Annotated in this window: 69 protein-coding genes (1 of these 69 cut by a window edge); 24 read left to right on the top strand and 45 right to left on the bottom strand. The window is 73.8% G+C overall.

Going from position 1 to position 85,548, the window contains the following annotated elements; all coding sequences use genetic code 11:
- On the bottom strand, positions 1-921 hold a 921-nt coding region (locus AC0AIB_RS08165; protein ID WP_465096341.1), incomplete at its 3' end, for a beta-galactosidase.
- Between the two features lie 157 nt (positions 922-1,078).
- Here AC0AIB_RS08165 and AC0AIB_RS08160 point away from each other — a divergent pair.
- The 4 genes from AC0AIB_RS08160 to AC0AIB_RS08145 all read left to right on the top strand — a co-directional run bounded on the left by AC0AIB_RS08160 (position 1,079) and on the right by AC0AIB_RS08145 (position 6,414).
- Positions 1,079-1,234 (top strand): hypothetical protein, encoded by a 156-nt coding sequence (locus AC0AIB_RS08160; protein ID WP_328346995.1) that lies wholly within the window; start codon positions 1,079-1,081, stop codon positions 1,232-1,234.
- Positions 1,235-1,432: 198 nt separating this feature from the next.
- Complete coding sequence (locus AC0AIB_RS08155) at positions 1,433-2,653, top strand: ROK family transcriptional regulator (protein ID WP_465096340.1); 1,221 nt, start codon at positions 1,433-1,435, stop codon at positions 2,651-2,653.
- 228 nt (positions 2,654-2,881) lie between these two features.
- Entirely contained in the window at positions 2,882-5,359 is a 2,478-nt protein-coding gene (locus AC0AIB_RS08150) for a beta-glucosidase (protein WP_465096339.1), read from the top strand.
- Entirely contained in the window at positions 5,356-6,414 is a 1,059-nt protein-coding gene (locus tag AC0AIB_RS08145; RefSeq protein WP_328346989.1) for a LacI family DNA-binding transcriptional regulator, read from the top strand. Before AC0AIB_RS08150 ends, AC0AIB_RS08145 begins: the two co-directional genes overlap by 4 nt.
- A gap of 29 nt (positions 6,415-6,443) precedes the next feature.
- Here AC0AIB_RS08145 and AC0AIB_RS08140 read toward each other — a convergent pair whose 3' ends face one another.
- Positions 6,444-6,950 carry an NUDIX hydrolase gene (locus AC0AIB_RS08140; RefSeq protein WP_465096338.1) on the bottom strand — a complete coding sequence of 169 codons (507 nt, stop codon included), beginning with the start codon at positions 6,948-6,950 and terminating at the stop codon, positions 6,444-6,446.
- A 139-nt stretch (positions 6,951-7,089) separates the two neighbouring features.
- Here AC0AIB_RS08140 and AC0AIB_RS08135 point away from each other — a divergent pair, with 139 nt between their 5' ends.
- Complete coding sequence (locus tag AC0AIB_RS08135; RefSeq protein ID WP_465096337.1) at positions 7,090-8,250, top strand: hypothetical protein; 1,161 nt, start codon at positions 7,090-7,092, stop codon at positions 8,248-8,250.
- Here the strand turns inward: AC0AIB_RS08135 and AC0AIB_RS08130 are convergent.
- Positions 8,238-10,376, bottom strand: a complete 2,139-nt coding sequence (locus tag AC0AIB_RS08130; RefSeq protein WP_465096336.1) for a molybdopterin-containing oxidoreductase family protein — start codon at positions 10,374-10,376, stop codon at positions 8,238-8,240. The genes AC0AIB_RS08135 and AC0AIB_RS08130 overlap by 13 nt on opposite strands.
- 239 nt (positions 10,377-10,615) lie before the next feature.
- Between AC0AIB_RS08130 and AC0AIB_RS08125 the strand changes: the two genes are divergently transcribed.
- Complete coding sequence (locus AC0AIB_RS08125; RefSeq protein ID WP_007070998.1) at positions 10,616-10,957, top strand: RNA polymerase-binding protein RbpA; 342 nt, start codon at positions 10,616-10,618, stop codon at positions 10,955-10,957.
- Between the two features lie 116 nt (positions 10,958-11,073).
- On the opposite strand, the gene AC0AIB_RS08120 is transcribed toward AC0AIB_RS08125, so the two are convergent.
- The 9 genes from AC0AIB_RS08120 to kdd all read right to left on the bottom strand — a co-directional run bounded on the left by AC0AIB_RS08120 (position 11,074) and on the right by kdd (position 21,549).
- Entirely contained in the window at positions 11,074-11,601 is a 528-nt protein-coding gene (locus tag AC0AIB_RS08120) for an FxsA family protein (RefSeq protein WP_328346981.1), read from the bottom strand.
- A 94-nt stretch (positions 11,602-11,695) separates the two neighbouring features.
- Positions 11,696-12,469, bottom strand: a complete 774-nt coding sequence (locus AC0AIB_RS08115; RefSeq protein ID WP_328346979.1) for a polyprenol monophosphomannose synthase — start codon at positions 12,467-12,469, stop codon at positions 11,696-11,698.
- Positions 12,470-12,491: 22 nt separating this feature from the next.
- Positions 12,492-14,054, bottom strand: a complete 1,563-nt coding sequence (gene lnt / locus AC0AIB_RS08110; protein WP_465096345.1) for an apolipoprotein N-acyltransferase — start codon at positions 14,052-14,054, stop codon at positions 12,492-12,494.
- Between the two features lie 559 nt (positions 14,055-14,613).
- Positions 14,614-15,972, bottom strand: coding sequence for a glutamate mutase L (locus AC0AIB_RS08105; RefSeq protein ID WP_465096335.1), 1,359 nt, complete (start codon positions 15,970-15,972; stop codon positions 14,614-14,616).
- Positions 15,969-16,361 (bottom strand): 3-aminobutyryl-CoA ammonia lyase, encoded by a 393-nt coding sequence (gene kal / locus AC0AIB_RS08100; protein WP_328346975.1) that lies wholly within the window; start codon positions 16,359-16,361, stop codon positions 15,969-15,971. The genes AC0AIB_RS08105 and kal overlap by 4 nt, the downstream gene beginning before the upstream one ends.
- Positions 16,358-17,134 carry a lysine 5,6-aminomutase subunit beta gene (kamE, locus tag AC0AIB_RS08095; RefSeq protein WP_465096344.1) on the bottom strand — a complete coding sequence of 259 codons (777 nt, stop codon included), beginning with the start codon at positions 17,132-17,134 and terminating at the stop codon, positions 16,358-16,360. Before kamE ends, kal begins: the two co-directional genes overlap by 4 nt.
- Positions 17,135-17,292: 158 nt before the next feature.
- Complete coding sequence (gene kamD / locus AC0AIB_RS08090; RefSeq protein ID WP_465096343.1) at positions 17,293-18,852, bottom strand: lysine 5,6-aminomutase subunit alpha; 1,560 nt, start codon at positions 18,850-18,852, stop codon at positions 17,293-17,295.
- Between the two features lie 64 nt (positions 18,853-18,916).
- The gene (locus AC0AIB_RS08085; RefSeq protein ID WP_465096334.1) at positions 18,917-20,482 is read right to left on the bottom strand and encodes an amidohydrolase; all 1,566 of its coding nucleotides are present in this window, start codon (positions 20,480-20,482) and stop codon (positions 18,917-18,919) included.
- A gap of 5 nt (positions 20,483-20,487) precedes the next feature.
- Entirely contained in the window at positions 20,488-21,549 is a 1,062-nt protein-coding gene (gene kdd, locus AC0AIB_RS08080) for an L-erythro-3,5-diaminohexanoate dehydrogenase (protein ID WP_465096333.1), read from the bottom strand.
- A gap of 165 nt (positions 21,550-21,714) precedes the next feature.
- Between kdd and AC0AIB_RS08075 the strand changes: the two genes are divergently transcribed.
- The gene (locus AC0AIB_RS08075; RefSeq protein WP_328346969.1) at positions 21,715-23,121 is read left to right on the top strand and encodes a KamA family radical SAM protein; all 1,407 of its coding nucleotides are present in this window, start codon (positions 21,715-21,717) and stop codon (positions 23,119-23,121) included.
- 54 nt (positions 23,122-23,175) lie between these two features.
- Here the strand turns inward: AC0AIB_RS08075 and AC0AIB_RS08070 are convergent, their stop codons facing one another.
- Entirely contained in the window at positions 23,176-23,511 is a 336-nt protein-coding gene (locus AC0AIB_RS08070) for a YnfA family protein (RefSeq protein ID WP_328346967.1), read from the bottom strand.
- Between the two features lie 62 nt (positions 23,512-23,573).
- On the bottom strand, positions 23,574-23,765 hold the full coding sequence (locus AC0AIB_RS08065; RefSeq protein WP_465096332.1) for a CsbD family protein: 192 nt from the start codon (positions 23,763-23,765) through the stop codon (positions 23,574-23,576).
- A 257-nt stretch (positions 23,766-24,022) separates the two neighbouring features.
- Between AC0AIB_RS08065 and AC0AIB_RS08060 the strand changes: the two genes are divergently transcribed.
- Entirely contained in the window at positions 24,023-24,589 is a 567-nt protein-coding gene (locus AC0AIB_RS08060; RefSeq protein WP_328346963.1) for a histidine phosphatase family protein, read from the top strand.
- 66 nt (positions 24,590-24,655) lie between these two features.
- On the opposite strand, the gene AC0AIB_RS08055 is transcribed toward AC0AIB_RS08060, so the two are convergent.
- From AC0AIB_RS08055 to AC0AIB_RS08045, 3 genes are read right to left on the bottom strand one after another with little or no spacing between them, the layout of a single operon-like run.
- Positions 24,656-25,135 carry an Lrp/AsnC family transcriptional regulator gene (locus AC0AIB_RS08055; protein ID WP_328346961.1) on the bottom strand — a complete coding sequence of 160 codons (480 nt, stop codon included), beginning with the start codon at positions 25,133-25,135 and terminating at the stop codon, positions 24,656-24,658.
- A 59-nt stretch (positions 25,136-25,194) separates the two neighbouring features.
- Positions 25,195-25,410 carry a DUF433 domain-containing protein gene (locus tag AC0AIB_RS08050; RefSeq protein WP_328346959.1) on the bottom strand — a complete coding sequence of 72 codons (216 nt, stop codon included), beginning with the start codon at positions 25,408-25,410 and terminating at the stop codon, positions 25,195-25,197.
- A gap of 9 nt (positions 25,411-25,419) precedes the next feature.
- Positions 25,420-26,562, bottom strand: coding sequence for an acyl-CoA dehydrogenase family protein (locus AC0AIB_RS08045; protein ID WP_328346957.1), 1,143 nt, complete (start codon positions 26,560-26,562; stop codon positions 25,420-25,422).
- 217 nt (positions 26,563-26,779) lie between these two features.
- Here AC0AIB_RS08045 and AC0AIB_RS08040 point away from each other — a divergent pair, with 217 nt between their 5' ends.
- On the top strand, positions 26,780-27,913 hold the full coding sequence (locus AC0AIB_RS08040; RefSeq protein WP_328346955.1) for a glycoside hydrolase family 5 protein: 1,134 nt from the start codon (positions 26,780-26,782) through the stop codon (positions 27,911-27,913).
- 84 nt (positions 27,914-27,997) lie between these two features.
- Here AC0AIB_RS08040 and AC0AIB_RS08035 read toward each other — a convergent pair whose 3' ends face one another.
- Entirely contained in the window at positions 27,998-29,065 is a 1,068-nt protein-coding gene (locus AC0AIB_RS08035) for a DUF4037 domain-containing protein (protein WP_328346953.1), read from the bottom strand.
- A 167-nt stretch (positions 29,066-29,232) separates the two neighbouring features.
- Here AC0AIB_RS08035 and AC0AIB_RS08030 point away from each other — a divergent pair, with 167 nt between their 5' ends.
- Both AC0AIB_RS08030 and AC0AIB_RS08025 read left to right on the top strand, forming a co-directional pair.
- Positions 29,233-30,153 carry a 5'-3' exonuclease gene (locus tag AC0AIB_RS08030; protein ID WP_465096331.1) on the top strand — a complete coding sequence of 307 codons (921 nt, stop codon included), beginning with the start codon at positions 29,233-29,235 and terminating at the stop codon, positions 30,151-30,153.
- A gap of 178 nt (positions 30,154-30,331) precedes the next feature.
- Positions 30,332-31,603, top strand: coding sequence for a glycosyltransferase (locus tag AC0AIB_RS08025; protein WP_465096330.1), 1,272 nt, complete (start codon positions 30,332-30,334; stop codon positions 31,601-31,603).
- Positions 31,604-31,695: 92 nt separating this feature from the next.
- On the opposite strand, the gene AC0AIB_RS08020 is transcribed toward AC0AIB_RS08025, so the two are convergent.
- Positions 31,696-32,583 carry an MHYT domain-containing protein gene (locus AC0AIB_RS08020; protein ID WP_328346948.1) on the bottom strand — a complete coding sequence of 296 codons (888 nt, stop codon included), beginning with the start codon at positions 32,581-32,583 and terminating at the stop codon, positions 31,696-31,698.
- A 167-nt stretch (positions 32,584-32,750) separates the two neighbouring features.
- Complete coding sequence (locus AC0AIB_RS08015; protein WP_465096329.1) at positions 32,751-35,549, bottom strand: DEAD/DEAH box helicase; 2,799 nt, start codon at positions 35,547-35,549, stop codon at positions 32,751-32,753.
- 86 nt (positions 35,550-35,635) lie between these two features.
- Here AC0AIB_RS08015 and AC0AIB_RS08010 point away from each other — a divergent pair, with 86 nt between their 5' ends.
- Both AC0AIB_RS08010 and AC0AIB_RS08005 read left to right on the top strand, forming a co-directional pair.
- On the top strand, positions 35,636-36,403 hold the full coding sequence (locus tag AC0AIB_RS08010) for an HAD family hydrolase (protein ID WP_442930724.1): 768 nt from the start codon (positions 35,636-35,638) through the stop codon (positions 36,401-36,403).
- Positions 36,400-37,356 carry an EamA family transporter gene (locus AC0AIB_RS08005; protein ID WP_328346945.1) on the top strand — a complete coding sequence of 319 codons (957 nt, stop codon included), beginning with the start codon at positions 36,400-36,402 and terminating at the stop codon, positions 37,354-37,356. Before AC0AIB_RS08010 ends, AC0AIB_RS08005 begins: the two co-directional genes overlap by 4 nt.
- On the opposite strand, the gene AC0AIB_RS08000 is transcribed toward AC0AIB_RS08005, so the two are convergent.
- Positions 37,319-38,245: a diacylglycerol kinase family protein gene (locus AC0AIB_RS08000; protein ID WP_328346943.1), complete on the bottom strand. Its 927-nt coding sequence runs from the start codon at positions 38,243-38,245 to the stop codon at positions 37,319-37,321. The two genes, AC0AIB_RS08005 and AC0AIB_RS08000, sit on opposite strands and share 38 nt — an antisense overlap.
- A gap of 673 nt (positions 38,246-38,918) precedes the next feature.
- Positions 38,919-39,242: a TraR/DksA family transcriptional regulator gene (locus tag AC0AIB_RS07995; protein ID WP_328346941.1), complete on the bottom strand. Its 324-nt coding sequence runs from the start codon at positions 39,240-39,242 to the stop codon at positions 38,919-38,921.
- A gap of 523 nt (positions 39,243-39,765) precedes the next feature.
- On the opposite strand from AC0AIB_RS07995, the gene AC0AIB_RS07990 reads away from it, so the two are divergent.
- Together AC0AIB_RS07990 and AC0AIB_RS07985 are read left to right on the top strand one after the other, a co-directional pair.
- Positions 39,766-41,424, top strand: coding sequence for an NAD(P)/FAD-dependent oxidoreductase (locus tag AC0AIB_RS07990; protein WP_328346939.1), 1,659 nt, complete (start codon positions 39,766-39,768; stop codon positions 41,422-41,424).
- Entirely contained in the window at positions 41,421-42,857 is a 1,437-nt protein-coding gene (locus AC0AIB_RS07985; protein WP_328346937.1) for an ATP-binding protein, read from the top strand. The genes AC0AIB_RS07990 and AC0AIB_RS07985 overlap by 4 nt, the downstream gene beginning before the upstream one ends.
- A 43-nt stretch (positions 42,858-42,900) precedes the next feature.
- Here AC0AIB_RS07985 and AC0AIB_RS07980 read toward each other — a convergent pair whose 3' ends face one another.
- The 5 genes from AC0AIB_RS07980 to AC0AIB_RS07960 all read right to left on the bottom strand — a co-directional run bounded on the left by AC0AIB_RS07980 (position 42,901) and on the right by AC0AIB_RS07960 (position 48,534).
- Positions 42,901-45,036, bottom strand: coding sequence for a B12-binding domain-containing radical SAM protein (locus AC0AIB_RS07980; RefSeq protein WP_465096328.1), 2,136 nt, complete (start codon positions 45,034-45,036; stop codon positions 42,901-42,903).
- 10 nt (positions 45,037-45,046) lie between these two features.
- Positions 45,047-46,447, bottom strand: coding sequence for a TfuA-like protein (locus tag AC0AIB_RS07975; protein WP_465096327.1), 1,401 nt, complete (start codon positions 46,445-46,447; stop codon positions 45,047-45,049).
- The gene (locus tag AC0AIB_RS07970; RefSeq protein WP_465096326.1) at positions 46,444-47,604 is read right to left on the bottom strand and encodes a YcaO-like family protein; all 1,161 of its coding nucleotides are present in this window, start codon (positions 47,602-47,604) and stop codon (positions 46,444-46,446) included. The genes AC0AIB_RS07975 and AC0AIB_RS07970 overlap by 4 nt, the downstream gene beginning before the upstream one ends.
- A gap of 29 nt (positions 47,605-47,633) precedes the next feature.
- Complete coding sequence (locus AC0AIB_RS07965) at positions 47,634-48,008, bottom strand: hypothetical protein (RefSeq protein WP_282265158.1); 375 nt, start codon at positions 48,006-48,008, stop codon at positions 47,634-47,636.
- Positions 48,009-48,171: 163 nt separating this feature from the next.
- A complete protein-coding gene (locus tag AC0AIB_RS07960) occupies positions 48,172-48,534 on the bottom strand; it encodes a hypothetical protein (protein ID WP_328346924.1) in 363 nt (120 codons plus the stop codon).
- 385 nt (positions 48,535-48,919) lie between these two features.
- Between AC0AIB_RS07960 and AC0AIB_RS07955 the strand changes: the two genes are divergently transcribed.
- Complete coding sequence (locus AC0AIB_RS07955; RefSeq protein WP_465096325.1) at positions 48,920-49,660, top strand: MerR family transcriptional regulator; 741 nt, start codon at positions 48,920-48,922, stop codon at positions 49,658-49,660.
- Here AC0AIB_RS07955 and AC0AIB_RS07950 read toward each other — a convergent pair.
- The 9 genes from AC0AIB_RS07950 to AC0AIB_RS07910 all read right to left on the bottom strand — a co-directional run bounded on the left by AC0AIB_RS07950 (position 49,606) and on the right by AC0AIB_RS07910 (position 65,541).
- Positions 49,606-52,674 carry an ATP-binding cassette domain-containing protein gene (locus AC0AIB_RS07950; protein ID WP_328346920.1) on the bottom strand — a complete coding sequence of 1,023 codons (3,069 nt, stop codon included), beginning with the start codon at positions 52,672-52,674 and terminating at the stop codon, positions 49,606-49,608. The two genes, AC0AIB_RS07955 and AC0AIB_RS07950, sit on opposite strands and share 55 nt — an antisense overlap.
- Before the next feature lie 23 nt (positions 52,675-52,697).
- The gene (locus tag AC0AIB_RS07945) at positions 52,698-54,878 is read right to left on the bottom strand and encodes an NHLP family bacteriocin export ABC transporter peptidase/permease/ATPase subunit (protein ID WP_328346918.1); all 2,181 of its coding nucleotides are present in this window, start codon (positions 54,876-54,878) and stop codon (positions 52,698-52,700) included.
- Entirely contained in the window at positions 54,875-55,684 is an 810-nt protein-coding gene (locus AC0AIB_RS07940; protein ID WP_328346916.1) for a hypothetical protein, read from the bottom strand. Before AC0AIB_RS07940 ends, AC0AIB_RS07945 begins: the two co-directional genes overlap by 4 nt.
- Positions 55,681-57,138: a SagB family peptide dehydrogenase gene (locus AC0AIB_RS07935; RefSeq protein ID WP_328346914.1), complete on the bottom strand. Its 1,458-nt coding sequence runs from the start codon at positions 57,136-57,138 to the stop codon at positions 55,681-55,683. The genes AC0AIB_RS07940 and AC0AIB_RS07935 overlap by 4 nt, the downstream gene beginning before the upstream one ends.
- Positions 57,139-57,213: 75 nt before the next feature.
- On the bottom strand, positions 57,214-59,496 hold the full coding sequence (locus tag AC0AIB_RS07930) for a TOMM precursor leader peptide-binding protein (RefSeq protein ID WP_328346912.1): 2,283 nt from the start codon (positions 59,494-59,496) through the stop codon (positions 57,214-57,216).
- A gap of 220 nt (positions 59,497-59,716) precedes the next feature.
- On the bottom strand, positions 59,717-60,727 hold the full coding sequence (locus AC0AIB_RS07925; protein WP_328346910.1) for a hypothetical protein: 1,011 nt from the start codon (positions 60,725-60,727) through the stop codon (positions 59,717-59,719).
- Between the two features lie 150 nt (positions 60,728-60,877).
- Positions 60,878-63,724 carry an AAA family ATPase gene (locus AC0AIB_RS07920; RefSeq protein ID WP_328346908.1) on the bottom strand — a complete coding sequence of 949 codons (2,847 nt, stop codon included), beginning with the start codon at positions 63,722-63,724 and terminating at the stop codon, positions 60,878-60,880.
- 371 nt (positions 63,725-64,095) lie between these two features.
- Entirely contained in the window at positions 64,096-64,740 is a 645-nt protein-coding gene (locus tag AC0AIB_RS07915; RefSeq protein ID WP_465096324.1) for a DUF305 domain-containing protein, read from the bottom strand.
- A gap of 18 nt (positions 64,741-64,758) precedes the next feature.
- Positions 64,759-65,541 (bottom strand): lytic polysaccharide monooxygenase, encoded by a 783-nt coding sequence (locus AC0AIB_RS07910; RefSeq protein ID WP_328346904.1) that lies wholly within the window; start codon positions 65,539-65,541, stop codon positions 64,759-64,761.
- Between the two features lie 238 nt (positions 65,542-65,779).
- Here AC0AIB_RS07910 and AC0AIB_RS07905 point away from each other — a divergent pair, with 238 nt between their 5' ends.
- From AC0AIB_RS07905 to AC0AIB_RS07895, 3 genes are read left to right on the top strand one after another with little or no spacing between them, the layout of a single operon-like run.
- Complete coding sequence (locus AC0AIB_RS07905; RefSeq protein WP_442930723.1) at positions 65,780-66,964, top strand: MGDG synthase family glycosyltransferase; 1,185 nt, start codon at positions 65,780-65,782, stop codon at positions 66,962-66,964.
- Positions 66,961-67,686: a polysaccharide deacetylase family protein gene (locus AC0AIB_RS07900; RefSeq protein ID WP_328346900.1), complete on the top strand. Its 726-nt coding sequence runs from the start codon at positions 66,961-66,963 to the stop codon at positions 67,684-67,686. Before AC0AIB_RS07905 ends, AC0AIB_RS07900 begins: the two co-directional genes overlap by 4 nt.
- Positions 67,687-67,694: 8 nt before the next feature.
- A complete protein-coding gene (locus AC0AIB_RS07895; protein WP_328346898.1) occupies positions 67,695-68,522 on the top strand; it encodes a DMT family transporter in 828 nt (275 codons plus the stop codon).
- Positions 68,523-68,621: 99 nt separating this feature from the next.
- Here the strand turns inward: AC0AIB_RS07895 and AC0AIB_RS07890 are convergent, their stop codons facing one another.
- The 6 genes from AC0AIB_RS07890 to AC0AIB_RS07865 form a co-directional block, all read right to left on the bottom strand.
- Complete coding sequence (locus tag AC0AIB_RS07890) at positions 68,622-70,742, bottom strand: transporter substrate-binding domain-containing protein (protein WP_328346896.1); 2,121 nt, start codon at positions 70,740-70,742, stop codon at positions 68,622-68,624.
- A gap of 276 nt (positions 70,743-71,018) precedes the next feature.
- On the bottom strand, positions 71,019-74,105 hold the full coding sequence (locus tag AC0AIB_RS07885) for a M48 family metalloprotease (protein WP_328346894.1): 3,087 nt from the start codon (positions 74,103-74,105) through the stop codon (positions 71,019-71,021).
- Entirely contained in the window at positions 74,102-74,683 is a 582-nt protein-coding gene (locus AC0AIB_RS07880) for a hypothetical protein (protein WP_328346891.1), read from the bottom strand. Before AC0AIB_RS07880 ends, AC0AIB_RS07885 begins: the two co-directional genes overlap by 4 nt.
- 104 nt (positions 74,684-74,787) lie before the next feature.
- A complete protein-coding gene (locus AC0AIB_RS07875) occupies positions 74,788-75,795 on the bottom strand; it encodes a quinone oxidoreductase family protein (RefSeq protein WP_465096323.1) in 1,008 nt (335 codons plus the stop codon).
- The gene (locus tag AC0AIB_RS07870; protein WP_328346887.1) at positions 75,795-76,157 is read right to left on the bottom strand and encodes a hypothetical protein; all 363 of its coding nucleotides are present in this window, start codon (positions 76,155-76,157) and stop codon (positions 75,795-75,797) included. The genes AC0AIB_RS07875 and AC0AIB_RS07870 overlap by 1 nt, the downstream gene beginning before the upstream one ends.
- Positions 76,154-76,663: a DODA-type extradiol aromatic ring-opening family dioxygenase gene (locus tag AC0AIB_RS07865; RefSeq protein WP_328348785.1), complete on the bottom strand. Its 510-nt coding sequence runs from the start codon at positions 76,661-76,663 to the stop codon at positions 76,154-76,156. The genes AC0AIB_RS07870 and AC0AIB_RS07865 overlap by 4 nt, the downstream gene beginning before the upstream one ends.
- 26 nt (positions 76,664-76,689) lie before the next feature.
- On the opposite strand from AC0AIB_RS07865, the gene AC0AIB_RS07860 reads away from it, so the two are divergent.
- On the top strand, positions 76,690-76,860 hold the full coding sequence (locus AC0AIB_RS07860; protein WP_328346885.1) for a hypothetical protein: 171 nt from the start codon (positions 76,690-76,692) through the stop codon (positions 76,858-76,860).
- Between the two features lie 150 nt (positions 76,861-77,010).
- On the opposite strand, the gene AC0AIB_RS07855 is transcribed toward AC0AIB_RS07860, so the two are convergent.
- Positions 77,011-77,661: a TetR/AcrR family transcriptional regulator gene (locus tag AC0AIB_RS07855; RefSeq protein ID WP_328346883.1), complete on the bottom strand. Its 651-nt coding sequence runs from the start codon at positions 77,659-77,661 to the stop codon at positions 77,011-77,013.
- A gap of 162 nt (positions 77,662-77,823) precedes the next feature.
- Here AC0AIB_RS07855 and AC0AIB_RS07850 point away from each other — a divergent pair, with 162 nt between their 5' ends.
- From AC0AIB_RS07850 to AC0AIB_RS07835, 4 genes are all read left to right on the top strand, one after another.
- Positions 77,824-78,990, top strand: a complete 1,167-nt coding sequence (locus AC0AIB_RS07850; RefSeq protein WP_465096322.1) for an acyl-CoA dehydrogenase family protein — start codon at positions 77,824-77,826, stop codon at positions 78,988-78,990.
- Positions 78,980-80,119, top strand: a complete 1,140-nt coding sequence (locus tag AC0AIB_RS07845) for a CaiB/BaiF CoA transferase family protein (RefSeq protein ID WP_465096321.1) — start codon at positions 78,980-78,982, stop codon at positions 80,117-80,119. The genes AC0AIB_RS07850 and AC0AIB_RS07845 overlap by 11 nt, the downstream gene beginning before the upstream one ends.
- A 140-nt stretch (positions 80,120-80,259) precedes the next feature.
- Complete coding sequence (locus AC0AIB_RS07840; RefSeq protein ID WP_328346877.1) at positions 80,260-81,237, top strand: ATP-binding cassette domain-containing protein; 978 nt, start codon at positions 80,260-80,262, stop codon at positions 81,235-81,237.
- Complete coding sequence (locus AC0AIB_RS07835) at positions 81,234-82,061, top strand: ABC transporter permease (protein WP_465096320.1); 828 nt, start codon at positions 81,234-81,236, stop codon at positions 82,059-82,061. The genes AC0AIB_RS07840 and AC0AIB_RS07835 overlap by 4 nt, the downstream gene beginning before the upstream one ends.
- On the opposite strand, the gene AC0AIB_RS07830 is transcribed toward AC0AIB_RS07835, so the two are convergent.
- Positions 82,021-85,242 (bottom strand): BTAD domain-containing putative transcriptional regulator, encoded by a 3,222-nt coding sequence (locus tag AC0AIB_RS07830; RefSeq protein ID WP_465096319.1) that lies wholly within the window; start codon positions 85,240-85,242, stop codon positions 82,021-82,023. The two genes, AC0AIB_RS07835 and AC0AIB_RS07830, sit on opposite strands and share 41 nt — an antisense overlap.
- Positions 85,243-85,287: 45 nt before the next feature.
- Positions 85,288-85,548 carry the 3' portion of an NHL repeat-containing protein gene (locus AC0AIB_RS07825; RefSeq protein WP_465096318.1) on the bottom strand. 870 nt of this gene lie beyond the right edge of the window, so the window shows 261 of its 1,131 coding nt (coding positions 871-1,131); its start codon lies beyond the right edge, outside the window; it ends in the stop codon at positions 85,288-85,290.

The raw sequence follows: 85,548 nt of genomic DNA, 5'->3' as shown, positions 1-85,548 counted from the left end.
CCCCCCCCCCCCTCGCCGGTGGTGGCCGTGTCGGGCCCAGCCGCGGGCCAGGTCGGCGGCGAGGGCGGTCTGTTCCTCGGCGCCGCCGTCGACGGCCGAGGGGTAGTGGTCGATGGCGACGAGGTCGACTTCGGTCGCCCAGCGGGCGTGGTCGACGGGTACCCAGTCGCCGAGGACGTAGTTGGTGGTGACGGGGATCGTCGGGTTGGCTGCCTTGAGCAGGTCGCGTTGTTCGGTGTAGGCGGCGAGCAGGGTGTCGGACCAGAATCGTCGGAAGTCGAGCAGGTGGCCGGGGTTGGCATGGTATTGGGTGGCCCGGGGGGTGCTGACGTACGCCCAGTCGGCGTAGTGCTGGCTCCAGAAGCTGGTGGCCCAGGCGGTGTTGAGGGTGTCGAGGTCGCCGTGCCGGTCGATGAGCCAGCGGCGGAACGCGGTTTCGGTGTGGGGGCAGTGGCAGGTGGTGCCGTATTCGTTGTGGACGTGCCACAGGGCGACTGCCGGGTGGTGGGCGTAGCGGGCGGCGAGGGTGGCGGCGATGCTGCGGGCGGCGGCCCGGTAGGAGGGGGCGGCGGCGCAGTAGGTGTCGCGGCTGCCGTGGTGTAGTCGGACGCCGTCGGCGGTGACGGGGAGGGCGTCGGGGTGTGCCAGGGAGAACCAGGGTGGCGGGGAGGCGGTGGGGGTGGCCAGGGCGACGCGGATGCCGCTGTCGTGGAGCAGGTCGAGTGCCTCGTCGAGCCAGTCGAAGTCGTAGCGGCCGGGGGCGGGTTCCAGTCGGGACCAGGCGAAGACGCCGACGGTGACGAGGTTGATCCGGGCGCGGCGCATGAGGTCGACGTCCTCGCGCCAGGTGGCCGGGGGCCACTGTTCGGGGTTGTAGTCGCCGCCGTGGCAGAGCCGCCCGTCGTCCCACATACCCACCATCCCACCTACTTTGTTTGGTAGATGTCCAAACTATGTATCGGGTTTACCCATGTCAATTGGTTGGTTCGTGGGCGGATCGAACTGGATCGTTGACAGTTCGTTGGGAAAGCAAAGAAACTGACGGTACCGCCGGGACAACGCTCCAGAGGAGACGCCGATGCCGTACCGCCCGCCGAAGGTCTCGTACGAGACCTTCGAGGCCGACCCGCCCGACCTGCCGGTCCGGCAGCCGCACCACACCGGCGGCACCCCCGCCGCTCAACGGGGAACCGGTCCCCTGACGCCGTTCGCGCAGTGGTTCCCGGGTGACTGAGCCCTGCGGGTCGGCGGTCCTCCTCACGGTGCCCCGGTGCCGGGTGTGCCGCTAGGATTAGTTGAATTTCCATCCGAATAGGCTTTCCGTCGGTGCACCGGCCCACCGACGGTGTCGCCCACCGCCGCCACGGCGGCGGTGGGCGATGATGCACCGGCACGGCACCACCCACCGTCGGCCGCAGGGAGCGGGCAGATCGTGATCAGCATCCACAACGCACCGCAGCCGACCGACCTGGGCGACGTCCGGGTGGCCAACCGGGCCGTGGTCCTGCGGCACGTCCGCCTGCACGCCCCCTGTTCGCGGGCCGACATCGCCGCCACCACCGGACTCAACAAGGCCACCGTGTCCAGCCTGGTCGCCGAGCTGCTCGACCGGCGGCTGGTCCGCGAGACCGGGCTGACCGGCAACCGGGTCGGCCGGCCGGCCACCATGCTCGTCCTCGACGGCGCCCCCTACGCCGCGCTGGGTCTGCAGATCGGGGCGGACGACCTGGTGGTCGTCGCCGTGGACCCGGCCGGTAACCGGCTGCTCACCTGGCGGCGGGCGTTCCCCACCCCCACCGCCTCCCCCGCCGAGACCGTCCGGGCGCTGGTCACGCTGGCCCGACGTGCGGTCGGCCGGGTCACCGGGCAGGGGCGTACCGTGCTCGGCCTCACCGTCGGGGTGCCCGGCCTGGTCGACACCGCCGGCGGGGTGCCGCTGGCCAGCGGCCTCGGCTGGCGGGACGTGCCGCTCGCCGCCGACCTGCGGGCCGCGCTGCGGGAGACCGGTTTCCCCGTCGCCGTCGACACCGACGCCAACCTCGCCGTCCTGGCCGAACAGCGGCACGGCGGGTACGCCGCCGCCACCGACCTGGTCCACCTCACCGGCGGTGTCTCCGTCGGCGCCGGGGTGCTCACCGGCGGTCGGCTGCTGCGCGGCAGCCGGGGACACGCCGGTGAACTCGGCCACCTCTGCCTCGACCCGGCCGGGCCACCGTGCCCGTGCGGGCGGCGCGGCTGCCTGGCCGCGGTGACCGCCCTTCCGGCCGTGGTCGCCCGGCTGCTGCCCGACACCACCGGGGACGGCCCCGTCACCGACTACCTGCCGGAGGTCGACCGGATCATCGCGTCGGCCCGGCAGGAGGACCCGTTCGTGCTGACGGGGCTCACCGAGATCGGCCGGTACCTCGGGCACGGGGCGTCGGTGCTGGCGAACCTGCTCAACCCGGAGGCGATCGTGGTGGGTGGGCACTTCGCCACCCTGGCACCCTGGCTGCTGCCGGCGGCCCGGGCGGAACTGGCCGCCCGGACCCTCGCCCCGCAGGCCGGTGGCTGCCGGCTCGACGCCTCCCGGTTGGACTCCGCCGCCACCGCGCTGGGCGGTGCGACCGCCGCGTTGGCCACCATCGAGGCCGGTCGACTTCCCGTCGGCTGATCCGGGTACCGGTCACCCCTTGACCGGTCGACGCGCAGGTGCCAACCTCGAACCGCCGCCCCGTCGTTCGGGCACCCGGGGCGGCATGTTTTCCGCAGTCGTCGAAGCGCTTCGCCGCTCCGGGCCGACGACCCCACCACCGCGCGATGCCGCACGTCACCACGGCCGTCGAAGCGCTTCGACCGCCGGTCGGCGCCTCACCGCGCGCCCACCGGAAGGTAACCGCAGATGAACGACCCCGCCGACCGCGCCACCGGTCCGTCCCCCGAGGTGTACGCCGACGACCTGCTGGCCCGGCTCACCCTGCCGGAGAAGATCGGCCTGCTGCACCAGTGGCAGGCCCCCGTGCCGCGCCTGGGCCTGCCCGGTTTCCGCACCGGCACCGAGGCGCTGCACGGGGTCGCCTGGCTCGGGCCGGCCACCGTCTTCCCGCAGGCCGTCGGCCTGGCCAGCAGCTGGAACCCCGCACTGATCCGGGCGGTCGGCGCCGCCGTCGGCGACGAGGTGCGGGTCAAACACCAGGCCGACCCGGCCGCCGTCGGGCTCAACGTGTGGGCGCCGGTGGTCAACCCGCTGCGCGACCCCCGGTGGGGCCGCAACGAGGAAGGCTGGTCGGAGGACCCGTGGCTGACCGGCCGGCTCGCCACCGCCTACGCCTGGGGGCTGCGCGGCGAGCACCCCCACCGGCTGCGCACCGCCCCGACGGTGAAGCACTTCCTCGGCTACAACAACGAGACCGACCGGGCCACCACCTCCAGCGACCTGCCACCCCGGGTGCTGCACGACTACGAACTGCCGGCGTTCCGCGCCCCCCTCGCCGCCGGCGCGGCGGTCGCCGTGATGGCCTCGTACAACCTGGTCAACGGGGTACCCGCGCACCTGAGCCCGCTGCTGGAGAGCGAACTGCGGCGGTGGACCCCCGACGCGCTGATGGTGGTCGGCGACGCCGGCGCGGTCACCAACATCGCCGGGGTGCAGCAGTACCTGCCCGACCACGTCACCGGCTTCGCCGCCGCCCTGCGCGCCGGCATCGACAACTTCACCGAGGACGACACCGACAGCGGGCAGACCGTCCGGCGGCTCACCGAGGCCCTCGACCGGGGCCTGATCGACGAGTCGCACGTGGACCGGGCGGTGCGCCGCATCCTCACCGTCCGGGTCCGCCTGGGAGACCTGGACCCACCCGGGCAGGACCCGTTCGCCGGGGTCTCCCCCGACGTCCTCGACAGCCCCGCTCACCGGGAACTGGCCCGGGAGGCCGCCCGCCAGTCGATCGTGTTGCTCCACAACGACGGGCTGCTGCCCCTGCCGGCCGCCACCGCACCCCGGGTGGCGGTGCTCGGCCCGCTCGCCGACACCGTCCACGCCGACTGGTACAGCGGCACCCTGCCCTACGCGGTCACCGTCCGGGAGGGCCTGGCCCGGCGGCTGCCGGCGGTCACCCACCACACCGGGGCCGACCGGATCGCGTTGCGCGTCGGCGACCGGTACGTCCGCTGCCCCCGCGCGTCGGAGGGTGGCCCGCTGACCGCCGACGACGGCCGCGACGGCACCTGGTTCGACGTGTTCGACTGGGGACACGACGTGGTGGCGCTCTGTGCGGTCGCCAACGGCCGGCACGTCGGCGCCGACGACGACGGGGCGCTGGCCAACGACCGGCCCGGGCCCGGCGGGTGGATCGTGCGGGAGACCTTCCGGTTCCACCACCGCCCCGACGGCACGGCCCTACTGCACCACCTCGCCACCGGCGCGTACGTGCGGGTCGACGACGACGGGCGGTTACGCGCCGACACCGCCGACCCGGACACCGCCACCGGGTTCACCGTCGAACTCGTCACCGACGGCGCGGCCGAGGCCGCCGCACTGGCCGCCGCCGCCGACGTGGCGGTCGTCGTCCTCGGCAACCACCCGATGGTCGACGGCCGGGAGACCGAGGACCGCATCGACCTGACCCTGCCGGCCGGGCAGGACCGGCTGTTGCGCGCCGTGCACGCCGCGAACCCGCGCACCGTGCTGGTGCTCACCAGCAGCTACCCGTACGCGGTCGGGTGGGCGCAGGAGCACCTGCCGGCGGTGCTGTGGTCGGCGCACGGCGGGCAGGAACACGGCACCGCCCTGGCACAGGTGCTGCTCGGCGACGCCGACCCCGGCGGCCGGCTCACCCAGACCTGGTACGCCGACGCCGCCGACCTGCCCGACCTGCTCGACTACGACGTGATCGGCGCGGACACCACCTACCTCTACTACCGGGGTGAGCCGCTGTACCCGTTCGGTCACGGCCTCAGCTACACCCGGTTCGACTACGCCGACCTTCGGGTCAGCACGTCGACGGTGACCGTCGGCGACGAGGTCGAGGTGAGCGTCGAGGTCACCAACACCGGCGACCGGGAGGGTGAGGAGACCGTGCAGCTCTACACCCGGCAACGGCGCTCCCGGGTCAAACAGCCCCTGCGGCAGCTGCGCGACTTCGTCCGGCTCACCCTGGCCCCCGGCCAACGGCGGACGGTCACCCTGCGGCTGCGTACCACCGAACTGGCCTGGTGGGACGAGCAGCACGGTGGGCCGGTGGTGGAGGACGCCACGCACACCCTGCTGGTCGGCCGCTCCGCCCGCGACATCCGCGCGGTCGGCGCGGTGACCGTGCACGCCGGCGCCCCGACCGGGCCGTCCCGCCCGACGGTACGGGCCGGCGGTGGGTCGCGGTGAGCGGGACGTCCGGGCCTCGCCGCAAGTCCCCCGACCAGGTCACCATCGTCGACGTCGCCCGGCACGCCGGGGTGGCCGTGAGCACCGTGTCGTACGTGCTCAGCGGTAAACGGGCCATCTCCGAGGTGACCCGCACCCGGGTGTTGGCCAGCATCCGGGAGTTGGGCTACCACCCGCACGCCGGGGCGCGGGCGTTGGCCAGCCGACGGGCCAACACCATCGCCCTGGTGCTGCCGCTGCGCGCCGGCATGCAGGTGCCGGTGGTGATGCAGTTCGCCATCGCGGTGGTCACCACCGCCCGCCGGTACGACCACGACGTGCTGCTGGTCACCTCCGACGAGGGGCCGGCCGGGCTGCGCCGGATCGCCGGCAGCGCCATGGTCGACGGGATGCTGGTGATGGACGTCGAACTGGACGACTCCCGGGTGCCGCTGCTGCGGGACCTGACCCGGCCCAGCGTGCTGATCGGCGTGCCGGCCGACCCCACCGGGCTGACCTGTGTGGACCTGGACTTCCACCGCGCCGGCCAGGTGTGCGTGGAACACCTGGCCCGGCTGGGGCACCGCCGGGTGGCGCTGCTCGGTGCCCCGGCCGCCGTCTACGACCGGGGCACCGGTTTCGCCCACCGCACCCGCGCCGGGGTGGGCGCCGCCGCCGACCGGCACGGCGTCACGGTGGTCACCCAGCCCTTCGAGGAGGGGCCGGCGTCGATCCGTCAGGAGCTGGCCGCCCTGCTCGACCGGCACCCCGACCTGTCCGCGCTGGTGGTGCAGAACGAGGCGGCCGTCGGGCCGGTGCTGGCCACGCTGCCCACCGTCGGCCGGCGGGTGCCGCAGGACATGTCGGTGGTGGCGATCTGCCCCGACCAGTTCGCCGAGCAGGCCGCCCCCCGGCTCACCTCGGTGCCGGTGCCCGCCGAGGAGATCGGCCGGCAGGCCGTGGCGTTGCTGATGCGCAAGCTGCACGAGGAACCGGTGCCGGAGGTGACCCTGCTGCCGCCCCGGCTGACCATCCGGGACAGCACCGCCGCGCCCACCGTACGGTCCGGGCGGTGACCGGCCGGACCGTACGGTGGGCGCGGCGCTCACAACGCGTCGGGTCGGCACAGGGCGGGATGTGGTTCGCCCGGCGGGGCGAACCAGGGGGTGTCCCCGGACGTGGTGGTGTCCAGGCGCAGCCGCGCCCACTCGTTGAGCTCCGGCAGGTCGTCGGGGGCGAACCAGGCCACCTCGGTGGACTCGTCGCCGTCGGCGCGGGCCTGCCCGCCGACCGGCCGGCACCGGAACCAGACGTTGAGGTACTCGCAGGCGTCGCCGTTGGGATAGATCACCGGATGGGTGGCGAGGCCGGCGATCCGGTCGACGACGACCCGCACACCGGTCTCCTCCCACACCTCCCGGACGACGGCGTCGGCGGGTTGCTCACCCGGGTCGACCACCCCGGCCGGCAACGACCAGCGGCCGTTGTCGCCGCGGCGGGCCAGCAGCACCCGGCCGGCGTCGTCGTGGACCACACCCGTCACCCCGGGCAGGAGCAGCAGGTCATGCCCGATGTGGGCGCGTAGGGTGGCGATGTACCGGGAGACGGTCACCGGCCCACGGTAGCGGCCGTGGTGCCGGCGGACCATCCTGGCGGCTCCGGCGCGCGGGGGCCCTCGCACCCGGACCTGGATCATGCTCCGGCCGGGCTGACCGCCGACGTCCCGGCACAGCCTCTAGACTTCCCCGTCGATGGACCCGCAGCCCTCCCCCACCGACCTGCGTCCCTGCGCGCACTGTGGACGTGACGTCCCGCAACGTGCCGGCGCGGGACGTCCGTTCCGCTACTGCCGGGACAACGACGGCGCCTGCCAGCGGGCGTCGCGCAACTCGCGGATGCGCCACCGCAACGCCCCGGGCCTGCCTGGTCAGGTGGCCCGCACCTGGGAGGCCGTCGACCGGCTCGACCAGGTGGTGGAGACCCTCACCGAGGCGTTGCACGCCGAGTTGTCCCCGGTCGGGGTGGAACGGCAACTCGCCCAGGTCCGCGCCGACGCCGCCACCCAGGTCGCCGAGGCGCACACCGCCCGCGACGAGGCCCGCGAGGCCGCCGAGACGGCCGCCGCCGAGACCACCCGGGCCCGGCAGGAGACCCGGGCCGCGACAGCCGCCGCCGACGCCGCGCACGCCCGCGCCGCGCAGGCCGAGGCCCTGGCCGACGCCGCACACCAGGCGGCCGCCCAGGCCGAGGCCGCCGCCGAGGCGGCCCGCCGCGACACCGCCGCCGCGCAGGCACTGCGGGTGCAGGCCGAACGGGACCGCGACGCCGCCCGCCACGAGTTGCGTACCCTGCGCGCCGAACGCGACGCGCAGCGACAACGCGCCGCGGACCTGACCGTCGAACGCGACGCCGCGCGCGCCGACGCCGCCCGGCGGCAGGCCGACGCACAGCGCGCCGACGCCGACGCCGCCGCCTCCCGGGAGGAGACCCGGCAGGCGCGTGCCGATGCGGTGGCGTCCCGTGCCGAGGCCGACGTGGCCGGGCAGCGGGCCCGGCAGGCCGAGGCCGCCGCCGAGGTGGCCCGTCGCGACACCGCCGCCGCGCGGGCCGACGCCGACGCCGCCCGGGAGGAGACCGCCGCGTCGACCGCCAGGGCCGGCGAGGACCTGGCCGCCGCCCTGGCCCGGGTGGACGCCCTGACCGCCGACCTGGCGCAGGCCCGCACCGACCTGGCGCAGGCCCACCGGGCTACCGCCGCCGACCGGGCCCGGCTGACCGAACTGGACCGGCTGCTGCCGGCGGTGCAGGCCGACCGCGACGCCGCCCACCAACGGGCCGCCCAACTCGCCGACCAGGTCAGCGCCCTGGCCACCGCGCTGGCTCGGCTCGGCGGCACGGCTCAGCCCGGCTGAGCGGTACCCGACGGCGCGGGCGGGGCATCCGCCGGACTCTGCTCCGGCTGCCCCGGGCCGGCCGGCATCAGGTCCGCCGGGGCGGCCTGCACCTCGACCCGGGTGTCGTGGAACGTCGGCCCCCCACCGAGGTCGGTGTCGCGGACCCCGGTGACCGCGTTGACGGTGCTGCCGCCGGGGCTCAACCGCGCCCAGTACGCCTTGTAGGTGAACGCCAGCCCGGGGCGGGTGGCGTCGTCCACGGCGACGGTGGCCAGGAACTCCCCCCGGTCGTTGTGCACCCGCGCCGGGTCGCCGTCGGTCAGGCCCCGGGCGGCGGCGTCGACGGGATGCAGGTGGATGCGCGGCGGGCCGGTGCGACCGAGGTGCCAGGGCAGCGACGCGAACGTCGAGTTGAGGAAGAACCGGCCGGCCGGGGAGATCAACGCCAGCGGGAACCGGCGGGCCAGCGCCGCGTCACCCACCTCGACCGGCGGGGTGTAGCCGACCAGCGGGTCCACCCCCTGCCCGGCCAACCTGGGGTCGTGGAACCGGGCCCGCCCGTCCTGGCTGGGAAAACCTCCCTGCGCGTACGGGGCGGAGCCCACCGCCACCCCGGTGGCCCGCACATACGTGCGGCGGGTCAACTCGTCGTAGTCGATGCCGGTGCCGTCGAGCAGTTGCCGGGCCAGGTCCTCGTCGCTGTCGCGCAGCCGGGGATGGGTCAGGCCGAGGGCGGCGGCGATCCGACGGAAGATCTCGGTGTTGGGCAACGCCTGCCCCGGCGGGTCGAGCGCCGGCAGGTTCACGGTGGCGTAGTGGTGACCGTAGGAGGTGTGCAGGTCCAGGTGCTCGGGTTGCATCGTGGCCGGCAGCACCACGTCGGCGTAGTCGCAGGTGTCGGTCCACCGCTGCTCCAGCACCACGGTGAACAGGTCGGCGCGGGTCAGCCCCCGGCGCAGCCGGTTCTGGTCGGGCACGGTGGCGACCGGGTTGGTGTCGAAGACCACCAGCGCGGTGACCGGCGGGTCGGCCTCCCCGGTCAGTGCGGCGGCGAGCCGGCTCATGTTGATCGACCGGGCCGGTGGCGCGGGCATCCCGGCGGGCCGGGCGACACGGTCGGGGTCGATGCGGTGATGCCCGCTGGTGGTGGCCAACGCCCCGCCCCCGGGATAGCGGAAGTCACCGGTGAGCAGGGGGATCGCCGCGATGGCCCGGACCGCCTGCCCGGCGCCGGCGTGTCGTTGCAGACCGAGCCCGATGCGGATGGCGGTGGGCCGGGTGGTGGCGATCCGTTCGCCGAGCCGGCGCACCACGTCCGCGTCGAGGCCGCACTCGGCGGCGGCGCGGGTCACCGGCCACTCGTCCAGGCGGGCCTCCATCCGCTCCCAGCCGACGGTGTGCGCGGCCAGCCACGGCCGGTCGGCGCCGCCGAGGTCCCGCACGTGCCGCATCAGCCCCCGGGCCAGGGCGGCGTCGGTGCCGGGAAGCGGGGCGACGTGTTCGTCGCTGCGGGCGGCGGTGTCGGTGCGCAGCGGGTCGATGGTGACGATGTACGCGCCGCGCTGCTGGGCCTGCCGCACGAACGGCCAGTGGTGCAGGTTGGTGGAGAGCAGGTTCGCCCCCCACAGGACGATCAGTTTCGCCTCGACCACCGACTCCGGTTCGAAGCCGACCGACCCGCCGTAGAGGGACCCGAGGGCGGCCCGGGAGGCGGCGGTGCAGATGGTGGTGCGCAGCCGCGACGCCCCGAGGTGGGCGAAGAGCCGGGGCCCCATCGTCCAGCCCTGCACCAGGCCCATGGTGCCGGCGAAGTAGTACGGCAGGATCGACTCCGGACCGTGGATGTCGATGCTGGCCTGCCACCCGTCGGCGACCCGGCGTACCGCCTCGTCCCAGCTCGCCGGCCGGTACGACACCGGCCCCACCCCCTTGGGGCCGACCCGCACCAGCGGGGTGGTCAGCCGGTCGGGGCCGGTGACCGCGTCGAGGTAACGGTTCACCTTGCCGCACAATGCGCCGCGGGTGTACGGGTGTCCGGGATCGCCGCGTAGGCCCACCGGCCGCCCGTCGGTGACGGTGAGCTGCCAGACGCAGGTGTCCGGACAGTCCAGGGGGCACGCGCCGGGGTGCACGGTGGTGACCATGCCGCGGATGCTATCCGCCGCCGACACCCCCGGCGGGCCCGTCACCGCCTGCGGTTCGCCCCGGGGCGGCTACCATCGCGGTGAACACCGGTGCGACCCGGCCGGGGGACGACCCCGCCGGGGCCGGTGCGGTGGCCGGCTACCCTTGCCAGGGTCGTTCCACCCCCGGGCGGGAATGCCCCGACGGTGACCGGCCGTTACACCGGTAGACCAGCACCACGAACGAGGGGAAGTCGATCATGGGCGAGCGTATGCTGCGCGGAAGCCGTCTGGGCGCGGTCAGCTACGAATCCGACCGCAACACGGAGCTCGCGCCACGCCAGACCCGCGAGTACCTCTGCGCCAAGGGCCACCAGTTCGAGGTTCCGTTCGCCGTCGACGCCGAGGTCCCCACGACCTGGGAGTGCAAGTTCGACGGCAGCGTCGCCCGCCTCGTCGACGGCACCGAACCGGAGCAGAAGAAGGCCAAGCCGCCGCGTACCCACTGGGACATGCTGCTGGAGCGGCGCTCCATCGCCGAGTTGGAGGACATCCTCGCCGAACGGCTCCAGGAGGTCCGCACCCGCCGCGGCCGCGCCTGACGACACACCGACTTGCGCGAACGGCGCCCCCGGGAGGAGACCTCCCGGGGGCGCCGTTCGCATATGTCATCACGGCCCACCGGGGCCGCACCCGGGTGGCCCGCGCCCGCCGCAGGTCAGGGCTGGCGGGGCTCCACGATCTCACCCTCGATGGCCCGACCCCCGTCGACCACCGGCGGGGCCACCACGTCACCGTCCGCCGGCGACGCCGCCGGCTCCCCCTGCCGCACCCGCACCGTACGCGGACCGAACAGGTCACCGGCGACCATCGACGACACCCGCCGCTCGGTGGCCCGCTGCACCCCCGACCGCACCAACCGGCGCACCGGCGGCACCAGCAGCAACACCCCTACCAGCCCGCTGACCAGCCCCGGAACCGCCAGCAACAGCGCGCCGACCAACCCGACCAGACCATCGGTCACCTGCCGGCCCGGCGGCTGCCGGGACTCCACCGACGTGCGGAACCCCCGCCAGGCGCGCATCCCCTCCCGCCGCAGCAACACCAGACCCAGCAGGGACGCGGCGAACACCAGCAGCACCGCCGAACCGAACCCGACGGTCCGACCCACCCCGACGAACACCGCCAACTCCACCACCACCGCCACCAGCAGGGCCAGTGGCACGAACCTCAGGTATCGGCGCATCTCACCTCATCCGCATCAGGCGGCCGCCCGCTCACCACCGGTCGGACAATGCCCGGGGCGACAGGCCCGCCCCTCCAGCATGCCACGGGCGCCCTCACGGCCACCGGTCATGACCACGCCGCCACCGCCCCGGCCGCCGGTCCCGCAACCCCCAGGTGGTGATCCGCCACAACGCCTCCGCCACGATCAACGGGCTCATCTTGCTCGCCCCCCGCTCCCGCTCCACGAACGTGATCGGCACCTCCACGATCCGCGCCCCCGCCCGGTGCGCCAGCCGCGACAACTCCACCTGGAACGAATACCCCTGCGAACACACCGACTCCAGGCGCATCGCCCGCAACGCCGACAACCGGTACACCCGGAATCCGCCGGTGGCATCGGACACCGGCATCCCCAACGCCAACCGCGCATACAGGTTCCCGCACCGCGACAGCAGCAACCGCCGCCACGGCCAGTTCACCACCTGCGCCCCACCCACCCACCGCGACCCGATCACCACATCGGCGTCCCGGGCGGCATCCAACAGGGCGGGCAGGTCCTCCGGGGCGTGCGAACCGTCGGCGTCCATCTCCACCACCGCGTCGTAACCGCGCTGCCGCGCCCACCCGAACCCGGCCAGGTACGCCGCCCCCAACCCCTGTTTGCCGGGCCGGTGCAGCACGTGCACCTGCGCGTCGGTGGCGGCCATCGCCTCGGCCAACGCCCCCGTACCGTCGGGGCTGTCGTCGTCGGCGACCAGTACGTCCACCGTCGGCGCCGCCCGGCGCACCCGGGCCACCACGTCGCTGACGTTGTCGGCCTCGTTGTAGGTGGGGATCACCACCAGCACCCGGCCCACCCCCGGATACCCCACGGCTGCCTCACCCACCGTCTCCCCCGTTCCTGCCGGCTCACCCGACGGAGGTGACCCCCCGCCGTCGACGCAGCGCCCCCGCGGCGGCCAGGGCCGCCACCGCCAGGCCCGCCAACGCCACCTCCGGCCACCTCCCGGCCCGGGTGGCAGGGGTCCGCCCGTCGGAGAGCGTCACCTGCCGCACCGCCACCGCCCGGGTGTTGAACCCGGTGGCATCGCTTACCCGCCCGTCCGGGGTGACGAACCCGGACACCCCGACCGTCGAGGCCATCAACGCCGCGCGACCGTGCTCCACCGCCCGCAACCGCACCATCGCCAACTGCTGACGGGCCTCCGCCACGTTGAACGTGGCGTTGTTCGTCTGCACCACCAGCAACTGCGCCCCACCGTCGACGGTGTCGCGCACCAGACCGTCGTAGGCGACCTCGAAACAGATCACGTCGCCGAGCACCACCGCCCCCGCGTCGACCACCCCCGGGGTCGACCCCGCCACGAAGTCGGCGCGCACCCGGTCGACCTGCGACGACACCGCCCGGGCCAGTGACCGCAACGGCACGTACTCGGCGAACGGCACCGGATGCCGCTTGGTGTACAACTGGGTCAGGTCCGGGCCGGAACCCGGCCGCCACAGGATCCCGGCGTTGCGGACCTCACCGTCACCGGGGCCTGCCAGCACCGCACCCACCAGGATCGGCGCACCGACCGCGTCCGCGGCCTGGGAGATCCGCGCCCCGGCGGCGGCGTTGCGCAACGGATCGATGTCCGAGGAGTTCTCCGGCCACACCACCAGGTCGGGACGCGGCACGGCCCCACTGGCGACCCGCGCGGCCAACTTCACCGTCGCGTCGACGTGATTGTTGAGTACCGCCTGCCGCTGGGCGTTGAAATCCAACCCCAACCGTGGCACGTTGCCCTGCACGATCGCCACCCGCACCGACCGGCCGTCGCCGGCAGCGCCCATGGGCACCGCCAACCCCACCCCGACCAGCACCAACAACCCCACCGCCACCCCGGCCACCGGCCGCCACACCCCGTCCGGGGTCGACCACCGCCGCCACCACCCCACCACCAGCAACCCCCCGGCCACCGCCACGACCCCGGTGACCAGCGGTGCCCCACCCAGCCACGCCCACCCCAACAGCGGGGAGGCGTCCTGGCTGAACGCCAACCGCCCCCACGGGAACCCCCCGAACGGCGTACGGTCGCGCAACGCCTCCTGCCCCACCCACAACACCCCGGTCACCGGCGGCCACGTCCACCGCCACCGGTCCACCACCGGCGACAACCACGCCGACGCCGCACCCAGCAACGCCAGATAACCGGCCTGCAACAACGACAGCAACACCCACGGCAGATATCCGGTGTGCAGATTGGTCCACGCCAACAACGGCGCGAAGAACGCCACCCCGGTCAGGAACCCCAACCCGGCGCCCGCACGCAGCCGCCGCCGATGCGCCGCCACCGCCAACCCGGCCACCCCCACCGGGGCCAACGGCCACCACCCGTACGGCGGGAACGCCAACAGCAGCGCCACCCCGGCGGCCACCGCCACCGGCACCGCCACCGGCAACGGCACCGCCGCACTGGTCGGCCGTACCACCAGCGGGGTACGCGTCTCATCCCGGTCGAGCGTCGTCACCGGCACCTCACCACGATCACGGGCCGAAGGCTACCCGCCCCACCCCGCCACCCCGAGCCCACCGACCAGGACAGGGGAAAAGCCACCACGATGACCGGGCACCCCGGAACCGGCCCCAGACCACGGACACGAAATCGGGGCGCGGCCTAAGCCGCGCCCCGATGCTCCCAGGCCCTTCCCAGCCGGTGGGGCGAGAACGAGCGACGCCGACCTTCGGACCGACCAGACGGTGGACTGGCTGCCCCCGCCGGGCCGTTGTCTACTGGCCGTGCCCCTCACCCTGCCCGTACACCGGTAACCGCGACCGGTTCGCGCCGCCCCGCCGACCCCCGCCCGCTGGACCTGGCCGCCGCGACGAGATGCACCAACAATGTCGCTCGGCCAGCGGACGAAGGGACGAAGCGAACAACAGCCGCTTCCCGTAGTAGGACTCAAAGACGGTACGGCCTGCACCCCCGCCGCTGTCAACCCACCCCCGGCCAGTCGCACCCACCGACCCGGCGTGTCGCGTCGGCGCGTCTCAATCCCCACCCAGATGCCGACGCAGCAACGCCCCCGCCGCCACCGGATACTCCCCGGCGAGCAACCCCCCGGCAGCCAGCACATAATCCACATCCACCACCGGCCGCGCCGCCCGCGGCACCGGCCACCCCCCGGCATGATCGGTGAGCACCTGCGCCAACACCCCCACCGCCGCACCCGCCCCGGCGTGACGCAGCACACCACCCGAACCCACCAGCAGCCGCACGTCCCGCAGATCCCGACCGGCCCGCTCCCCGACCGCCCCACGGGCATGCCGACGCAACGCCACAGTCGCCGCCAACGCCGCGATCCGCCCCTCCACCGCCCGATCCTCGTCGTCGACCGGCAGGAACCCCGGATCGGCCGCCCGCACCGCCGCCGCCGACGCCAACACCTCCTGCCCGGCGGCGTCGAGCAGCCGCTCCTCCACCGCCGCCCGCACCACCCCCGGCGCACTCCACCGCATCCCCAGATCCCCCTCCACGGTGCGGGCCCGCCACCACGCCCCCGCCACCTCCCGACCCGGACCATCAGCCCGCTCGTCCGGCGTCAACACCGAATACACATCCGTCGTCGCCCCACCCACATCCACCACCGCCAGATCACCACCCACCACGTCGGCGAGAACCTCCACCCCCGTCAACACCGCATCCGGGGTCGCCGCCCGTACCAACCGGGCGAACCGGCCCCCCCGCGACAACCGCTTACCACCTATGACATGCCGCAGGAACACCTCCCGGATCGCCGCCCGCGCCGACGCCGGCGCCAACACCCCGATCCGGGGCAGCACATTGTCCGCCACCGTCACCGGCACCCCCGCCGCCGCCAACACCTCCCGCAACCCGTCGCGCACCTCGACGTTGCCTGCCAACACCACAGGCACCCGCCACCGGGCCCGCGCCAACCGCGTCGCGTTGTGGGTCACCGTGTCGGCGTCCCCACCATCGGTGCCCCCGACCAACAGCACCACATCCGGCCGGGCCGCCCGTACCGCCGCCAACTCCGCCGCCCCCAACCGGCCCGCCGCCACGTGCACCACGTCCGCCCCCGCCGACAACCCCACCCGCCGGCCCGCCTGCGCGGTCACCAACGGCTCGTAACCCACCACCGCCAGCCGCAACCCACCCCCCGCCGACGAACACACCAACCACGGCAGGTCCCCGCCCACCGTCCCGGCTTGCGCCACCGCCCCGGCTTGCGCCACCGCCGCGGCGACCGCCGCATCCAGACCGTGCAGCACATCCGTGGTCACCGTCGTCGGCACCGACGCCGCCCCCACCAACCGCCCCACGTCCAGGTCCACCACCGCCGCCTTCGTCCAGGTCGACCCGACGTCGGCGCAGACCACCCGGCTCACGCCGCCGCCGGCACGACCACGGTGCCCGTCGCGGTGACCGCCACGACCGGCTCCGCCAACACCTCCGCCGCCGACCCACCCCGCTCCGGCCGCCCCCGACACACCACCCGCGCCACGAAATCAATCGTCCTGCTCCGGGTGCCCACCCGTACCACCGTCGCCGTCACCTCCACCACGTCACCCGCCCGCACCGCCGCCAGGAACTGCACATCCGCATACGACGCGAACAACCCCTCGTCACCATCGGTACGGATACACACCTCCGTCGCCACATCCCCGAACAACCCCAACGCGTACGCCCCGTCCACCAGGTTCCCCGCGTAATGCGCATGCGCGTACGGCACATACCGCCGATGCGTGACCGTCAACCCCACCCGGGAATCACTCATACCCTCGCCTTCCTGTCCGTCACCAACGCATGCACCAGATACGACGCCACCTCACCCGGCGTGGTGCCCCGACCGAAGATCCGGTCCACCCCCAACTCGGCGGTCATCGACTCGTCGAACCGCGGCCCACCCACGATCAACAACGGCCGCTTCCCCGCCGGCAACGCCTCCCGGAACGCCGCCGACATCTCCCGCGTATTGTGCAGATGCGCATCACGCTGCGTCACCACCTGCGACACCAACACCGCATCCGCCCGCTCCCGCCGGGCCGCCTCCACCAACTCCGGCACACTCACCTGCGCACCCAGATTGGTCACCTTCAACTCCCGGTAGTACTCCAGGCCCTTCTCCCCCGCGATGCCCTTCACATTCAGGATCGCGTCGATACCCACCGTGTGCGCATCCGTCCCGATACACGCCCCCACCACCGACAACTTCCGCCGCAACCGCTGCTTCACCGCCGCATTGACCTCCCTGGCACCCAGCAGCGGAAAATCCCGCTCCACCACCTGCACGGCACCCAGGTCCACCAGATGATTCACCCGCCCGTACACCACGAAGAACGTGAAACCGTCACTCATCGGCTTCGCATGCACCAACATCGCCGGATCGATACCCATCCGGTTGGCCAACTGCACCGCCGCACCCTCGGCCCGCTTGTCGTGCGGCACCGGCAACGTGAACGACACCTGCACCATCCCGTCCCCGGTGGTGTCACCGTACGGCCGCACGACCCGCTTCCCGGCGTCACCACCGGACTCCACGACGCTCATGCTGTGCTGACCGGGCATGCCCTCACTCCGCTCGGTGCGCTCGCTCATGCTGTGCTGACCGGGCATGGCCTCGCGGCCCTCACTCCGCTCGGTGCGCTCGCTCATGCTGTGCTGACCGGGCATGGCCTCGCGGCCCTCACTCCGCTCGGTGCGCTCGCTCATGCCGGCTGCTCCAGGATCTCCGTCGCCGGGTTGAAGTAGCCCGCCTCATGCCGCGCCACCCCCGCCAGACCCTTACCCCGATCCGCCGGCCGCTTCATGATCCCGAACGTGCCCTCCGCGATCGCCGTCAACAACGACTGCTCACCGATCCGCTCCAACAACTCCACCGCCTCACCCAGCACCCGGTTCGCCCGCTGCTGGATGAACCCACCCGGCGCCGGCACGAAATCCTCGTGCAACCCACCCGCCGCACCCAACACGTACCGCACGTTCTGCAGGGCGATGTCCCGATCCGACAACCACGGCGTCACCACCGCCTCCGTCATCATCCCCACCAACAGAATCCCCTGCCCCGTCATCGCCCCCACCAGATTGAAGAACCCATCCAGCAGATTCCCCCGGAACACATCCCCCGTCATGTGCTTCGTCGGCGGCATCCACTTCAACGGCGCATCCGGAAACAACTCCCGCGCCAACAACGCATGCGCCAACTCCAACCGGAACGACTCCGGCACCTCCGGATTGATCTCGAACGCGTGCCCCAACCCCAGCTGCCAGTCCGCCAACCCCGCCTCATGCGCGAAGAACTCGTTGAGCAACTGCGACACCGTCACGGTGTGCGCCTCGTCCACCGCATCCGCCGTGGTCAGATAGTTGTCCTCACCGGTGTTGATGATGATCCCCGCCCGCGCGTGCACCTGCCGCGAAAACCGCTGATCCACAAACGTGCGGATCGGATTGATGTCCCGGAACAAAATCCCGTACATCGAATCGTTGAGCATCATGTCCAGCCGCTCCAGGCCCGCCAGCGTCGCCATCTCCGGCATACACAACCCCGACGCGTAATTCGTCAACCGCACATACCGGCCCAACTCCCGCGACGTCTCATCCAACGCCGCCCGCATCAACCGGAAATTCTCCTGCGTCGCATACGTGCCCGCGAACCCCTCACGGGTCGCCCCCTCCGGCACATAATCCAACAACGACTGCCCCGTCGACCGGATCACCGCGATCACATCCGCACCCGCCCGCGCCGCCGCCTGCGCCTGCGGAATGTCCTCATAGATGTCACCCGTGGCCACAATCAGATAGATCCACGGCCGCTGCCGCGGATCCCCGTACCGCCGCACCAACCGGTCCCGCTCCGCGCGACGCCGATCCACCTGCCGAATCCCCGCCCCCACCGCCCTGCGCGCCGCCCGCCGCGCCACCGTCACCGCACGACCCGACGGCACCTCGAACCGCACCGACCCGGCCGCCGCCTTCTGCGCCAGCAACGTCACATCCGGCACACCCTCCCGCGCGAGCGCGTCGAACACCGGCAACGCCACCCCGTGCCCCAGACCCACATCCGCCACCACCGCATCCACCAACCGGTTCACCCACGGAATCCCATCCGGATCCGCACCCGACACCCCGGCCAACCGCAACACCGCCCGCTCCACCGACACCGTGGTGTGGCTACGCGCCAGCTCCACCACCGGCCGGCCCGCCCGACGCGCCAAATCCCGCGCCCGCGCCACCAACACCGGATCCAGGTCAAGCTTCCCCGTCACGACAACACCTCGCTCCGCCCGGCGACGCCGCGACAGCGCCACCCCGTGCCGATGATCCCCTCGCTCACGAAACGCCTTCCTCGTAGATGACCTCACCGCGCAACACCGTCGCCCGGCACACCGGCAGCGGCGTCGGATCCGCCGGGCCCCGCACCTCCGGATCCTCGGCCTGCAACACCGGCAGACCCCGCTCCACCCCCACGGGGGTGTCCCACACCGCGAACGTCGCCGGCGCACCCTTGGCGATCACACCCTCGTTGTCCAGGTGCACCGCCCGCCACCCACCCCGGGTGTGCGCCGCGAACGCCGCCCGCACACTCATCCGCTGCGCCGCACTGTGATGCGCCGCCGCCGCCCGCACCGAACCCCACGGGTCCAACGGCGTCACCGGCGAATCCGACCCGAACGCCAACGCCACCCCCACACCGTGCATCGCCCCCATCGGATTCGACTCCAGCGACCGGGCCAGACCCAGCCGCGACTCGTACATCCGACCCGCACCACCCCACAACCGGTCGAACGCCGGCTGCATGCTCGCCACCACCCCGTACTCCACGAAACCCGCGATCAACCGCTTACTCATGATCTCCGCGTGCTCCACCCGGTGCCGGGCCGCCCGCACCCGATCCGTGCCCAACACGGCCGCCGCCGCCGCGAACCCCTCCAACACCGTCGAGATCGCCGCGTCACCGATCGCATGGAACCCACCCTGCATCCTGTGCGCCGCACAATCCACCAGATGGTCACGCACCTGGTCCGCACTCAGATAACCGTGCCCGCAACCCTCACCGTCGAGGTAATCCCGCGACACGTGCGCCGTCCGCGACCCCAACGCCCCGTCCGCGAACAGATCACCACCCGCACCCACCGCACCCAACTCCCGGGCCCGCGCCGCCCCCGACAACTCACCCCAATAGCCGTACACCTCCGGCAACCCCGCACCCGACAACGCCAACAACCCGGTGAAGTCCTCCTCGTCGGAAATCTGCGGACCACCACACTCGTGCACCGCCGCGATCCCCAACGACGCCGCATGCGCCAACGCCACCCGCTGCGCCGCCACCCGCTGCGCCCGACCCACCGAACCCTGCGCCGCCGCCCGCACCACATGGTGCGCGTCCCGCCGCAACCACCCCGACACGTCGAAACCCGGCACCCCCGCCGCCTCCGGACACGCCGCCAGCAACGCCTGCGACACCAACGCCGAATGGATCGACGCCTGCGACAGGTACACCCGCCGGCCACCCGCCGCCCGGTCCAACTCCACCGCCCCCGGCAACCGCGGATCCACCCACGCCGACTCGTCCCAACCGTGTCCCAACACCACCGCGTCACCCGGCAGACCGGCCGCGAACGCCGACACCGCCCCCAGCAACTCCCCCGCCGACCGCACCGACGACAGATCCAGGCCCGACAACACCAACCCGGTGTCCGTGGCATGCACGTGCGCGTCCACGAACGCCGGCGTCACCAACGCCCCGTCCAACTCCACTACCCGATCGGCAGCCGGCGCATCCGCGTCCACACCCAACCAGGCGATCCGCCCGTCCCGCACCAACAGCGCCGTCGCGCTCGGCTCCGCCGGACAGTGCAGCACTCCACAGCGGTACAACGTCGAGGGGTTCGTCATGGCACTCAGTCTGCCGCCAACCGGGACTCGAAGAGACCACGTACCCCCGGCTCCGACCGCACCAACCCCAACGCCAACTCCGCGTGCCCCGGCACGAAGCCGTTGCCCACCAGCATCGTCACATCCGCCGCCAGGCCCTCCGCACCCAACGCCGCCGCCGCGAAACTCGTCGCCATCGAGAAGAAGATCACCGTGCCACCGTCCGCCGTGGCCAACACCGCACCATGCTCACACCCCGGCACGTCCACGCAGACCACCGTCACATCCGCCGGCCCACCCAACGCCGTCGTCACCGCCGACGACAACGTCACCGGATCCCGGGCATCGGCCAACGCCACCACCGACGCCACCCCGGCCTCCACCAACGCGTCCCGCTCCGCCGCCACCGGCACCACCCCGACGGTACGACCAGCACCCGCCCGCCGCGCCGCCACCAACGACAACGACCCGCTCTTACCGGCCCCACCGATCACCGCCACCGTCACCGGCGACGGGTCACCGGCCCGCTCCCGCCGCGCCACCACGTCACCGACCACCCGCGCCGTCAACGCCGGTGCCCCGCACACGTCCAGCACCGCCAACGCCAACTCGGGATGCAGATCCGCCGGCAGCACCGCCGCGATGGACCGGGCGAACAGGATCGCGTACCCGTCACACGGCACCTGCTCGCTGCGCCCGTCCCAACGGGCCAGCCCGTCGAGGATTGTCAACGGCGTCAACGTCAACGACACGAGCGTCGCCACCCGGTCACCCACGGTCAACCCCAGCGGCGACCGGCGACCGGCCTCCTCCACGGTGCCGATCAACATCCCACCCGACCCGGTCACCGGATTCTGCATCTTGCCCCGGGCCGACACGATCTCCAGCACCTCGGCGCGGACCTTCTCCCCGTCCCCGCCGTGCTTCTGCGCCAACTGCCGGAAACTCGCCGCGTCGAGATTCAGCCGCTCCACCCGGATCCGCACCTCGTTCACGGCGATCCGGGGGTCGGCGTCCAACCGCCAAGCCGCCTGCGGCAGCACCCCCGCCGGTTCCACGACACGGTGCAGGCCTACCGGTGACGTCACACCAACCTCCCCTCTCCACCGCGCGAAGCCCCGGCCAGGACTCGCATCGCGGGAAAACTTACGGCAGACTAATTTCTCCGCCGGATATTTTCCAGTAGCCTTCGGAACTACCGATCATCACACCAGCACGCCGGTCACCCCGGCCAGGCGCCACGAGGAGGGGCCGTGACCCAGACCCAACCGATGGAGACCATCCCTGGGCCCCGCCCCGCCCCGGTCGCCGTACCGACCGCAGGGCAGCCCTACGAATACCGCCGCAGCCCCCTGGTCGAACCCGACTGGACCCGCTTCCCCGGCTGGCGTCACGTCACCCGCGAGCAGTGGGAGAGCGCCCAGTGGCAACGCGTCAACTGCGTCAAGAACATCAAGCAGCTGCGCGCCGTCCTCGGCGACACCGTCGACGAGACCTTCTACACCGACCTGGCCGCCGACCAGCAGGCCCTGGCCACCATGTCGATGCTGGTGCCACCCCAGATGATCAACACGATGGTGCCGTTCGCCCCGATGACCACCGACGCGTTCCGCGCCGACCCCATCCGGCGCTACATGATCCCCGTCGCCGCCGACCGGCGCACCGACTGGCCGTCACACCCCTACGCCAGCCGAGACTCGCTCCACGAACACGACATGTGGGTCGCCGAGGGCCTCACCCACCGCTACCCCACCAAGGTCCTCGCCGAACTGCTCTCCACCTGCCCCCAGTACTGCGGGCACTGCACCCGGATGGACCTGGTCGGCAACTCCACCCCCGCCGTCGACAAACTCAAGCTCACCCTCAAGCCCGTCGACCGCTACGACGCCCACATCGGCTACCTCAAGGCCCACCCCGGCGTCCGCGACGTGGTCGTCTCCGGCGGTGACGTGGCCAACGTCCCCTGGCGCAACCTTGAGTCGTACCTCATGCGGCTGCTCGAACTGGAAACCGTCCGCGACATCCGGCTCGCCACCAAGGCCCTGATGGGCCTGCCCCAGCACTGGCTCCAGAACGACGTCGTCGAGGGCCTGGAACGGGTCGCCCGCACCGCCGCCCGACGCGGCGTCAACCTGGCCATCCACACCCACGTCAACCACGCCCAGTCGATCACCCCGCTGGTCGCCAGGGCCACCCAGACCGCCCTCGACGTGGGCGTCCGTGACGTCCGCAACCAGGGTGTACTCATGCGCGGCGTCAACGCCACCGCCCCCGACCTGCTCGACCTCTGCTTCGCCCTGCAGGGCGAAGCCGGCATCCTGCCCTACTACTTCTACATGTGCGACATGATCCCCAACGCCGAACACTGGCGGGTCCCGGTCTGGCACGCCCAGCAGCTCCAGCACGACATCATGGGCTACCTGCCCGGCTACGCCACCCCCCGGATCGTCTGCGACGTCCCCTTCGTCGGCAAACGCTGGGTGCACATGCTCACCGAGTACGACCGCGAACGCGGCATCTCCTACTGGACCAAGAACTACCGCACCTCCATCGAGTCGGCCGACCTGGAGGTGCTCGACAAGCGCTACGCCTACTACGACCCGATCGACACGCTGCCCGACGCCGGCCAGCGGTGGTGGGCCGCGCACCGCGACGACTGAAACACCTCGTGCGCCGCCCCCGCGACCCGACCGGTCCGGGGGCGGCGCACGGGGTCACGCCCCGCGCGGGGCGTACATGATCACCGCGACGCCGAGCAGACAGATCGCCGCACCCGTCAGGTCCCACCGGTCCGGCCGGAAGCCGTCCACCAGCACCCCCCAGGTCAGCGAGCCCGCCACGAAGACCCCGCCGTACGCGGCGAGGATCCGGCCGAAGTTGGCGTCCGGCTGGAACGTCGCCACGAAGCCGTACACGCCGAGCGCGACCACCCCGCCGGCGATCCACCACAACCCCCGGTGCTCCCGCCAGCCCTGCCAGATCAGCCACGCCCCGCCGATCTCGGCGAGCGCGGCCAGGACGAACAACACCAGGGAGCGGGCGACCAGCATGACCGCACGCTAACGCGGGTGGTCCCCTGAGCTTCCAGGGGGCCACCCGTCGCACGGAGCGCTCAGCGCAGCGCGTCCTTGACGTCCTGTCCGGCGTCCTTGACGTGCTCGTTTGCCTGCTTGGCCCGGGCCCTGCTCCGCTCGGTGGCGCCCTCGGTCCGCATCCGCTCGTCGTTGGCGACGTCGCCGATCCGCTCCTTGGCCGCGCCGGTCAGCTCCTGGGCCTTGTTCTTCGCCTTGTCGGTGAAGCTCATGTCGCCTCCTGTCGCTCAGGCGGTCACGGGGGCAGCGTGCCCCGCTCATCGGTGGCGTCCCCGATCGGCTCGACATGAAACGAACAGCGCCGTAGGCGCCGGGGTGGGGGGTGCGCCTTGGCGCACCATCCGTCCGTAAGGCGTCCTAGGACGGTTGGGTATCCCGCATGATCAGGGTGGTAGGGCGCACAGTCCTCTGGTCGTCCTAGGACAACAGGTGGCGGGTCGGTCCTGGCGAGGGCTGGTTGACTGGGGGGATGAGCGAGATCATCCTGGTCCGACACGGCGAGACCAGCTGGAGCGCCAGCCGCCGGCACACCTCGTACACCGATCTGGAGCTGACCGCGGACGGTGAGCGGCAGGCACGGGCGCTGGCCGGTGTGCTCACCGGCCAGCGCTTCGCCCGGGTGCTCGCCAGCCCCCGCCGGCGGGCCCGGCACACCGCCCAGCTCGCCGGCCTCACCGTCGACGAGGTCGACGACGACCTGGCCGAGTGGAACTACGGCGAGTACGAGGGACGCACCACCGCGGAGATTCAGCAGGAACGCCCGGACTGGACCATCTGGACCGACGGTTGCCCCGGCGGAGAGTCCCCCGCGCAGCTCGGCGTACGGGTCGACCGACTACTCGCCCGGGTCGTCCCGCTGCTGGAGCTCGGCAGCGTGGCGTTCGTCGGCCACGCGCACACCCTGCGGGTGGTCGGCGCCCGCTGGATCGGTCTGCCGGTGTCCGGCGGCGGGAAGCTACGGCTGGACACCGCCACCGTATCCGTCCTCGGCCACGAGCACGGTCGACAGGTGATCCTGCGCTGGAACGGCGGCTGAGCCGGTGAGCCGGCGGTCTGCCGGCACGACCGCGACCGGAGAGGCCGCCGTGCCGGCACGGCGGGCTCAGCCGTTGTCGCGGGACCGCCGTGGCATTGCCGCCAGCGGGATCTTCGGCGGTCGTGACTCGTACGGGGTGGACAGCACCACAGTCGTGCGGGTGGTGACGTTCGCCGCGGTACGGATCTCCTGGAGCACCCGTTCCAGGTCGGCCGGACCGGCCACCCGCACCAGGAGCAGGTAGAAGTCCTCCCCCGCCACCGAATAACAGGAGTCGATCTCGGGCAGGTGGGCCAGCCGCTCCGGCGCGTCGTCCGGCTGGGACGGGTCGAACGGTCGGATCGCCACGAACGCGGTCAGCGGCAGATCCAGCGCCTCGAAGGAGACCCGGGCGGTGTACCCGTTGATCACGCCGCGCTGTTCCAGCCGGCGGACCCGCTGGTGCACGGCCGAGACCGACAGGCTGACCTTCTCTGCCAGGTCCGTGTACGACAGGCGGCCGTCGGCGGTCAGCGCGGCGACGATGGCGCGGTCGATCTCCTCCACGCGTGCAACCTACCCGGTGGCGCACTCCCCTGGCGACGGTGTCCCGCCCGGTGTGACGCTCAGCGGGCCGCCCGGTCGCGCACCGCGTCGGCCGCGAAGTTCAACACCTCCGCCAGATCCTCCTCGTCGAGGAAGGGCAGATCGGTGAGGATGTCCGTCACCGACATCCCCTCCGCCATCATCGCCAGCAGGGTCGCCACCGGGATCCGGGACTGCCGCACGCAGGGTGCGCCGCCCATCACCTCGGGGTCGACGGTGATCCGGGGGAAGGTCACCGGCACAGGTTAGCCCTTCGCCAACGCCCGGGAGATCACCATCCGCTGGATCTGGTTGGTGCCCTCGACGATCTGGAGCACCTTCGCCTCGCGCATGTACCGCTCGACCGGATGGTCGGAGACGTAACCGGCACCACCGAGCACCTGCACCGCGTCGGTGGTGACCCGCATCGCCACGTCGGTGGCGAACAGCTTCGCCTTGGCCGCCTCGATCGAGTACGGGCGGCCGGCGTCGCGTAGGCGGGCGGCGGCCAGGGTGAGCGCCCGGGCCGCGGAGATCTGGGTGGCCGCGTCGGCCAGCAGGAAGCCGAGCCCCTGGAAGTCGACGATCGCCCGTCCGAACTGCTGCCGTTCCCGGGCGTAGCCGACGGCGTAGTCCAGCGCCGCCTGGGCCAGGCCGACCGCGCAGGCGGCGATGCCGAGCCGCCCCGAGTCCAGTGCGGACATCGCGATGGTGAACCCCGCCCCCTCCCCGCCGATCAGCCGGTCGGCGGACACCCGGGCGTCGTCGAGGACGAGCTGCGCGACGGGCGAGGAGCGCAACCCCATGGTCCGCTCCGCCGCCTGCGGTGCGACACCCGGCGTGCCCCGGTCGGCCAACAGGCAGGAGATGCCCTTCGGGCCCGGCCCGCCGGTGCGGCAGAAGATGTTGTAGAAGTCCGCCACCTGGGCGTGGGTGATCCACGCCTTGACCCCGGTGACCCGGTAGTCGTCGCCGTCGCGGACCGCCCTGGTGGTCAGCGCCGCAGCGTCCGAACCCCCCTGCGGCTCGGAGAGGCAGTACGCCCCGAGCAGCTCCCCGCCCAGCAGGTCCGGCAGCAGTGCGCGCTGCGCGTCGGTGCCGAACTGGGCAAGCGGGTAGCAGGACAGGGTGTGCACGCTGACTGCCTCGGCGACCGCGAGCCACCGGCCGGCCAGGATCTCCAGCACCTGGAGGTAGACCTCGTACGGCTGGGCGGCGCCGCCGTGCTCCTCGTCGTACGGCAGGCCCAGCAGCCCGGCCCGACCGAGGGTGCGCAGCACCTCCCGGGGGAACTCGGCGCGTTCCTCGAAGTCGGCGGCCCTCGGCGCGAGCTCGCGGTCGGCGAGTTCGGTGGCGAGGTCGAGCAGGTCGTGGGCCTCGTCGGTGGGGAGGATCCGGTCGACAGTCATAGCGCGATGAGCTCCAGGGGTGGTTGAGCCGTTGCCCGCCGTCATCGGGCACCACGCCGTCAGCTTAACGGTCGTTCGGGCCGCGGCCCACTCCGGTCACGGCGGCCCGACCCACCCCGGGTCGTGACGGCCGGCGCCTGCGGTGAACCGCAGCGGCGACACCTCCGTACCACCGGATGCCCTCCCCGGGTCCCGACGAGCCCGACGGAGTTTCCCGATGCACCGACGCACCGTACTGACCTCGGCGGGGGTCGCCCTCGCCGCGCTCGCCACCGGGTGGGCGGCCCTGACCGTCCCCACCGCGAGCGCCGAGACCGGGCCGCCGGCCACCACGCGCCCGGCGACGTCGACACGCAGCGACGGGCCGCAGGCCACCGCCGACGGGCCGGAGCCGACCGCCGACGCCACCGGCCGACCGGCCACCGCGCCCGCCGGTTCCCCGGTGGCCGTCAACGGCCGGCTGCGGGTCTGCGGGGTGAACCTGTGCAACCAGACCGGGGCACCTGTCCAACTGCGCGGGATGAGCAGCCACGGCCTCCAGTTCTTTCCGAACTGCCTCAACCCGGACTCGCTGGCAGCGCTGCGCACCGACTGGCGGGCCGACTTCGTCCGGGTCGCCATGTACGTGCAGGAGGGCGGGTTCGAGACCGACCCGGTCGGCTTCACCCGCAAGGTCGACGAGGCCGTGGAGACCGCCAGTGCGCTCGGCCTGTACGTGGTGGTCGACTTCCACATCCTGACCCCGGGCGACCCCCGCCTCAACCTGGACCGGGCGAAGTCCTTCTTCGCCGAGGTCGCCGCCCGGCACGCCGCGCGGACCAACGTCCTCTGGGAGATCGCCAACGAACCCAACGGGGTCGGCTGGGCCGGCATCAAGAGCTACGCCGAGCAGGTCATCCCGGTGATCCGGGCCGCCGATCCGGACAGCGTGGTGCTGGTCGGCACCCGGGGCTTCTCCTCGCTCGGTGTCTCCGAGGGCGCCGACGAGACCGAGGTGATCGACGACCCGGTCGACGCCGCGAACATCATGTACACGTTCCACTTCTACGCCGCGTCCCACCGGGACCTGCAACGGGCCACGGTGGCGCGCGCCGCGCGGAGCCTGCCGCTGTTCGTCAGCGAGTTCGGCACCCAGACCTTCACCGGCGACGGCCCGAACGACCTGGACAGCGCCACCGCCTGGCTGGACCTGCTCAAGAGCCTCAAGATCAGCTACGCGATGTGGAGCTACTCCGACGGCCCGGAGAGCAACTCGGTGTTCCGGCAGGGCACCTGCGCCGGCACCGACTACACAGGCACCGCCGTGCTCACCGAGTCGGGGGCGTACATCAGGTCCCGGATCCTGGGCTGAGCCGCCTGGTCGATGCCGGCCGGGCGGCGGGATCCGCTGCCCGGCCGGCATCGCCGGTCAGGATCGTCGGGCGGCCGACGCCGGTCAGCCGGCGACGACCGCCGAGACCCGGCGTACCCGGTCGGGGTGCGTCAGCACCTCCACGCTGTCGACGTACTGGTCCACCGCGCCGACCAGGGGACGGTCCCGCAGGAACGGGTCGACGATCGAGTTGCTCAGCGCGGTGGCGAGGCGGGGCGCGTCGAGCACCAGGAAGGGCCGCCCGTGGAAGGGCCGGACCGTGGACTCGACCGGCGCGGCCAGCCCGGTGGCGTTGGTCCAGTCGGCGACCGTCTCCAGCGCCCGTACCAGACCCGCCTGCCGTTCGGGCCAGTCACCCGGCCCGAGCGCGTCCGCCAACGCCGCCACCACCGGCGCGGCGTCCGGCAGGGCGGCGAACACACTGCCGAGCCACTTGTCGTACGGCGGCCAGCGCCGGTGCAGCAGCAGACCGAGGCGCAGCAGGTCCCGGGCCACCCGGGCGGCCACCAACCGGCTGCCCAACGCGTCACCCACCTCCGCACACCGTCCGACGAGATGCTCGGCCTGCCCCACCCGGGTCCACCCGGCGGCCAGCACGTGCCGCCACACGTCGTCCGGATACCACGCCAGGGCAGCACGGACCGCGCCGACCGCGCCGTGCAGACCGTCGTGGAAGACGGCGCCACCGGTCAGCTCGGCCAGCCGCTGGGTCGGCACGGCGAGCCAGTCGTCGGTGGTGACGGCGACGGTGGGGTCGAAACCGAGCCGCCCCCGCAGCCAGTCCCGCCACCCGACCACCTCCACCCCGCTGCGGTCACCGTCGACGTCGGGCACCCCCACCCGGGCGTCCGGCCAGCTGAGGAACCGGGTCGGCCGGCCCAGGAACCAGGCCGGCAGGTCGGCCAACACCGCCCGCACCGGTGCCACGTCGGCGGGGTCGGCCACGAAGACCTGGGCCCGCGGCCCCCAGTCGTGGTCGGTGGAACGTTCGGTGTCCAGGCCCAGCAGCTCCGAACCGCCGTCGAGCAGGCCGGCGGAGTACCGCAGGCCGGGCAGGCGGTCCACCAGCAGCGGCGCGACGGCCTCGTCGTGGAAGCGGCGGCACAGGACCAGGCCGGGCACGAACTCCATGGCCGGCAGTCTCACCCACCGCCCGGCCGGCGTCACCCCGGTTTCCCGCCCACCGGGCGGCACCGCGGGCGGGCGGCCCGGCGACACCAGGACCAGCACGATCGAGAAGCCCGCCCGGCCGTCGTGCCGTAACCCCGTCGTCGGTGGGTTGTGTCAGGCTGTCGGGCGTGGCAGACCAACCCCCGATTTTGCTGATCGACGCCCCCAGCCTCTACTTCCGGGCCTACTTCGGCGTGCCCGAGTCGGCCGCACGGACCGAGGACGGCCAGCCGGTCAACGCCGTACGCGGCTTCCTCGACATGCTCGCCCAGCTCGTCCGCACCCGCCGGCCCGACCGGATGGTCTGCGCACTCGACCACGACTGGAGGCCCGCCTGGCGGGTGGAGCTGCTGCCGTCGTACAAGGCGCACCGGGTCGCCCCGGAGGGCGGCGAGGAAGTGCCGGACACCCTCTCCCCCCAGGTGCCGGTGATCCTCGACGTGTTGGCCGCGATCGGCATCACCGCGGTCGGGGCGACCGGCTACGAGGCCGACGACGTGCTGGGCACCCTGTCGGTCACCCAACCCGGCCCGGTGGAGGTGGTCTCCGGCGACCGGGACCTGTTCCAGCTCGTCGACGACGCCCGGAGGGTCCGGTTGCTCTACATCGGTCGCGGAGTGGCCAAGCTCGACGACTGCGACGACGCGGCGGTCCGGGCCCGCTACGGCGTCCCCGCCGACCGCTACGCCGACTTCGCCGCGCTGCGCGGCGACCCGAGCGACGGGCTGCCCGGTGTGCCCGGGGTCGGCGAGAAGACGGCCGCCCGGCTGATCGACCGCTACGGTGGCCTGCCCGGCATCCTCAGCGCGCTCGACGACCCCGGTTCCGGGTTCGCGCCGGGGCTGCGGGCCAAGCTCGACGGTGCCCGGGACTACCTGGCGGTGGCCCCGAAGGTGGTCCGGGTCGCCACCGACGTGCCGCTGCCGACGCTGTCCACCGCGATGCCGACCGCGCCCACCGACCCCGACCGGCTGCTGGAGCTGGCGCAACAGTGGAACCTGGCCGGCTCGTGCCGACGGCTGGTCGACGCCCTCGCCCACCACCCCTGACGGGTACGCCCCCACGCAGCCGGGTTCGGGCCCACCGTCCGCCACCGGGCCGTCCATCCTGGTCGGCTGCGATGTCGCGGGGTCGCTTCCTGCGCGCTGGTGGGCGTAGGCTCACCGCTGGTGAGCCGGGAAGCCTGGTCGGCGTGTCCACACACGCGCGTCCAGCAGGAGGCTCATCGTGCGGGTTCTCATTCTGACTCTCGGCACGCGTGGCGACGTGCAGCCGTTCCTGCCGCTGGCCCGGGAACTGCACGGTCGTGGTCACGAGGCGGTGGTCGCCGCGCCGCAGCGGTTCGCCGCGCTGGCCGCCGCGCACACGGTGCCGTTCGTCGCCCTCGACGATGGGCCGATGCGCGTGCTGGACGCCGGCTCCGCGGTCGGTGATGTGGCCGATGGCGGTCTCCGAGCGAAGGCGGCGTTGATGCGCCGCCTTCCGGAGATGTTCGGTCGGGTGCTCGACGACTGCTGGCAGGCCGCATCGGGCGGCGCGGACCTGATCGTGCACAACGGGCAGGTGATCGCCGGTCAACACGTGGCCGAGAAGCTCGGCGTACCGGCAGTTCTGGCGTTGCCGCTGCCGATGTACGTGCCGACCCGCGAGTTCCCGTGGCCGGGGCAGGAGTTTCCGGACCTGCTGCCGCAAGCACTGAACCGGGCCACGTACGCCGGGATGCGCGCGCCGGCACTGGTGTTCGGCCGCACCGTCGACCGGTGGCGCGACACGCTCGGATTACCCCGTCGGCGAGACCGGCACGATCCCACGCGCCGCCCGGACGGTAGTCCCGCGCCGGTGCTGCACGCGATCAGCCCAGCGGTCCTGCCCCGCCCAGCCGACTGGCCGGCCACCGCCCAGGTCACCGGCTACTGGTTCGCCGAGCCCACCGACCCGGCCACCGGAGGTCTCAGCGCGCACGCGCGGTCGCTGTTGGACGGGCCGGTACCGCCGGTCTTCGTCGGGTTCGGCAGCATGGCCGGCCGGTCCCCGGCCGCGACCACCCGCATCGTCCTGGATGCACTCGACATTGCCGGGCTGCCCGGCATCGTGGCCGGCGGCTGGGGCGGCCTGCAACCGTTCACCTCCGACCGACACGCCTTCGTGACAGGAGAGGTCAACCACGAAGCGGCGTTCGCACGCTGCGCGGTGATCGTGCACCACGGCGGCGCCGGGACCACCGCAGCCGTCGCCCGTGCCGGCCGCCCGCAGGTGATCTGCCCGTTCGTCGCCGACCAACCGTTCTGGGGCCGCCGGATGCAACGACTCGGCGTCGCATCCGCACCAATCAGCCAGAAACGCCTGGACGCGCGCTCTCTCGCCGTCGCGATCCGGCACGCAGCACAGGATGGGGGCCTGGCCGGGACAGCACGGCGGCTCGGCGAGCGGATCCGCGCGGAGGACGGCGTCACCGTCGCCGTTGATGCCCTGGAGCAGGTCGCTGCCGCAGGCCGGTGATGTCTGCCGCTGCACGGCCCTGTACGTGACGGGCTACGGACGGGTTCACCGGGCTGTCGCGCTGACCGACCGCCCGGGTGCGGGGTGCCCGGTCAGCGCGGCGGTGGGACGTCCCGGCGGGACGGGAACGGGGTGCCCGGCCGGCCCAGGGTGGTCGACCGGCTGCGCAGACCCACCGGGTCCGGGGCGGCCTCCGGCTCGGATGCCGGCGGGGCGACCTGCCGGGCGCGCAGGTACGCGGCGGCGGCCCGGTCGTCGTCGGTGGGGGCGGCGAGCAACGCGTAGACCAACCCGACCACCACGAAGATCACCGCGAGGACGATCGGCACCAGCAGGGTGCTCACCCCCGCCCCGGTCACCTCGCCACGCCGCTCGTGCAGGTGCACCGACAGGGCGCTCATCCCGGTGAAGTGCATGCCGTTGACGGCGACCCCCATGACCAGGGCGGAGCCGGCGATGGCCAGGCCCCGACGCACGGTCATCGCCAGCCAGAGCGCCACGGTGGCCGCCACCACGGCGATGACCACCGACAACGCCACCCGGGTGCCGTCGTAGTCCAGGTCACCGTTGAGCCGCATCGCGGCCATCCCGGTGTAGTGCATGGCAGCGACACCGACGCCGGTGAACAGGCCACCGCCGAGGACCTTGGCGGCACTGAGCCGGCCGGTGCCGACGATGGCCAGGCCGATCCCGACCGCGGTGACGGCGATCACCGTGCTGGCGGCGGTGAGCGGCACGTCGTAGCGGATCCGGGTGCCGGTGACCGCGAACCCGAGCATGGCCATGAAGTGCATGGCCCAGATCGCGGTGCCACCGATCGCCCAGGCGGCCAGCAGACCCCACCAGACGCGCTGACCGGAACTGGCGGCGGTGCGGATCCGCCCGGCGCAGACCAGACCGAGGAACGAACCGAGCACGGACAGCGCATAACTCAGCGCCGGTGTGATCCACCCGTACTCAAAGTGATTGATCTCCGCCACGGCGGTCTTCCCCCCACTCGCTACCGGCGCGTAGGAGACCGCGCCCGAGCAATGATCGGGGAGGCTTCTAGCAGGCGCAACAGCGCCCCCCGGGTTATCCGCGGGGTGCCGTCACGGTGACCGTCCGCTGCGTCGATTCACCCGACCAACGTGACCGAAAGTGATGATCAGGCCGAGGTGTAGTGCGCCAGCACGCCCCGGTTGACGGCGGCGATCGCCTGTCGGGCGGTGGCCCGCAGCTCGGCCGGCGCACCACCGGAGTCGGCGAGCTGACCGAGCAGGTCGGCCACCTGCCGGGCCCAGCGGACGAAGTCCCCGGCGGGCATCTCACCCTCGATCTGATGACCGCTGGCGAGCACCTTGCCCAGGGTCTCCCCCCGCGCCCAGCGGTAGATCGGCCAGGCGAAGCCGAAGTCCGGCTCCCGGGTGACGGTCAGGCCCCGCTGCGCCTCGTCGGCCTCGATCTCGCTCCACAACTTGAGCGTCTCGTCGACCGCGTCGGCGACCGGCCCGCGCGGCAGCGACGCCCGCTCGTCGGCGTCCCGCCGGGCCTCGAAGACCACCACCGAGACGGCGGCGGCCAGCTCCGACGGGGACAGCCCGTCCCAGACGCCCCGCCGCAGGCACTCCGCGACCAGCAGGTCGGCCTCGGTCCAGATCCGACCGAGCATCCGCCCGGCGTCGGTGACCCCGCCGTCGGCGGACAGGTAACCCCGGGCGGTCAGCAGCGCCACGATCCGATCGAAGGTACGGGCCAACGAGCCGGTACGCCCGGACACCCGCTGACGCAGCTCCTCGGTGTCGTTCTCCAACCGGCGTCGCCGCTCCGCCCAGCGGGCGTGCTCCTCCCGCTCCGGGCAGGCGTGGCAGGGGTGCCGACGCAGCTCGGTACGGAGCTGGCTGAGCCGGTGGTCCTCACCGGCGGCCTGCCGGGACCGCCCGCCCCGACGACCGCCGTGCCGGTCCAGCCCGATGCCGCTGACCTCGGCGGCGAGATCCCGTCGGGCACCCGGCGAGCGGTGGTTGAAGTGCTTGGGCACCCGGATCCGGGCGAGCACCTCGGCCGGGGTGGTGAAGTCGCCGGGGCTGACCCGGCCCGCCCAGCGGTCCTGGGTGAGCACCAACGGCCGGGGCTCACCGAACCCCCCGGTGGCCGGGTCGAGCACCACCGCGAGCCCGGCCCGCCGCCCGGACGGCACCCGGATCACGTCACCGACCCGCAGCCGCTCCAGCGCCGCCACCGCGGCGGCCTTGCGTTGGGTCTGCCCCTGCCGGGCGATGGCCCGCTCCCGGTCGGCGATGGCCACCCGCAGCGCGAAGTACTCGTCGAAGTCACCCTGGTGACAGGCCGCCTCGGCGCCGTACGCGTCGATGGTCTCGGTGTTGCGCTGCACCTGTCGGGCCAGCCCGACCACCGACCGGTCCGCCTGGAACTGGGCGAACGACGACTCCAGCAGCGCGCGGGCCGGTTCCGCGCCGACGCTGCCGACCAGGTTTACCGCCATGTTGTACGACGGCCGGAAGCTGGACCGCAGCGGGTAGGTGCGGGTGGAGGCCAGGCCGGCCACGTGCCGGGGATCGGTCTCCGGCGACCAGACCACCACGGCGTGCCCCTCGACGTCGATGCCCCGCCGACCGGCCCGCCCGGTGAGCTGGGTGTACTCCCCCGGGGTGAGGTCGACGTGGGCCTCGCCGTTGAACTTGACCAGCCGTTCCAGCACCACGCAGCGGGCCGGCATGTTGATGCCCAGTGCCAGGGTCTCGGTGGCGAAGACCGCCTTGACCAGGCCCCTGACGAACAGCTCCTCGACGACCTCCTTGAACACCGGCAGCATCCCGGCGTGGTGGGCGGCCAGACCGCGTTCCAACCCGTCGAGCCACTCCCAGTAGCCCAGCACGCTCAGGTCCTCGCCGGGGATCGCGGTGACCCGCGACTCCACCACCCGGCGGATCTCGGTCCGTTCCTCCGCCGAGGTCAGCCGCAGGCCGGCGGCGAGGCACTGCTGCACGGCGGCGGCGCAACCGGCCCGGCTGAAGATGAACAGGATCGCCGGGAGCAGCCCCTCCCGGTCGAGCCGGTCGACGATGTCGGGGCGCATCGGCCCGCGCCAGCGCGGGCCGCGCCGGCCGCCGCCGGGGCCGGCGCTGCGCCCCTCCCCCAGCTCCAGCCGGCGGGTCTGGTCCCGGGTGTAGCGCAGCAGCTCCGGGTGCACGTCGTGCTTGCGGGCCGCGTCGGCGTCGTGGAACAGGTCGAACATCCGCTTGCCGACCAGCATGTGCTGCCACAGCGGCACCGGCCGGTGCTCGCTGACCACCACCGCCGTCTCACCACGCACGGTGACCAGCCAGTCGGCGAACTCCTCGGCGTTGGAGACGGTCGCGGACAGCGAGACCAGGGTGACCGAGGAGGGCAGGTGGATGATCACCTCTTCCCACACCCCGCCCCGGAACCGGTCGGCGAGGTAGTGCACCTCGTCCATCACCACGTAGGCCAGGCCGGCCAGGGTGGACGAGCCGGCGTAGAGCATGTTGCGCAGCACCTCGGTGGTCATCACCACCACCGGGGCGTCCCCGTTGATCGCGTTGTCACCGGTGAGCAGGCCGACCTGCGCGGCACCGTAGCGCTGCACCAGGTCGTGGTATTTCTGGTTGGACAGCGCCTTGATCGGCGTGGTGTAGAAGCACTTCCGCCGGGCCCCGGGCGCCACCGCCCCGTCGGCCGCCGCCGACGCGGGTGTGCCCCGCAACGCCAGGTGTACGGCGAACTCGCCGACCACCGTCTTGCCCGCCCCGGTCGGGGCGCAGACCAGCACCCCGCTGCCCCGTTCCAGGGACTCGCACGCCTCGCGCTGGAAGTCGTCGAGATCGAACCCCAGGTCGAGGGCGAACTCTTCCAGGGCCGGGAACTGGGTGGCCTGGGCGGCCCGACGGCGTGCCTCGGCGTACCGCTCGGCTGGGCTCGACATGTCAGCAAGGTTAATCGGTACCACCGACGACCACCCGCCAAGGCCGTCCGGCAGGGTGGTCGGGGCGGGTCGGTAGGGTGCACGGCGTGCCGGATCATGCCGAACCGCCCCAAGCCTCGAACGGCGTCGAGGACGCCACCCGAGCGGGTGCGTCCCGCCGCCCCGTGGAGGCGGTGCTCTTCGACTTCCACGGCACCCTCGCCCAGGTCGAGCCGGCCCACGACTGGGTGGTCGCCGCAGCCGCCACCTGCGGGGTGGACCTGGAGCGGATGCGGGCCACCGCACTGGCCGACCGGCTGCTCACCGCAGGCCGGGCCGGTGGTCCACTGCCGGCCCGGGTGCCGCCCCGGCTGGCCGAGCTCTGGGCCGACCGGGATCTCTACGAGCACGCCCACCGGGCCGCCTACACCGGGCTGGCCGAGACGGTGGACGCCGGGATCGAGGGCTTCGCCGAGGCGCTCTACGAACGGGTGCTGGTGCCCGACGGCTGGGTCCCCTACCCGGACACCGCGCCGGTGCTGACCGCGCTGCGGGCCGCCGGGATTCCGGTGGCGGTGGTGAGCAACATCGGCTTCGACCTCCGGCCACACTTCGCGGCCTGGGGACTGGACGGCCTGGTCGACGCGTACGCGCTGTCGTACGAGGTGGGGCGGTGCAAGCCGGACCCGGGCATCTTCCTGCGGGCCTGCGGGATGCTCGGGGTGGACCCGGAGCGGACGCTGATGGTCGGCGACACCCCCGCCGACGCCGGGGCGGTCGCCGCCGGCTGCGGGGTGCTGGTGCTGCCGGCCGCCGGTCCGGGACGCCCCAGTGGCCTCGGCGCCGTGCTCGACCTGGCCCTGCCCTCCCCGTGATCAACCCGTCCGGCCGGGCGGCGGCGGTCGGGCTGGTGCTCGGCGGGGCGCTGTCGGTGCACTTCGGCTCCGCCGTGGCCGCGCTGCTGTTCCCCCGGGTCGGGGTGCCCGGCACGGTGACGCTGCGGTTGGCCATCGGGGCGGTGTTGATGCTGCTGGTGTGCCGCCCCCGGCTGCGCGGGCACGACCGGGCCGACTGGCTGGCCGTCGGTGCGTTCGGGCTGGCGCTGGCCGGCATGAACTCGGTCTTCTACCAGGCCATCGAACGGATCCCGCTCGGCCCCGCGGTGACCCTGGAGGTGCTCGGGCCGCTCACCCTGTCGGTGTTGACCGCCCGTCGGTGGACCGCCTGGTGCTGGGCCGGGCTCGCGCTGGCCGGGGTGGCCCTGCTGGGCCAGGGCGGATTCGACCGGCTGCATCCGGTGGGCGCGGGCCTCGCACTCGGGGCGGGCGCGTTGTGGGCCGCGTACATCGTCTGCTCCGCGCGGGTCGGCGGCCGGTTCCCCCGCGCGGACGGGTTGGCCCTGGCCCTCGCCCTGGCCGCCGCGCTCACCCTGCCGTTCGGGCTGGCCGACGCCGGGGCCCGGCTGTGGCATCCGGGGGTGCTGGCGCTCGGTGCCGGGTTGGCGCTGCTCGCCTCGGTGCTGCCGTACACCCTGGAGCTGCTGGCCCTGCGCCGGCTGGCCACCTCGACCTTCGCGGTGCTGATGAGCCTCGGACCGGCGCTCGCCGCGCTCGCCGGCTGGCTGATCCTCGGTCAGGACCTGCGCCCGGTCGAGGTGCTGGCGATCGGCCTGGTGGTCGTCGCCAGCATCGGCGCGGTCCGGGCCGCCGCCCCGCGCATCGCCCCCGCCCCGCCAGGGCCACCGGCCGGCGGCCAGACGGCCACCTCAGGGCCCCAGCCGGGTGGGCCGCTCAGCGCAGCAGACGCACCGCCCGAGGCACCGCGGTGATCCGTACCGGCAGGGGCAGCGACCGCTCGCCGTCGGCGTACGTGGTGATGCCTTCGGCGGCCAACTCGACGGTGCGGGCCCGGTAGCTGCGCACCAGCGGGTGCGCCACGTGGGTGCCGGAGTAGATGCGCGGTTTGACCCGGATCAGGGTGCGCCTGTCGAACCGGCCGCCGACCACCACGTCCAGCAGCCCGTCGGTGGGGTCGGCGGTGGGGCAGATCCGCATCCCGCCGCCGTAGCGGGCGCAGTTGCCCACCGCCACCAGCACGGCGTCGACCCGGTGCTCGACGCCGTCGAGGCGCAGCGTGTAACGGCGCGGGCGCAACCGGGCCAGCTCGACGAGGATCGCCAGGTCGTACCGGCGGGGGCCGGACGGCCAGCGCATCCGGTTGGCCCGCTCGTTGACGACCGCGTCGAAGCCCGCGGCGAGAACCGCCCCGTACCAGCGGGCGGTGCCGTCGCCTCCGGTCGTCCGGGCCAGGTCGACCGGTTGGGTCCGATCGGCGCGTAGCGCGGCGGCGATCACCTCGACGGCGGCGAGCGGATCGGCCGGGAAACCGGTGTCGGCGGCGAAGTCGTTACCGGTGCCCGCCGGCACCGGGCCGAACGGCACCGCCGTACCGGCGATCGCCTGGAGGGCGCGGTGGACCGTGCCGTCGCCGCCGACCGCGACCAGCGCGGACGCCCCGGCGGCAACGGCCGCACCGCAGGCCGCCTCCGCCTCGGCCGGGGTGTCCGCGGTGAGCAGCTCCACCGGGCGACCGGCGGCGGCGAGACCGTCGAGGACCCGGGGCAGCAGACCCCGGTGGCGGCCCCGGCCGGCGGTGGGGTTGGCGAGCACGGCGACCGGGCCTGCCGCCCGGCGATCGTCTGCGGTCACGGCGAGCACCGTACCGGTCCGGAACCACGGACCTGGCTCTCCACGGTTGCTGGTATCGGCGTGACGTTTCGGGGTGCTGATCGCCGCTCCCCCTAGAGCATCCTAGGCTGCTAGGTGGGAGGGTGCGGCGGGCGGCCAGTCGAACGACGGTGTCAGCCCGCCGGCTCGGCCACCGACTGCACGCGACCCGTCGGGGCATGGAGTGTGCTGTCCGCGTCCTTTGGAGCTGATGACGTAAACGACTCGCCCCCGGGGTTCACCCGACGATCGCAGTGGCCGAGTCCTTGCGTCCGGTCAGCGCGGCGAGGCCCGTCCCGATGCCGGCAGGCGGGTCGAGGAAGTGCGGCCGAAGGCCGAGCCGGCCGGACGGTGTCGTCGCAGGTCGAGCCGGTGCGTGCCGATGTCGTGGCGGGTGCGGCCCGGCCCCGGCGGAGGTCTGCGCCCGCGGCGGCGGGGTCGGGCCGGGGGATGGTCGACGGGGGGCCTGTGGTGTTGTCCCAGCTGGGTGATGCGTTGACGTCATCAGCTCGAAAGGACGCGGACCTCACCACTGCTCCCGCCGGCACGACCGGGCGGCAGTAGGCGGACCTCCGGTCCGAACTGGCCACGAAGGCGACCCGGTGGTGATCGGACCGGTCCGATCACCACCGGTTCATCGGGGACCGCAGGGGTGGGCGGACGGTCAGCCGTGCGCCCGCTGCTGGCAGGGGACGCAGAAGCGGGCCTGCGGCAACGCCTCCAGCCGTTCCGCCGGAATCGCCACCTGGCAGCGTTCGCAGCGGCCGTAGCTGCCCTCGGCGAGCCGCCGCAACGCCCCGGCCAGGTGGTCGAGGCTCTGCCGGGTGGCCACGAGCAGCGCGGCCCGGGTGTGCGCCTCGGCCGGGTCACCGGTGTCGGCGGTCAGCTCGGTCAGCCGGGCGGTCTGCGCCGCGAACTGATCGGTGAGGGTCTGGCGGAGTCTGGTCAGCCGGTGCTGTCCGGCCTGGTCGTGCAGATCGGTGCTCATGGCAGGTCCTTTCGGGCAGAGCGCCTTCGGGCGCTTCGGGCGACGACGACGTCGGGAGGGGAACGGAAACCCCGGGAAACAGAAAAAGGGCCGAAGCCGAATGGCTTCGCCCTGGTGGCCGTTCCGGAGTAACAGCATTTCTCCGGTGGGCCACGCCCGGCGGGGATCGGGCTCGGCCGCCCCTGGGTGGGCACGACGGCGGGTCGCGCGGCAGCGGTCACCCGAGCCACAGCCGCCGCACCTGCCGCAAGCGCCACCTTTGCCACAACAGCGACGGAAGCCGCGTCGACCGCCCGCGCGGAACCAGCCGCCGACGCCGGACCGGGCACCGACGCCAGGCTCCGGCCGACCACGACCGCCGTCACCGGAGAACCGGTGGCGGTGGGACCGAGCAGTCGGACGGCCGGGGACATGCGGCCCACCATAGGCCGTACCCCGGAGAAAACCAACGGATAACGCACCGAGCCGACCGGCCACCGGCGGCACGGACGCCCGGACGGACCGCTGTGCTTACATGGGCACCATGGCACAGCCGGTGATCCTCACCATCGACGACGACCCCGCCGTCTCCCGGGCGGTGGCCCGGGACATCCGCCGCCGGTACGGCGACCGCTACCGGGTGGTCCGGGCCGACTCCGGCCCCGGCGGACTTACGGCGCTGCGGGAGATCAAGCTGCGCGGTGAACGGGTGGCGGTGCTGCTGGCCGACTACCGGATGCCCGAGATGAACGGCATCCAGTTCCTGGAGGCCGCGATGGACCTCTTCCCGGCCGCCCGCCGGGTGCTGCTGACCGCCTACGCCGACACCGAGGCGGCGATCGACGCGATCAACGTGGTCGACCTGGACCACTACCTGCTCAAGCCGTGGCATCCGCCGGAGGAGAAGCTCTACCCGGTGGTGGACACCCTGTTGGAGTCCTGGGCGGCCAGCCCTGACCAGGCCAGCGACGAGATCCGGGTGGTCGGGCACCGCTGGTCGGCGCCGTCGTTCGCGGTCCGGGACTTCCTCGCCCGCAACCTGGTGCCGTACCGCTGGCTGCTCACCGACGACCCGGAGGGCGGCCGGCTGCTCGCCGCCGCCGGGGCCGACGCGACCGACATACCGCTTGTGGTGACCCCGGACGGCAAGGCGCTGGTCGCCCCGACGGAGGCGGAACTGGCCGCGGTGGCCGGGCTCACCGTCGCCCCGGCCGCCGACTTCTACGACCTGGTGGTGGTCGGCGGCGGGCCGGCCGGGCTCGGCGCGGCCGTGTACGGGGCCTCGGAGGGACTACGCACCGTGCTGGTGGAACGGCGGGCCACCGGCGGCCAGGCCGGGCAGAGCAGCCGGATCGAGAACTATCTCGGCTTCCCCGACGGGGTCTCCGGCGCGCAGCTCACCGACCGGGCCCGCCGACAGGCGCTGAAGTTCGGCGCGGAACTGCTCAGCACCCGCGAGGTGGTGGGGCTGGAGAGCGCCGGGGCGGCCCGGCTGCTGCGTTTCGGCGACGGCAGCACCATCGCCGCGCACACGGTGGTGCTGGCCACCGGGGTGTCCTACCGGGTGCTCGACGCCCCCGGCCTGGCCGACCTGACCGGCCGCGGGGTGTTCTACGGCGCGACGTCGACCGAGGCGCCGAGCTGCGTCGACCAGGACGTCTGGATCGTCGGCGGGGCCAACTCGGCCGGCCAGGCGGCGGTGCACTTCTCCCGGTACGCCAGCCGGGTGCACGTGCTGATCCGGGGCGCCGACCTGACCTCGTCGATGTCGTCGTACCTGATCCAGCAGCTGGAGCGGAACGACCGGATCGTGGTGCACCCGCACACCGAGGTGGTCGGTGGTGAGGGCGACGAGCACCTGGAGCGGCTGCGGCTGCGCGACGCCCGCACCGGCGAGGTACGCGAGGTGGACGCCTCCTGGCTGTTCATCTTCATCGGCGCGGAACCGCGCACCGAGTGGCTGGACGGGGTGCTGGTCCGCGACGAACGGGGCTTCATCGTCGCCGGCCCCGACCTGACGGCGGACGGCCGGCGACCACCCGGTTGGACCCTGGCCCGCGACCCGTACCACCTGGAGTCGAGCCTGCCGGGGGTGTTCGCTGCCGGTGACGTGCGGGCCTCGTCGGTCAAGCGGGTCGCCTCGGCGGTCGGTGAGGGCGCGATGGCCGTCTCGCTGGTACACCGCTACCTGGAGGCACAGTGAGCGACACCGACGAACGACTCACCCCGGACCAGCTGCGGGAGCTTTTCCTCTTCGCCGCCCTCGACCCCGCCCAGCTCGACTGGCTGGCCGCGCACGGCCGGGTCGAGCAGCGGGCCGCCGGCACCGTCGTCTACCCGGAGGGCGAGCCGGCGAGCTGCTTCTTCGTCCTGCTGTCCGGGACGGTGGCGATGAGCCGGCGGGTGCACGGCGACGACATGGAGGTCAACCGCACCGACCAGCGCGGCGTGTACGGCGGGGCCACCCAGGCGTACCTGGGCGGACAGGTCGCCCAGACGTACCTCAACAGCCTGCGGGCGGTCACCGACGCCGAGTTCCTGGTGCTGCCCGCCGAGACGTTCGCCCACGCGGTGCGTACCTGGTTCCCGATGGCGATGCACCTGCTGGAGGGCCTGTTCGTCGGGATGCGCGACACCCAGACCATCGTCGGCGAGCGGGAACGGCTACTCGCCCTGGGCTCGCTCTCCGCCGGGCTCACCCACGAGCTGAACAACCCGGCCGGCGCGGCCGTCCGGGCCACCTCCGCACTGCGCGACCGGGTGGCCGGGATGCGGCACAAGCTGGCGATGATCGCCGACGGTCGGCTCGACGGCCACCGGCTGCACACCCTGGTGGAGTTGCAGGAGGAGGCGGTGAAGCGGGCCGCCCGCGCGCCGCAGCTCTCCCCGATGGCCGCCAGCGACGCCGAGGACGAACTGGCCGACTGGCTGGACGGGCACCGGGTCACCGCCGGCTGGGACCTGGCGCCCACCCTGGTCGCCGCCGGCCTGGACACCGGATGGCTGGACCGGGTGCGGGAGGCGGTCGGCCCGCAGGACCTGGAGTCGGCGGTGCGGTGGCTGTCGTACACGCTGGACACCGAGCAGCTGATGGCCGAGATCGACGACGCGGTCACCCGGATCTCCACCCTGGTCGGGGCGGCCAAGCAGTATTCGCAGCTGGACCGGGCCCCGCACCAGGTGGTCGACGTGCACGACCTGCTCGACGCCACCCTGGTGATGTTCAAGGCGAAGATCCCGCCGGGGGTGCGGGTGGTCCGGGAGTACGACCGTGGCCTGCCGCCCATCCCGGCGTACGCGGCCGAGCTGAACCAGGTGTGGACGAACCTGATCGACAACGCGCTGTCGGCGATGGGCGCGGACGGCACCGTGACGCTGCGCACCTCGCGGGCCGGCGACCTGTTGGCGGTCGAGGTCGCCGACACCGGGCCGGGCATCCCCGAGGTGGTCCGGCCGCGCATCTTCGAACCGTTCTTCACCACCAAGGCGGTCGGCGAGGGCACCGGGCTGGGGTTGGACATCTCGTACCGGATCGTGGTCAACAAGCACCACGGCGACATCCGGGTGGACAGCGTCCCGGGGGCGACCGTGTTCCGGGTGCTGCTGCCGTTCACCGCCCCGGCCCGTACCGCCTGACCGGCCGCCCGAAGCAGCGCGGCCGGCGGCACGGGCCGGAGAGTCAGTCGGTGGCCGCGACGGGTTCGGGCAGGGCGTGCCGGCGCAGCAGCCGCTGGCCGATGAAGGTGCGCCACACCCGGTCGGCGACGGTCGGCTCGACCACCCAGAGCCGGTGCTGTGCCTCGGCCAGGGTGAGCGGGGCGGCGAACAGGTCCAGGAAGACCCGGCTGCTGCGGTTGAGCGCGAAGACCTGCCCGTCGGCCCGGCGGAACAGGTGCCGGTCCATCGGCAGCTGCGCGCCCGGGGTGCCCTCCTGCTCGTCGGCCCGCATCCGCCGGTACGCCTCCCACGCCTGCTCGTCGGCCCGGTCGACGAAGACGCCGTTGGCGACGAACTCGGTGCGGTCGTCGTCGTGCTGGCGGACCCGGTCGTGGGCGAGCACGCCGCGCACGTCGGTGCCGTAGCGGTCGTGGTAGAAGAACGAGTGCGGGGTGTCGGTGCTACCCAGCCAGGGCCGGTGGTAATGGCCGGGGTTCAAGGTGGACTTCGCCCGCATCACCTCGTCGTGTGCGGCCTCGGTGACCGGCTCGTCGTAACGCAGCACCCGGACGATGTCGGAGCCCTCCACCGGACGGACGTTGCTGATGCCGAAGCGCTCCGGCTCCTTGGCCACGATCGCGCCCGGGGTGAGCATGAAGTCGCCGAGGCCGCCGAGGGTCCACAGGTCGGGGTTGTCGCGCAGGAAGCCGATGCTGTCCAGGGCCTCCTCCCGGGTCTCGGTGGGGAACCCGGTGAAGCCCATCATCTGCACCCCGATGTTGGCCTTGGTCATCGCGGTCATCGTCCGGCGGACCTGCTCCGGTCGGGTGCCCTTGTCGATCAGGTCCAGGATGCGCTGGTTGCCGGACTCGAAGCCGACCGAGACGGCCACGCAGCCGCTGCGGCGCAACAGCTCGCAGCGCTCCTCCGACCAGTACTTCTCCAGCCGGATCTCGGCCCCCCAACGGAAGTCCAGGCCCCGTTCGACGACCTTCTCGGCGAACCGCAGGATCGTCGCGGGGGCCAGCACGTCCACCGAGAAGTAGATGAACTTGGCGAACTTCGCCAGCTCCGTCACGTCGGCGATCATCGTGTCGGCGGTGTCCTGCCGCCACGGGCTGGTCGGGCCGTCGGTGTTCAGGCCGTAGTCGCAGAAGGTGCACTTGTTCCAGTAGCAGCCCCGGGTGGGCGAGTAGTAGACGAACTTCTCCGGGCTCAGGTAGAGGTCCCAGGGCAGGCCTGAGAAGTCCGGCACCGGGATGTTGCCGAGCCGCTCGTAGCGCAGCGGGAGCTGCCGCTGCCGGCCGTACTTCGGGTGCAGCCGCACGTTGGGGTGCCCGGCCGGCAGGGTGCCCGCCGCCACCGCGTCGAGGATCTCGGTGTACGCGCTCTCCCCCTCGCCGACGACTATCGCGTCGAAGTCGGCGAGCACCTGGAACACCTGCTCGGGGCGGCTGGCGCACTTCCACACGTCGGAGATCTCGGTGCCCCCGGTGATCACGAACGCGTCCGGGCAGGCCTGCCGGATCAGCCGGGCCAGCCAGAGGGTGAACGGGAGCTGCCACTGGTAGGTGGCGCTGATACCGATCACGTCGTACCCGCCCGCGGCCAGCCGGGGGATCAGCACGTCCTCGTAGTACGGCTGGAAGGGCCGGTTGAGCCGGGCCAGCGTCGCCTCGTCGGTGAGCGCGGCGACCGAGCCGATGGAGACCGCCGGCGGTGCCTGCAACCGGAAGCCGGCCCGGAACTGCCCGGGGAAACCGACCGCGCCGAGCGCGTCCATCCAGGAGATGACGCCCTCGACCGCCTCCTGGTAGTGCCGGTAGTCGTAGAACAGCACCGGGTCCTGGAGCACTCCGATCGACCGGCGCAGCCGCTGCGGGTCCGGCTCGGGCAGGCCCAATCGGTTCGCCCGGGCCATCAGCGCGTCCGGGCCGGTCAGGTCGGTCACCGGCGGCCGGGCCAGCTCCCGGCGCAGCCACTCGTACGCCGAGGGGGTGTAGGAGTGGTGGAACGCCTCGATGTTGGCGTCGATGATGTCCGCCGCCCGGTGCCCCTGGGCGCGGGCGTAGGAGTCGAGGTAGTTCAGCGAGTGGTACCCCGAGGTGGGGTCCGTCAGCGGCGGATAGATCAGCGCCGTCTTCACCGTGCCGGTCATCGACTCCTCCTCAGCCCACCCGGACCGGCGTACCGGCCCGGGACTCGTCGTTGACCGGTCCGCCGGGCGCTGCCGGCAGTCGGGGTGGGCCGAAGGCCCTGAGGTACGCGACGAGTGGTTCGGCGGCGTACCGGAACGATTCCAGGTCGACGAAGCCCCGGTCCCAGGCCGCCGCGGCCAGCCCGTCGGGCGGGCAGCCCCACAGCGCGGCGAAGCAGCCGTCGACGACCTCGGTGCGGAAGTGCAGCCGGCCGCCGGGCCGCCGCCCGCCGGTCGTCCGCGGCAGCATCGTCTCGTTGAGCGACATCGCGGTCGCGGCGACCTGCCGGGCGGCGGCCCGCAGCGCGGGCCGGCGCAGCGGCTCGGCCACCATCCACCACGCCAGGCTGCGGTACGGGGTGGTGCCGAAGGCCCGCACCAGCAGCCGCAACGCCGCCTCCCGGGGGTCGAGGTCCCGTTCGGCGTCGGTCAGCCAGTCCTGGCCGGTGGGGCCGCCGGCGAGCAGACCCTGTTCCCGGGCCACCTCGACGGCGCGGTCCTCGACGTCCGGGTCGGCGGGGTCGACCCGTGCCACCCCGGCGAGGACGGCCCGCCGGTGCCGGGCCGGCGACTCGGGGTGCAGCAGCATCAGCACCGCCGCGACGTCGCGGTCGTTGACCCAGTGCCCGCCGACGGTCGCCCCGGCGTGCCGGGAACGCCAACTGTCCAGGAACCGGGTGTGCAGGTTGTCGATCGGTTGGTCGGCCGGGCCGGCCGGGTGCAACTCGGCGGCGTCGGCGGCGGCCAGCGACAGCAGCAGCCGCGCGTCGGCGCCCTTGGCGTCCCAGGGGTCACTCCGGTGCCAGGTCAGGAAACGGTCCACCACCTCGGCGGCCTCCGGTGGCGCGGTGCGTTCCAGGGCCCGGTAGGACCGGCGGCGGAACGGCAGGTCCCGGCAGAGCTGGAGCAGCCGGGCCGCCTCGACGTCGTCGAGCACCCCGGCGGTGACCGCCCGACGCAGCGCGATCCGGACGTTGACCAGGGGTTCGCTCAGGATGCGGTGGCCGTCCTCGGCGGGGCCGTGCACCACTGCCACCTCGTCGTCGCCGGTGACCACCCCGTCGCGGTAGAGCTGGTAGACGTCGCCGACCCCGCGCATCCCGAACGGCCACAGCTCGGCGGCCCGCAACGCGCCCATGCTGGCCGCCCCGGCGACGGTGACGCCCCGGGCGAGCAGGTCGAGGATCTCCCGGTGCCGCACGGGCGGGTGCTGGAGGAAGAACCCGTCGATGATCAGCACTCGGTCGCCGGGTCCGACGTCGAGCCGGAGCAGATCGCCGTGGGCCACCGGCGGGTGGATCCGGGCGTCGGGCAGCAGCCGTTCGACCTGTCCGGCCGGGAGGCTGGGGCCGACGAAGACGATGTCGGTCATGCCGGCACCCCCGGTCGGGTGCTCAGCGCCCGCTCGTCGAACATCCGCAGGCCGGGGGCGAAGACCTTGCTCACCGCGATGCCGATGTCGTCGTGGGTCAGGTCGACGGCGAACGGTTCGACGCCGGTGCTGCGCTGCACCCGAAGGGCCAGTTCGCGCAGCACGTCGGTGACGGTGCCGGTCGGTGGCCGGTCGGCGCGTACCGGACCGGCGGGGCGGTCGACGGTGGGCGGTCGTACCGGCGGCCCGGCGACGTCGTGGTAGGCGGTGGCGTCGATGTCGTCGCGGGCGCCGGAGACCATCACCAGCCGGGACTGGGCGGCCTCGGACATGGCCCGGCCGACCGCGATCTCCGGGTCGACGTGGCAGCCGAAACCGCCGAAGGTGACAGGCAGGTCCGGCGACCAGACCGAGGCGGCGTAGCAGGGCACCCCGATGCTGTTGGTGATGTCGCAGACCTCCACCCAGCAGCCGGCCCGCAGCAGCGCCTCGTGCACGCCCCGGGTCATCGGGTTGGTGGCGGTGCCCGGGTCGGTGTACGTCCGGTCGGCCAGCGCCGAGGTGCAGTACGGGGCGATGCAGTCCCGTTCGATCACCTCCAGCAGGGCGTGCAGGCTGGCCTCGGCGAAGGTGTTGCCGGTGGCCAGGCCGTTGCTGCTGGGGTTGAACAGTGCGCGGGCCCAGCCCCGGCGGACGGTGAAGTCCAGCTCGATGGTGGCCCGGGGCACCAGGCAGGGCGTGCCGGTGACCAGCCCCCGGCCGGCCACCCAGTCGAGCACCACTGCCGAGGTGAGCGGCGAGCGTTCGGCCAGGTGCAGCCAGCGCACGTCGTACGGCAGGTCGAGCCTCTCGGCCGGGGACCGGGTGACGGTCCCCAACCGGAGGTTCTCGGCGTGCCAGGACTCGATGCTCTCCATGACCGCGCTGACCCGCGACTGCGTAGGCGTGGCGCCGGTGCCGACGCTGACCGCCATGGTCGCCCCGACCGGCCGGTAGGCGACGTGCACCGGTAGGCCGATCTCGTCGAGGCGGGTGATGTCGGCGACCCGGGTGATCCGGAACCGGTCGAGCGTGGCGGCGACCCGTTCCCAGGTCTGCTCGACGGTGGCCGTCCGGTAGGTGCCGGCGCGGAACGCGATGGTCTCGGTGGTGGGCATCGTGGCTCCCGGCGGGGTGGGGTGGGAACTCAGAGGATGAGGACCGCGACGATGTTGACGTTGTTGTCGGCCGGGGCCTGGACGCCACCGGCCACCGTCTCCAGCTCGGCCTCGGTCAGCTCGTTGAGGTCGACCAGCGGCACCTCGGGCACGTGCAGGACGTGCCGCCCGGGGGTGCCCGACCAGTCGGCGACGATCTCGTCCTTGGTGTAGAGCGTGGTCGGCTGGGCCCGGTCCACCTCGACGGTAGCGCCGGGGCTGACCGGCAGGCCGGCGGCGGTGGCGTAGCCGGTCGGGTCGGCGAGCAGCCGCTGGAGTTCCTCGTCGCTGCGCCACACCGCGGTGACCAGCTCGGAGTATTTGGTGACGAATCTGGCGCCGAACTCCTGCTCTTCGTTGCTCATCGATCGCACCTTTCTTCGGGGTTCGCCGCGTGAAATGGCGTTTAATTGGTGTGACGAGAACGTTAAGAACATCGGTGCCCGACTATCAAGGATTCCGGTCGGCTGCCACCAGAAGCAGCCACGGCACCCCTCGGGCGGCAGACATCGGTGGCAGGCCCGCCGGTCAGGTGCAGCAGCACGGGCAGCAGCAGGCGCAGCTGGAGTCCAACCCGGCCACCACGCTGTCCAGTTCGTCCTCGGCCAACTCCACCTCGGTCACCGGCAGCAACGCCGGCACGAAGAGCACGAAGGTGCCGGTGGACGACGCCTGTTGCCACGAGCTGACCTGCGCCTCCAGGTCGGGGTCGGCGTCGGCGACGTCCCGGACCACGCGGACCTGCACGTCCTCGGGCAGGCCGAGGCCGTACTCGGCGAGCAACGTCCGGGGGGCACGGTCCAGCGCCCGCTCCCGGGCCGGGTCGGCCCACACATCGGCGACCAACCGGCTGTAGGCGGCAACGAAGACCGCCCGATCGACAGGTGTCACGGTTCCTGCTCCCTTCGACGGCCGGGTCGCGCCTGCGGCGCGGCGACGGCGGGGGCGGCCCGGCCAATCCCGGGCCACCCGATTTCGCTTCATCCTGGGTCAGCCGGAGCGGGCCGGGATCACCCCGGGGGGAATTTCATCGAATGTGGCCGCGAATGGGGCGGGAAACGGCGGAACTCGGGTAATGCGGAATAGCTGTGATCGTGCGGTCACGGAGGATAATGGTTCACCACCGTCGGGGGCAAGTAGTGGTTCCCCTTCTGTCCCCCGCGGGTCGCCCCGCCATACTCTCGGCCCCGGGGAGCCCGCCGTCCGCCGCAACCGGCCGGCAGGTCGCCGTACCCCGTCCCCGACGCCTGCGGAGGCCACCGTGACCATCGACCGGGTGACGACCGGACCGGCGACCGCCGGCACCGCGGTCGGCTACACCGTGGAGGAACTCGCCCGCAAGGTGGGGATGTCGGCGCGCAACATCCGCGCCCACCAGGCTCGCCGCCTGTTGGCCCCACCGGTACGCCGGGGGCGGGTCGCGCTCTACGACGACTCCCACGTCCGCCGGCTGGACGCCATCCTGACCCTGCAACGGCAGGGCTTCAACCTGGTGTCCATCGAGGCGATGCTCGGCGTGCGGGCCAGCGACGAGGCACCCGACGGGCTGACCGCGATGCTGCAACGGTTGGCCACCGAGCGGCCCGCGCTGACCCACGCGCTGACCCGACACGGGGTGATCGGACGGGCCCCGGACGGGACGGTACGCACGGTGCGGCCCCGGCCGCTACGCGCCGCCCTGGACCTGCACCGGGTACGGATGGGCACGGTGCCGGCGTTGCAGGCCCTCAGCGAGGTGCTCGACAGCGTCCGACCGCTCGCCGACGAACTGGTCGCGGCCGTCACCGCCCGGATGCTGGCCCTCGCCCCCGAACTCGGCGGCACCGCGTCCCGGTCGTCCTGGGCCGACGTCGACCGGGAGACGATCCTGCTGACCCAGGGCGTGGTCAACGTGCTCACCGAGGCGTTCCGGTTGGCGGTGGAGAACCAGGCCGAGGCGCACGTCGCCGACCTGCTGGAGAATCACCTCGGCGCGGAGTTGTCCGTCGAGGACGGCAGCCCCGTCGACAACGGCTGACCGTCGCGCGGCGGCTGCTCCCCGGGCGGCGGGGGGCTGTCGGGCTCGGTGAGCAACTGCCGCCGGGCCAGCCGGTGGAACAACCCGTCGGGCTGCTCCATCAGCTCGGCGTAGCTGCCCCGCTGCACGATGCGTCCCTGGTCGAGCACCACGATGACGTCCGCGTCGCGCACCGTGGACAGCCGGTGCGCGATCACCAGGCGGGTGGCCGCCAGCGTCGCCGTGCTCCGGGTCACCACCTCCTGGGTACGGTTGTCCAGCGCGCTTGTCGCCTCGTCGAAGAAGAGGATCCGGGGTCGGGGCGCCAACGCGCGGGCGATCAGCACCCGCTGCCGCTGCCCGACCGAGAGGGTGCCACCGCCGAACGGCACCATCGTGCTCATCCCCATCGGCAACGCCTCCAGGTCGTCGGCGAGCCCCGCCATCCGGGCCGCCTCCCAGACCTCGTCCAGGGTGAACCCGCCGGCGCCGCAGATGTTGTCGCGTACCGAGCCGGCGAAGAGCTGACCGTCCTGGAGGACCACCCCGCACTGCCGTCGGACCGCCTGCACGTCCAGTTCGGACAGGTCCTGCCCGTCGTAGAGCACCGCGCCCTGCTGGGGGCGTTCGAAGCCGAGCAGCAGGCGCAGCAGGGTGGACTTGCCGCATCCGCTGGGCCCGACCACCGCGACGAACTCGCCGGGCCGCACGTGCAGGTCGACGTCGACGAGCACCGGCGGGTCGTCGGGCTGGTAGGCGAAGGTGAGCCGGTGCAGGCCGATCCCACCACGTAGCTCCCCCGGGTCCACCCGGTCCGGCCGGGCCTCCGGTTCGGCGGCCAGGATGTCGCGCAGGCTGCCCAGCCGGGGCACCGCGGCGATCACCTCGACCCCGGCGGAGACCAGCACCAGCAGCGCGCCGAGCAGCATCGCGAACCCGACGTTGAGCACGAAGAAGTCGGTAGGCGACACCTGCCCGGCCAGCGGGCCCATCAGGACGGCGAAGAGCACCAGCTGGCCGGCGACCGGCAGTACGGTGGCGAAGGCGATCAGCCCGGCCTGGCTCTGCCGGACCCGTTGCAGCGCCGCCCGCGCGGTGGCGGCCAGCTCCGACCAGCGGGCGTGGGCGCGGGACTCCGCGGCGGCCAGCTTGAGCTTGACGATGCCGCCGAGCAGCTGGTTGGTCATCGCCGCCGCCCGGTGTTCGGCGGCCAGCGCGGCCCGCTGCTGCCCCACCACACGCAGCGTGAACACGGCGAAGGCCAGCCCGCTGACCACGACGACGCCCAACCCCCACAGGCCCAGCACCGGCTCGACGAGCAGCAGCATGGCGGTGGTCACCAGCACGGTCGCCGCGGCGGTGAGCAGCTGCGGCAGCAGGGCGCTGAGCGCCTCCCCGACGAAGGCGACGCCGAGCATCGAGTTGGCGATCTCGCCGCTGCTGCGCCGGCTGAAGAAGCGGGCCGGCAGCCGCATCAACCGGTCCCACAGGGCCAGTTGCACGCCGGACTGCATCCGGCCGTCCAACCGCAGCAGCAGCAGATTCTGCGCGACGCCGAGCAGGCCGGCCACCACGGCCGCGCTGAGCATCAGGGCGAGGAACCCGGACAGCCCCTCGACCTCGCCGCGCCTCGCCAGTTGGCCGAGCACCGCGCCGGTGGCCAGTGGCACGCCCAGGCCGAGCACCGCCACACAGCCAGCGGCCAGCAGCAGGGTGCGCACGTCGCGGGCCGCGCCGACCAGGCCGGCGCGCAACAGGTGCCGCATCGAGGTGACGTGCGGCAGTGGGGCCTGGACCTGGGTGGCCGCGGTGGCCAGACCGGCGGCGAAGGCCGACTCGATCCGGCGGTGGACCCGGGTCTCCGGATCCACCCGGTGGTAGCGGCCCCGGCGGAACATCATGGGCACCGCCACCGGCGGCCCGCCGCCGTCGCCGTCCCGCCAGCCGATCAGCGGCCCCAGGTCCCGCCGCCACCACCGGTCGGGCAGCCGGACGTCCCGCAGGAACAGGCTGGAGGACCGGGCGACGGCGTGTACGGCGGCCCGCTCGCCGTCCGGTGTCCGGCTCCGGTCGGCCGGCTCCTCGACGGTGACGTCCCACCCGGCGGTGACCACCCGCAGCACCGCCGCCGCCGGCCCGAACAGGTCGAACTCGGTGGCCCGTTCCGGCACGGCCACCGCCTCGCCGGCGCCGATCACCCCGATCGAGCGGCGGGCCGCCGCGGCCACCACGGCGGCGTCGGCCTGCCGGCGACGCTCGACGGCGTCCAGCAGCGCGGCGTCGGCGTCGGCGACGCGCGCCTCCACCGTGCGCAGCAGCCGGGCCACGTGCTGGTCCACCGCCACCCGGAGCTGGCCGGCGGCGAGCAGATCGGCGCTGGCCTGGCTCTCCACCACACACGGCGCGTCGGCCACCACCCAGTCCCGGCCGGCGACCAGCAGCAGTTCCTGCTCGCCGGACGTCTCACTGGGGCCGCCGTCGTTGCGGCGCAGGTGACCACCGGCGCAGCGCAGCCACCACACCCCGCCGGTGGCGGTCAGCGTGCTGCCCTGCGCCAGCGAGACGATCTCGCGGCCGGCCAGGGTGGACGCCTCCCGGGGCGCCTGGCCCCGGCGCAGCGCGTCGGCGAGGGTGAGCAACACCAGGTCGACGGCGGCGACCAGCTGCGCGGCGGCGGCCCGTGCGCGCACCCCCGCCGCGTCGGCCGGCCCCCGCTGCCGGCGGACCTGCCGTTGCAGCACCGACAGCTCACCGACGCCGAGCCCGCGCAGCTCGGTGCCGGGCAGCGGCACCAGGATCAGCTGCCAGGCGCCGATCGCGGTGGACGTCGGCACCAGCCCACCGGCGGGCAGCCGGGCCACGTGGAACCGGCGCGACGGGTACAGCCCCGAGCGGCGCACCGCGAACAGGTCGGCCTCGCCGCCGGTGATCAGCCAGCCGGCGTCCGGCCCGTCCAGCCGGCAGGTCCGGCGTACGGCGTCGCCGCAGAAACCGATCAGGCCGCCGACCGGGGTGTCCGGCGTCGTACCGCTCATCGTCGTCTCCTCGCCTGCGCGGATCAGTGGTCCCGGACCAGGCGGCTGTACGCCCCGCCCCGCGCGACCAGTTCGTCGTGGGTGCCGCGTTCCACCTCCCGGCCCGCGTCGAGCACGACGATCAGGTCGCAGTCGCGGACCGTGGACAGCCGGTGCGCGACGATCAGACAGGTCGCCCCGCGTCGACGCAGGTGCCTGTCGATCTGGCGTTCGGTCTCGGCGTCCAGCGCGCTGGTGGCCTCGTCGAGTACCAGCACCCGGGGGTTGCGGACCAGCGCCCGCGCGATCTCCAACCGCTGCCGCTGTCCGCCGGAGAAGTTGCGGCCCCCCTCGCGTACGGTGCTGGCCAGGCCACCGGCCCGCGCGGTCACCTCGGCGTGCACGCAGGCGTCGGTGAGGGCGGCGTGCACGTCCTCGTCCGGCACGGTCAGGTCCCACATGGTGACGTTGTCCCGGACGGTGCCCTCGAACAGCCGCTGGTCCTGGTCGACCATGGCGACGGTGGCCGCCCAGAGCCCGTCGTCGACCGCCACCCGTTCGACGCCGTCCACGGTGACCCGGCCGGTCCACGGCCGGTACAGGCCGGCGACCAGCCGCCCGACTGTCGACTTGCCGCTGCCCGAGCGGCCCACCAGGGCGACCCGGGCGCCCGGGGGCAGGTCGAGGGTGAACCCGGACAGCAGCGGCTTGCCCAACGGGTGGTAGCCGAAGGTGACGTCCTCGATGCGCAGGTGCCCCTCCATCGGCGCGGCCGGGAGCGTCGGCGCGTCGTCGTCCGGCAACGGATAGCGCTCCACGTCCCGCAGCCGGTTGAGGTCGGCGCTCATGTCCTGCAACCGGGAGCCCAGCGCGGTGAGGTTGCCCAACGGACGGTTCATCGCGGCGGCCAGGCCCTGCATGCCGACCAGCACCCCGACGCTCATCGCCTCGGTCACCACCCGGTCGCTGCCCAGACCGAGCAGCACCGCCGTGGTCAGCGCGGCCAGCAGGGCCGGCAGGACGGACAGCACCGCGGTGGGCACCCCGAGCCGTTGCTGGCGACTGGCGACCGTGGCGTTGCGGGCGGCGAACCGGGCGGCGGCACGTTCCTCCTCACCACCGGCCTTCACCGTCTCGATCATCTGCACGGTGGTGTAGACGGCGGTGACCAGTTTGCTGCGGTCGGCCTGCAACCCGGCCACCGCCACCGAACGGGTCGCCGCGACGACCCGCAACACGGTGACGTTCAACCCGGCCAGCACCACCGCGCACCACCCGAGGACCAGGTCGTACTGGCACAGCAGGGCGCCGTACGCCAGCACCAGGGCGGTGTCGACGACGGTGGTGGCCGCCCGTCGGGTCAGCACCTCGGCGACCACGTCGTTGCCGCGCACCCGCTGGCTGAGGTCCGCGGCCTGCCGTTGGTCGAAGAACGTCGGCGGTAGTCGCAACAGATGTCGGAAGAAGCGGGCGGCGCTGGCCAACGCCAGCGCGGTCTCCGTGCGGACGGTCAGCCGCTGCTGCAACCAGCTGGCCAGGAAGGTCAGCACGGTGGCCACCGCCACCGCGGCGACCAGGCCGGCGAAGGCCGCCCGGTCCTCCTGGAGCAGCACCCGGTCGACGAAGACCCGGGCCAGCACCGGGACGGTCAACCCGACCAGGGCGATCAGCAGGCCGAGCAGGAGCATCTGCACGATCGCCGAACCGGGGCCACGCCAGCGTTCCGCCAAGGCCCGGACCATCCGGTAGCGGGCCCCGCCGGGCTGGAACTGCGGCCCGGGGCGCATGGTGAGCACGATGCCGGTGAAGGCGCCGTCGAACTCGTCCCAGCTCACCGCCCGGGGGCCGGTGGCCGGGTCGTTGATCCAGACCTTGCGGCCCAGCCCCTCCAGGACGACGAAGTGCTCGAAGCGCCAGAACAGCACCGCCGGCAGGGCCACCGTACGCAGGCCGACCAGGTCCATCTGGAAACCCTTGGCCTCCATGCCGTACCGGCGGGCGCCCTTGAGCACGGTGGCGGCGGTGGAGCCGTCCCGGCTGACCCCGCAGACCCGGCGCAGCTCCTCCAACGGTACGTGCCGGCCGTGGTGGCCGAGCAGGATGCCCAGTGCGGCGGCCCCGCACTCCACCGCCTCCATCTGGATCAGGGTGGGGGTGCGGACCCGCCGTCGGCGGATCCGGGGCCGCTGCGGTGCCGGGACCGCCCCGGTCGTCGGCGCGGTCACCGGCGCAGCAACCAGTCGATCGGGTGCTCCCGGGCGACGGTGAACCAGGCGGTGACCTCGCTTGCCGAGTTGAGTTGGAACGGCGGCGGGGCCTTGGTCCAGCGCAGGCCACCCGGGGCGGCCGGATCGGGTTCCAGGGCCACTGTCACCCGCACGACGCTGCCGTCGGCCAGCAGCCGCCGGACGTCCTGACCGGTGCCGAGGAAGGCGCGCAGCGACGCCTCGGTCTCCGGGAACGCGCCGACCGTGAGGACCCGCCCGGCCAGGGTGCCGAACACGTTGCGTGGCGCGGCGGCGGCGGCCACCTCGACGGGGACGCCCGGTTGCAGCAGCGGGGCGGCCACCGCGGGGGCGTAGACGACGGCCTGCAACGCGTCCCCGGCGGTGTCGAGACGTTCCAGGTCGGCCAGGTGGCTGCCGGGGGTGACGATCTCCCCCTCCGACACCAGCCAGGACACCACGTACGCGTCGCCGGGCGCGGTCTCCACCAGGATCTTCCCGTCGACGGTACGCAGGCTGTAGAGCGGGGTGCCCTTCACGACCCGCTGGTGCGGGGCCGCCCAGACCTTGGTGACCTGGCCACTGTCCAACGCGTCCAGGGCGGAGATGCCGTTGGAGTGGATCAGCACCCCGGCCGCCTCGACGGTACGGGGCACCACCGTACGCACCGACCAGATGCCGGCCACCACCACGGTGATCACCAGCGCGGCGGTGCCCAGCCAGCTCGGCACGGTGGTCAGCCGGACCGCCCGGTCCAGCTGCTCGGGGGCCTCCAGCTGCTGCAGCGCCTGCCGACGGAACTTCACGGCCGGACCACCGCCTCCGGTGCGTCGCCGACCGAGCCGAGCAGGAAGTCGGCCACGCTCGGCTCGACGAGCGGGTCGAGGCCGGACAGTTCGGCGAAGGCGTGCGAGTCGCCGGCACCGAGGGCACACGGGGCGAGGCCCATGGCGGTGGCGACGAGGTACATCTGGTGGGTCAGCACCCCGGCGTCCTTGAGGATCATGGCGTAGCTCATCCCTTCGTACTTCCACATCAGCCGCTGCACCCGGGCCGTGACGACCAGGACGAGCTGCGGTGGCCCGGTCATCGCGCCGGCCGCGCGGGCGTAGCCCAGCAACCGGTCGGCGGCCGGACCCCATCCGGCGACCGACTCCAGCCGGTGGCCGGTGGAGTCGTAGTGGTAGAGGCCCGGATCGAGGCCGGCGCACCGGCGCACCAGCGGATACAGCTCCAGTTCGTAGATCCCGCCGCCACCGGGGTAGGGGCGGTGCCCCACCTGCTGACCACCGGACTCCCCGGTCACCGTGGCGTGCTGCACCCGGTGCAGGAACTCGGCCAGCTGGTCGAGGGTGGGCGGGGCGGTGTCGTCGTGCCCGCGCACGCTGTGCCGGGCCGCGACGACCTGACTGAACGACGGATCGGCCTTGGCGATGGTGGCCAGGTCCGGCAGCGGCAACTCGATGGCCCGCCCCCCGTCGTACGGGCGCGGCAGCGGCTGCGGGGGGAACCGGTCCCGCATCCGGTAGGTGCCGCCGACCGGCAGCGTGTGCCGGCCCACCCGGGAACGGTGGTGCAGCCGCAGCTCCTCCGGCGACCAGTAGGCCAACGGTGCCTCGTCGACCTCGGCGGCGAACTCGGCGGCGGTGACCAGGATCCGCGCGGTGACCAGTTCGTCGAGGACCCGGCCGGCGACGTCGGGGGCCACGGCCAGGGACCGGGCCACCGTGTCCGGGCCGACGCCCTGCACCGCCGCGGCCAGCACCGCGCCGAGCGCCACGTCGACGCAGCCGACGGCGAGGGTGCTCAGCGGTGACGTGGCGACCAGCATGCCGCGTTCGTGTTGCATGGCGGCGAACCGGGACAGCCGGTAGCGGACCCCGGGGACGTGCCGGCGGGTCTCCGGCAGGCTGCCCCGCCCCAACCCGGTCGGCAGCAGTTCCACAAGCGGACGGTCGGCGACCTGGGCCCGACGTTCCAGCCAGGAGTGACCGAGCAGCCGGCGCAGCAGCAGCTGCGCGGGGAGCACCCGGGTCTCCCCCTCCAGGCTGCTGACCAGCCGGCCCACCTCGACGTCGCTGACCCAGCCGGCACCCAGTCGCAGCAGCAACGCCCGCCGGCTCATCCCGGGCTGCTCCAGCCGCAACCGGAACCGCCCCTGGCGCAGGGTGGCCGCACCGTCCTCGTCGAGCACCAGCTCCGCGTCCCGGCGCAGCCGGTACAGGTCCTGCACGGCCGGGCCGGTCAGTGCGGTGCTCACCGCGTCCGCCGGCCGGTGGCGTCCGCCGCTGTGGTCATCGTCGACTCCCCTCGTCCGGCCGGGCCGGTGGCCCGGTCAGAAGAACACGTTCAGCGGGTTGGCCGACCGTTCGTCGGCGGCCAGTGGGGTGCGGCCCAGCGCGGCCGGGACCTGCCACAGCCGGCCGGGGCCGAGCCGCCGCCAGAAGTGCCGCAGCCCCGGCACCACGACCTTCACCACCGCCAGCTCGACATCGGGTCGGGACTGGTCGACGACGATCACCTCCAGGCCGGCCCGTGCGGCGAGACGGACACAGACGCGGACGTCCTCGGCGACGTCCCCGGTGGTCAGCGGCGGGTGGTCGGCCAGGGTGCGGGCCGGTCGGGACGGGTCCGGGGTCAGCCAGGGCTGCTCGTCGACCCGGACGGTGCCGAACCAGCGGGCGCTGTCCGGGTCGTCGACGCCGTAGCGCAGCCGCCCACCGGTGGGGCCGGGCACCGCCGGCAGGAACTGGTTGACCTCGGTCAGCGCCCGGGTCAGCGCGACCCGTGCGTCGAGGTGCGCCCCGAAGCCGACGAGCACGTCCTCCGGCGGGCCGTCGAGCCGCCGGGACACCGCGGCGAACGCGGGTATCCCCAGGTCGGCGGTGAGGTCCAGGGCCCACAGCTGGCGGCCGAGCGCTGTGGCGTGATGGTCGACGCAGGCGGTCGTCCACGGGTCGACGAACGAGGCCAGGTCGACCCCGGGCAGCCGGGAGCGGTGGTACCACCACAGCGCCACGCTGTCGCGTTCGACGAGTTCGCAGAAGCCCTGCAGGATCGCCTCCGACAGGTGGGACCCGGCGGCGCAGCCGTTGGAGTCGGCCGCGCAGACCCCGAGGGTGGTCTGCTCCGGGTGGCCGTACCAGCAGTGCGCGGCGGGCAGTTCCCGGGCGACGCCGTGGGTGAGCGACCAGCCGGTGGTCCAGTCCAGTTCCCGGTCGTCGGGCAGCGGCCGGGGTACCCGGTGCAGGTGGCCCAGGTCCCGGTTGAGCCGGTCGGCGTCGGCGTACTGGCGGTCGGAAAAGAGCAGCAGGTCACGCAGGTGCACGGCGCGGTCCGGGCCGAGCTGCCGGTAGCTCGCGCGGTGCACGGGGCGGTCGCCACGCCACACCCCGCACCAGCGTTCCACCGCCTCGCCGATGGCGCTGACCCGCGCCTGCACGTCGGTGCGGCCCTTGCCGCCGCTCTGCCCGCGCAGGTTACGACGCAGCCCGGCGAGCTGCCGGGGCTGGGCGAAGTTGTGCCCGGCCGAGTAGGTGTGGGTGACCCCGTTGTCCACGGTCTCCAGGCTGGTCAGTCGGCTGACCACCCCGAGGTACCGGCTGACGTGGTGGGCCAGCGCCCGGTACGTCTCGGCGGGGTCGCGGGTGCGGGAGCCGTCGGCCCGGCTGGGCAGGGTGCCGGCCGGGGGCAGCTCGATCCGGGGGTCGGCCTTGCCGACCAGGTCCGGGTCGCCGCAGGCCGGACACTGCGGCTGACGGACCAGGTGGTGGCTCTCGGTGCTCAGGTCACGGGTGTCCAGGGCGATCATCCGGCCGGTCAGCCGGGGCGAGCGGCCCCGGGTGGCCAGCACCGCGAGGTCGGCGGCGAGCAGTCCGGCCACCGCCAGGGCCACCCCGGGAACGACCGCGCGGGCGGCCGACGGCACCTCGCCGGCAGGATCCTGCCCGGTCAGGAACGCCGCCACCTGTTCGTTGGCCTCCCAACGCTGACGCAGGCAGGCCCAGCAGCCGGTCTCGCCGGGGATCAGGTGTGGACCGAGGAAGACCACGTTGCCGTGCGGGCGCAGCAGGGTCCAGGGCCGCCCGGCGGCCAGGTGCCTGTCGTTGACGGCGGCCAGCGCCGGGTCGAGCAGGGACGACGGGACGACCAGCACCGGATCCCGGCCGGTGGCCGGGTCCGCCTCGGGGGCGTCCGGCCGGGTGACCGTGACGGTGAGCCCCACCGTCCGCAGCGCCTCGGCGGTCTCGAACACGGTGGGGGCACCGAGATCGACGAGGGTGACCGTGCCGTACCGGGTCCAGCGCCGGCCGGCGGCCGGGTCGACGCCCCGGGCGTCCCAGCCGGCGGCCTCGGCGACCGGCACCCCGGACGGACCGGAGGCGAGCAGGCCGTGGCCGCGCAACCGGGCCAGGGCGGCGGCGACCGCGGCGACCGGGTGCCGGGCGGCCAGCCGGGCCACCACGTCGGCCAGCGGCGCGGTGCCGTCCAGGAGGTCGGCCAGGTCCGCCGCGACCGGGTCGTCGATGAGCAGACTGCGGGTCTCGCCCAGGACCACGAGGTGCCCCTCGGGCAGCCGTACGGGTACGTGGTCGGAGCGGAAACGCGGATGCCACATGGGTTCCTCCCCGCGCCGGCGCGACACCGGGGATCTCCGGCGGGGCGTCGCCGACGAGCACGGCTGCTGCCATCGTCACCGCCGACCGGCCGGATCCCGACCGATGCCACCGGTTTCAGCCGTCGGCGTGCTGCCCGGCACGGTCGCGTCGGAGGGCACGCCGACGACCGGGGGCACGGTGCTGCCACGAGCTGCCGGGAGGTCGGCGGAGCCGAACCGGTCAGCCGGCGGTGACGGTCAGCGCGGTGTCGTTGAGACCCAGCACCGAGGTGCCGGTGGTCTGCGCCGGGACGACGAGCAGGAACGTCTCGACCCGGGTGACCCGGATCCGTTTGCCGGCGATCGGGGCGCGCTTGCCGGTGGAGATCATGTCGGGGCTCTGCGGCATCATCCGCACCGTGGCCGGTCCGCCGGGCGCGGGGCTGAGGGTGTCGGTGGCGTACACGGTCAGGAAGGTCAGGGTTCCCTCGGGCACGGCGACCGCGCACTCCGACCACTCCGCCCGGTCCAGGGTGCGCGCCACCCGCGTACCGACCCCGGCAAGTTGTTGCTGGTAGACCTCCCAGCCGCCGGCGAACTGGCCGTCGAGCAGCGGGCCCGACGCGACAAGTGACCTGTTCCCGGTGCTCGCCCCGGTGGTGCGGGCGAACAGTTCCGCGGCGAGGACCTGCCGGCTCGTCTCGTCCACGGCGGTGCCCCCGGCGGTGGCCGGTCGGCCGGCGATGCTCCGGGCGGTGACCAGGGCGGGCTGGCTGACCTGGACGTTGTGGCTGAGCTTCCACCGGCCGTCGGCGTCCCGGACGAACTGGCTGACGTCGGTCGGGGCCAGCTCCGCCCCGGTCAACCGGAGGGTGGCGGTGGCCAGGAAGCAGCCCGGCTCACCCGGCGGTACGGCGAAAGCCGGGTTGACGTGTTGGAACGCTGGTTGTGGGCGCTGGTTGTGCTCGGCCCGGTGGATCGCCGCGATGCTCACGTCCAACGACGGCGACACCTCCTGGGTGCGCAGCGTCTGCACGTCACCGGAGACGGACGCGGCCGAGTCGGCCTGGTCGAAGGCGGTGAGCACGAGCGCGGCCCGGTCCGCGCCGAAGGCGGTGGTGGACGCGGCGGCCGGGGCGGCGGCGTCCACCGGTTGGTCGCCGCAACCGGCCAGGACGAGCAGCGTCACCACGAACGCGACGGTGGGTCCGGTACGGGCGCGCGGCCGCCGGACGGATCGTGTGCCCACCATGTCGTTCTCCGTCCGTTGCCGGATCGCGGGAATCGCGCCCGATGGATCGAGTATGTGAGCCGTCGACAGGCGGTGCCGGGTGCGGTGCGGCCTCATGGTGCGGCGCCCGGCGACGGCGCACCGGGCGGTGTCATCGGCACCGGGAACCGGTCACCGATCGGTGTCATCGAAGCGGGACACCCAGGCGACCAGACCGGAGCGGGACTCCACCCCCGCCTTGCGGTAGATCCGGGTCAGGTGCGCCTCCACGGTGCGGGGGCTGATGTGCAGCCGGCGGCCGATCAACCGGTTGGTGACACCGGTGGAGGCCAACCGGGCGATGTGCCACTCCCGGTCGGTCAGCGCGGTCTCGGCGAGCGCCCGGACCGGTCGGGCCAGCCGCAGACCGACCCGTTCGGTCCCGCAGCGCACGGCCAGTTCCAGCGCCCGGTGCCGGGCCCGGGCGGCGGGACCGCTCTGGTCCACCGCCTCGGCCGCCCGGGCGACCGCGACCAGGGCGAGGCTGTGCCGCAGGGTCATGCCGGCGGCCCGGAACCTGTCCGCCGCGGTGCGCAGGTACGGCATCGCCGCCACCACCTCGCCCCGGGCGAGCAGCACCTCCCCGTACGCCGACTCGGCGAAGGCGCGCTGGCCGGGCAGACCGATCAGGTCGGCCGCGGCCAGCGCGGCCCGGGCCCGCCGTTCCGCCTCGGGCAGCTCCCCATCGGCCAGCGCGGCGGCGCAGAGCAGTTCGTGCCACATCGGACGCAGGGAGGCCTGCAGGCGGGTCAGCCCACCGTCGCCGCCGGCATCGGTGAGCATCTCCACGCAGGTGGCCGGGTCACCGGCGAGCAGCGTCGCGGTGGCCAGCGCGGTCGCCGCGGTACGTCCGGACCAGCTGTCCAGGTCGGTGGCGAGTTCCACCGCGCTGCGGGCCAGGGCCACCGCCCGTTCGTCGTCGCGGGGGCCGCCCCGCCAGGCGGTGGCCTGCGCCTCGAACGCCAGCGCGAAACTGAGCAGCGAGCGGCTGCCGATCCGGCGGGCGACGATCCCCGCCTCGGTGGTCAGCCCGATCACCGCGCCGAGCTGACCCCGGTGGTAGGCCACCTGGCTGCGGCCGAGCAGCAGCTGGCAGAGTCCGTCGTCGCGGTGCGCGTCGCGGACCAGGGTGATCCCCCGGTCCAGGTGCCGGGTGGCGTCGGCGGGCCGTTCCAGGAACAGCTCGGCCAGCCCGAGCGCCAGCAGGCAGTCGGGATGGTCGCGCAGATCCCGGTCGGGTAGTGCGTCGACGATCGGCGCGCCGGTGGCGAGCAGGCCACGGGCGAGGTCGACCGCGCCGTCGTGGGCGGCGGCGAGTCCGCGTACCGCGAGCAGGCTGGCCCGGTCGACGCCGCTGGCGTCCCCGTCGGGCGCTCCGGCGGGCATCGGCGAGGGGTGACCGGACAGGATGCCGACCGCGCCGAGTTCCGTGGCGAGCTGGTACGCCCCGGCGGTCGGCGTCGGTGTGCCGATCAGCTCGCGACGGCTGATCGCGGCGGCCTCCGCGTAGTTGCCGAGCAGTCGCTCCACCCGTACCCACAGGGCGACGGCGGCGGCCCGGCGGCCGGTCGGGTCGACGGGCAGCTCGGGGACGACCTCCCGCAGCAGCATCCGGCTCTCGGCGAGGTTCCCCGCCTCCCCGGTGATCCGGGCCAGCAGCAGGGTGACGTCGTGGCGGCTGTCCGGGGAGCCGGCCGGGGGCCGCAGTGCGCGCAGCGCGGTCCGCAGCCAGCGCACGGCCAGGTCCGGAGCGTCCCGGCGGATCTCCTGGGCGGCCCGGCAGAGTACGTCCACGTAGGGACCGACCGGCCGGTCGTGGGGCAGGGTGAGCAGCCGTTCGGCCTGCGCCACCCGCTCGGCCGGGGGCGCGCCCCGGGCGAGCAACGCGCTCAGCGCCCGGTGATGGGCCTCGACCCGCCAGGCCGGGTCGGTGTCCTGGGCGACCGCCGAGCGCAGTACCGGGTGCCGGAAGGTGAACCGGGCCGTTGCCGGGACGACCCGCAGCAGGTCGCGACGGACCAGCCGCCAGGCCGCCTCGTTGGCCGCCTGCGCCGGCAGCTGGGCCACCTCGGCGAGCTGATCCACCGCGCAGGGCGTGTCGCACACCGCCGCGGCCCGCAGACACACCGCGTCGGCCGGCGGTAGGCCGGCCCACTCGACGCGCAGCGTCGCGACCGTCCCGTCGGTGAGCCGGGGCGGGCCGGGCAGCCCGGCATCCCGGTCGGCGTCGACCGGTGCGACGCCTGCCAGCGCCGCGAGGTAGCCGGGGTTGCCGGCGGCCCGCTCGTGGTGTTCACCCAGTTCGGCCGGGCCGGCCTGCGGGTACAGCTCGGCGGTCTCGGCGAGACTCAGCGGCCCGAGCTCGATCCGGTCCCTACCCCTGCCTGCCGGGACGCCGGTGTCGGGCGGGCCGAACGGCATCACGGTGCCCGTCTGCCGGGGCCGGTAGACCAGGATCAGCAGCAACGGGGCCGGCACCGGGTAGCGCAGCAGGTGGGTGACGAGCCCGGTGGAGGAGGCGTCGGCCCAGTGCAGGTCGTCCAGGACGAGGGCCAGCCCGTCCCGGGCGGCCAGGGCGAGCAGCCGGCGGGCCAGTTGGTAGGTGCGGAACAGACGTACGTCGACCGGGCCGGCACCTCGGGGTACGAGCGCGTCGTCGGGTTCGGCCCGGCCGGCGGACAGCCGAGGGTCGGAGCGGGGTGGGCGGAGGGTGTCGAAGGCGTGTCGGAAGACGTGGAACGGAATGCCCTGTTCCGTCTCCACACAGGTGCCGACGACGCGGGGCAGGGCCGGGGCGCACCGGTCCAGCGCGGTGTGGACGAGACGGGTCTTGCCGATTCCCGGGTCGCCGACCACCTCGCACACCACCTGTGTCCCGGTGTGCACGCTCTCGGTGTGCGCGGCGCTGATGCGCGCGATCTCCGGTCGCCGCCCGACGAATGGTGGGCCGGACAGCGCAGTTTCCAGTCCAGCTGCCATCACGCAGATCACGTGCTTTCCCTGCGACACTCCAATGGGGATTGACGGGACTATACCGGTGGCCGGGGAATACGAGGAACATCGATGCGGGCGGGGTGGCCGAACGGCTCGGCCTGCTGGCCGTACGGGTGGCGGAATCGGCCGCTTCCGCTATGGCGACCGCCCCGCAAACCGATTCCGCCGGCAGTTCGGGCGACCGTCCGGTAACCGCGTGGGAGCTGTGGTGGCACCGGTGCTCCGAGTCGGGAAAACAGCTATTCGCGCAGTTCTCCCGACTCGGAGATCTGTCGTGCCGGGACTCCACCTGGCCGCGCTGCCGCCGCCCGCCCGCCGGACCCGGTGGGGTCACCGCCCCCATGGAGACCACCTGGTCAGGGCGTGGTCCGGGCGACCGGCAGCGCGGTGAGGAGCCGGATCTGCGCGGTACGGGACTCGTCGATGCGCCGGGCCAGGTCACGTACGGCCGGGGAGACCGCCAGCGGCAGGTGGGCGCGGGCCAGGTCGGCGGCCTGCCGTTGCTGGGGCACCAGCACCGCCACCAGGACGGCGTCGTAACCGGAGGCCGGGGTGCCCCGCAACCGGGCCACCGGGTCGTCGACACCGGTCGGATCGGGGTGTTCGTGCCGGGGCCCGCCGTCCGCCGGGACGGCGGCCATGATCTGCTCGCGGGCCCGGGTGACCTCGTCGGATTCGGTCGCGTCGACCGCCGCGACGAGGGTACGCAGTCGCGGATGGCGGATCCGCTCCGGTGCGACCCGGAGGATGGCCAGGGTCCGCTCCTGGTGGGCCGTCATCGCGTGCAGGAACACCAGGTCGAGCCCGCTGATCGCGGTCGGCGGGCCCGACCCGGTCGATGCCGGGGTGGCCGGGTGCCCGGCGGAGGTGCACCCGGCGAGCAACAGGGTGACCGCGACGACCACCACGGCCAGGCCCCGCACCACTGTCGGAGGTCGCGCCGCCGTCGGACGTCGGGCGGTCGCGGTGGGGCCCGGCATCGTGGTGGTCGCCCGTGACACGTCGCTCTCCCGGGCCGGTCAGACCTGGGTCCACAGGGCGGGCACGTACGGGGGTTCCCAGCCCGGGATGGCGGTGTGCGCCTGCCGGCACCGGTAGCTCACCGCCTGGTAGGTGACCAGGTCGCCGACCTGGTAGCTGCGGCCGGCGGTCCAGCTGCCGCCGACGGTCGGCGAACCGGTGGGGGTTGTCGGGGGCGGGGTGGTGCGGGTCGGGGTGGGTGTCGGACCCGGTGTGCGGGTCGGGGTGGCGGTGGGGCTCGGGGCGGCGGTGGGGCTCGGGGTCGGACCACCGCCGCCGATCTGCACGTCCACGCAGGAGTAGAAGGCGTTGGCGGTGTCGGCGATGTTCCAGACGGCGAGGATCTTCTGCCGACCGGAGAAGCCGCCCAGGTTGACGGTGTGCGCCACGGTGGCCTCGGGCTGCCGACCGCCCCCGTCGACGACACCGACCCGGGTGCCGCCGATGAAGTACTCCCAGTTGCGGGTGGCGTGCCGGGCGGTGTTCACCCAGGTGAAGGTGACAGTGCTGCCGACCGAGGTGGCGGGCCAGCCCCGATTGTCGTCGTCGAGGACGGCGAACTGGCTGATCCCGGCGCTGCAACTGCGCAGCCCCTTCGGGCCTTCGACGCTCTGCGGCTCGTACCGGATCTGGCCGCAGTCGGGCACCTTGCCCTGGGCGCAGAGAGCCTGGCGGCTGGGTGGGGCGGAGACGTAGCCGTGGGCCTGGGCAGGCGTGGCGAGGCCAAGGGAGGTGACGACGGCACCTGTCGCCACCAGGGGGACGGTGAGGGTTCGACGCATGGGAGCACTCCTCGACGGTGGGGGCGGCCGTCCGGACGGGCGTGGGCGGGCACCGGGGGACCGGGGCCGCCCGGTGAACCCGTAGCACTCGATCGGATCGACCTCGAACGATTGCCACCACGGTAAATTAAAGTTTGTTAACAGTAAAGCAACTGAACTGTTTTTCCTGCTCCCGCAACCGTCGACCGCACCCGCTGCCCGGAGACTGTCCCGCTCGTGGGCGGGTATCCGCGCTGGCATGGAGTGCCGAGGGCGGATACTCGTGATCTCGGCGGATGTCGGTGCCGGCCACGACACCGCAGCCGGCGAGCTGGCCCACCGGCTGCGGGAACGCGGTTTCACGGTGGACCGGCTGAACCTGCTGGACGTGCTGCCCCGACCGGTGCGCTGGGCGTTCCGCGAGGCGTACCGGGACATGCTGCGCTGGCTCCCCCGAGGCTACGACCTGCTGTTCGCCCTCACCGCCCGGTCCCGGTGGTCGGTCTCGGCGATCCGGGGTCTGCTGCGTCCGGTACGACGTCGGCTGGGCCGGACGATCCCACCGGACACCCTCGCCGTGGTGACGACCTACCCGTTCGCCAACCAGCTGCTCGGGCCGTTGCGCCGGCAGGGCCGGCTGGCCGTCCCCGTGGTCAGCTACGTCACCGACTTCGCGCTCCACCCGACCTGGGTGAGCCCCGGAGTAGACCGGTACTACGCGTTGCGACACGCTGAGCTACCCCCTTCCGACGATTCGGACGGGGTGCCGGTCACGACGGTGCAACCGCTTGTGTCGCCCGCCTTCGGCGGCGCGCACCGGACCGACCGGCGGCAGGCCCGTCGACGCTTCGGCCTGCCCGAGCGGGACCGGCTGGCGCTGATCGTCGCCGGCGCCTGGGGTGCCGGCGATGTCGAGACGACGGTCGCCGAGGTGGATGCCACCGGCTGGGCCCGCCCGGTGGTGGTCTGCGGGCGCAACACCCTGTTGTACGACCGGCTGCGGCAGGACTGGGAACACGTGTTCGGCTGGGTCGACGACATGGCGACGCTGATGCGCGCGGTGGACGTCGTGGTGGAGAACGCGGGCGGCCTGACCTGCCAGGAGGCGCTCTCCGCCGGGGTTCCGGTGGTCACCTACCGACCGCTTCCCGGGCACGGGCGGGCGAACGCCTCGATCCTCGCACGGGCCGGGCTGATCCGGCGGGTGTCGTCGGCGGCGCAGCTGCGGCCGGCACTGATGGAGACGACCGCAAGGCGAGACCGGCCCGCTCCCCCACCGACCGACCCGGTCGACGTGGAGGGGCTGGTCGCGGCGGTTGCCGCCGTACCCGGCGGAGCGGACGCGTACGACAGGCGTCGCCGGCGGTCCCCGCTCGACGTGCTCGGCGACGCCGTGGCCGTGGTCGTGGCCCTGCTCCAGTCGTCGTCCGGTGGGCGCCGGTGAGGCAGCGGACGGCAGGGCGGTGGGCGACCGGACTGGTCGCGCTCGGCGCCCTGCAGCTGGCCCCGGCGGTCACCGCAGTGCCGGCGCTGCGGGGACGTCTCCTGCACCGGCTCGACGGGGTGGGCCCGCCGGACCGGATCGCGCTGACCTTCGACGACGGCCCGGATCCGCAGTCCACGCCCCACTTCCTGGAGGTGCTGGCGGCACACCGGGTACGGGCCACGTTCTTCCTGCTGGGCGCGATGCTGCGGCGCTCACCCGAACTCGGCCGGCAGCTCGTCGCCGCCGGGCACGAGGTCGCCCTGCATGGCTGGGAACACCGCAACCTGCTGCTGCGCGGTCCGCTGGCCACCGGCCGGGACATCGCCGCCGGGCGAGCGCTGATCACCACCGTGACCGGGCGCACCCCCCGGTTCTTCCGTCCACCGTACGGGGTGTTGACCGGATCGGCGCTGCTCGCCGCCCGGCGGCTGGGCCTGCGGCCGGTGCTCTGGACCTGCTGGGGTCGGGACTGGATCCGCTCGGCCGACGCCGGATCGGTGCTCACCGAGATCCGGGGTGGACTCGCCGGCGGCGGCACGGTCCTGCTGCACGACTCCTCCTGCACGGCGGCGCCCGGTGCGTGGCGCTCGACTCTCGACGCGTTGCCATACCTGCTCGACGAGTGCCACCGACGGGGCTGGACGGTGGGCCCGCTCGGCAGTCACCTGGCCGGGGCATGATCGCCGCGGTGCTGGCCGCACTCGTGGCGGCGTTCGCCTTCGCCCTGTCCACCACGCTGCACCAGCGGGCGGCGAAGCGGCAGCAGCGGCGGCAGGCGCTCGACCTGCGGCTGTTGTCGCGGCTGCTGAGGACCCGGCTGTGGCAGGTCGGTTGGGTTCCGGACCTCGTCGGGGTGACCGCCCAGGCCCTGGCCCTGCGGTACGGCCCGCTCACCCTCGTGCAGCCGCTGCTGGCCAGCGGGCTCTTCATGGCCATCCTGATCGAGGCCGGCTGGAACCGGCAGCCGGTGCACCGACGGGACCTCGCCGCCACCCTGGTGGGCACCGTCGGTCTGGTCACCTTCCTGGCCGTCGCCGACCCCCGGGCCGGCGTGACCGAGCCGAGCGCCCCGGCGTGGTGGTGGGTGGCGGCCGGCACCGGCGCGACGGTGGCCGGTTGCCTGCTCGTCGCCCGCCGGGTGAACGACGCGACCCGGGGTGCCCTGCTCGGGGTCGCCGCCGGGGTCCTCTACGGGATGGCCGCCGCGCTGCTCAAGTCGGTGGCCGCCCGGTGGCACGGCGACCCGGTCGCACTGCTCGCCGACCCACGGCTGTGGGCGTTGACGGTGGTGGGTCTGCTCGGCGTGCAGGTGAACCAGGTCGCGTTCCAGAACGGCCGGCTCGCCGCCCCACTTGTCGCGTTGACCCTGGCCGAGCCGGTCACCGCGGTGGCCGTCGGAGCCACCGCGTTCCGGGAGACCCTGTCGCTGAGCGGGGCCCGGCTGCCGCTCGTCGTCGCTGCCGTCGTCGCCCTCGTGGTGGGTGTCCGGCTCGGCGCGTCCCGGGCCGGACGGTGAGCGCCCGGCGGGCCGTCGCGGCGCAGCCGAACCGCCGTGAACAGCCGAACCGCCGTGAACAGCCGAACCGCCGTGAACAGCCGTCGCCGCGTACCGCGCCTAGCCGTCGGCGCGCAGCAGACAGCGCGGGTCCTGCACGGTCGTCGGCCGTTGCTTGCGGGCCAGCGCCTTGAGCAGTGACTCCCGCAGCGGCAGTCCGAACACCTCGACCGAGTCGCCCGGCAGGTCGATCAGGCTGGGGCAGGACACCCGGGACCTGATCTCGTCGTTGGCGACGATCTCCACCCCGCCCAGGTCGGACAGCAGCGTGGTCGACTCGTCGTCGACCGACACGACGTACCCGCGCAACTGGCGTGTCGGCGGATCGGCCACCGCCGCGGTGTCCGGGTCGGCGGCCGGCGACCCGGACGGGGTGGGGGTGGGCTTCGCCACCGTCGGAACGGCCACCTGGATCGCGGTGGACGGCAGGATCGGCGTGGTCACCACCGCGTGCAGCACACCCGACACGAGTACCGCGGTCAGCACGGCGGCGGCCTGGACGAAGGCGGTCACCTGGCCGGGACGCAGCGGCGCGTCGGCACCGGTGAGCAGCAGCGCGACCGGCCAACCGGCGATCAGGGCGAGCACCACCTCGCCCCTGGCGAACGCCGCACCGGCGATCGTGGCGCAGAGCAGCAGCAGGCCCGCCACGGCCACGGCGCGTCCCGGCCGAGGTCCACCGGCCCGCCCGCCGGGCCCCGGTCGACCGACGACACACAGCGCCAATGCCCAGGCCGGGGCGAACACCAGCGGGGTGCTGGCGGCGGCGGCCAGGATACTGCCCCAGACCACCCAACCCGGTGCCCGGTCCGTCCAGCGGGCCACCGGGTACCGGGCACGCAGCCGCTGCCGGTCGGCGTCGTCGACCGCCGCGCCGAGCACCACCGCGCCGATGGCGAAGACCAGGGCGGGTACGGCGGGGAAGACCCACACGACGGAGAGGCTGACCGTGGCGAGGAAGGTGATCGGGTTGATGCTCTGGGCCAGCATCAGGGTGAACTGACGGTCACCGCCGGACTGGATCCACAGATACAGCGCGGACACCGCGACCGGCACACCGACAAGCAGCGACCACGCCCCCGGTGTGGACGCTGCGGGAGCGGCCCCGTTCGACGCCGGCTCACCCGCCGGGGCGCGCCCGAGGGCAACCGGTCGACGGGTGACCACCCGCCCCGACCTCCGGCGACGTCGGCGATGCGCCACCGTCCGGCTCCGGCGGGACGGCCCCGCCACGACGGGCGGTACCGCCGCAGGCAGGCCGACGACCCCTCCGGTGCCGTTCTGCCCGTCGCTCGCGCCGCGCAGCAGCCGACCCGTCACGTACGGCTGCGCAGCGGTGTAGCCCGCCTGGCGCAGGGTGGCGTCCATCGCCACCTGCCAGGCCCCGGACGTCTTCTTCCGCAGGCTGGCCACCAGGAACGAGTCGACCAGGGCCTTCAGCGCGGGATCGCCACGGGCCACCCCGATGCCGTACATCTGCGTGATCGGGGTGCCGTCGAACGGGACCAGCTTCCACCCCGGGTCCGCGGCCCAGACCAGGCCACGCAGCAGGATCTCGTCACCGGCGACCGCGTCGGCCCGGCCGACGCGCACGGCGGCGAGGCAGCGCTGCAGATCCGGGGCAAGGAGGATCCGGTGCTCCAGCCGGGCGGCCTCGGCCTCGGCTGTTGACCCCGACACCACGCACAGCCGCCCCGGTCCGGACCGGGGCGGCCAGGTGGTACGGGTCGCCACCTTGGTGTGGCCGACCAGGTAGGGGCCGGCGAACTCGACGACCCGTTGCCGCTCCGCGGTGATCGCCAGGCCGGCGAGGACGACGTCGACCCGACCCGAGGTCAACGCGGCCAGCCGTTCCGTCGGCTCCAGCGGCACGAAGTCGGGGGTCACCCCGATCGACCGGGCCAGGAAGGTGGCCAGGCTGGCCTCGAAACCGGTGAACCGGTTGTCGCCGACGGGTGTGCTCAGCAGCGGTTGGTCGGCGAACACGCCCACCCGCAGGTCGCGGCCAGCGATCGAGGACCGCCGCAGGTAGTCCGCGACGGTGGGGCTCTTCAGCGCGCCCTGGTTGAACGCGGCGGTCGAGACGGCCACCAGCGCCAGGGCGAGGAACGGGCCGATCCCGCGCCACGGGGCCGTGCGGGGACGCGCCCGGCCGGGCGACCGGCGGACGTGCAGGCGCATGGCACCATCCCGGCGGGTGACGTGCGGCAGCGGACCGGCCGCGATCGGTCCTCCGAGCGCATCGGAGTCGGTGATCAGACCACCAGTCGGTCGGCCCCGGACGCATCCCCCGGTCGGCCAGCACGGCTGTCGGCAACCGGACCCGGCCCGTCGGGTCCTCCTCCCCCGGCGATCGCCCACCGCCCCCGGGTGCGCTCGTGGCGGTCGGGAGCGGTGCTGCGGCAGGTGGCGGGGCACCGACCGACCGGCCGGGTGGCCGGTCCGGCGGGCTGCCGGTCAGGGACGGTCGAGGGCATCGACCACGGTGGTCGCCACGTCGGTGAGCAGCCGCTCGTCCAGTGGCTCCACCACCGCGACCACGGACACGGTGACCAGGTTGTGCCCCACCCGCACCAGGACGAAAGCGGTCGCGCCGGTGATCCGGCTCCGGCCGCTGCCGACAGCCAGGGCGTAGTCGACCCGCCAGGACTGCTCGCCCAGCGCCGGGGCGGGCCGCCCCCCGACGGAGAACCGCACTCCGCCGCCGGTGAACCGGTGACAGGCGGCCCGGGCGGTCTCGGCGGCGGCGAACACAGCCCCGGAGACCGGCTCGGCGTAGGAGGTGACGCCGACCGCCACCGTGGTCGAGGCGACACCGATCCGGCCGGGCGGGGTCGCGTACCTGGTCTCGGCACGGGCCCGCTCCCCCGGCCGGAGCTGGTCGAGGTACCGGTCCCCGGCCAGAGGGGCACACGCGGCGGGCTCGACCCGATCGTCGCCGGCGGGGGTGACCGGTCGGGACACCCAGGACGCCGGCAGCGCCGACCGGGCCGCACGGGCAGCAGTCCGCGCCTCGGCGGCGGTGAGCCGTCGTCCCGCGACGGGCAGCGGGCCGGACACCGTCGGGCCAGCGTCGGACGGCCGGCCGGACGCTGCCACGGTCGGCGGCACCGGTGCGGCCGGGATGGACCGGGGGACGGACGGTGGGCCGACCGTGGGCAGCGGGACCCGGGTGCCGGGCACCCCCGGCCCGAGCACCAGCATGGTCAGCGTCAGCATGGCCAGCACCACCGCCGGCAGCACCAGCCGGGCCGGCAACGCCCACCGGCGGCGACCGGCCCGGCGCACCCGGGGCAGCAGCAGGACCGGCACACCGAGGGCGGTCAGGTACAGCAACCCGACCAGCGGGTTGCCCACGGTCAGCCGGAACGCCGACCCGTCGGCGGACCGTCCGGCCAGCACCGCATCCAGGTACTGCACCAGCGCGGACCCCAGGGTCGTCGCCACCGCGGCGAGCAACGCCCGGCCGAGCCGATCCGACCGTGCCCGGGACACCGACCGACCCTCAGCGGTCGAGCCGGGGTCGGATCCGGTCGCAGGTCCGGACCGGTTCGCGGTCGCGAACTCGGTCGCAGGTGCAGACCCGGGCGCGGTCGCAGGCTTCGATCCGGTCGCGGTCGCCAGCAGGACGATGCCACCGGCGAGTGCGGTGAGCAGCCACCGGGCCTGCGCGTCACCCACCGCCTCGTCGAGGGTGCCGGGTGGTGCGAGCCGGAGCTGCCCGACCGCACCACCGGCGCAGACCAGCACGGCGACCGCGACCACCCGGGCCCGCGTCGAGCGGACCACCCGGCGGGCCAGGGCGCGGACGTCGCGCCCACCGTGTCCGGCGACGGCCAGGGCGCGCAGGGCGAGCAACGCCGGCAGTCCGAGGGCGGGCAGCAGCCAGCCGGTGGCGGGCAGTTCGTAGGCCAGCCAGCTCCGCACCAGGCCGGGATCGTGCCACACCGGCGGGAGTCCCGGCACCGGCCACAGCACCGCGACCGTGACACCCAGGGCGGTCACGTGCCCGGCGAACCACCATCGGGTACAAGGTGGGGCCCGGTCGGCCAGGGCCGTCGCGACGAGTACGCAGAACCCGACCGCGCCCGCGCCGAGCGCCGCGGTCACCACGGCGAAGACCAGGCTCGCGGCCGGCCCCTGGTCGAGGAAGAGGTCCGTACCGCCGGGCGACGGCAGCCAGGTGGTGCCGAGGGTGGCCCCGAACAGGCCGATGCCCGTGCCGGTGACCGGTCGCCACCAGCCGACCGCCACCCCGGACCGGTGGGCCGTGGCCGCCCGGCGCAGCAGCGACGGCAGCAGCCCGCCGACGATCAGCACCGCGCCCACCCAGACGTCGACCAGCCGGGGCAGCCAGCCCAGCGCCGGGTAGTGCCCGTTCATGACGAGTTCGTGGGCGGCGGCCATGGTCGCCACCGTCACCACGCCGACCGCCACCCCCTGGGTCAGCTCACCGGCCCGCCGACTCGCCGGCTCCCGCAGCGACCTGATCCGTTCCTCGGCTGTCGGATGCCTGGCGAAGACTCCCCGCAGCAGGGACGGCACCCGCCGGGCCGGCGGGTTGCCGCCGACGCCCGACCGCAACAGGGCGCTCAGTCCCCCCGCGTCACGTCGTGCCGCATGCCGGTCCGCCGCCCGTTCGCGCGCCCGCAGCAGTGCCGCCGCCAGCACGGCGACCAGGCCGGCCAGTAGTCCGGCCCGCAGGAACGCACCGGCGACGATCGCATTCGGTCCGAATGCGCCGACCTCCAGCAGGCCGCCGACGGCGACCGCTGGCAGCGGCAGCCAGACCAGGGCACGGACGGCGGCCACCCAGGTCACGTCCCGGGCCCGCACGTGGGCCAGCTCGTGCCGCACCACCGGGTCGAACCGTCGAGGGTCCCGGTACGCCACGGCGAGCCCGACCGGGAGCACCACGACCGGTCGCCGGCCGACGAGCCCGACGGTGAATGCCTGCCGGACCGGTGGACCGGCGATCAACAGGCGCGGCCGGTCCCGGCCGGTCAGCCCCTCGGCGGCGCAGAGCGCGGTGAACCGCTGCACCGCTGCGCCGACGGTGAAGCGGTTGCGGTGACGGCGAAGTCGCCACAGGTCCACCGCCGGCACCGCCACCAGCAGCACCACCGCGCAGGCCAGCACGATGACGACCGCGACGAGCAGCACCAGTGCCCGCTCTCGGGCGGGTGCGGCCAGGCAGTCGGTGAACCCCGGCGGCACCGGATTCGTGGCGGTCGCCCCGGACGCCCGCTCGCAGTCGCCGAAGGCCACCACCCAGGGCAGGCTGAGCAACCGGTCGGCGAGGAAGTACAGGTCTCCCGCGCCGACCCCGACCGCAACGAGGGCCGCCACCACGAGCAGGTACCACCAGCCCAACCGGTCCGGTGCGGCATCGAAGTCCCCGGAAAGCGGGTCGGCCGGTCCGGTGCCATCGGGGTCGACCGGCGCCGACCCGCCGCCGGTGGATCCCGCAACGGGTGCAGCGGCGTGGACGGTTGCGGTCGTCCCGGCCGGGTCGGGTCGGCGGGTGTCGGCCGGGTCGGTCATCGGTCGTCCGGGACGACCGCCGCGCCGATGGTGGCGTCGGCGAGCAGGTCGGCCGCCTCCGGAGACAGACCCAGCGCGAGCGCGTGCCGCCGGCACGCCTCGTGCAACCGGGCCGCCTGCTCGGCGGTCAGCTCCAGTCGCCCCTCCGGTCCCGGCGCCCCGGTGCGCGGAAGGGCCGACGTGGCGGCGACCCCCCGCCCGGCGGACGACGTGGCGTCCTGGTCGCCGGAGGGTGGGGTCGGCGGTGACGCGGTGAGCGACGCCGGGTCGGCCGGTCGGCGGTGACGTCGCCAACCGGCCCGGATCCCCGCCCCGATACCGGTCGCCCCGAGGACGAGCACCTCGCTGGTGGCGGCAGCCACCGCCTGGAGGAACAGCTCGCTTACCAGGGAGATGTCGATGCCGAACCCGACCGCGCTGCCTGGTGCCCCCGACGGGCGGGCGGGAGGGGCGGTGCCGGCCCGCCAGTCGGCAGCGACCGCGTCGAAGACCTCCAGTTCCTCGGGGGCCTGCCGGGTCACGGCCGTCCGGGCGGCGTCGACGACGAAAAAGGCGACCTGCGGGGGAAGATCGAGCACCGTCTCATCTTCGCGCCGACGGGCAAGCCGACAGCAGCCCTCGGTCAGAAATCGGTCAGCCGCCGACGGGAACCGCGGCCGGCCCGGGCGGGCGCGCGGGCGGATCAGTACGGTGGTGGCACCAGCACGATGCGGCCGGCGGTGGTGCCGGCGCGCTGGTCGGCCCAGGCCGCCGCCGCCTCGGCCAGCGGTCGTACCTGGTGGGTGACGGTCAACCGGCCGGCGGCGGCGTGCCCGGCCACCACGGCGATCGCCGTCGCGCGTTCGGCGGCGGTCAACTCGCTGTTGGTGTAGCCCAGGATGCGCAACGACCCACCGCGCAGGGTCGCCGAGTCGATCGTGGCGGTCGGTGCCGCCGATCCACCGAGGTTGACCAACCGGCCACCCGGGGCCAGGGCGCGCAGGGCCGCTGCCGCCGGCACCCCGAACAGAGGGTCCAGCACCAGGTCGACCGGGCCGTCGGCGGCGTGCCGGAAACGCCGGGCGAGGGTCTCCGGCTCGTCGGCGGCGGTGAGCCGGACCACCGCGTCCGCGCCCGAGCGGCGGGCGGAGTAGACGGCGGCGTCGGACCGGCAGGCCGCGACCACCCGTCCCGCCCCGGCGAGCCGGGCGAGCTGCACCGCCGCCTGGCCGACGGTGCCACCGGCCGCCAGTACCAGCACCACCTCCCCGGGACGCAGGCCACCCCGCAGGGTCAGCGCCGCCCAGGCGGCGACCGCCGAGAGCCCGAGGGCCGCCACCAGGCGGTGGTCCACGCCGTCGGGCAGGGGCACCGGATCGGCTGCGGGCACCACCGCGTACCCGGCCAGGCTGCCGTCGCCGGGGGCCAGGCCCGCCCGGGTCGGGAACCAGACCGGGGTGCCGTCGTCCAGGGTGCCCACACCCTGCACCCCGGGGACGTACGGCAGCGCCGGGGCGCCCAGGTAGGAGGTGCCCGAGGCGCAGAGCAGGTCCAGCGGGGTCAGCGGCGCGGCGGTGACCCGTACCCGCACCTCGCCCTCGGCCGGGACCGGGCGGGGGCGCTCGACCACGACGGGCGGCGCGCCGTGACCGGTGACGACGACGGCGGGCATCAGCGCGGCGGCCGGCCCGGTGTCGGGTGCGGCGGCCATCAGGTGGCGATGTCCGGGTAGGGCAGCGAGAAGTGGGCCAGCCGCAGGCCGTACTCCTTCTGGTAGGCCATCGGCTCGGTGTGGTCCCGCTCGAACATGGCGATGAACAGGGTCAACGTCAGGAACGGGTGGGCGCCGAGGGCGAAGAGCCGGACGTGGTCGTGGGCGACAAGCGCGTCGCGTTCCTCGTCGGTGAAGCGCAGCCAGGTGCTCGCCTCACCGGTGTGGCAGTTCAGCACGGCGTTGGCGCGTTCGGCCTCCCACCAGGTCACCGTGGCGCGCGGGTCGGTGCGGTAGCGCTCGACCAGCTCCGGGTCGCGGTCGACTGTGTAGAGGAACTTGTCGACCAGGTAGCGGCTCATGCCGGCGCTCCGTTCGGGTACCAGGTGAAGTACGCCTCCATGGTGTGGAACAGGTCCAGGGTGTCCACGTGGTCGGCCTTGGCGCCCGCGCCGGCCACCCCCATCATCAGCATGAAGTCCATGAACCCGTGGGTGGCGTTGCCGGGTGCGTGCAGGCTGTCCAGGGTCACCTCGGACAGGCAGCCGTCCAGGTCGCCGTTGGCGATCCACTCCACCGCCCGGCGGTCGAACTCCGGGTCGGGGCCCTGCGGGCCGAACTGGCGGGGCCCGCCCAGCTCCAGCGACAGGTGGCCGGTGCCGATCACGGCCACCCGCAGGTGGCTGGGCCAGCTCTCGACGATCTCCCGGATCGCCGCGCCGAGCTGCACGAACCGCTTCGGCTGCGGCAGCGGCGGGGCGAAGATGTTGGTGTAGATCGGCACGATCGGCAGGTCCGCCTCGGGCCGCAGGGTGATGATCGGACAGGTGATGCTGTGGTCGATCCGCAGCTCGTTGCTGAAGGCCAGGTCGAAACCGGCGTCCAGGCCGGGTGGTGGCCGCCCTCAACGTCACCGTGCACGCCGCGGAGACCTCGCTGGAGCGGCTCACCGACGAGCACCTGCCGCGCCTGCTGCGGACCGCCGCCGCGATCAGTCAGGACTGGGCCCGGCTCGACACCGTGCCGATGGCCGTGCAGCGGCCCACCACGCCCGCCCCGGGCTGAGCCGCCCGGCCGGGGCGGTCCCGGCCGGGCGCACCCGGGCCCGGTGGGGATCGCGCCCGGGTTCCCCGCCGGCCCGCGTCGAGCTGCACCGATGCGGCGACCACACCGCCGCAGGCACGCGACGTCGCCGCGCGGTGACCAGGTGGACGGTCAGGCCGAAGGTGGCCGGCCCGGGGCGGGGTGACGGCCGGCGATGGCGGGGAAGACCTGCTCCACGATGGTCAGCAGGGTGGCGGTCAACAGCAGGTGCACCTGGGCCCGGTCCAGGGTGCCCCGCTGGAGCCACTCCCGGGCGGTCGAGGTGGCCAGCCCGCCGTACGCCCGGATCATGCCGCGCAGCTCCGCGCGATGGGCGGTCACGTCGGCCAACCCCACGGCGACGAGCACACTGTCGGCCGCGACCTCCTCGGCCTCCGTCAGGACCAGGGCGACGTCGGGGTCGTGGCCCATCCCCCCGGCGGTCACCGCGGCCAGCCAGGAGGTGCGGTGCCGGGAGACCACGTCGAGGAACCAGGTGACGCTGGCGTCGACCCGGGTCCGCAGGTCACCGGCGGGCAGCCGCGCGACGGCCACCTCGGGGACGGTCACCATCACCCGGACGACCTCCAGGTAGAGCTGCTTCTTGGTGCCGAAGTAGTGGTTGACCAGGCCCCGGGCCACCCCGGCCGCGCGGGCGATGTCGGTGGTCGACACGTCCGGGTAGGGGCGCGCACCGAAGAGCCGGACCGCGCAGGCGAGGATCTGCCCCCGCCGGGCGTCGGGTTCCAGGCGTCGTCGCCGGAATTCCGTGTCGAGACTCACCCGCCGAACCCTATCGGCCGGTGAACGGGGCTCACCTCGGGTCGGCGGCCGGTCCCGCCAGCCGGGCGGTCGCGGTGTCGAGGGTGAAGCCGGGCCGGGTCCGACGCCGGTCGACGATCACGCCTTGTTGACACATCGCCAACACGGCCTGAGGGTGTATCCATGCCGACGCCTGGACTCGCCGACTACACCTCGCCGTGGTGCGCGCCCGAGCACCACGACCTCGCCGAGCTGGCCCGCGACTTCTTCACCCGCGAGGTGCTGCCGCACACCGAACGGTTGCTGGCGCAGGGCCACCCGGACCGCGACCACTACCGCCGCGCGGGCGAGCTGGGCCTGCTCGGCCTCTCCGTCCCCGAGGAGTACGGCGGCGGAGGCGGCGGCTTCAGCCACGAGGCGGTCCTGCTGCACGAGCAGGCACACGTCGGGGAGAGCACCCTCGGCCTCGGCGTGCACAGCGGCATCGTCACCGGCTACCTGGTCGCCTACGGCAGCGCGGAACAGAAACGGCGCTGGTTGCCCGGGCTGTGCCGCGGCGAGCTGATCGGGGCGATCGCGATGACCGAGCCCGACGGTGGCTCCGACCTCCAGGCGATCCGGACCCGGGCGGTCCGCGACGGCGACGACTACCTGGTCACCGGGGCCAAGACCTTCATCAGCAACGGTGGCCTCGCCGACCTGGTCGTCGTGGCCGTCAAGACCGACCCGCAGCAGCGGGCCGCCGGCATCTCCCTGCTGGTCTGCGAGGTGGGCGGCGGCCCGGACGGCTTCCGGCGGGGCCGGCTGCTGTCCAAGATCGGGCTGCACGGCAACGACACCGCCGAGCTGTTCTTCGACGGCCTGCGGGTGCCGGCGACGAACCTGCTCGGCGGGGCCGAGGGTCTCGGCTTCGCCCAGATGATGCGGCAGCTGCCCCAGGAACGCCTGGTCATCGGCGTCGGCGCGGTCGCGGCGATGCAGCGGGCGGTGGAGCTGACCACGGCGTACGTCAAGGAACGCACCGCCTTCGGCAAGCCGCTGATCGACCACCAGAACACCCGGATGGTGCTGGCCGAGTGTGCCACCCGGACCCGGGTCAGCCGGGTCTTCCTGGACGACTGCATCAGTCGGCACGACCGGGGCGAGCTGGACGTGGCCACCGCGGCGATGGCGAAGGCCTGGCTCACCGAGGGGCAGTGCGAGATCGTCGACCGCTGCCTGCAGCTGTTCGGCGGTTACGGGTACACCACCGAGTACCCGATCGCCCGGATGTACGCCGACGCCCGGGTGCAGAAGATCTACGGCGGCACCAACGAGATCATGAAGGAGCTGATCGCCCGTGCCCTCTGACCGCGACCCCCCCGGCACCGGGCCGCTGGCCGGGGTACGGGTGGTGGAGCTGGCCAGTCTGGCACCGGCGCCGTTCGGCTGCCTGGTGCTGGCCGACCTCGGCGCCGACGTGGTGCGGGTCGACCGGCCGGACGGCCCCGGCCCGGGACGGCTGGCCGCCCCGACGACCGGGCCGCTGCACCGGGGCCGGCGGGTCACCGCGCTGGACCTGAAGTCCCCCGCCGGGGTGGCCGACCTGTTGCGTCTGGTCGAGCGAGCCGACGTGCTGGTCGAGGCGTACCGGCCGGGGGTGGCCGAGCGGCTCGGCTTCGGCCCGCAGGCCTGCCGGGAGCGCAACCCCCGACTGGTGTACGCCCGGCTGACCGGCTGGGGCCAGGACGGCCCGCTGGCCGCCCGCGCCGGGCACGACATCGACTACATCGCGGTGGCCGGTGCGCTGGAGCCGCTGGGCCGCCCCGGCGAACGCCCGCACGCCCCGCTGAACCTGCTCGGCGACTTCGCCGGGGGCGGGATGCTGCTCGTCACCGGCGTGCTGGCCGCGCTGCTGGAACGGGAACGCTCCGGCCTCGGCCAGGTGGTCGACGCCGCGATGGTCGACGGGTCGGCGCTGCTCACCGCGTTCCTGCACGGGATGATCGCCGCCGGCCGGTGGTCCGCGCCGCGCGGCGGCAACCTGCTCGACGGTGGTGCCCCGTTCTACGACACCTACCGCACCGCCGACGACCGGTTCGTGGCGGTGGGCGCGCTGGAGCCGGCGTTCTACGCCGCGCTGCTGGCCGGGCTGGGTCTGGCCGACGACCCGGAGCTGCCCGCCCAGTACGACCCGGGCGGCTGGCCTGAGCTGCGCCGCCGGTTCACCGCCCGGTTCGCCGCGCGCACCCGCGACGAGTGGACGGCGGTCTTCGCCGACCTCGACGCGTGTGTCGCACCGGTGCTCGCCCCCACCGAGGCGCACCGCCACCCGCACAACGCCGCCCGGGGCACGTTCGTACGGGTGGGGGGCGAGGTCCAGCCGGCGCCGGCACCCCGGTTCGGGCGGACACCGGCGCCCCCGCCCCGCCCCGCTCCGGACCCGGGGGATCCGCTGGACGTCGCCACGGTCATCGACGGCTGGCCCACCCTCCCCTGACATCGCCCGGCGGTGGTGCGCGCCTCGACGATCAGCCGCTGCTGACCGTCCCGACACCGGGATCGCCCCGACACCGGGATGTCAGCCGGTGTCGGCCGCGTGTCGGCGTGGTGTCAGCCGGCCGGCGCACGCTTCCCGGCATGACAACTGAGCTGATGATCGAGGCCGAGGGTCTGGTCAAGACCTTCGGGCGCACCCGGGCGCTGCGAGGGGTGGACCTCGCCGTACCCCGGGGGACGGTGCTCGGGGTCCTCGGCCCCAACGGGGCCGGCAAGACCACCGCCGTACGCATCCTGTCCACGCTGCTGACCCCGGATGCCGGCACCGCCCGGATCCACGGCCTCGACGTGGTACGCCAGGCCGAACGGGTCCGGCAGTCCATCGGCCTCACCGGCCAGTACGCCTCGGTCGACGAGGACCTGACCGGGCGGCAGAACCTGGAGCTGTTCGGCACCCTGCTGGAGCTCGGTCGGGCCGGTGCCCGGCGGCGGGCCACCGAACTGCTCGAGTGGTTCGACCTGACCGCCGCCGCGCACCGACCGGCCAAGACCTACTCCGGGGGCATGCGGCGGCGGTTGGACCTGGCCGCCAGCCTGGTCGGCTCGCCGGAGGTGATCTTCCTGGACGAGCCGACGACCGGCCTCGACCCGGCCAAGCGCGAGGACATGTGGGACGTGGTCCGCTCACTGGTCGCCGACGGGGCGACCGTGCTGCTCACCACTCAGTACCTGGAGGAGGCCGACGCGCTCGCCGACGCGATCACGGTGATCGACCACGGCCGGGTCATCGCGCACGACACCCCGGACGGGCTCAAGCGGGTCGTCGGCGGGCAGACCCTGGAGGTCCGGCCGACCGATCCGGCGCAGCTGGCCCCGACGGCGGCGATCCTGTCCCAGGTGGGCTCCGGCGCACCCGCCGACGAGATCCGCCGGGGCGTGCTCGCGGTGCCGGTAGCCGACGACTCCGCGTTGACCGAGAGCGTGGCCCGGTTGGCCACCGCCGGCATCGCGGTCACCGAACTGTCCCTGCACCTGCCGAGCCTCGACGAGGTCTTCTTCACCCTCACCGGCCGCACCGCGGCCGACGACGACACCACCCGTACGGAGGTCGCCGCATGAGCACCCTGACCGGTATCCCGCCGAGGACCAGCCCGAAGCTGTCCACGGTGGCGGCGAACCCCCGGCCGCTGCGGCTGCTGCGACACTCGCTGGCCCTGGCCAAGCGCAGCCTGATCAAGACCTGGCGTACCCCCGAGGCGCTGATCGACGTCACCCTGCAACCGGCGCTCTTCCTGGTCATCTTCGTGTACGTCTTCGGTGGCGCGGTCGCCGGCTCCACCCACGACTACCTCCAGTTCCTGCTGCCCGGCATCCTGGCGCAGACCATCGCCACCGGCTGCATCGCGATCGGGGTGAACCTCAACGCCGACATCGCCAAGGGCATCTTCGACAGGTTCCGGTCACTGCCCGTCCCCCGTTCCGCACCACTTGTCGGCGCGGTGCTGGGCGACGTGGTGCGGTACGTGATCGTCACCGGGTCCACCCTCGCGATCGGCTACGTGATGGGCTTCCGGGTCGAGTCCGGCCCGCTGCGGGCGGTCGCCGGCTGCCTGCTCGCGGTGGTGTTCGCGCTCTGCCTGAGCTGGCTGCCGGTCTTCGTGTCCATGAAGGTGCGTACGCCGGGCGCGGTGCAGGGACTGATGTTCGCGCTGATCATGCCGCTGAGCTTCGCGTCCAACGTGTTCGTCGGGGCCGGCACCCTGCCGGGCTGGATGCAGGCCGTGGTGGCCGTCAACCCGTTGACCCACCTGGTGACGGCGATGCGCGGACTGTTCCTCGGCACCCCGGTCGGCAACCACGTGTGGTGGACGCTGCTCTGGTGCGCCGGCTTCGTGGTGGTGTTCATGCCACTGGCGCTGCGGGCGTACCGTCGGAAGGTCTGACCAGGCCGAGCAGGTCGTCCATCAGCTCGTGGATGCGGGTGGCGGCCAGCCCGGGTTGGCGGGCCCGCCAACCGGCCAGCAACGGTTCCCGCCACTGCTCGTCCCCGAGCGCGGCGGTGAGCCGTTCGCCGGTGCCGGGCGGGAAGAACGTCGTCGAGTTGCTGCCCAGCCGGACGCCGAGCACGAACAACTCCCGCGCGGTCTCGACGTCGTCGCGGCAGGCGGCGAGCTCGGCGCCGCCCAACGCCCACGTCCCGATCACCGGCAGGTCCCGGGAGGACAGCGCCTCGACGCCGGCCTGGGCCAGCAACCCGACCGCCCGGACGTCGGCGGTACGCCGGGCGGTCGGCCACACCTGGGCGACCCGCAGGTGGAACACCGCCACCGCGACCCGCAGCACCACCCGGGGCTGCGGCGGCGAACCGGTCCATCCGGCCAGCGCCCTGGTCACCGCGTCGGCGTGTTCCAGCGCCTCGGCGTACCGGCCGCGTCGCCAGGCGAGCTGGGCCAGCCCGAGGCACGCCTGGGCGGTGTCCAGCTCCTCGCCCTGGCCCGGTGTCGCGGTCTCCCCCAGTCGTTGCTCGGCCGCCGGGTCTCCGGCCAGGGCGAGCTGCACGTCCAGCAGCACCCGGATCGACCGGGAATCCTGGGTGGCGCCGATCAGGTCCATGTGGTGCACGCTGCGGGCCAGCCACTCGATGGCCCGGTCACCGTCGGGCGCGGTCAGCGCGTGCCCGACGGCCTGCGCCGCCATCCCCATCCCCCAGTGGTCGCCGGCCGCCTCGAACCGCTGGTACGCCTGCTCGGCGTCGGCCACGGACTCCTCCGGCAGGCCACCGCTGTCCCGGGCCGCCGCCCGGGCGAACAGGCCGAACCCCTGCACGTACGGGTCCGGATGGGCGATCAACACCGCGGCTCCCGGCAGGACGTGGTCCGGATCGAGCTGGTCGAAGGCAGCCAACGCCGAGGCGAGCGCGGTCAGCCGGGAGGAGACCTCCCGGGGCCGCTCCGCCAGGAGCCGGCGCAGGGCCCGCCGGGCGAGCACGGCGAGCCGGAGCGGGCCGCTGATGCCGGCGTTGACCGCGATCAGCAGGCAGGTCCAGGCGAGCCGGTCGGCCTCGGGCAACGGGCGACCGCTGGCCCGGCCGGACAGGATCGCCGAGCCGACCCGCCGGTCGGGATCGTCGAGGTGCAGCAGGCCCCGGGCCCACCCGGAAACCTCCAGGTGCAGGCCGCGCACGGCCCAGAGATGGAGCAGCGCGGTGGCGACGTCGACGGCGGCCGGCTCGTCGTCGTGCCCGAGCGCCCAGCGCAGGCCGGCGACGAGGTTGTCGTGCTCGGTGGCGCAGCTGGCGAACGCGTCGAGCTGACCGGGGCCGATGAACCGGTCGGCGAACCCGACCGCCTGCTCCCGGGCCCAGCCGACCAGGCCGGCCATCGCCACGTCGCGTTCACCGGCCGCGTCGAGGCGGGCCTCGCCGTACTCCCGGACGGTCTCCAGCATCCGGTAGCGGGGCGGGCCGTCCCCCTCGACCAGGGTCAGCAGGGACTGTTCGACAAGTGTCGCCAGACCACGTCGGACGGCGGCGGACCCGGCGACGGCGGCGGCGAGGTCGGCGGTGAACGGGGCGGGGACCACCGCGACCCGTTGGAGCAGGTCCCGGTCGGCGGGCGCGAGCAACTCCCGGCTCCAGTCGACCATCGCCCACAGGCTCGCGTGCCGTTCCGGCAGGCCGCGCAGTGCGGCGTCGAGCAGCGCGAAGCGGTCGGTCAGCCCGGCGAGCACGTCGTCGATCGGCATGTGCCGCAACCGCGCGGCGGCCAGTTCGAGGGCCAGCGGCAGGTTGTCGAGCCGGTGGCACAACTCCCGCACCCGGTCGGTGTCCCAGGTGGGCACCGCGCCACCGGCGCGGGCGCGGGACTCGATCAGCGCGAGCGCGTCGGCGTCGGGCAGCACGGCCAGCCGGTGGACCCGTTCGCCGACCAGGCCCAGCGGGGCCCGGCTGGTGGCCAGCACGGCGACCTCCGTCGGGGCGACCGCGACCAGGTCCGCGACGACGGTCGCCACGGTGTCCAGGAGGTGTTCGCAGTTGTCCAGCACGACCAGGCCGTCGAGGTCCGGTGCCAGGGCGCGCAGTCGCTCCCCCGGGTCGAGCACCCGTCGTTCCAGGCCCAGCGCGCCGCCGGTCGCCGTGGTGTCCGCCCCGCCGAGGGCCGCGAGCACGGTGGGCAGCACCTCCTCGGGTGCGCGCAGGCCGGCGAGTTCGATCACCCGGGCAGGCCGTCCGGCCGCCGCCGCCCGACGGGTCACCTCGGCGGCGAGCCTGGTCTTGCCCGCGCCCCCGGTCGCCACGATGGTCACCAGGGCCGCCTCGGTGAGCGCCGCCGTCACCGTCTCGACGTCCCGTTCCCGACCGACCAAGGCGGTCGTCGGTCGTCGCCACGCGGCGGGCAGGTCGGCCCGGGGCGGAGCAGCCGGCGGTGTCGTGGCGGCCGGGCCGGTCAGCTCGCCGCGCAACAACGCCAGGTGCGCCTGGGTGATCACCGGGGACGGGTCGACGCCGTACCGGTCGGCCAGTTCGGCGCGGAGCCCTTCGACCACCTCCAGCGCCTCGGCGTCGCGTCCCTGGGCGGCGAGTACCCGGACCAGCAGCGCCGCCGACGGCTCGTCCGGCGGGGTACGCGCGACGAGCCGCCTCAGGTCGACCTCGTCGTACGGTCCCGCGCCGGCGAGGGCCACCTCGGCGCGCAGTGCGGCGACGTCGGCGAACAGCCGGGTGGTCTCGGCGGTGTCCAGCTCCGGGACCTCGGGGAACCGGGCGCGGGCCGCATCGGCGGTTCCCCGCGCCGCCGGTACGTCACCGGCACGCAGCTCGGCACGCCCCCGTTCGACCAGGGCACGGGCCCGTACCGAGTCGACGGTCACCTGGTCGAGGGGCAGCCGGTAACCCCCCGGCACAGCTACCACCGGCAGCCCGAGCCGGCGGGCCCGGGACATCAGCGCCTGCACCGCACCGGCCGCGTCGTCGGGCGGGGTGCCGTCCCACACCGCGTCCACGAGCAGCGGGATGGAGACCGCCCGGCCCCGGGCGTCGACCAGGGCGCGGACGACTGCGGCGAGCCGTTCGCCCCGGACCGGCCGCCCGTCGACGGCGAGCGGGCCGAGGATGGTGATCTGCACGGGTCCAGCATTCCTCACCCGGATGTCGGGCTGTCGCCCGTCCCGTCATCGGCGGCGGGTGCGCCGCGCCCTGCCGGCCCCGACCAGCGCCACCAGCAGTCCGGCGACGATCACCCCGACCCCGAGCAGCAACGACCGGACGCCACCGGCACCGGCACCGGAGTCGGCGGCGTCCACCGCGTCCCGCGCCGGGGTGGACGGCGACCTGTCGGCCGGTGCGGGCACGTCCGGGGATGCGGCGGGCGGGGAGGACACCGGTGACGCAGGTCCCGCCGGCAGGGCGTAGCGCAGGACCGTCGGCCGGGT

Source organism: Micromonospora sp. DSM 43699 (assembly GCF_055517075.1).
The sequence above is the reverse complement of the archived record's forward strand: the minus strand, read 5'-3'. Positions and strand labels throughout refer to the sequence as shown.

Coding starts and splice junctions, on each gene's coding strand:
- AC0AIB_RS08160 (WP_328346995.1), top strand. CDS start 1,079: ATGCCGTACCGCCCGCCGAAGGTCTCGTACGAGACCTTCGAGGCCGAC.
- AC0AIB_RS08150 (WP_465096339.1), top strand. CDS start 2,882: ATGAACGACCCCGCCGACCGCGCCACCGGTCCGTCCCCCGAGGTGTAC.
- AC0AIB_RS08135 (WP_465096337.1), top strand. CDS start 7,090: ATGGACCCGCAGCCCTCCCCCACCGACCTGCGTCCCTGCGCGCACTGT.
- AC0AIB_RS08130 (WP_465096336.1), bottom strand. CDS start 10,376: ATGGTCACCACCGTGCACCCCGGCGCGTGCCCCCTGGACTGTCCGGAC.
- AC0AIB_RS08125 (WP_007070998.1), top strand. CDS start 10,616: ATGGGCGAGCGTATGCTGCGCGGAAGCCGTCTGGGCGCGGTCAGCTAC.
- AC0AIB_RS08120 (WP_328346981.1), bottom strand. CDS start 11,601: ATGCGCCGATACCTGAGGTTCGTGCCACTGGCCCTGCTGGTGGCGGTG.
- kal (WP_328346975.1), bottom strand. CDS start 16,361: ATGAGTGATTCCCGGGTGGGGTTGACGGTCACGCATCGGCGGTATGTG.
- kamE (WP_465096344.1), bottom strand. CDS start 17,134: ATGAGCGTCGTGGAGTCCGGTGGTGACGCCGGGAAGCGGGTCGTGCGG.
- AC0AIB_RS08085 (WP_465096334.1), bottom strand. CDS start 20,482: ATGACGAACCCCTCGACGTTGTACCGCTGTGGAGTGCTGCACTGTCCG.
- AC0AIB_RS08070 (WP_328346967.1), bottom strand. CDS start 23,511: ATGCTGGTCGCCCGCTCCCTGGTGTTGTTCGTCCTGGCCGCGCTCGCC.
- AC0AIB_RS08065 (WP_465096332.1), bottom strand. CDS start 23,765: ATGAGCTTCACCGACAAGGCGAAGAACAAGGCCCAGGAGCTGACCGGC.
- AC0AIB_RS08060 (WP_328346963.1), top strand. CDS start 24,023: ATGAGCGAGATCATCCTGGTCCGACACGGCGAGACCAGCTGGAGCGCC.
- AC0AIB_RS08045 (WP_328346957.1), bottom strand. CDS start 26,562: ATGACTGTCGACCGGATCCTCCCCACCGACGAGGCCCACGACCTGCTC.
- AC0AIB_RS08040 (WP_328346955.1), top strand. CDS start 26,780: ATGCACCGACGCACCGTACTGACCTCGGCGGGGGTCGCCCTCGCCGCG.
- AC0AIB_RS08035 (WP_328346953.1), bottom strand. CDS start 29,065: ATGGAGTTCGTGCCCGGCCTGGTCCTGTGCCGCCGCTTCCACGACGAG.
- AC0AIB_RS08015 (WP_465096329.1), bottom strand. CDS start 35,549: ATGTCGAGCCCAGCCGAGCGGTACGCCGAGGCACGCCGTCGGGCCGCC.
- AC0AIB_RS07995 (WP_328346941.1), bottom strand. CDS start 39,242: ATGAGCACCGATCTGCACGACCAGGCCGGACAGCACCGGCTGACCAGA.
- AC0AIB_RS07990 (WP_328346939.1), top strand. CDS start 39,766: ATGGCACAGCCGGTGATCCTCACCATCGACGACGACCCCGCCGTCTCC.
- AC0AIB_RS07980 (WP_465096328.1), bottom strand. CDS start 45,036: ATGACCGGCACGGTGAAGACGGCGCTGATCTATCCGCCGCTGACGGAC.
- AC0AIB_RS07975 (WP_465096327.1), bottom strand. CDS start 46,447: ATGACCGACATCGTCTTCGTCGGCCCCAGCCTCCCGGCCGGACAGGTC.
- AC0AIB_RS07970 (WP_465096326.1), bottom strand. CDS start 47,604: ATGCCCACCACCGAGACCATCGCGTTCCGCGCCGGCACCTACCGGACG.
- AC0AIB_RS07965 (WP_282265158.1), bottom strand. CDS start 48,008: ATGAGCAACGAAGAGCAGGAGTTCGGCGCCAGATTCGTCACCAAATAC.
- AC0AIB_RS07950 (WP_328346920.1), bottom strand. CDS start 52,674: ATGAGCGGTACGACGCCGGACACCCCGGTCGGCGGCCTGATCGGTTTC.
- AC0AIB_RS07930 (WP_328346912.1), bottom strand. CDS start 59,496: ATGTGGCATCCGCGTTTCCGCTCCGACCACGTACCCGTACGGCTGCCC.
- AC0AIB_RS07925 (WP_328346910.1), bottom strand. CDS start 60,727: ATGGTGGGCACACGATCCGTCCGGCGGCCGCGCGCCCGTACCGGACCC.
- AC0AIB_RS07920 (WP_328346908.1), bottom strand. CDS start 63,724: ATGGCAGCTGGACTGGAAACTGCGCTGTCCGGCCCACCATTCGTCGGG.
- AC0AIB_RS07910 (WP_328346904.1), bottom strand. CDS start 65,541: ATGCGTCGAACCCTCACCGTCCCCCTGGTGGCGACAGGTGCCGTCGTC.
- AC0AIB_RS07905 (WP_442930723.1), top strand. CDS start 65,780: ATGGAGTGCCGAGGGCGGATACTCGTGATCTCGGCGGATGTCGGTGCC.
- AC0AIB_RS07890 (WP_328346896.1), bottom strand. CDS start 70,742: ATGCGCCTGCACGTCCGCCGGTCGCCCGGCCGGGCGCGTCCCCGCACG.
- AC0AIB_RS07885 (WP_328346894.1), bottom strand. CDS start 74,105: ATGACCGACCCGGCCGACACCCGCCGACCCGACCCGGCCGGGACGACC.
- AC0AIB_RS07875 (WP_465096323.1), bottom strand. CDS start 75,795: ATGGCCGCCGCACCCGACACCGGGCCGGCCGCCGCGCTGATGCCCGCC.
- AC0AIB_RS07870 (WP_328346887.1), bottom strand. CDS start 76,157: ATGAGCCGCTACCTGGTCGACAAGTTCCTCTACACAGTCGACCGCGAC.
- AC0AIB_RS07850 (WP_465096322.1), top strand. CDS start 77,824: ATGCCGACGCCTGGACTCGCCGACTACACCTCGCCGTGGTGCGCGCCC.
- AC0AIB_RS07840 (WP_328346877.1), top strand. CDS start 80,260: ATGACAACTGAGCTGATGATCGAGGCCGAGGGTCTGGTCAAGACCTTC.
- AC0AIB_RS07835 (WP_465096320.1), top strand. CDS start 81,234: ATGAGCACCCTGACCGGTATCCCGCCGAGGACCAGCCCGAAGCTGTCC.